We start from the raw sequence: 114305 nt of genomic DNA, 5'->3' as shown, positions 1-114305 counted from the left end.
GCCGGACGCCCCCAGGTGCTCGGCGGGCAGGAACGCGACGAACGGCACCGTGAAGGAGATCGCGGTGCTGACGGCCTCGTCCTCGATCCGGGCGCGGAGGCGCAGCACCACCGTGCCGACGACCCACCCGATCGCGACGGCGCCGACGACCGCCCACACGAACTCCACGAGGATCGCGCCGAAGCTCACGCCCGCGGCCGTGGCCGCGACCGCCGTGCGCAGCAGCACGAGCGCCGTCGCGTCGTTCAGCAGGCTCTCGCCCTCCAGCACCGTGATCACGCGCGACGGGACGCCGAGCCGCTTCGCGATCGAAGTGGCCACCGCGTCGGTGGGACTGACGATCGCGCCCAACGCCACCGCGAGCGCGAAGTCGATCCCGGGGATGAGCGCGGTGAACACCACGCCGAGGCCGAGCGCGCTCACGACGACCAGCAGCACCGACAGGCCGCTGATCGTGCGGAAGTCCCGGCGGAAGTCCATCGTCGGCATGTTGACGGCGGCCGAGTACAGCAGGGGCGGCAGCAGAACCGCCAGGATCAGCTCGGGATCGATCTCGAACTCCGGCGTGAACGGGAGCAGGCTGACGACCAGGCCGATGCCGAGCAGGACGAGCGGGGCGGCGGTGCCGATCCGGGGCGCCACCACCGAGGCCACCACGATCGCCGCCACGACGAGCACCGCGATCAGGATCGACTCCATGGGCGTCAGCGTAGGCGAGGGTCAGGCGAGCATGTCGCGCACGAGCGGTGCGACCCGCGTGCCGTAGAGCTCGATGCACCGCATCAGCTGGTGGTGCGGCATGGCGCCGTTCGCGTACTTGAGGTCGAATCGGCTGATCCCCAGCGACGTGAGGTTCGTGGCGATCTTGCGCGCCACAGTCTCGGGCGATCCGACGTGGAGGGCGCCCTCGGGGCTGGCGTCGCGCTCGAACTGGATCCGGGTGGTGGGCGGCCAGCCGCGCTCGCGCCCGATGCGGTCGCGCTGCGCCTGGAAGTGGGTGAAGAGCTCGTCGCGTGCCTGCTCGTCGGTGTCGGCGACGTAGCCGGGCGAGTGCATCCCGACGGGGAGCGGATCCACGCCGTCGGCGGCGAGCAGCTCGCGGTAGTAGTTCGCGAACGGCACGAACTGCGCCGGCGGGCCGCCGATGATCGCGAGCATGAGCGGCATCCGGTAGTGCGCGGCGCGCACGACCGACTGCGGCGTGCCGCCCACGCCGATCCACACCTTCAGGCGGCCCGACTCGGTGGGCGGGTAGATGCGCTGGTCGGTGAGCGGAGGACGGATCGAGCCCGACCACGTGACCGGCTCCTCGGTCAGGATCTGGGCGAAGAGGTCGAGCTTCTCGGAGAAGAGCCGCTCGTAGTCCTCCAGCTCGAATCCGAACAGCGGGAAGGACTCGGTGAAGGAGCCGCGGCCCAGGATGACCTCGGCACGACCGTTCGATAGCGCGTCGAGGGTGGAGAAGCGCTCGAACACGCGGATGGGGTCGTCCGAGCTGAGCACCGTGACCGCCGAGCCCAGGCGGATCCGCTCCGTGCGCGAGGCGATCGCGGCCAGCACGACATCGGGCGCCGTGATCGCGAAGTCGTCGCGGTGGTGCTCGCCCAGCCCGATGAAGCTCAGCCCCACCTGATCGGCCAGCACGGCCTGCTCGACCACGTTCCGCAGCACGACGGCGTGGTGCTCGGGCGTGCCGTCCTCGCCGAGACTGACGTCCCCGAACGTGTCCAGGCCCAGCTCGACGGTGGCGGGATCGATCGCGCTCATGGCCCCACCGTAGACGGGGCCGCCGACCTCAGCGCCAGCGCCGGATGCTGTAGACGAGCAGCACGATGGCGATCAGGTCGGAGATCCAGATCCCGATCGCACCCACGAGCCCCGCGGCGGGCAGCTCGGGGCCGAAGCCGACGCCGAGTATCTCGAACTCGGGGATCGTCGGCGAGAGGAACCAGACCAGGCCCACGCCGGCGACCCAGACGATGCCCAGGATGCTCACGATGATGCGCGGGATGGTGGCGACGCCGTACTTGGCGGCCTCGATCGCCTTCTCCTCCAGCGGCTCGACGAGCCGGTCGGCCCACGTGTAGTGGCGGGCCAGCAGCGCGATGCCGGCGAACATGCCCAGCAGCCCCGGCCCGGGCATGACCAGCATGACGATTCCCAGCGCGACGAGGGTCCAGCCGAGCGCCTCGGAGCCCGTGCGCTGGAACCAGCCACGCATGCGCGCACCGAAGGTCATGTGAACATCCTGCCAGCCCCGTGCCAACCTCTCGCCGGGGTCGGGGCGGGCGGCGGCATGGACAGCCTCAGCGCGAGACGAAGATGTGCGCGGCTGCCTCGGCGTCGATCTCGGCGGTCTCGGACTGGCGCGCGACGACGAGTCCGTCGTGGCCGCGCGAGGCGAGGACGTCGTTGCCCGGGAGCGCACCCACGCGGCGCAGGACCGACATGACCTCGGTGTCCTTCTGGAGCTCCTCGGCGATGCGGCGCACGACCACGCGCACCGGCTCGGTGCCGACCGCCGCGGTCAGGAGCGACTCGACTCCGTCGAGGAACTCGGCCGGGCGGACGACCTCGCCGAGCTCGCCGAGACCGGGGATCGGGTTGCCGTAGGGCGACTCGGTGGGGTGGCCCAGCAGCGCGACGAGACGGCGCTCGACCTGCTCGGACATGACGTGCTCCCAGCGGCAGGCCTCCTCGTGCACGTACTCGATCTCGAGGCCGATCACGTCGGTGAGCAGGCGCTCGGCCAGGCGGTGCTTGCGCATCACGCGGGTGGCCAGCGAGCGGCCGCGCTCGGACAGCTCGAGGTGACGGTCGCCCTCGACCGTCAGCAGGCCGTCGCGCTCCATGCGCGCCACCGTCTGGCTCACCGTCGGGCCACTCTGGTGGAGGCGCTCGGCGATCCGCGCACGCAGCGGGATGATCCCCTCCTCCTCCAGCTCGAAGATGGTCCTCAGGTACATCTCGGTGGTGTCGATCAGCTCGCTCACGGGGCCATTGTTCCATGTGACGCCGCGGGTCAGGCCCGGCGCGTCGATCGGCCGCCTCCCCGCGCGGGTCGATCGGCCCGCGTGCGGACCAAGCTCGCGCGGGGGACGATGCCGAGGTGACCGTCTCCGTGATGTGGTTCCGCGCCGACCTGCGCCTGCACGACCACGGCGCGCTGAGGTCGGCGCTCGAGGCGGGGGCCGACGGCGTGGTCCCGCTGTTCGTCCTCGACGAGCACTTCCCGGCGGAGAACATGCCCGTGCGGGCCGCGTACCTGGCCCGCCTGCTGGCGGACTTCGACGAGCGGATCGACGGGCTGCACGTGGTGCGGGGCCGGCCCGAGGTCGAGGTGCCGCGGGTGGTCCGCGAGACCGGCGCCGCGAGCGTCCACGTGACCCCCGGGCACACTCCCTACGCCCTCCGCCGGGACGCGCGGGTCGCCGAGGCACTCGGCGACGTGCCGCTCGTGGCCGCAGACTCGTCGTACGCCGTGGCACCGGGGACAGTGCGCAAGGGCGACGGATCGGCCTACAAGGTGTTCACCCCGTGGTTCCGTGCGTGGCAGGCGCAGGGTTCGCACCCGCCGGTGACGGCCGTGCGGGCGCACGCCGTGCCCTGGGTCCGGCCGGGCGGATCAACGCCCCTGCCCGACGTGCGCGAGATCGAGGGGGTGGACCTGCCCCCGGCGGGCGAGCAGGCCGCCCGGGCGCACTGGCGACGATGGCTCGACGACCACGTCGACGACTACGACAGCGAACGCGACCGACCCGACCTGGACACGACCTCGCGGATGTCGGTGCACCTGAAGTGGGGCACGATCCACCCGCGCACCCTGCTGGCCGACCTCGCCGAGCGGTCGTCGGCCGGCGCCCGCGCCTACGAGCGACAGCTGGCGTTCCGTGAGTTCTACGCCGACGTCCTGCACGAGTGGCCGGGCTCGGCGTTCGGCTACTACAACCGCGACTACGAGCGGATGCAGTACGACGAGCCCGCCGGCGACTTCGAGGCGTGGAGGGAGGGCCGCACCGGCTTCCCGTTCATCGACGCGGGGATGCGCCAGCTGCTCGCGCAGGGCTGGATGCACAACCGGGTGCGGATGGCGGTCGCCAGCTTCCTCGTGAAGGACCTGCACCTGGAGTGGACGCACGGCGCGCGCTGGTTCCGTGAGCGGCTCGTCGACGCCGACCTCGCGAACAACCAGCACGGGTGGCAGTGGGTGGCCGGGTGCGGGACCGACGCCGCCCCCTACTTCCGCGTCTTCAACCCCGTGGGCCAGGGCCGCCGCTTCGACCCCGACGGCGCCTACATCCGGCGCTGGGTGCCGGAGCTGCGCGGGGTGCAGGGCCGCGGCGTGCACGAGCCGTGGACCCTCCCGGACCCTCCGGCCGACTACCCACCACCGCTCGTCGACCACGCGCAGGAGCGCCTCGAGGCCCTGCGCCGCCACGACGCGCTCGGAGGATAGCGTCGGGGCATGGTCACGATCCCTCGTCAGTTCAACGGCCCGCCCGACTCCGGCAACGGTGGCTGGGTGTGCGGCCTCGTCGCGCACGAGCGGCTCGCGCAGGACCACACCGGCCCCGTCACGTCGCGACTGCGGATGCCGCCGCCGCTCGACACGCCGCTGGCCTGGGAGCACGACGCCGACGAGACCCGTCTCCTGACGCACGGCGGAGCTCTCGTCGGCACCGCCGGGCCCGGCGCCTTCACACGGGAGCCGCCGCCGTTCCTGGACACGTCCGCCGTCGAGGCCGGCCTGGCCGCGTACCCGGGCTTCACGACGCACCCCTTCGACCAGTGCTTCACCTGCGGCACGGCTCGGGGCGAGGGCGACGGGCTGCGGATCTTCAGCGGCCCCGTCGGCGACGACCTCACGGCGGCCCCGTGGACCGTGCACCCCTCGTTCGCCGAGGCGGACGGCACGGTCGGTGTGCCCGTCGCGTGGGCGGCCCTGGACTGTCCCGGCGGCTGGGCGGCCGACTTCTCGGCGCAGCCGATGGTGCTCGGCACGATGACCGCCGAGGTGCTCTCCGCCCCGGTGGCCGGCGAGACCTATCACGCGGTGGGCCAGCTGGCGGCGCGCGAGGGACGGAAGTTCTTCACCGGCACCGCGCTCTACACCCCGGCCGGCGAGCTGGTCGGCCGCGCCGAGCAGGTCTGGATCGAGATCGACCTCGCCACCTTCGGCAGCTGACCGCCCCTCCCGAGACTCAGGGGGTCGGGTGGCGGCCGTCGTAGGCCAGGAACCGGCGGCGCAGGGCGACCGAGACGAGCACGCCGGTGATGCACAGCCCGCCGCCGATGACCATGGCCCACGGCTCGCCGACGAGCGAGGCGACCGAGCCGATCACGAAGTCACCCAGGCGCGGTCCGCCCGCGACGACCACGATGAACAGGCCCTGCATGCGCCCGCGCATCTCGTCGGGCGCGGCCGACTGCAGGATCGTCGAGCGGTAGGCGGCGCTGATCATGTCCGCCGCGCCGGACAGCGCGAGGAACGTGACGGCCAGCCACAGCAGGCCCGGCAGTCCGATCGCCGAGAACCCCACGGCGGCGACGCTCACGCCGTAGGCCACGATCGCCACCACGATCGCGACGCCGTGACGGTGCACGCGGCTGACCCAGCCCGACACCACGAACGCCAGCAGTGAGCCGATCGCCGGCGACGCCTGGAGCAGGCCCAGCGACGAGGCGCCCGCGTCGCCGCCACCCGACGTCGCGTAGACGGTGGCCGCGAGCGCGGGGAACAGCGCGCGCGGCTGCGCGAAGACCATGGCGCACAGGTCGACGACGAACGACATCGCGATGTTCGGCGCGGTCCGCAGGAACCTCAGCCCGTCGACGACGGAGCGGATGCCCGGCACCGGCATCTTCGTCGCGGGCGGGAGCGCCGGGAGCCGCACCACCGAGTACAGCGCCGCCACGTAGAGCAGCACGTCGACCACGTACGCCGCCTCCACGCCGCGCCACGCGATGAGCGCACCGCCGACGAGCGGGCCCACCGTGAACGACAGGTTCGTCGAGGCCATGCCCAGGGCGTTCGCCGCCGGCAGCAGGTGCCCGGGCAGCAGCTGCGGCAGCATCGCCGCGCGGGCCGGGTTGTTCACCGCGAAGAACAGTGCCTGCACCGCGACGACCGCGTAGAGGAAGCCGACGGACTCCACGTCGGCCACACTGTGCGCGACCAGCGCCATCGCGGACACCCACAGGCCGATCGCCGACGCCAGCGCCACGGTGCGACGGTCGAACGCGTCGACCAGGGCGCCTCCGTACAGACCACCGACGATGAGCGGCAGCAGTCCCGCGAGGCCGACCAGACCGACCGAGAACGACGACTCGGTGAGGGTCCAGACCTCCCACGCGACCGCGACCACCGACATCTGCTGGCCGAAGCCCGAGACCGCCTGCCCGATCCACAGCCTGCGGTAGGCCGGTGACACCCGCAGCGGGCGGACGTCGGTGAGCAGCTTTCGCACCGGAGCAGCCTAGGCGCGACCCACTCGGCCGGTGACGGCGCGCTCGGTGCACGTCGAGCACGCACGTGCCCGGCCGCTCCGGTGGGCGCCGTCGGTCAGGGCGCGAGCCGGTCGCGCGTCCAACCGTCACCGGCCCGCGTGAACCGGAGGCGGTCGTGCAGGCGGTTCTCGCGGCCGTGCCAGAACTCCAGCACCTCGGGCGCGATGCGGTAGCCGCCCCAGTCCTCGGGACGCCGCTCGGCGGCCCCGTGGCCCTCGGCCTCGTGCCAGCGGCGCTCGAGCTCCTCACGGCCCGCGACGACCTGCGACTGCGGCGACGAGGCCGCGCTGATCCGCGCCCCCTCCGGCCGGGCCAGGAAGTAGGCGTCCGACTCCTGCGGGTCGAGGCGGGTCACCGCACCCTCGATCCGCAGCTGGCGGTGCAGCGGGTGCCACAGCAGCACGGCCGCGGCGCGTGGGTTCTGCGCCAGCTCGCGACCCTTGCGCGAGTCGTAGTTCGTGAAGAAGACGGCGCCGGTCGCGTCGAAGCCCTTCAGCAGCACGATGCGCACGGACGGCTCCCCGTCGCGGGTGGCGGTGGCGAGCGCCATCGCGTTCGGCTCCTGCACGCCCGCGGCGATCGCCTCGGCCATCCAGGTCTGGGCCAGGCGGACCGGGTCGTCCCCCGCCGCGGCCTCGTCCAGGCCCGTGCGGGCGTACTCCGTCCGCATCCGGGCCAGGTCGTCGCTCATGGGGCCACGGTAGTCACCCGCGGGTGGTCACCGGCCGGGAAATCGACCGTGGTGCGCGCCGGGAGAGGGCCACAGGGCACTATTGAGGCATGACTCAAGTGCACCACGGACTGGAAGGCGTCGTAGCGTTCGAGAGCGAGATCGCCGAACCCGACAAGGAAGGCTCCGCGCTCCGGTACCGCGGCGTCGACATCGATGACCTCGTCGGCCGCGTGCCGTTCGAGAAGATCTGGGGCCTGCTGGTCGACGGCTCCTACGACCCGGGCCTGCCTCCGGCCGAGCCGTATCCCATCCCCGTGCACTCGGGCGACATCCGCGCCGACGTCCAGAGCGCGATCGCCCAGATGGCTCCCGTGTGGGGTCTGCGTCAGCTGTACGACATCGAGACCCCCGAAGAGGTGCGCGACGACCTCGCCCGCACCGCCGTGATGGTGCTGTCGTACGTCGCCCAGGCCGCCCGCGGCCTCGGCAAGCCGATGGTCCCCCAGAGCGAGATCGACAAGTGCGACACGATCGTCGAGCGGATGCTGACCCGCTGGCGCGGTGAGGTCAACCCGGCCCACGCCAAGGCCATCGACGCGTACCTCGTCTCCGCCGCCGAGCACGGCATGAACGCCTCCACGTTCACCGCCCGCGTCATCTCCTCCACCGGCGCCGACGTGGCGGCCGCCCTCTCCGGTGCGGTCGGCGCGATGTCCGGCCCGCTGCACGGCGGCGCCCCCTCGCGCGTGCTCCACATGATCGAGCAGGTCGAGAAGACCGGCGACGCCGAGGCGTACGTCAAGAACCTCCTCGACTCCGGCGAGCGGCTCATGGGCTTCGGCCACCGCGTCTACCGCGCCGAGGACCCCCGCGCCCGCACGCTGCGTCGCACCGCCAAGGAGCTCGCCGCCCCGCGCGCCGAGGTCGCCGAGGCTCTCGAGCAGGCCGCCCTGAAGGAGCTGCGCGAGCGCCGCCCCGACCGCGTCCTGGAGACGAACGTCGAGTTCTGGGCCGCGATCGTGCTGGACTTCGCGGAGATCCCCGCGAACATGTTCACCGCGATGTTCACGTCGGCGCGCACCGCCGGCTGGAGCGCCCACATCCTCGAGCAGTACAAGACCGGTCGCCTGATCCGCCCCTCGGCGATCTACACCGGTCCGGCCTCGCGCACCCCCGACGAGGTTCCCGGCTGGAACCCGGCCTGGGGCGAGACCAAGGCCTGAGCCACCGCACGACCCGCACGGGGTGTCGCCACGACTGTGGCGGCACCCCGTCGCCGTTCCCCCATCGACTGAGGGTCAGTTCGGGGCGGCGCCGCGCTCGGACTCGCTGAAGACCGCGTCGATGACGCGGTCCGAGGCGTGCCCGTCCTCGAGCCCGCCGAAGCGCTCGCGGAACGCGGCGAGCCGGTCGGCGTACTTGGCCTCGACCTCGTCGAGCCGGGCGACGGCGTCGATGACCTCGTCGCTCGTGCGGACCACGGGACCGGGCGCGATCTCCTCGAGGTCGACGTAGAAGCCACGCAGGTCGTCGCGGTAGTGCTCCAGGTCGTACACGTAGGAGATGATCGGCCGGCCGCGCTGGGCGTAGTCGAACATGATCGACGAGTAGTCCGTGACCAGCGCGTCGGCCACGAGCAGCAGGTCCTGCGTGTCCGGGTACTTCGAGACGTTGACGATGCTCTCGTCGAGATCCTTCGGCCACGTGAACTTCACCAGCGGGTGCAGCCGCACCAGCAGGGTGACGTTCTCGCCGAGGCGCTCGGCGAAGCGGCCGAGGTCGAGGGCCATGTCGTGGGCCCACGCGCCCTTCGCGCCGGCCGCGCGGCCGTCGTCGCGGAAGGTGGGGGCGTAGAGCACCACCGTGCGGTCCTCGGGCAGTCCGAGACGCAGGCGGGTCTCGCGGGCCCGCAGCCGTCCCACCTCGGTGTGGAACACGTCGTTGCCCGGGTAGCCCGACTCGATGATCGGGCCGGTGAACCCGAAGGCGCTGCGGAAGGCCTCGGTGGCGTACGGGCTGGGTGAGACCAGGCTCGACCAGCGATCCACCAGCTCCTGCGCCTTCTGGTGGTAGTCGTCGGCGCGGCCGTACATGACCGCCACGTCGTTCTGCATCCGCTTGAGCGGGGTGCCGTGCCACGTCTGCAGGTAGTGCGTGCCGCGGGGCCGCTGGCAGAGGTCGTGGACGTTCTGGTTGAACACCCAGTACTTCGCCCGCGAAAGGGTCCAGAAGTAGCGCGGCGTCAGCCGGAACACCTTGTGCGCTCCCGACGGCACCCGCAGCGTGGAGTTGTTGACGTACCAGAGGTCCAGCGACGTGCCGCGCTCGTGCAGGCGCTCGAACAGCGCCCGGGGGCTGCCTCCGTAGGCACTGCCGCGGTCGCTCTCGAAGACGGCGATGTCGCGCCGCGGCAGCAGGCTGCCGAACCGGAACATCAGTGACATCGCGCGGTAGTAGTGCGGGCCCTCGCGGAAGCGCTTGAAGGCGTTGCGCACGGCGCGCACGTTGCGCAGCCGCAGCAGGCGGGTGGAGACGCCGTCGGCCGTGCGCACCATCTCGTAGTTGCGCTCGCCGTAGCCCGAGGTGGGCAGCTCGAGGTACTTGGCGGCGCGGCGGGCGAAGTCCTCGTCCATCGTGAACCCGGACTCGGCGGACCTCGCCACCTCCGCGGCGAGGTCGGCGGCCCGGTGGGCGATGGGGCCGGGCAGCTCGGTGGCGGCGTCCACGAAGGGGGCGCGGGCGCCGGTCAGCACGGAGTCGTCGAAGCGGAAGAAGAACACCGGACGGCGCAGGAACGCGGCGTCCCACGCGACGCTCGAGTAGTCGGTGACGAGGGCGGCACTCGTGCGGATGAGCTCCTGCACGTCGGCGTCGCGCGGCGCGATCGAGATGCCCTCGAGCGGCAGGTCGTCCACGAGCGCCCGCAGGTTGGGGTGCATCACCATCAGGATCTCCACGCCCTGCTGCTGCAGCCGGTGCAGCTGCGGGTCGTTGAGGAACTCCAGCCAGTTCTCGAGGTAGCTGCTGGTCAGCACCCGCTCGCGGCTGGACAGCCAGTCGCGCCACGTGGGCATGACGAGCAGCCGCCGCTGCACCTGCGGCTCGCCCTCGAAGAGCGAGTCGTACCGCGCGAAGCCCGTGATCGCGACCTGCGAGGGGAAGAAGTCGAGGTCCTCGATGAAGATGTGGCGCTCGGCGTCGGAGTTCACGACGACGCGGTCCGGCGGCATCTCCTGCATGTGCAGGCGGCCGTAGTTCAGGCGCACGTTCTTCATGCCGGTGACGCCGTGCTGCAGGAACACCCGCAGGCCGCGCGCGTGACGGGCCAGCCGCGGCGAGCGTGAGGCGTGCAGGTACTCGGCGTGGTGGCTGCCGACGAAGCGCGACGCCAGCGCGGTGTAGCGGATGTGCTCGCGCGAGCGGGCCGTCACGACGTTCCCGAACGGCTCGACCTTGGGGCGGTCGGGCGAGTCGGCGTCGATCACGTAGTAGGCCCGGCGCTCGGGATGGTTGCGGCGGATCCAGCGGAACAGCGCGAACCCGTTGTCCTGGGCCTTGTAGGGCACCTCGCCGACGAGCCAGATGCCCGAGAAGGGGCGCAGCGGGGTCATCAGCCACGCCCAGCGGGAGATGCGGCGCAGGTACCGGTGGTTGTCCAGGGTGAAGCGCTCCGACCAGAACGCGAGCCGCTTGGCACGGAAGGTCAGGTAGGGCACCCACTGGTCGACGTGGGCTCCGCCGGTGGTGGGCACCGCCAGGTCGCGCAGCCTGAAGTGGCGGAAGCTCTTCTGCGCGAACGGGACGCGCAGGGGCATGTCGAAGCCGCGCAGGTCCATCACCAGGTGCGGGTCGATGATGCCCTCGCGCTCCTCGTCGGAGACGGCGTCGGGCATCAGGTCGAAGCTGATCGCGTACTCGTAGAGACCGTAGTTGGCCGCGGGGTCGCGCTCCTCGATGCGCACCGGGACCTCCTGCGTGCTGCCGGAGAAGCGCCACTGGAGCGAGAGGTGGATGTCGCTGGCCGGGCGCGAGAAGGTCCGGAGCAGCAGCTCGGCCGCGATGCCCTGAGGGCCCACGTCGAGGCGGGTGCCCTCCACCTCGTGGCGGCGAATCGGCTTGGCGGCGTAGCGCACCGAGACGTTGCCCTGGTCGGTGACGTGGGTCCAGGCGTGCACCTCCTCGCCGAATGGGGAGGCGGCACCCTCGAGGTCGATGCGGTCGACGGCGCCGGTGGTGTCGGTGTGGTCGAAGCGGCCGAGGCGCAGCTCGGTGCGCTTCGTGTCGGTGCGCTCGACCTCGGCGAAGAGGTCGAAGCGGCCGGCGGCGCGTCCGCTCAGCTCCCACAGCTGCACCGGGTCCAGGGTGAACGCGAAGCGGGCCGACGCCGGCTGCTCGAGGCGCACGGTGACCTGGTCGAGGCGGCTGGCGGGTCGCACCACGAGGGCGACGACGCGCACGGGGTCGCGGAACTCGCCGTCGTAGTGGATCAGCCCGTCCTGGTGCCGCACCGAGAGGCGGGCGTGGGGGCCGGGCCCCGGACCGCGGCCGAGGGCTCGGCGCAGGCGGTCCTTCGCGCGCTCGGGGACCATCGCCACCACGCGGCGACGCACTCGACCCACGTCAGGCATGCTCTCCTCGGTTCCTGTCGACATCGCGGCGGGTCGACGCCCGCCGGGTACGCAGTTGCCGATTCTAGTGGTGGGGACCCGACCGCGGCCCGTCACCCGGCGGTGCCGGTGGGCACGGTCAGGTCCGGCCTCGTATCGTGGTGCGGTGCCCGCCAGCCCTCCCAGTGACCGATTCCGGGCCGAGATCTCGGCCCTGCGCGCCTGCGCCGTGCTGCTCGTGGTCATCTACCACCTCTGGCCGGGGCGCCTCCCGGGCGGCTACATCGGCGTCGACGTCTTCTTCGTCATCTCCGGCTTCCTGATCACCGGGCACCTGCTGCGCGAGTCCGCCGACACGGGGCGGATCGACCTCGCCCGCTTCTGGGCCCGGCGGGCCCGGCGCCTGCTGCCTGCGGCCTACCTCGTGCTGGCCGTGTCCGCGCTCGCCGTCTGGCTGTGGATGCCGCTGGTCACCTGGAGCCAGAACTTCAAGGAGATCGTCGCCTCGGCGCTGTACGTGCAGAACTGGGCCCTGGCGGCCGACTCGGTGAACTACCTCGCCGCCGAGAACGACCCGACGACCGTGCAGCACTACTGGACGCTGTCGATCGAGGAGCAGTTCTACCTCGTGTGGCCGCTGCTGGTGATCCTGGCCACCGTCCTGGCGGTGCGGACGGGTCGGTCACGCAAGCTCATGGTCGCCCTCGTGCTCGGCACCGCGACCGTCGCGAGCCTGGCGTACTCGCTGTGGATCACCCAGGCGAACCCGCCGGCCGCCTACTTCGTCACCCCGGCGCGGGCGTGGCAGTTCGGCGCCGGCGCCCTGCTGGCCCTGGCCATGGGCAGCGCCACGGTGCGCCGAGGGGGACGCACCGCCCTGCTGTCGTGGGCGGGCTTCCTGACGCTGGCGTGGTGCGGCCTGTCGTACGACGACTCCACCCCGTTCCCGGGCACCGCGGCGATCGTCCCCGTGGTGGCCACCCTCGCGGTGATCTGGGCGGGCGAGCCCCGCGGCGTCCTCTCCCCCACACCCCTCATGCGGTGGCGCCCCACCCACACCCTCGGCGAGATCTCGTACTCGATGTACCTGTGGCACTGGCCGCCGATCGTGATCCTGCCGTTCGTGCTGGGCCACGAGCTGGGGCTGGGCCCGCGCGTGGGGATCCTCGTGTTCACGATCGTCGCCGCCTGGGCCACCAAGCGCTGGGTCGAGGACCCGATCCGCTTCACGCACCGGTTCGGCCTGCGCAAGCCGGCCATCACGGGTCTGGCCACCCTGCTCGGCGCGACCGCACTCGTGGGCGTCTCGCTGGCCGGACACCAGACCGCCGCCGCGGCCCAGGAGCGCGCCGTCGCCGTCGCTGAGAAGCTGGTCGAGGAGGCCCCCGACTGCTTCGGCGCGGCCTCGCGCGATGCCGAGAACCCGTGCCACAACCCCGAGCTCGACGACCAGCTGATCCCGTCGCCGGAGGCCGTGGTCAACGACTACGAGAAGGAGTACCCGAGCTGCTTCGGGGGTGTGCACGACACCGAGCTCAACGACTGCACCTTCGGCGACCTCGAGGACGACTCGCTGCCCCACGTGACCCTCGTGGGCGACTCCCACGCGCGATCGTTCCTGCCCACGCTGGTCCGGATGGCCGACCAGAAGCTCATCACGCTCTCCGCCCAGCTGAGGAGCAGCTGCTCCTGGACCCGTGACGAACCCGACCACGACGATCCGCTGCGCGTGAGCACCTGCCAGGAGTTCAAGGCGAACCTCCAGGAGTGGCTGCTCGACCGCACCGACTCCACCGACCTGGTGCTGACCACCGGCTACGCACGGATGCTCAGCGGGTCGAACGAGGAGCGCGTCGAGAGCATGGAGGCCGTGTGGCGCCCGGTGCTGGACCGCGGCGTCGAGGTCGTCGCGATCCGCGACAACCCCCGACTGCCGCGCGCGCCGCAGAAGTGCCTCGCCCAGCTCGAGAGCATCTCGCCGGACGCGTGCGAGTTCAGCCGCGACGAGGCGCTGTCGCACTTCGACGCCTTCGCCGCCGCCGGTCGCGAGGTCGATGGCGCGCAGACGCTGGACCTGAGCGACCTCTACTGCGACGACGAGACGTGCCCGTCGATCATCGGCGGGGTGAACGTCTACCGCGACATCACCCACCTCAGCGTCACGTACGTGCGCACGATGACGCCCTACGTGTACCGCCGGCTGGTGGACATGAACGCCCTGCCGCGCCCCTCGTGAGGCCCCTGACATGACGATGCCGCGGCGCCGTATCACCCCCCCGAGGTGATGCGACGACGCGGCGGTCGCTGAGGGAAGACTAACCCATTCGCTAGTTCTTTGTAACTAGTCCGCTGGTTCTTTTCGGCGTGTCACTGCGAGTTCACCCGCGGGTCAGCCGAGCGCGACGAGCTCGGTCACGTCGTCGCGCGGCAGCTCGTCCACGACCGCCGTGACGTTGATGCTGTTGAGGTTCACCCCGGCGTGGTGCTGCGACAGGAAGGCCGTCTCGGAGGCGTCCATCCCGGTGGCGATGCGGATCATCGTCTCGCGCGGGGCGAGGGCGGTGGCGTCCACGACGTGCCACTCGCCGTCGATGTAGGCCTCCGCGACCGCGTGGAAGTCCATCGGCTGCAGCCCCGGCGCGTAGACCGAGACCAGGCGGGCGGGCACGTCGTGCGCGCGCAGCAGGGCGATCACCAGGTGCGCGTAGTCGCGGCAGACGCCCTGGCGCTTCAGCATCGTCTGCACGGCGCCGTCGGTGGGCCGGCTGCTGCCGGGCACGTAGGACAGGTGGGTGCCCACCCAAGAGGTCACGGCGTCGAGCAGGTCCTTGCCGGACAGGCCCTTGAACTCGGCCTTCGCGATCGCGAAGAGCGAGTCCGACGGCGCGTACCGGCTGGGACGCCGGTACTCGATGATGTCGAGCTCCTCGGTGGCGATCGGGCGGGCGTGACCGTCGACGACCGCCTCGTAGTCGATCGTGATCGGGCCCTCGGGCGCGTCGATCCGGTGCAGCCGGGTCTCGTGGCGGCCGGCGATCTCGCGGGCCTCGAGCGCGGCGCCGTTCTGGACCACCCGCAGCGACTCGCTCGAGGTGGCCACGTTGGCCGCGACGGCGATCGACAGGACGAGGTCGGCGCGGTCGAACGCATGCAGTTCGAGGTGGGCCGTGACGGTGCGCTTCACCGCACCATGCTGGCACGGGCACCCCGACGCCGCGATCCGGCGACGTCAGGCGTCGAAGGCGCCGAGGATCTCGTCGGCGGCGGCCGCCGGGGAGAGGGTGCCGGCGAGGACCTCGTCGCGCACCCGCTCGCGGACCTGGGCGACCGACTCGTCGGTGGCGAGGCGCTGCTCGATCTCGTCGCGCACCAGCGCCCACGTGAAGTCGAGCTGCTGCTGCGCGCGCTTCTCGGCGAGGCCGCGGTGGCCCATGAACTCGCGGTGGCGCAGCACCCGGCTCCAGACGGTGTCGATGCCGGTCCCCTCCAGCGCGGAGCAGGTCAGGACGGGCGGCACCCAGTCCTGCGTGCCGGCGTAGACCAGGCGCAGCGCGCCCGCCAGCTCGCGCGCGGTGGACTCGGCTTCGCGGGCGCGTTCGCCGTCGGCCTTGTTGACCGTGATGACGTCGGCGATCTCGAGGATGCCCTTCTTGATGCCCTGCAGCTGGTCGCCCGTGCGAGCGAGCGTGAGGAACAGGAACGTGTCGACCATGCCGGCCACGGTGATCTCGGACTGGCCGACGCCGACCGTCTCGACCAGCACCACGTCGTACCCGCCGGCCTCGAGCACCGTCATCGCCTGGCTGGTGGCCCGGGCGACGCCGCCGAGACTGCCCGCACTCGGCGAGGGGCGGATGTAGGCGTTCGGGTCGGTCGAGAGCTGCACCATGCGGGTCTTGTCGCCCAGCACCGAGCCGCGGGTGCGCACGCTGGAGGGGTCCACGGCCAGGACGCCGACCCGGTGGCCCCGCTCGGTGAGGTGGACTCCGAGAGCCTCGATGAAGGTGGACTTGCCGACGCCCGGAACGCCCGAGATGCCGACACGGACCGCTCCCCCGACCCTCGAGTCGGGGCCCGCCGTCAGCTCGGCGAGCACCTCGCGGGCGACCGCCCGGTGGTCGGCACGGCGCGACTCGACCAGCGTGATCGCACGTGAGATCTCCGCCCGCCGACCCGCGCGGACGCCCTGCACCACCTTCTCGACGTCGACCACGCGAGAGAGTCTAGGGCGTGGACTCCGCCGACCCGGCGGCCAGCACGACGACGCCGGATGGGGCCGTCACCACGGCAGCGGCGGGCCCAGCCCGAACTCGGCGATGACGTCGTGCACCATCGCGAGCAGCGCCTCGTCGGAGTTGTCCCCGCCCGGACGGAACGCCACCGCGTTGATGACGACGCGGCCGCCCGAGAAGGTGACGCCCAGGAAGCCCTGGCCACCCATGCGGGCCAGCTCGGCGGTGGGCCGGCCGGGCTCGTTGAACTGGCCCCACGCGTACTGGCACGGCCGCCCGTCGATCCGCTCGACGGGCCCCGTCACGCGCCCGAGGTTCGAGCAGCCCACGGCGTTGACGTCGGCGCCCAGGGCGAACCTCTCGAGACGGCGCAGCAGCCACACCGGCACGAAGGGAACGAGCGGCAGGGCCGCCAGCAGCGGGAGCTGGTTGGCGTCGCGCGCGCTCAGCGCGGCCTTCATCGCCGCACGCGCGGGGCGCAGGTCGTGCGTGACCTCGGCGGGGTCGAGGGTGACGACGACGGAGGACAGGGCGTTGCCGCGCAGGTCCTCGTCGCCCTCACGCACGCTGACCGGGATCGTGAGGTTGACGGTGCCGTTCTGCTGCACCCGGCCCAGGTGGTGCCCGAGGCGCGCGGCCAGCGCCGAGGCCAGCACGTTCGAGGTGCCGCCGAGCCGTTCCGCGCACGCGTCCCACGACGCCTCGGACACGAAGGTGACGACCCGGGCGGCACCGTCGCGGACCGGCGGATCGGGCGCGGAGAACTCCGCGGCGGGCGCGGCCGCCGGCAGGGCCGCCGTCGAGGCCCGGTGCGGCAGGCTCCGCTCGGCACGCATCTGACGGACGACCGCGCGGAGCGCCCGCACCTTCTCGGGCAGCGACCCGATGACCTCGCGCCAGTGGGCCAGGCGGCTCCGGCCACGCTCGCCACGCCGCGGATACGCCAGATCCAGGTCGAGCCCCTCGACGGCCTCGCGCAGTCCCAGCAGCACCCCCACCCCGTCGGTGACCGTGTGCGACACCACGATCGCGACCGCGCTCCCCCCGTCGTCGAGGCGCAGCACGCCGAAGCGCCAGGGCGGACCCGCGCCCGGGTCGATGGGCCGGCGCGAGACCTCGACCGACCACTGCTCGATCTGCGACCGGGGCCGCATGGCCGGCTCCACCTCGATCGGCACGGGCGCGTCGGGGCGGACCCAGCGCGGCCGCCCGCCCCACCCCGGTGCCGCCTCGACGACGCGCGCGAATCGCCCCTGGTGCAACCGGTCGGACAGGCGGCGCAGCGCGTCGAGGTCGACCGCCCGGTCGTAGACCCACGTGTAGTGCAGCGTCGGGTGGTGCCCCAGGGCACGGAACGCCAGGTACGAGGCGTGGTCCATGTAGTCCAGCCGTGTATCCGGACGAGTGTCGAGACGGGTGTCCACCGCCACAGACTAGTGCAACTGGGAGTTGCAGGGCAGGTTCCGGACCGCCGGGATCAGCCCTCCGCGCGCAGCTTCTCCAGCAGGTCGAGCGCCGAGTCGGCGATGACCGTGCCCGGCAGGAACACCTCGGCCGCACCCATCTCCTTGAGCGTGGGCACGTCGTCGGGCGGGATCACGCCACCGATCACGACCATGATGTCGGGACGGCCCTGCTCCTCCAGCGCGGTCTTCAGCGCGGGCAGCAGGGTGAGGTGACCCGCCGCGAGGGACGAGACCCCCACGACGTGGACGTCGGCGTCGACCGCCTGCTGGGCGACCTCCTCCGGCGTCGAGAACAGCGGGCCCACGTCGACGTCGAAGCCCATGTCGGCGAACGCCGTGACGATGACCTTCTGGCCGCGGTCGTGTCCGTCCTGGCCCATCTTGGCCACGAGGATGCGGGGGCGGCGGCCCTCGGCGCGCTCGAACTCGTCGGTGGCCTCGATGACCCGGGCGATGTTGCCCGCCTGGCCGGCCTCGCTGCGGTACACACCCGAGATCGTACGGATGACGGCTCGGTGGCGCCCGTAGACCTTCTCCAGCGCGTCGCTGATCTCGCCCACGGTGGCCTTCGCGCGAGCGGCGTTGACGGCCAGGTCGAGCAGGTTGCCCTCGAGCGAGCCGTCGCGGCGCGAGCCGCGCTCGGCCGAGTTCGTCAGCGCGTCGAGCGCGGACTGCACGTCGTCGTCGTTGCGCTCGGCGCGCAGGCGCTCGAGTTTGGCGATCTGCGACGAGAGCACGGCCTTGTTGTCGACCTTGAGCACGTCGAAGGGCTCCTCGTCGGGCACGCGGTAGGTGTTCACGCCCACCACGACCTGCTGGCCCGAGTCGATGCGGGCCTGCGTGCGGGCCGCGGCCTCCTCGATGCGCATCTTGGGGATGCCCTCGTCGATCGCCTTGGCCATGCCGCCGGCCGCCTCGACCTCCTGGATGTGCGCCCAGGCACGGTTCGCGAGGTCGTGGGTCAGCTTCTCGACGTAGTACGAGCCGGCCCACGGGTCGATCGTCTGCGTCGTGCCCGACTCCTGTTGCAGCAGCAGCTGGGTGTTGCGCGCGATGCGGGCGCTGAAGTCGGTGGGCAGCGCGATGGCCTCGTCGAGGGCGTTGGTGTGCAGGCTCTGGGTGTGCCCCTGCGTGGCCGCCATCGCCTCGATCGCCGTGCGCTGGACGTTGTTGTAGACGTCCTGCGCCGTGAGGCTCCAGCCCGAGGTCTGCGAGTGGGTGCGCAGGCTCAGCGACTTCGGGTTCTTCGGGTCGAAGTCGCTCACGAGCCGGGCCCAGAGGGCACGGGCGGCGCGCAGCTTGGCGACCTCCATGAAGAAGTTCATGCCGATCGCCCAGAAGAAACTCAGTCGCGGTGCGAAGGCGTCGATGTCCAGGCCCACGTCGAGGCCCGAGCGGATGTACTCGACGCCGTCGGCGAGCGTGTAGGCCAGCTCGAGGTCGTTCGTCGCCCCGGCCTCCTGGATGTGGTACCCGGAGATCGAGATCGAGTTGAACCGCGGCATCCGCGCCGCCGTGTACGCGAAGATGTCGGAGATGATCCGCATCGACGGCGCCGGCGGGTAGATGTACGTGTTCCGGACCATGAACTCCTTGAGGATGTCGTTCTGGATGGTCCCGGCCAGCTGCTCGGGCTTCACGCCCTGCTCCTCGGCCGCCACGATGTAGAGCGCCAGCACCGGCAGCACGGCGCCGTTCATGGTCATGGAGACGCTCATCTGGTCGAGCGGGATGCCGTCGAACAGCGTGCGCGTGTCGTAGACCGAGTCGATCGCGACGCCGGCCATGCCGACGTCGCCCACGACGCGCGGGTTGTCGGAGTCGTAGCCGCGGTGGGTCGCCAGGTCGAACGCGACCGACAGGCCCTTCTGGCCCGCCGCGAGGTTGCGGCGGTAGAACGCGTTGGACTCCTCGGCGGTGGAGAAGCCCGCGTACTGGCGAATCGTCCACGGCTGCGTGGTGTACATCGCCGGGTACGGCCCGCGCAGGAACGGCGTCATGCCCGGGTAGGTGTCGAGGGCGTCGAGGCCCTCGAGGTCGGCGGGCGTGTAGAGCCGCTTGACGGGGATCCCCTCGGGGCTCTGCCACGGCTCGGCGGCGAACGACTTCGGTGTGGTCATGCGGAAAGCACCTCACGCATCTGTCGCAGGAAGGCCAGCGCGTCGAGGCCCATGGCGGCCGACGCGTCCTGGCCGAGTTCGGTCTTGCCGGCGACCACGACGTACGAGGCGCCGTTCTCGCGCAGCGCGGCGACCAGGTCGGCACCCCAGTCGCCGTAGACGGCGTCGGTGCCGGCGAGGCAGACCACGGGAGGCGCTCCGGCCTCGAGGTACGTGTCGACGGCCTCGTCGACGCCCGCCGTGGCGCCCGCGGCACCGATGCCGATGCCACCGGCGGCCAGCAGGTTGATGGCGAACGTGGCGCGGGCGGTGTGCGCGGAGATCGGGCCCATCGTGGCCAGGAAGACCGGCTGCGCCACGGGCTCGTCGCGCATCTGCTCGAACTCGCCGGCGTACCGGAACACGCCGGGCGCGACCGGGTAGGGCCGGCGCTCGGGCAGCGTCTCGGCGGCGTTCGGGAACTCGCTGATGCCCGTGATCGGGCGCTGGCGGCGCGCAATCTGCAGGGCGCGGTCGTCGCGCACGGCCTCCACCAGCGGCACGAGGCGCTCGGCGGCGGCGTCGAGGTCGGCGACGCCCTCCAGCTCGTCGAGGCCGTCGAGCTCGGCGAAGAGCTCCCACGCGGCCATCGCGAGGTCGTCGGTGAACTTCTCCACGGCGTACGCGCCGCCCGCGGGATCGGCCACCTTGGCCACGTGCGACTCGTGGATGAGCAGGCTCGAGGTGTTGCGCGCGATGCGGCGGCTGAACGGCGTGGGCAGGCCGAGCGGCTCGTCGAACGGCAGCACCGTGACGGCGTCCGCGCCGCCCACGCCCGCGGCGAAGCCGGCGACGGTGGTGCGCAGCATGTTCGTGTAGGAGTCGTAGCGCGCCATCATCGGGCGCGAGGTGACCGCGTGCTGGCGCTGGGCGCGGGCCGCCTCGCCGATGCCGCTCAGCTCGCCGACGCGGTTCCAGAGGGTGCGTGCGGCACGGAGCTTGGCGATGGTCGGGAACTGCTCGTCGGTGGCCGCGTAGCGGAACTCCAGCTGGGCCGCGGCCTCGTCGGTGGTGAACCCGGCGGCCTCGAGGGCACGCAGGTAGGTGACCGCGACCATCATCGACCAGGCGAGCTCCTGGACCTCCGAGGCGCCCTGGTCGTGCAGGGCGCTGGCGTCGACGACGACGCCGCGGACGCCGGCCTCCTTCGCGAGCGTGGCCACGCGGACGAGGACGTCCAGGTCGTGACCAGCGCCGCCGAGGTTGGTCAGCGGGTGCGGCTCCACGCCCTTGTCGCGGCACACCGCCAGGAACGCCTCGGCCGCGGCGACCGGGTCCTCGGGGGCGTCGAGCACGACGGGGGCCAGGTCGAGGAAGACCGGCTCGAGCAGCTCGGCGAGACGATCGGCGGCGATGCCGCGCTCCCCCACCGTGAGCCACAGCGAGTTGCCGCCGTTCTCCAGCTCGGTGGTGACGTCGGCGGCGGAGGTGTCGGGGTCGGTGAACCAGCCGCGCACGTCCCAGCCCTCGAGCTCGGGATCGGCGGTGCCGGAGCCGCGCGTGTAGGGCGCCTCGCCCGGGAGACCGGTCTCGGGGACGTCGGCGACGAGCTCGCGCGTGCCCAGCGGGGCGATGCTGAGCCCGTCGAGGGTGGTGGTGGTCAGCGCCTCCCACACGTCGGTGTCGGGGGCGTCATCGGCGAGGCGACGCGTCTTGCGCAGGACGGCCGCGGTGGCCTTCTCCCACTCCGACAGGTCGTGCTCGATGCCCTCGGCCAGGGGCACCACGGGCTGGTCTGCTGCCATGCGTCGCATGGTAGCCGCCTGCTTCGGCGGACCGTTCAACGCATCGTCCCGAGGACTCCTGCGAGAATGGCGCCGTGCAGATCCCCGACGAACTCCTGCCCCGCGACGGGCGCTTCGGCTCCGGCCCCTCGAAGGTGCGACCCGAGGCGCTCGCCGCCCTGGCCGCGAGCGGGGACACGCTCCTGGGCACGTCCCACCGCGCGGCGCCGGTGAAGTCGCTCGTGGGCAGCATCCGCTCCGGCCTGGCCGACCTGTTCTCGCTGCCCGACGGGTACGAGGTCGTGCTCGGGGTGGGCGGCTCGCACGCGTTCTTCGACGCCGCGACGTTCGGGCTCGTCGAACGTCGCAGCCAGCACCTCGTACACGGTGAGTTCACGACCAAGTTCGCCCGGGCGGTCGCCGCAGCACCCTTCCTGGAGGACCCGGAGATCATCGAGTCGGACTTCTCCACCCATCCCGAGGCACACGCCACCGCCGGCATCGACGCGTACGCGTGGGCGCACAACGAGACCTCGACCGGCGTCATGACCTCGGTGCGCCGTCCCGCCGGCATCGACGAGGGGGCGCTCGTGCTGATCGACGCCACGTCGGGCGCCGCGGGGCTGCCGGTCGACGTGGCCGAGTCCGACGTCTACTACTTCGCCCCGCAGAAGGGCTTCGCGTCCGACGGCGGCCTGTGGATCGCGCTCATGTCCCCCGCCGCGATCGAGCGTGCGCGCCGCATCAAGGCGTCGGGACGCCACATCCCCGGCTTCGTCGACCTCCCCACGGCGATCGACAACTCGCTCAAGGACCAGACCTACAACACCCCCGCCGTGGCCACGCTCTTCCTCATGGACCAGCAGGTGCAGTGGCTCAACGCGAACGGCGGCCTCGACTGGGCGGTCTCGCGCACGACCGACTCGTCGCAGCGGCTCTACGCCTGGGCCGAGGCGAGCTCGTACGCGACTCCGTTCGTGCCCGACCCGGCCGACCGCTCGCTCGTCGTGGGCACGATCGACCTCGAGGGCGTGGACGCGGCCGACGTGGTGGCCGCCCTGCGCGAGAACGGCATCGTCGACGTCGCCGGCTACCGCGGCCTGGGCCGCAACCAGCTGCGCATCGCGATGTTCCCCGCCATCGACCCCGACGACGTCACCGCCCTCACGCGGTGCGTCGACCACGTGGTCGGGCGGCTCACGGCGGAGTGAAGTTTCCCCTGTTAACAGGGGAAACCGTCGCTATGCGGGGGAAGTTTCCCCCGCATAGCGACGGTTAACCCCGCTCGGAGTGCCGCAGGGACGTTCAGTCGACGACGGTGGCGCCGCGGTGCAGCTCGCGGTGCTCCTCGTAGATCGAGGCGTTGAGGTGCAGCGTGGCGACCTCGTCGTCGGTGAGCTCGCGGCGCACCTTGCCGGGGACGCCGGCCACCAGCGAGCGCGGCGGGATGACCGCGCCCTGGGGCACGAGGGCGTTCGCGGCGATCAGGCACTCGTCGCCGATCTCGGCGCCGTTGAGGATCGTGGCGCCCATGCCCACCAGCACGTGGTCGCCGACCGTGGCGCCGTGGATGATCGCGCCGTGGCCCACGGAGACGCCCTCGCCGAGGGTCAGCGGCTTGCCCTGGTCGACGTGGAAGACGCAGTTGTCCTGGACGTTGCTGCCGCGGCCGATCGTGATCGGCTCGTTGTCGGCACGCAGGACCGCGCCGTACCAGACGCTGGAGCCCTCCTCGAGGACGACCGAGCCCACCAGGGTGGCGTTCGCGGCGACGAACGCCGACTCGTGGACCTGCGGTGACCTGTCTCCCAGAGCGATCTTCATGCGCTCACCGTATCGCTCGGCGTGAGCCCTCCGACGGGCCCCGGCGCCGCGCCAGGACCACCACGAGGACGACCAGCGCGGCGACGCCGACACCGACGAGCACGACGGTCCGGGTGTCCACGGCCACGCCCGTGCGGCTCGCCGCGGCGACCTCCGCCGGCGCGGACGCCGACGGCTCGGGGACCGACGTGGCCACCGTGGCGGGTCCGTCCGCCGAGGCCGCGCCGACCGGCAGGTCCAGGCGGTACAGGGGCGAGTCGGCTCCCTCGCTGCCGACCAGCACCGCGTCGTCATCGACGAACGCGACCGTCTCGGCCTGCTCGAGCGGAGGCAGCGACCGGCTGCCTGCGATGCTCCAGTCGGCGGGATCGATCGTCCACAGCGAGCCGTAGGACAGCAGGGCCACCCGGCTCCCGTCGGGCGAGAACGCACCGTCGGTGACCAGCGCGGGGAGGCCGGAGGCGGTGGCCTCGAACTCGGCGGCGCGGTCCGGGTCGAGGTCGTCCTCGTCGAGGGTCATCACCATGCCCCCACCGAGGGACTTCGTCACGACCTGCAGGAGGTCCGAGTCCGGAGGCGCCAGCAGCGCCTCGACGTCGGCGGGTCCGCCGGCCAGGGCGACCGGGTAGCGCCTCGCCCCGACCGTGCCGCTCGCGCGACCGGGCTCGTCGATCGCGTAGAGGGCGAGGTCGTCGCGCTCGGCGCGGTTGTCGCCGACGTCGCCGATCCACAGCGTGCCGTCGCGCAGCGCCAGCGCCTCCACGTCGCGGAAGGTGGCCCGGACGGTGGTCACGCCGACGACGGCGCCGCTCGCGAGGTCGACGGCGAACACCTCGGGGGCGTTGCCGGAGTCGTTGACGGTGTAGGCCAGTCCCTCGTGCGCCGCGCTGACCGCGAGGCCGCTGGACTCGGTGATGCGGGCATCGCCCAGCACCGCGACGGGCTCGTCGGTGGCGGCGTCGGCGCGGTCGATCAGCGAGGTCACGACCACCACCACGATCAGCGCGACCAGCAGCCCCGGGATCAGCAGCCGGCGACGACGGGGGTTCACAGGGCCCCCTGGGGCTGGACGGCGCGCGTTATCGTGGAGCCATGGCCCGCCAGAAGCGATCCCGCATCCCCGACCTGGGCCGTCCCGAGGTCACCGAGCTGGAGTTCGGCAGGACGACGCACCGTGTGGCCGAGGTCGAGCCCATGGACGTCGACGGCGTCCGCACCATGACCATCGGCACGATCGCCTGGGGCGTCGTGGCGCTCGCGCTGCTGCCGTTCTGGGGCAACCTGCAGGACCAGGGCCGCACGTGGTGGCTGTGGACCGCGTTCGCGGGCCTCGGCCTTGGCCTCATGGGCATCGAGTTCTGCAAGCGCCGTCGCGACGCCCTCGCCGAGCGCGCGGCGACCGCCCCGCTGCAGGCCGTGATCCCCGTCGACGAGCTCCCCGAGGAGACCGTGACCGACACGGCGCCCGTCGAGCCGCAGGCCGCACCGGGCGCCACCACGCCCGATGCTGACCCGGAGCGCCCCACGGGACGGCGTCGCCGGAGCTGAGGCCGACCGGCCTCGCATCACACCCCGCACGACGGGCTCAGAACTCCTCGAGCTCGGCCCGGGTCGAGTCCAGCACCGGGTCGGGCAGCTTGGACGCCGACGCCGATCGCTTGGGCCGCGTGGCCGAGTGGGCACCGCAGCCGTGGGTGAGGGCGACGATCCGCCCGTCGGCGTTGGCCATCTTGTTCGCGCACACGCCGAAGCGGTCGGAGAGGTCGCCGGCCAGCGAGACCAGGAAGCCGCACGTCCCGCACACGCCGGGCGCCTGCTTCGCGATGGGGGTGTCCGGACCGGACTCGCCCTCGTACCAGCGCTCGGCGGCGTCCTCGCGACCCTCGATCGAGAGCACCCACTCGCGGCCGAGGCCGATCTCGCGGGCGAAGTGGCGGTCGACGACACCGGTCTCGTCGCCGTCGCCGGCGGACCACGCGGGCACGAGGCGGATGTCGTCCTCCTCGGGCGGCAGCACGTCGCCGGGACCGAGGTCGCCGGGACGGATGCGCTCGCGGTAGGGCGTCCACTCGGGCGCGACGATGGCCTCGTCACCGGGCAGCAGCACGATGTCGTTGATGCTGACCTGCTCGTCCAGGACCGAGGCGCTGACGGCCCAGTACCAGCCGCGGTACCCGGGCAGCAGGCAGGCGAATCGCTCGGTCACCAGACCGGGCGCCTCCTCGGTGCTGCCGAGGTGGTCGCCGACCGTGCCGTCGTCGGCACTGGCATCGAGGGCCGCGCGTGCAGGAGAGGTCGCCGTGCTCATGGTCCGATTGTCCCCCACCGGGCCACACCCGACCAACCCGGTCGTCCCGCGCTCATCCGCTGACTCCCGCGGGCACCAGCACGGCGGCCAGCAGGACCAGCACCGGCAGCGACGCGATCGTGGTGACGGCGACGCAGTCACGCGCGAGGAGCTGCGCGCGACCGAACTGGGTCGCGTAGACGAACACGTTCTGCGCCGTCGGCAGTGCGGCCATCACGGTCACCCCGGCGACGTCGAGGGCACTCAGGTCGAGGACGTGGCGCGCCACGAGGTACGCCACGAGAGGCTGCCAACCGAGCTTGAGCACCGCCACGAACGCCACCTCGCGACCGTTGCCGCTGCCGATCCGGGGACCGAAGCGCAACGAGACGCCGTAGGCGACGAGCGCGCACGGGATCGCCATCGCCCCGAGCAGCGAGATCGGCTCGTCCACGACGCGCGGGAGCTCCACGTGACCCAGCGAGAGCAGGACGCCGATCACCGCGGCGACCGTCACCGGGTTGCGGACGCCCGCACGGACGAAGGCCCAGGGCGTCGCGCGGTGGCCCGACTCCATGCTGAGGAACGTCAGCGCCAGCGGCGCGTAGATCGTCAGCTGCAGCACCATCGTGGGCAGCGCGAAGGCCGCGTCGCCGAGCACGTAGCCGGCGATCGGCAGCCCGAGGTACCCGCCGTTGGCGTAGGAGGCCGCCAGCCCGCCGACCACCGCCGCCGGGCGCGACCGGCCCCGCCAGCGCGCCCAGGGCAGGTAGACCGCCAGCGTGGCCACGACGCCGACGACGGCCACGACGAACCAGGCACCGAACACGGTGCCGAGATCGGTGGAGCCGAGGATGTCGATCAGCAGGGCCGGCGTGGCCACGAAGTAGACGAGCCGCGACAGCACCACCTGACTCGCGGCGTCGAGCACCCGCGTGGCGGCCAGGACGTAGCCGACCGCGATCAGGACTCCGATGACGGCGAAGCCCTCGAGAGCCCCGGTCACGCGGTCGGTTCAGTCACGCGTCAGGCGTCGAGGTCCGCGGCGAGGCGGCGCAGCAGCTGCGCGACCTGGCGGGCGCGCTTGCCCTCGGGATGGCGACCGTGGCGGTAGCCCTCGCCGAGCCCGTCGAGGAGGTTCACGAGGTCCTCGACGATGACGACCATCTCCTCGGGCGACTTGCGCCGCGCGTGGGCCTGCGCCTGCGAGACCGAGGGGGTGGGGTCGAGCACGCGGACCTGGAGGGCCTGGTCGCCGCGGCGTCCGGCGGCGATGCCGAACTCCACCCGCGTGCCCGCCTTCAAGGTGTTCACGCCGTCGGGCAGCGCGTCGGAGCGGACGTACACGTCCTCACCCTCTTCGCGGCTGAGGAAACCGAACCCCTTCTCGGGGTCGTACCACTTGACCTTGCCGGTGGGCATGACCGTTCCTTTGCGTTCTCGGAGTGCGACCCCTGCAGTCTAGTGGGCTCACCGCCGCGGAGGTGCTCGCGCCGCTCAGGCCTCGTCGTCGAAGTCGACCGAGATGGTCTGGAATCCCTTGTGCCGCTGCATCCGGGCGTACTGCGCGTAGGCGCGGCGGTCGCCCGCCGTGAGGACGACGTTGTCGGTGAACGGCGTCAGCAGGGCGCGGGGGTACAGGTGACGCCGTCGCACGACGTTGATCTGCAGGCCGATGACGATGACCGAGGTGAGCAGGAACAGGAAGGCGACGAGGCCGAGCACGAGGGCGAACGTCTGGTTCATCGACGACGCGCGGACGATGACGCGCTGCACGTACGTGTCGCCGACGAACTGCAGCACCTGCCAGCCGAGGGCGCAGAACAGCGAACCCGGCAGGACCGACCGCCACGAGGCCCGGCGCAGGCTGACCAGTTTGAAGACGGTGATGAAGATGGCCCACGAGACGAGGAAGCCGACCACGCGCATGACCAGGCCGAGGTCGGGCAGGTGGTCGATCCCGACCAGCTCCGGGTTGTCGACGATCGACTGGGCGATGGCGATCGCGAGGATTCCCACGCCGCCGATCGCGAGCACGACGACGCTGCGCAGTCGCATGAGGATCGGGTTGGGCCGGCTGTTGCGCGGCACGCCCCACGCGACGTTCGCCGCGTTCTGGGTCGACTGGCCCACGCCGAGCGACCCGTAGAGCGCGACGAGCGAGCCGAGGACGATCGCGGACGTGCTGCCGGTGATCTCGCCGGGGCGACCGAGCTGGTCGCCGATGATCGGGAACTGCCCGAGCGCCGTGTCGAGCAGCCGCTCCTGCAGCTCGTAGTCGCCCTGCAGCACGAAGCCCAGCACCGACGAGGCAATGAGCAGCAGCGGGAAGATCGCGATGAACGAGTAGTACGTCATGATCGCTGCCAGGTACGGGCCCTGGTCGTCGAAGAACTTGTAGATCACCGCGATCGGGAACCCGAGGACCGGGTGCTGCCGCTGGAAGCGGTCGACCCGGGCGACGATGCTCATGGCAGGTATTGTCGCGCAGCCCCCAGCACCCGCTCGTACACCCCGCGGGAAAGCACCGCGCCTTCTCGGCGGACGTCCTGCTCGCGGACCTCGATGAGCCGGTTCAGCCGCACCTCGCTGGGGCGGCGCCGGGCGTCCCACGGGCCCGATCCGATGTCCATCCAGAAGCGTCCCGCACCGGCCTCCTGCGCCGCGTCGCGGTCGTGGTCCTTCGACGTCAGCTGCAGGGCGACGAGCGTGCCGTCGTCGCGGCGCCCGATGAGCAGCACGGGGCGGTCCTTGCCCTGGCTCGGGTCGTCCTCGTACGGCACCCAGGTCCAGACGATCTCACCCGGATCGGGGCGACCGTCGTGGTTGCCGGCCCACGTCGTGTCGAGGCCGGCCGGGGCACGCGAGGTGCCCGCGGCCGGCGTCGACGCGGAGGAGACGGACCGACCGATCTCCACCAGCCGCCGCAGGACGGCGGAGAGGTTCGGACGGGTCACGTGTCAGGCGGTGGTCTCGAAGGCGGGCAGCTGCCGCTTCATGACCTTGCCCGTGGGGTTGCGCGGCAGGGTGTCGAGGAACATGACACCGCGCGGCACCGCGGAACGGGCGACGTTGTCCTTGGCGAACTCGACCAGCTCGTCGGCCGTGACGTCGCTGCCCTCCTTGCGCACCACGTACGCGGCCAGGCGCTGGCCCCACTCGGGGTCGGCGATGCCGGTGACGACCACGTCGGCCACCTCGGGGTGCTCGACGAGGCAGTCCTCGAGCTCGCGCGGGAAGACGTTCTCACCGCCGGAGATGATCATGTCGTCGTCGCGGCCGGCGACGAAGAGGCGACCCTCCTCGTCGAAGTAGCCGAGGTCGCCCGAGTCCATCAGGCCCGAGTGGAACGACTTGTTGCGGCCGTCGGTGTAGCCACCGAACGGCATGTCGTTGACCACGTGGATGACGCCGATGTCGCCCTGGGGCACCTCGTTGCCGTCGTGATCGAGGATCTTGACCGTGGTGCGCCACGGGACGCGGCCCGCGGTGCCGGGCGCGGCGCGCAGGTCCTTCGGGTCGGCGATCGTGATCCAGCTGGTCTCGGTCGCACCGTAGAAGTTGTAGATCGAGTCGGTGTACATGTCCATGAAGTGCAGCGCCAGGTCGCCGGCCAGGGCCGAGCCGCTGGAGGCGGTGATCTGCAGGCTGGACACGTCGGTCTCCTTGACCACCCGCGGGTCGGCCTTGACCATGCGCTGGAGCATGAGCGGCACGACCACCAGGACGCGGACCTTGTGCTTCTCGATGTCGCGCAGGGCCTGCTCGGGGATGAACTTGCGGCGCAGGACGAACGTGGGGCACGTCGACAGGCCGAAGCCCAGGTTGATCAGGCCCCACGAGTGGAACAGCGGCGCGGCGATCGAGACGACCGAGTTGCTCTGGTACGGGATCGCGCCGAAGTACGCCAGCAGCGGCTTGAGGTCCTCGGGCTCCTTGCGCTTCGCGCCCTTGGGCAGGCCCGTCGTGCCGGAGGTGAAGATGATCATCTCGCCGTGACGCGAGGGGACGGGCTGGTCGCCGGACGGCTGGCCGACCGTGGAGGACTCGATCGAGGGCAGGTCCGAGGGTGCGTCGGCATCGGCCCAGGCGAGCAGGAGGCGGCTGCGGCGGACGTCCTCGACGAGCGGGAGGAACTCCTGGTCGAGGATGAGCAGCTCGGCGCCCTCGCGCTCGGCGAGGTCGGTCAGCTGGGCGCGGCTGGACATCGTGTTGAGCAGCAGCACGCGGCCACCCAGCTGCACCACGGCGATGAGGGCGATGACGAGGTAGCGGTGGTTGCGCGAGAGGACCGCGACGGAGTCACCGGGCTCGATGCCGCGCTCGCGCAGCACCTCGGTGAACTGGTTGACCTGCGTGACGAGGTCCTCGTAGGTGATCTCACCGGCGTCGTCGATGATCGCGATCTGCTTGGGGTAGCGCTTGGCCGCGGCGTTGATGCCGGACGGAAGACCCGGACCCCACTTCTTGAGCACGCGCGCGGCACCGATCAGCTTGTGCGGCGGCAACGCCTTGATGACGCCGATGCGGCGCAGAACCTTCAGTTTGTAACCCAAGTCACCCATGCGGGAGAGCGTAACAGTCAGATTCCGTGCATCTGAGGGTTTCCTCAGGCTCCTGCCGTGGGGGCGGTGAGCCTCGTGGGGCCCGTGGGGAAGATGCCTCGAACGGATGGTCGTTCATGGTCCGGTCGAGTCCCCCGGGAGGGCGATGTCAGGACGGCACACCACCTCGGACCACCGGCACCATCCGGGACGTCTCGCCCTCGGTGAACACGCGCGACCTGATGATGAAGCGATGCCCCGTCGGGCCCTCGATCGAGAAGCCGGCCCCGCGCCCGGGAACGACGTCGATCGTGATGTGGGTGTGCGACCAGTACGCGAACTGAGCCGCCGAGATCCACACCGGGATCGGCTCGGGGGTGCCCGCGTCCAGCTCGCCCAGGAGCACGTCGGCACTCCCGATGAGCAGCGTGCCCTGGGTGTAGCACATCGGCGCCGACCCGTCGCAGCAGCCGCCGGACTGGTGGAACATCAGCGGCTGGTCGTGATCGGCCCGGAGACGGCGGAGCAGGTCCGCCGCCTCCGGGGTCACGGCCACCCGGGCCGTCGGGGGGGAGGAGCCGACGGACTCGGGTGGCATCTCGGTCTCCATGGGGATCAGAAGAAGCCGAGAGCGTTGGGTGAGTAGCTCACGAGCAGGTTCTTCGTCTGCTGGTAGTGGTCGAGCATCTGGCGGTGGTTCTCGCGACCGATCCCGGAGTTCTTGTAGCCGCCGAACGCCGCGTGCGCGGGGTACTGGTGGTAGCAGTTCGTCCAGACGCGGCCGGCCTCGATCGTCCGGCCCGCGCGGTAGGCGGTGCTGGTGTCGCGGCTCCACACGCCGGCGCCGAGACCGTAGAGCGTGTCGTTGGCGATGCCCATCGCGTCGTCGAAGTCGTCGAAGCCCGTCACCGAGACGACCGGGCCGAAGACCTCCTCCTGGAAGATGCGCATCTTGTTGTGGCCCTGGAAGATCGTCGGCGCCACGTAGTAGCCGCCCGACAGGTCGCCGCCGAGGTCCACGCGCTCGCCGCCGGTGATGATGCGGGCGCCCTCCTCCACCCCGATCTGGATGTAGGACAGGATCTTCTCGAGCTGGTCGTTGCTCGCCTGCGCGCCGATCATCGTCTCGGTGTCCAGCGGATTGCCCTGCTTGATCGCCTTCGTGCGCTCGGTCGCCGCGGGCAGGAACTGCTCGAGGATCGAGTTCTGGATGAGCGCGCGGCTCGGACACGTGCAGACCTCGCCCTGGTTGAGGGCGAACATCGTGAAGCCCTCGAGGGCCTTGTCGTAGAACGCGTCGTCGGCGCTCGCGACGTCCTCGAAGAAGATGTTCGGGCTCTTGCCGCCCAGCTCGAGGGTGACGGGGATGAGGTTCTGCGCCGCGTTCTGCATGATGAGCCGGCCGGTGGTCGTCTCGCCGGTGAAGGCGATCTTGCGGATGCGGCTGCTGGCCGCCAGCGGGGCGCCGGCCTCGGCACCGAACCCGTTGACCACGTTGAGGACGCCCGGGGGAAGCAGGTCGGCGATCAGCTCCATCAGCAGCATGATCGACGCCGGCGTCTGCTCGGCGGGCTTGAGGACGACCGCGTTGCCGGCCGCGAGCGCGGGAGCGAGCTTCCACACCGCCATCAGCAGCGGGAAGTTCCACGGGATGATCTGGCCGACGACGCCGAGCGGCTCGTGGAAGTGGTACGCGACCGTGTCCTCGTCGATCTGGCTGATCGAGCCCTCCTGGGCGCGGATGCAGCCGGCGAAGTAGCGGAAGTGGTCGACCGCGAGTGGCAGGTCGGCGGCCATCGTCTCGCGGACGGGCTTGCCGTTGTCCCACGTCTCGCCGACCGCCAGCATCTCGAGGTTCTCCTCGATCCGGTCGGCGATCTTGTTGAGGATGATCGCCCGCTCGGTCGTTGACGTCTTTCCCCAGGCCGGCGCGGCCGCGTGGGCGGCGTCCAGGGCGGCCTCGATGTCCTCGGCGGTTCCTCGGGCGACCTCGCAGAACACCTGGCCGTTGACCGGGGAGACGTTCTCGAAGTACTGGCCCTTGACCGGGGCGACGTACTCGCCGCCGATCCAGTGGTCATAGCGCGGCTTGTACGAGACGACGCTTCCCTCGGTGCCGGGCGCTGCGTAGACGGCCATGTGCTGACTCCTTCGTCGGGGGGCGGGTGTGAGGGGGCTCACACCCGATGGGTCGACGGTAGGCAGCGCAACGTTGCGCGAACGTACGAGCGGTCAGCCCAGCTCGGCGTCGAGCCGCTCCAGGTGGTCGGCGACCTGCGCGAAGCGGGGCGAGGTGTCGGGCAGGACCCGGGCGATGCGCTCCCAGACCTCGAAGTCGTCGCGGCCGTGGCCGGTGTCGGCGAACGGGAGCAGCGCATCGGGGTCGTCGCAGACCAGCAGGTGCGAGCGCACCAGCTGGTGCAGGTCGTCACGGGCCGCGGCGACCGCGGGCGCCTGCGAGTCGGGCAGGATCGGACCGCGGTAGCGAGCGACCGCCTGGCGCAGCCGACCGGCCGCGAGGTCGTCGCGGACCCGCTGGGCATCGGTGTCCACCGCGCCGGCGAACCGGTAGGGGCGCGACTCCAGGCGCAGCCCGCCGAGGACCTGGCGCAGCCGGGACAGCTCGGCGCGGATCGTCACCTCGGGCAGCTCGTCGTCGCTGAGCGCGACCGCCAGCTCGGCGGTGGTCAGGCCGCGGTCGGCCGCGGCCACGAGCAGCGCGATCTCGCTGTGCCGGGCACTGAGCCGGGTCGTGGTCGTGGCGTGGTGCAGCAGCGCCCCGCGCACGCCCAGCACATCGATCCGCGGACGCTTCACGCCGGGGCTGTGACTCGTGCGCGACGCCGCGGCACCGCGGACCCGCTCCAGGCGCAGCTCGGCCTCGACCGCCGCCGCCGTGGCACGCACGAGCCCCAGACTCGTCGCGCTCGCGACCTCGGCGCCCCCGGTGAGGTCGATGACCCCGAGGACGGCCCCCGTGTCGGGGTCGTGCACCGGCGCGGCCGAGCAGCTCCAGGGCGTGACCTGGCGGGCGAGGTGCTCGGGCCCCAGCAGCGAGACGGCCCGGTCGAGCGCCAGGGCCGTGCCGGGGGCGTTGGTCCCGGCGCTGGCCTCGCTCCAGTCGGCGCCCGGCACGAAGTTCATCTCCTCTGCCATCCGGCGCAGCTGTGCAGCGCCCTCGACCCACAGCAGCTGGCCCGCCGCGTCGCTCACGGCGACCAGCAGTCCGGCGTCGGCCGCGCTCTCGACGAGGAGCCGCCGCACGACGGGCATCCCGGCGGCCAGCGGGTGGTCGCGGCGGATCTCCTCGAGCCGGGAGGAGTCCAGCGTGATCGCCGCGAGGGCACGCTCGGGGTCGATGCCACCGAGGAGGCTGCGTCGCCACGACTCGCTGACCACCGACCGGACAGGGCCGTCGACGGCTCCCGTGGAGAGGAAGGAGTCGTGGGCGTCGTGCAGCGCCCGCGCCAGCGCATCGGGATCGACTCCCGGCGGCACGGCGAAGGGCGATTCGGGGGGCCCCGGCGGCATGGGTGAATCCTAGCGGGCCGTGTGAACCAGGTCACACGAAGCGGGGGCTCGTCCTCAGGACCCGGCGACGACGCCCCGCTCCCGGAGCAAACCCACCACCGCCTCGACGCACTCCCCCACGCCCATGAGGGACGTGTCGATCGTGAGGTCGGCGTCGTCGGGGCGCTCGTACGGCGAGTCGATCCCGGTGAAGTCGCGGATGAGCCCGGCACGCGCCTTGGCATAGAGGCCCTTGCGGTCGCGGGCCTCGGCGACGACCAGCGGCGTGGCCACGTGGACGACCAGGAACGGCGAGCGCGGCTCGACGCGCTCGCGCATCGCCCGGCGCACCGAGGCGAAGGGCGCGATCGGGGCACAGACGGCCAGCCCGCCGGCCTCGGCGACCCGGGCGCCGACCCACGCGATCCGGGTCAGGTTCCTGGCTCGGTCCTCGCGGTTGAACCCGAGCCCGTCGGACAGCTCGCGGCGCACGTCGTCGCCGTCGAGCAGGACCGCGTGGGCCACGCCGCGGGCGATGACCGCCTCCACCACGGCACGCCCCACGGTCGACTTCCCGGCGCCCGAAAGCCCCGTGAGCAGCAGCACGGCACCGCGGGCCTCCCGCACGCCGGGCCTGCGGAAGTCGAGCGGGTCCCGCACCCCGAGCGAGCGCAGGGCGATCGCCAGCACCTCCTGCGAGGTCGTGGTCTCGCTTACGGCGGGTGCCGGGAGGTACCAGGCCTCGGCGTGGGGCACCTGCTCGGCGCAGCGACGCAGCTCCTCCATGAGGGCCATGTCGCCGGCCCACGCGTCGTCGCCGACGCCGACCAGGGCGAGCGGACGGCCCGCCGCGAGGTCCGCGGCGCGCAGGACGTCGGCGGCCCCGACGCGCCCGCCGAACAGCGCCACGACGTGGTCGCCCAGGTTCACGGGCACGACCAGCCGGGACCCGCGGGCCGGTGGATGCTCGGCGGCCCTCACGGCGCGCAGCCGGCCCGCCACCCACGTGGTGCCGTCGTCACGGGGACGCGTGTCGGTCAGGACGAGCACGGCCAGCGGTGTGCTGTCGGGATCGGTCAGCGTGAGCGAGCCCTGGGCCACGGCCTCACGGGCCGCCTCGGCCGGGACCGCGAGGTTCGCCTCGAGCGGCCAGTCCGCCGGGACCCGTCCGGGCAGGCAGTAGCCGTCGACCGCGTCGAGGAACCCGCCCAGGATCAGCTCGAGTCCGTCGAGCTGGTGGCCGCGCAGGACCGCGTCGGCGCTCACCTCGGGCCCGCGCTGTCCACGAAGTGGTCGCGTCCGGGGAGCCACGGGTCCATGGGCGACGATTGTGGCACAGCCGATGCCTGCGGTCGGCCGCACGAGAACGCCCAGCGGCCGCGCCCCTGCAGCACCGCTCGACCCCATGGGGAGGAACACGTCGATGACCGACACGCGCGAGTCGCGTCGCTACGGCATGAGCCAGCTCGACCATCTCGAGGCCGAGGCGATCTACATCATCCGCGAGCTCGTCGCGGAGAACGAGCGGCCCGCCCTGCTGTTCTCCGGCGGCAAGGACTCGGTCGTGATGCTCAACCTCGCGGTGCGCGCCTTCGCACCGGGCCCGATCCCGTTCCCGGTCGTCCACATCGACACCGGGCACAACTTCGACGAGGTCCTCGAGTTCCGCGACCGCGTCGTGGAGCAGCTCGGCGTCCGACTGATCGTCGGCTCCGTCCAGGACGCGATCGACGAGGGATTCGTGCGTGAGGAGCCGAACGGCTCGCGCAACCGCATCCAGACCCCCGTCCTGATCCGCACCACCGAGCAGCACGGCCTCAGCGCCCTGTTCGGCGGCGCCCGGCGCGACGAGGAGAAGGCACGCGCCAAGGAGCGCGTGTTCTCCTTCCGTGACGACTTCGGCCAGTGGGACCCCAAGAACCAGCGTCCCGAGCTGTGGTCGCTCTACAACGGCCGGATCCATCCCGGCGAGAGCATCCGCTGCTTCCCGCTGTCGAACTGGACCGAGCTGGACATCTGGCAGTACATCGCCCGCGAGGACATCGAGCTGCCCGACATCTACTACGCCCAGAAGCGCGAGGTCTTCCTGCGCGGCGGCATGTACTTCACGATCAACCAGCACTGCCAGCCCCGCGACGACGAGGAGGTGTTCGTCGAGTCGGTCCGCTACCGCACCGTCGGCGACGCCACCCTGACGGCGGCGGTCCCCTCGACCGCGGCCACGCCGGAGGAGGTGGTGGCCGAGGTCGCCGCCACGCGCATCACCGAGCGCGGCGCCACCCGCGGCGACGACAAGGTCAGCGAGGCTGCGATGGAGGATCGCAAGAAGGAGGGCTACTTCTGATGGACATCCTGCGATTCGCCACGGCCGGCTCGGTCGACGACGGCAAGAGCACCCTCATCGGCCGGCTGCTGTTCGACAGCAAGTCGATCTTCACCGACCAGCTCGAGGCCGTGGAGGCCACGAGCGCCCAGCGCGGCGACGAGTACACCGACCTGGCGCTGCTCACCGACGGCCTGCGCGCCGAGCGCGAGCAGGGCATCACGATCGACGTGGCCTACCGCTACTTCTCGACGCCGAAGCGCAAGTTCATCATCGCGGACACGCCGGGACACATCCAGTACACGCGCAACATGGTGACGGGTGCCTCCACCGCCGATCTCGCGATCATCCTCGTGGACGCCCGCAAGGGCCTGCAGGAGCAGAGCCGCCGCCACGCCACGCTCGTGTCCCTGCTGCGCGTGCCGCACGTCGTGCTGGCGATCAACAAGATGGACCTGGTCGACTGGTCCGAGGACGTCTACCGGCGCATCAGCGACGAGTTCGTCGACTTCGCCGCCCGCCTGGAGTTCACCGACGTCACGACCATCCCGCTCTCCGCGCTGACGGGCGACAACGTCGTGGCGCGGTCGGCCGAGATGGACTGGTTCGACGGTCCGTCGCTGCTGCACCACCTGGAGAACGTCTACATCGCGAGCGACCGCAACCTCGTCGACGTGCGCTTCCCCGTGCAGTACGTGATCCGCCCCCAGAACGGCCAGGGCGACTACCGCGCGTTCGCGGGCCAGGTCGTCAGCGGCGTCATGCGCCCCGGTGACGAGGTGCTGGTGCTGCCCAGTGGCCTGCCCAGCCGGATCAAGGCGATCGACACCGCCCAGGGCGAGCTGGCCGAGGCGTTCGCGCCGATGTCGGTCACGGTGCGCCTCGAGGACGAGGTGGACGTGTCGCGCGGCGACATGATCGTGCGCCCGAACAACCAGCCGGTCGTCACGCAGGACCTCGACGCGATGGTCTGCTGGATGGACAGCACCGCGATGACGGTCGGTGGCAAGTACGCGATCAAGCACACCACCCGGTCGGCGCGTGCCCTGGTCAAGGAGATCAAGTACGAGCTCGACGTGAACACGCTGCACCGCAACCAGGCGCCGGGCAGCCTCGGGCTCAACGCGATCGGTCGCGTGGTGCTGCGCACGACGCAGCCGCTGATGGTCGATCCCTACCAGCGGAACCGGCAGTCGGGGTCGTTCATCCTCATCGACGAGAGCACCAACCGCACCGTCGGCGCGGGCACCATCACCGAGCACTGACCCGCGATCCTCTCCGGACGCACAGGAACGGCCGCCGCCCCGAGGGGCGGCGGCCGTTCTGCCGGGGGGACTCGTGGCCTACCAGGCGCCCTTGCGACCGAGGACGACGCCGATGGTCTTGAGCAGGATCGTCAGGTCCATCCGCAGATTCCAGTTGTTGACGTACATCAGGTCGAGGCGGATCGACTCGTCCCACGAGAGGTTCGAGCGACCGCTGACCTGCCACAGGCCGGTCATGCCGGGCTTGACGTGCAGCCGGCGCCACACCCACTGGCTGTACTGCGACGTCTCGCTCTCGATGGCCGGGCGGGGGCCCACCAGCGCCATGTCGCCCAGCAGCACGTTGAACAGCTGGGGCAGCTCGTCGAGCGACGTCTGGCGCAGCATCCGGCCGACCCGGGTGACGCGGGGGTCCTGGGCCATCTTGAACAGCGGCCCCGCACCCTCGTTGAGCTCGCGCAGGTCCTCGACCCGCTGGTCGGCATCGACGACCATCGTGCGGAACTTGAAGATCGTGAACGGCACGCCGTCCTTGCCCGTGCGCTCCTGCCGGTAGATGATCGGCCCGCGCGTGTCCAGCCGGATGCCCAGCGCGATGAGGCCCATCAGCGGAGCACCGAACAGGATCGCCAGCACCGCGAACGCCCGGTCGAAGAACGCCTTGACCGCCTGGCCCACGAGGTGGCTGTTCGGCGGGTCCAGGGCCAGCGCCAGCTGGTCGCCGACCCGGGTGGGTCGCACGAACTCGACGTAGTCGTTCATGTCGGTCAGCACGAGGCACTCGATCTCGGCGCGCTGCAGGCCCCACGCGAGGTGGCGCAGCGACGGGTCGCCCAGGGCCTGATCGGCCGTGATGACCACCCGTGCCCCGTGGACCGTGCGCAGCAGCTTCGGGACGTCGCGGACCACGGAGTTCACCGTGGCGCTCCCCAGCGGCTGGGTGGAGTCCCACGTGCAGCGCCCGACCACGACGAGGTCGTGACGGTCCTCCCAGCGGGCCGCGAGCCGGTTGACGGCGTCGGCGGGACCCACCAGCAGCGTGGGCACCCGGCGCAGGGCCGTGCGGTGCACCAGCGCGGAGGCCACGATCAGCGAGGCGGTCACGCTCAGGACGACGACGGCGGCGCGCAGCTCGGCCGAGACGACGTCGGACAGGACGAGGGTGGCCAGCGCGCCCAGCGCGAGGACCGCGATCAGCCGCTTGGCCGGTCGCAGCGATCCCGCTCGCTCGTAGGCCGGCAGCGCTGCCAGGCTGAAGCCGAGCCACAGGACGACGCCGGCGGACAGGGCCGTGAGGGCCCCGGGCGCCATGCCGACGACGAGGCCGGCGACGATCGTTCCCACGAGCACGACGAGGTGCCCGACGAGTCCCTGGCGGATCAGTGCTTCCAGTGACGAACGCCCCGTGGGCATCGCCGTGAGTTCCCGGTGGACCGAAGGTGATCCGGTACCGGAGTCGCTGGTGATGGGCTCCACCAGACGCAGCGGAAGGACGGTTTCATCGCGCCCGTCGATCGCTGAAGTCATGCCAACTCCCCAATGCGCACCTGCGGTGTCGTGCTGCGGACCCCTCCGCCTCACCGCGGCACACGTGCCGTCGTGTCTGCGTACTCAGCCAAGAGCGTCGTTGAGTGGTGCCGATACAAGCCCGTAGGCTAGCCCCCCGGCCCGGTTCCCCCGCACCCGATGTCTCCCTCCGCCGGATTCCCCCTCCGACGGCCACCGAATGACGCGATGCCCCTGTCTTTCTCCTCGAAAGTAGGCCATGGCGGGACGTGTGTCAGGGCATTCCGCAAATTCCCGCATGTAGCGCACGTCACATTCACCCAGACTGCAGTTTGTCGTGATCCATGCAGGCGAACGCATCGATTCGCGCACGAGCCTCAGGGGTAACTTGAAGTTTCGGGCATCAACCGCGATTTCCCGCGCTCACGGGGCGTCGTCGAACGACCACGTGGTTCCCTCACGCACCACACGCCCCGGAGACCCCGCCACCACCACGTTTGCGGGCACCTTCTGACCCCTCACGACGGCCCTCATTCCGACGCAGACATGGTCGCCGATCTCGACGTGACCCGAGACCACCGACTCGCGGCACAGCCACACGTGGTGACCGATGCGGATCGTGGCCCCGAAGGGGTTGAGCCGCTCCCCCGTGACCGCGTCCTCGAGCCGGTGCATGTCGTCGGTGGCGATGTAGACCCCGGCCGCCCACAGCTGGTCGCCCGCGGCCACGACACGGCCGCCGTTGCGCGCGTCGACGACGGGCGCCCTGGTGGCCACGAGGGGCCCGTGCAGGACGATCGAGGACCCCGCGCCGCAGTAGAGCTCGCCTGCCGTGAGCACGACGCGCTCGTCGAGGAAGACGGTCGCCTCGTTCCCGCCGACGAGCAGCGACGTCAGGTGGTCCATCGGGGCACCGACCACGATCAGCGCGTCCTGGAAGTAGAAGGTCGTCAGCGCCGCCACGACGTGGTCGGGCAGCCGCGCGCCGGGCGCCACGTACAGCGCGTTGTCGAGGTCGTTCCACCAGGAGGGCAGCGGTCCGTCCATCCGTCGCCAGTCGATCGCGTCGAGGCGGGCCGGGTCCACGCCCGCTGCGACGAGCCGGGCCCGGTGCTCGGGCGTCATCGCGTCGTCGGTCCGGGAGAGCTCCAGCCACGTGGTCACGCCGGACATCCTCCCACCCCCGGACGCACGGGACCCCGGCACCTGTGAGGTGCCGGGGTCCCGTGGAACAGCGGGAATCAGAAGCCCATGCCACCCATGCCACCCATGTCGCCCATGTCGGGGGCGCCGGCCGCGCCCGCGGGCTCCGGCTTGTCGGCCACGACGGCCTCGGTGGTCAGGAACAGCGCGGCGATCGACGCGGCGTTCTGCAGCGCCGAGCGCGTGACCTTGGCCGGATCGATGATGCCGGTCGCGATCATGTCGACGTACTCGCCGGTGGCCGCGTTGAGGCCGTGACCCTGCTCGAGGTTCGCGACCTTCTCCGCCACGACGCCGCCCTCGAGGCCGGCGTTGATGGCGATCTGCTTCAGCGGGGCCGAGGTCGCGACGCGGACGATGTTCGCGCCGGTGGCCTCGTCACCCTCGAGCTCGAGCTTCTCGAACGCGGCCTTGCTGGCCTGGACGAGCGCGACACCGCCGCCGGGGACGATGCCCTCCTCAACGGCCGCCTTGGCGTTGCGGACGGCGTCCTCGATGCGGTGCTTGCGCTCCTTGAGCTCGACCTCGGTGGCCGCGCCGACCTTGATGACGGCCACGCCGCCGGCCAGCTTCGCGAGGCGCTCCTGGAGCTTCTCGCGGTCGTAGTCCGAGTCGCTGTTCTCGATCTCGGCCTTGATCTGCGCCACGCGGCCCTGGATCTGGGCCTCGTCGCCGCCACCCTCGACGATGGTGGTCTCGTCCTTGGACGTGACGACCTTGCGAGCGGTGCCGAGCAGCGTCAGGTCGGCGTTCTCGAGCTTGAGGCCGACCTCCTCGCTGATGACCTCGCCACCGGTGAGGATCGCGATGTCGGTCAGCATCGCCTTGCGACGGTCACCGAAGCCGGGCGCCTTGATGGCGACGGACTTGAAGGTGCCCTTCAGCTTGTTGACGATGAGGGTGGCCAGCGCCTCGCCCTCGACGTCCTCGGCGATGATCGCCAGCGGCTTGCCGGTCTGCATGACCTTCTCCAGCACCGGGACCATGTCCTTGACGGTGCTGATCTTGCTGTTGACGATCAGGATGTACGGATCCTCGAGCACGGTCTCCATGCGCTCGGGGTCGGTGACGAAGTAGCCCGACAGGTGACCCTTGTCGAAGCGCATGCCCTCGGTCAGCTCGAGGTCGAGGCCGAACGTGTTCGACTCCTCGACCGTGATGACGCCTTCCTTGCCGACCTTGTCCATCGCCTCGGCGATGATCTCGCCGACCGTGGTGTCAGCGGCGGAGATGGAGGCGGTGGAGGCGATCTGCTCCTTGGTCTCGACGTCCTTCGCCATGGCGAGCAGCTGCTCGCTGATGGCCTCGACGGCGATCTCGATGCCCTTCTTCAGGCCCATCGGGTTGGCGCCGGCGGCGACGTTGCGCAGACCCTCGCGCACGAGCGCCTGGGCCAGGACGGTGGCGGTGGTGGTGCCGTCACCCGCGACGTCGTCGGTCTTCTTGGCGACCTCCTTGACGAGCTCGGCACCGATCTTCTCGTAGGGATCCTCGAGCTCGATCTCCTTGGCGATGGAGACGCCGTCGTTCGTGATCGTGGGGGCTCCCCACTTCTTCTCCAGGACGACGTTCCGGCCCTTGGGGCCGAGGGTGACCTTCACGGCGTCGGCGAGCTGGTTCATGCCCCGCTCGAGCCCGCGCCGGGCTTCTTCGTTGAATGCGATGGACTTGGCCATGGGTGCGTGTCTCCGACATAAGTAGAAGTGGAACTAGCACTCTCACTATACGAGTGCTAATCCCCACCGTTCAAGCGACCCCGCACCCGAGGTCGCCCGATGCACCAGTCCCCCGAAGCACTAGTGCAGGGGCTGCACGTTCTCGGCCTCACGTCCCTTGGGGCCGTCGACGATCTCCAGCTCGACGTTCTGGCCGTCCTCCAGGGTCTTGAACCCGTTGATCGCGATCTTGGACCAGTGGACGAAGACGTCGTCCTGGCCCTCGACGGCGATGAAGCCGTAACCCTTGTCGGAGTTGAACCACTTGACGGTGCCATGCACCATGAGACCACCTTGTTCTGCGCGGAAAGGTCCGCGGCCGGACCAGAGCCAGCGTATCGGCAGCAGGCCCGATCCTCCTACGCGGGATTGCTCGGGAGGGACTCAGCAGCCGCCGGCGACGGCCGGGATGACCGAGATCTGGGTGCCGTCGGGCGTGCGGGTGTCGAGGCCCTCGGCGAAGCGGACGTCCTCCTCCGCCACGTAGACGTTCACGAAGCGGCGCAGCTTGCCGTCCTCGTCGACGATCCGCGCGCGGATGCCGGGGTAGGTCGACTCGAGCGACTCCAGCACGTCGCTGAGGCGGTCGCCCTCGGCGCTGACCTGGGACTCGTCGTTCGTGTAGCTGCGCAGGATCGTGGGGATGCGGACGGACACGGCCATGGGGCTCTCCTCGGGTGGGTCGGTCGGACGGCTCAGGCGATGCCGGCCGCGGTGAAGGCGTCGTAGGTGGGGGCGATGGTGGCGCGGGCGCCGACGGACCCGGAGACGGCGTCGAGCGTCTTGAGGCCGTGACCGGTGTTGATCACCACGGTCTCCAGCTCCGGGTCGAGCTGGCCGGTCTCGACCAGCTTCTTCAGGACGGCGACGGTCGTGCCGCCCGCCGTCTCGGTGAAGATGCCCTCGGTGCGGGCCAGCAGCACGATCCCCTCGCGGATCTGCTCGTCGTCGACCTCCTCGACGCCGCCGCCGGTGGAGCGGGCGATGTCGAGCACGTAGATGCCGTCGGCCGGATTGCCGATCGCGAGCGACTTGGCGATCGTGTCGGGCCGCACGGGCCGGATCGCGTCGACGCCGTCCTTGAACGCGGTGGCGACGGGGTTGCAGCCCGTGGCCTGCGCGCCGAACACGCGGTAGGGCTTGTCCTCGACCAGGCCGAGCGCGATGAGCTCGCCGAACGCCTTGTGCACCTTGGTCAGCTGCGAGCCGGAGGCGACGGGGATGACGATCTGGTCGGGCAGGCGCCAGCCGAGCTGCTCGGCGATCTCGTACCCGAGCGTCTTGGAGCCCTCGGCGTAGAACGGGCGCACGTTCACGTTGACGAAGGCCCAGCCGTCCTCCTCGCCGGCGATCTCGCTGGCCAGCTTGTTGACGTCGTCGTAGTTGCCGTCGACCGCGATGAGGTTCTCGGTGAAGATCGCCGAGTTCACCTGCTTGGGCGTCTCGAGGTTGCTCGGGATGAACACGACCGTGCGGATCCCGGCCCGCGCGCCGGCCGCGGCGACCGCGTTGGCGAGGTTGCCGGTGGAGGGGCAGGCGAAGACCTTGCTGCCGAACTCGCGCGCCGCGCTCAGCGCGCAGGCCACGACGCGGTCCTTGAAGGAGTTGGTGGGGTTGGTGCTGTCGTCCTTGACCCACAGCTTCGCCAGGCCGAGCTCGGCGGCGAGGTTGCGGGCGTCGAGCAGGCGGGTGAAGCCGGGCTCGAGGTTCGGGCTGCTCTCGATGTCGTCGGGGACGGGCAGCAGCGCCTTGTAGCGCCAGATGTTGGCCGGCCCGGCCTCGATCTGCTCACGCGTGACCGTGCCGAAGTCGTAGGCGATCTCCAGCGGGCCGAAGCAGTCGTAACAGGCGTAGTGGGGGCCGAGCTCGCGCGTGGCGCCGCACTCGCGGCACTTCAGGCCGGTGGCGGGGCCGAAGGCACCCTCGCGGAGGGTGCTGGTCTCGGGGGTCGTGACGCTCACGAAGACTCCATTCATCTCTCCGGGTCGACGTTCGACCGCGGACGGAATTAGCACCTGGCCGGTGATCGGCTGGTTGCTGGGGCTTCGTCGGGCCGTGTCCCTCTGCCCCTCGGGATGAGTGGCTTCAGACTAGGTGGCCGTCTCACGATACGTCCACTCCGTCCGGATGACGAGACGGTGACGCGGAGGCTCAGGCGGGCGCGAACCGGTCGGCGAGATCGCCGAGCCACGCGGCCACGGCGTCGGGGCCGTCGAGCACCACGTCGGCCAGCGCGACGAGCGCGTCCTGCTCGTCGGAGGCCGAGCACACGAGCGTGACGTCCATCCCCTGCTCGCGCAGGGCGATGCCCTCCTCGAAGGCCGGCAGGTCGCCGAGGTCGTCACCGGCGTAGATCACGGCGCCAGGCTCGACGCGGCCGACCACGCGCCGTAGGGTCTGGCCCTTGTCGGTGCCGGCGGAGCGCAGCTCGATCACCTGGCGGCCCGGCTCGAGGTGCAGGCCGACCTCGGCCGCGAGGGCCTCGATCTGGGGCCGCAGCTCGTCCAGCAGGCCCGGCGCGACGCCGCGGGTGTGCAGCGCGATCGCCAGTCCCTTGTCCTCGATCCGGATCCGGGAGGCGTCGTGCTCGACGAGCCACTGCGGCAGCCGCGCGGCGAGGTCGGAGACGGCCTGCGGGCGGTGCGGCCGACGCACCTCGCCGCTGGCGGCGTCCCAGCGCTCGGCCCCGTACTGGCCGCACACGACCATGCGATCGAGCCCCGGCCCGTCCTCGAAGCGGCCCAGTCGCCGCACCTGCTCCACCGGGCGCCCGGTGATGATCGTCAGCTCACGCAGCACCGGGCCCAGCCGGCGCAGGGCGGCCAGCGAGTCGGGATGGATCCAGGCCGATGCGGGGTCGTCGACGATCGGTGCGAGCGTGCCGTCGAAGTCGAGCGCGAGCAGCGTGCCCCCCGGTTCGGTCATGGGGAAAGTATGGCGCGGAGTCACGAGGACTCAGCGGGGGCTGGCCAGCACGACCGTGAGGTTGGTGCCGGACATGCCCGCGGTGGCGGGCATGAGACGCGAGATGGCCAGGTCGCCGCCGAGCAGCGCCGCCTCGCCCTGACGGCCCGCCGGGTAGTAGATCGTGTCCTGTGGCACGTTGCCGCGCCAGTCGGCGACCGCCCCGATCGTCCACCCGGCCGCACGCGCCTGACCGGCCACACGCCCCGCCAGGCCGCCGATCCCGACCTGGTTGTAGACCGAGACGCCGATCGAGCGCGTCGCCGCCGGCTCGGAGGTGGGCTCGGTGGTGGGCTCGGTCTTCGGCGTCGCGGACTTCTTCGGCTTGGGCTTGGCCGTCTTCTTCGCCGTGGCCTTCGCGGTGGGCGTGGGACCCGTCGTGGTGCGCTTCGCGGACTGCGCGGGGGCGGCGTCGTCGCGGACGGTCTCGATGATCGCCCACCCGCCGGCGACCCCCAGGATGAGCCACACCGCGGGCAGCACGATCACGGTCCAGGCCGGGCCGCGCCGTTCGGGGTCACGCCGGTCGTCGCGCGGTTCGAGCGGGGGCTGGTCCACTTCAGCGGTCGGAGCCGGTGCGTCGCGCCTGGCGCTGACGCTGGCGCTGCGAGCGGAGGCGGCGCAGGCGCTTGACCAGCAGCGGGTCGTGCGCGAGCGCGTCCTCGGAGTCGATCAGCGCGTTGAGGATCTGGTAGTACCGCGTCGAGGTCATGTCGAACTTGTCGCGGATCGCCTGCTCCTTGGCGCCGGCGTACTTCCACCACAGGCGTTCGAGCTCGAGCATCTCGCGGTCGCGGTCGGACAATGCGCCCGCGCTGACCACCTGGTCGTGACTCTCCACCGCTGCCATGTCCCTGATCGTACCGGCGGAATCACACCGTTGTCATTCCCCTGCCAGAATCCGGCGGGCGCGGACGCCCACTCCGGGGCGAGGGCACCCGTTCTCCCCTAAGGTGGCCCCATGGCGCCGGAGCAAGCTGACTTCCTCGTGATCGCCAACCGGCTGCCGGTGGACCGGCTGATCGACGCCGACGGCGCGATCTCCTGGCGCACGTCGCCCGGCGGGCTGGTCACCGCCCTCGAGCCCGTGATGAAGCTGCGCGGCGGTGCGTGGATCGGCTGGCACGGCGCCGCCGAGGAGGACCTCGAGGAGTTCGAGCACGACGGACTGCGCCTCGTGCCCGTGCCGCTGTCGGAGTCCGAGGTCGAGGAGTACTACGAGGGCTTCTCCAACGGCACGCTCTGGCCGCTCTACCACGACGTCGTCGTCACGCCCGAGTACCACCGCGAGTGGTGGGACGCCTACGTCACCGTGAACCGCCGCTTCGCCGAGAAGGCCGCCACGCTGGCCGCGCCCGGCGCCGTGGTGTGGGTGCAGGACTACCAGCTGCAGTTGGTGCCGCAGATGCTGCGCGAGCTGCGCCCCGACCTGCTGATCGGGTTCTTCCTCCACATCCCCTTCCCGCCCACCGAGCTGTTCCAGCAGCTGCCGTGGCGGCGCCAGATCCTCGAGGGCCTGCTCGGCGCCGACCTCGTCGGCTTCCAGATGCCCGGCGGTGCGCAGAACTTCGCCCGCCTCGTGCGTCAGCGCGTGGGTCACCGCACCGTGCGCGACACGGTGTTCCTGCCCGACGGCCGCAAGGTGCTCGCCCGGGCCTACCCGATCTCGATCGACGCGCGCGGCTTCGAGCAGCTCTCGCGCACCCCCGAGGTCACGGCCCGCGCTCAGGAGATCCGCGACAGCCTGGGCAATCCGCGCCACGTGCTCATCGGCATCGACCGCCTCGACTACACCAAGGGCCTGCCGCAGCGGCTCCGCGCGTTCGGCGAGCTGGTCAGCGACGGCGTCATCGACGTGGACGACGCCGTCTTCGTCCAGGTGGCCACCCCGTCGCGCGAGCGCGTGCACCAGTACCGCGTCCTGCGCGACGACATCAACCGCCTCGTCGGGCGGATCAACGGCGACATGGGGCGCATCGGCCAGCAGCCGGTGCAGTACCTGCACGCGTCGTTCCCGCGCGAGGAGATGGCCGCGATGTACCGCGCCGCCGACGTCATGGTCGTCACTCCCCTGCGCGACGGCATGAACCTCGTAGCCAAGGAGTACATCGCCACCCGCTGGGACGACCGCGGCGCGCTCGTGCTCAGCGAGTTCGCCGGCGCCGCGGGCGAGCTCAAGCAGGCCTTCCAGGTCAACCCGCACGACATCAACGGCATGAAGGACGCGCTGCTGGGGGCGATGCGGGCCAATCCCGTCGACCTGCGCAAGCGGATGCGCGCCCTGCGCAAGCAGGTGATGGAGAACGACATCGAGCGCTGGGCCAACACCTTCCTGGCCGAGCTCGCGGCCGTGCGCGACATCGGGCCGTCCGACGGTGACGGCTGAGCTTCCCGCCCGGGTCCGCCGCGGGTACGCGCTCGGCAGTGTCGCGACCGGGACCTTCGGCACCGTTCCCGGGCTGCTGCTGCTGCCCTACCTGACCGACGAGATCGGCATCGGCGCGGCACTGGCCGGTGTCCTGGTCTTCGCCCCGAAGGCCTGGGACGTGGTCCTCAACCCGATCGCGGGGCGCATCAGCGACCGCTCGACCCATCCCGCGGGTCGCCGCCGGCCGTTCCTCGTCCGCGCCGGCCTCACGCTCGCGGTGCTCTTCGCCGTGATGTTCGCCGGGCCCTCCGAGCCGAGCGCGCTCGCCGCCGCGTGGGTGGCCGTGGCCTTCCTGGGCTGCGCGAGCGCCTACGCGTTCTTCCAGGTGCCGTACGTCGCGATGCCGGCCGAGCTGACCCTGGACTACGCCGAGCGCACGCGGCTCATGACGTGGCGCGTGGTGGTGCTGGCGCTGACGATCCTGCTGTCGGGCGCCACCGCGCCGATCGTGGCCGACCAGCTCGGTCACGCCGCGATGGGCGTCTACGTCGCGGTGCTCATCGCGCTCGGCGTGCTCGGGTCGTGGTGGGGCACCCGCGGCGCACCCGAGCACCCCACCGAGACCGCCGCCGGCACCTTCGCCGACCAGCTGCGGCTCGTGGCTGCGAACCCCGACTTCCGCGCGGTCCTGCTGACCTTCGTCGTGCAGGCCGCGGCCATCGGCACGGTGCTCGCCGGCGTGGCCTACGTCGCCGACGACCTGCTCGACAGCGCCGCCGCCAACACATTCCTCTTCGTGGCCTTCGTCGGACCGGCGCTGCTGGTGACGCCGCTGTGGGAGCGGTATGCGGCCACGCGGGGCAAGCGGTCGGGGTACGGACTGGCCACCGGGTTCCTCGTGGTCGGCATGGCCGCCCTGCTGACGGCCCATGCCGGGTGGACGGGCCTGACCTACGTCGCGGCCGCCCTCGTGGGCATCGGCTACGCCGGCGCCCAGGTGTTCCCCATGGCGATGCTGCCCGACGTCGCGGCCGACGACGCGCAGCGCAGCGGCTCGAACCGCATCGGCGTCTTCACGGGCGTGTGGACCGCGGGCGAGACGCTGGGGCTGGCCCTCGGGCCGGGGATCTTCGCGCTCGTGCTCACCGCGGGCGGCTACGTGTCCTCCACCGGCGACGTCACCGTGACCCAGCCCGACAGCGCCCGCCTCGCGATCGCCCTCGGGTTCTCGGTGCTGCCCGCCGCCCTGGCCGCCCTCAGCCTCGTGCTGCTGCGCGGCTACCGCCTCGACGACCGCCTCAGGAGCCTCGATGTCACCTGACCAGATCCTGGCCGAGCTCGCCGCTCGCCGGCAGGGGGACCTCCCCACGCACGGCGGCCGGACCCTGGCCTACGTGTACGACTCGGGCCTCGAGGAGGCCGACGAGGTGGCCCGGCAGGCGATCGCGATGTACGCCGCCACGAACGGCCTCGACCCCACCGCGTTCCCGAGCCTGCTGTCGATGGAGTCCGACCTCGTCGGATTCGCCCGATCGGCGCTGCACGGCGGCGACGAGGTGGTCGGCACCGTCACGTCGGGTGGCACCGAGTCGATCCTGCTGGCCGTGCAGACCGCCCGTGACGCGGCCGGCGTCGAGCGGCCGGCCATGGTGGTGCCCACCACGATCCACGCCGCGTTCGCGAAGGCGGCGCACTACTTCGGCGTCGAGCTCGTGACCGTGCCCGTGGGCCCGGGCCATCGCGCCGACGTCGCCGCCATGACCGAGACGATCGACCGGCTCGGCGACCGCGTGGTGCTGGTGGCCGCCTCCACGCCGTCGTACGCCCATGGCGTGATCGACCCCGTCGAGGACCTCGCGGCCGTCACCCGCGAGCGCGGCCTGCGGTTCCACGTGGACGCGTGCATCGGCGGCTGGATCCTCCCGTGGACCCCGGACGCTCCCGCGTGGGACTTCGCCGTGCCGGGGGTCACCAGCATCTCGGTTGACCTGCACAAGTACGCCTACACGCCCAAGGGGGTGTCGCTGCTGCTGCACGCCGACGCCGCCCTGCGCCGCCCCCAGTTCTTCGCGCACGCCGACTGGCCGGGCTACACGATGCTCAACTCCACCACCCAGTCCACCAAGTCGGGCGGACCACTGGCGGCCGCGTGGGCCGTGGTGCAGCTGATCGGCGACGAGGGCTACCGCGACCTCGTCCGGCGCACCCTCGACGGCACCCGACGGCTCGCCGAGGGCATCGAGGCCATCGACCACCTCCACCTCGTGGAGCGCCCCGACACCTCCCTCGTCGTGGTGGGCACCGACGACGCCGTGGACCCGTTCACGATCAGCGACCTGATGCTCGACCGCGGCTGGTTCGTCCAGCCGCAGATGCGGTTCGGCGACGAGCCCGCCAACCTGCACCTGACGATCTCGGCGGCCACCGCCGCGTCCGTGCCCGAGTTCCTGGAGGCGCTGCGCGAGTCCGTCGCGGCGGCCGCCGCCGCCGGCCCGATCCGGATCGACCCGCTGCTGGCCGAGGCCGCGGCCGGCCTGGATCCGGACACGCTCGACGACGAGGCCTTCGACGGCCTGCTCGCCCTGGCCGGCCTTGCCGGCGAGGGTGGCCAGGTCGCGGTGCCCGAGCGGCTCGGCCCCGTCAACGCCCTCGTCGACGTCGCTCCCCCGCGCGTCCGCGAGGCGCTGATGATCGCCTTCCTCGACCGGCTGACCCGCTGACCATGAGCGACCCCTGGACCACGCCGGCGACGCTGAGCGGCACCCTGGTGCGGCTCGAGGCGCTCCGGCCCGATCACGCCGCCAGCCTCGCCGCGGCCGGTGACGATCCCGTCGTCTTCGAGCACCTGCGCGGGTGGGACGTGATGACGCCCGAGGTGGCCGCCGCACGGATCGAGCGCACGCTGGCCAACCCGGCGCTCGTGCCGTGGGCGCAGGTCGACCTGCGCACCGGCGAGGTGGCCGGCATGACGTGCTTCTACGACGTCGACGCGGAGCTGCGCACGGTGGCGATCGGCCACACCTGGATCGGTCGTCGCTTCTGGCGCAACGGCCTGAACACCGAGGCCAAGCTGCTGCTCCTCACCCGCGCGTTCGACGAACTCGGCTGCGTCCGCGTCGTGTGGCACACCGACATCCGCAACGAACGGTCACAAGCGGCGATCGCCCGCCTCGGGGCGCAGCGTGAGGGCGTGCTGCGCAAGCACAAGCCGCGCGACGACGGGTCCTGGCGCGACACCGTGACGTTCTCGATGCTCGACGACGAGTGGCCGCAGGCCCGCGACCGGCTGGCCGCCGCGCTGCGGCGCTGACTCAGGAGACGATGCGGGCGTTGCGCAGGATCCGCTGCGTGGCCACCGAGACCACGAACGCCACCACCATCGCCCCGATCGTGACGGCGAAGGCGGGGGTGGGCCCCGACGGGCCGAACGCGCCGTCGGCGGCGCGGCCGGCGAGCGACGCGCCCGTGGCGTAGCCGAGGCCGGTGGCGCCGGCCATGAACGTCATGGCCGTGCCGATCCGCGCGGGCGGCACGATGAGGCCGGCCAGCGCGAACGCGCTGATCAGGTAGGGCGCCACCGCGAAGCCCAGCACCGCGATCACGGCGACGACCTGCGGGATCGTCTGCACGAGCAGCAGCGGCAGGGACAGCGCGACCATCGCCCCGGACGCCCACAGCATGCGCGTGGCGTAGAGCACGCTGACCGGGACGGCCGCGAGCGACAGTGCCGCGATCATGCTGCCGATGCCGAGGACGGCGTGGATGAGGCCGGCCACGTCAGGGTGGCCCTGCTGGGTGGCCAGGACCGTGGAGCCGGCCTGGATGCTGCCGAAGAACGTGCCCATGAGGTAGACGGCGAACGCCAGCACGATGAACGCGGCGGTCCACAGCTTCACGCCGTGCGTGGGCGCGTGCTCGCTGCCGCGGGGCACGAGCGCCGCGGTGCGGTGCACGGCGAACCAGGAGCCGAAGACGAGCAGCAGCACGGCGGCGGCCAGCAGCGCTCCGTCGGCCCCGACCAGCACGCCGAGGATGCCGACGAGCGCCGGGCCGAGCACGAAGGACGCCTCGTCCCCCGCACCCTCGTAGGAGAACGCCAGGTCGACGAAGCGGTTGACCTCGGACTCGCGGATGCGGCCCTCGTCGACCCGCAGGGCCAGGACCGGTCGCCACCGCACGCGGGCCAGCGGGCCGACCTGCGGCATCACGAGGCCGGTGAGCGCCGCGACCGCGATGAGGGCCCCGGAGGAGACGCCCCGGTCGGAGCAGACGACGATCGCGACGAGACCGATCGACCCGAGGATCGACTGCGTGAGCACGACGGGCCGCTGCCCGACCCGGTCGGCCGCCGCGCCGAAGAACGGGGAGCCGATCGCACTGGCGACCGCGAGCGCGCCCGCCGTGGCGCCGGCGATGCCGTACTTGCCGGTGGACTGGGCCACGAGCAGCAGCACGCCCATCTGGCTCATCGCGAGCGGGATGCGCCCCAGGAACGCCACCGCGACGAACGAGAATCCAGCTGCGCCCCAGAGGCGGCGGTAGTCGGTGATGGCAGAAGACACAACCCGCCCATGCTACCGGCCGGGCCCATCGACGCCCTCCTACACTCGTGCCGTGGTGGAAGCGACGATCGGGCGAGCACGGGTGGCGACCTCCACCCTCCTGTTCTCCAACGGCTTCCTGCTCGGGGCCTGGATCGTGCACATCCCCGTGGTCATGGATCGCACCGGGATCTCCGCGGCCACCCTCGGCACGCTGCTGCTGTGGATGGGCGCGTGCGCGTGGCTGGGCATGCAGGCCGCCGGCTTCTTCGTCGACCGCACCGGCAGCGCGCGCGCCGTCACGGTCGCCCTCGTGCTGATGTGCCTGTCCCTCCCGCTGCCGGGCCTGGCGACCGACGTGTGGACGCTGGCCGCCGCGCTCGGTCTCCTCGGCGCCACCAACGGCGTCGTCGACGTGGCCCAGAACGCCCAGGCGGTCACCGTCGAGCGGGCGTACGGCCGGCCGGTGATGTCCTCGTTCCACGCGTGGTTCTCCGCCGGCGGCTTCATCGCCTCGGCCCTCGGCGGCACCATGCTGGCGCTGGGCTGGCCCGTGCCCCTGGACTTCCTGGTATTCGCGCTGCTGGGCCTCGTGCTCGTCGCGCTCGTGCGGCCGCACCTGCTCGACCACGACGTGCAGGATCGCGAGGAGGGCCTCGAGCGGCCGCCGTGGACCGCCCGGATCGTGCTGCTCGGCGCGCTGGCGTTCGCGCTGATGCTCGCCGAGGGCGTGGCCTACGACTGGAGCACCGTGCACCTGCGCGACGAGCTCGGCACGACCGAGGCCGTGGCCGCGGTCGCCTACGGCGCCTTCAGCGCGACGATGTTCGTCACGCGGCTCGTGGTGGACCGCATCGTCGTCGTCACCGGACCGGGCCCCTTCGTGCGCTGGGCCTCGATCCTGGGAGCGATCGGCCTGGCGATCGCGATCGTCGCGCCCACGCCGGCGATCGCCATCCTCGGCTGGGCGGTGGTCGGGATCGGGCTCGCGGGGTGCGTGCCCCAGTTCTTCAGCGCGGCGGGCAACGTGGACCCCCGCCACGGCGCGGCGATCATCGCGCGGGTCACGGGCATGGGCTACGTGGCCCTGCTCAGCGGTCCCTCGATCATCGGGCTGCTGACCCACTGGGTGCCGCTCACCACGGCCTTCCTCGTCCCGCTCGCGCTGTGCCTCGTCGCCAGCGCGCTCGCACCCACCGCGCTGAGGAAGCCCGAGTGAGCCTCGAGCACCTGATGGCCCCGGACTGGGCCGAGGCGATGGAGCCCGTCGCACCCCAGATCGCGGCGATGGGCGACTTCCTGCGCGCCGAGGTCGCCGCCGGCCGCACCTACCTGCCCGAGCCGGACGCGATCTTCCGCGCCTTCCGCACCCCCCTGGCGCAGGTGCGGGTGCTCGTCACGGGCCAGGACCCCTACCCGACTCCCGGCCACCCGATGGGCCTGTCGTTCTCGGTCCGGCCCGACGTGCGGCCGCTGCCGCGCAGCCTGGCCAACATCTACCGCGAGCTCGAGGCCGACCTCGGCATCGCGCCGGCGCCGCACGGCGACCTGTCGGCGTGGGCCGACCGGGGCGTCATGCTGCTCAACCGCTGCCTGACCGTGCGACCCGGCGAGGCCGCCAGCCACCGCGGCCGCGGGTGGGAGGCGGTCACCGACCGCGCGATCGCCGCCCTCGTCGAGCGCGGTGGCCCGCTCGTCGCGATCCTGTGGGGCCGCGACGCCCAGTCGCTGGCGTCGCGCCTGGGCGACGTGCCCCGGATCGAGTCGGCCCATCCCAGTCCGCTGTCGGCATCGCGCGGGTTCTTCGGCTCGCGTCCCTTCAGCCGAGCCGACGCCGCCCTGGCCGCCCAGGGCGCGGAGCCGGTGGATTGGGAACTGCCCGGATAGGGTTGCGGAGTGACAGAGACACGCATCCGCGACCGGGCCGTGATGATCGACCAGGGCTTCGTCGTGCTCCAGCGCTGGGGCCTGCGCCTCATCGTCGTCGCCGCCGCCCTGTACGTGCTCGGCTGGGGCGTCGGACGCACCTGGATGATCTGGTTCCCCGTGTCGCTGGCGATCCTGTTCGCCACCGTGCTCGGCCCGCCGACCAAGCGCCTGCGTGACCTCGGGGTCCCCGCGGCCGCAGCGGCCGGCGTCGTGATGCTCGCGTTCCTCGCGGCGCTCGGCTTCCTGTTCTCGATCCTCATCCCCCAGCTCGTGGAGGAGGCGCCCGAGATCGCCGATCGTGCCGCGAAGGGCGTCGGCGAGGTTCAGGACTGGCTCGTGAACGGGCCACTGCCGATCGAGGCGGGTCAGATCTCGAACGCCCTCGACTCGGTCGAGGACTGGCTGCGCAACAGCGCCGGGGACATCAGCAGCGGCGTGCTCTCCACGATCGGCGTGGCCACGAACGTGGTCCTCAACACCGTGCTGGTGCTGATCCTGACCTTCCTGTTCATCAAGGACGGCCACCGCTTCCTGCCGTGGGTCGAGCGCCTCGGCGGCCACCGCGTCGGCGGCCACCTGCGCGAGATGCTCTACCGGGCCTGGAACACCCTCGGCGGCTTCATCCGCACCCAAGCGCTCGTGTCGTTCATCGACGCCGTGCTGATCGGCGCCGCGCTGGCGATCGTGGGCCAGCCGCTGTGGGTGCCGCTCGCCGTCATCACCTTCATCGGCGGGTTCATCCCGATCGTTGGTGCGTTCGCCAGTGGCGCGATCGCCGTGCTGGTGACCCTGGTGACCAACTCCCCGCGGGACGCCCTCATCATCCTGGCCGTGATCGTCGCCGTGCAGCAGCTCGAGGGCAACGTGCTCTCGCCGATGCTGCAGGGCAAGAGCATGAACCTGCACCCGGCCGTCGTGCTGATGGCCGTCACCGCCGGCGGCTCGATCTTCGGCATCACGGGCGCGTTCCTCGCGGTGCCCGTGACGGCCACGATCGCCGAGATCCTGCGCTACGCCAACGAGCGGATCGACGCCGCCCTGACCGCCGGGGGTGATCCGGTGGCGGCGCTCACGGCACCCACCGTGGCCGACCTCGACGCCGACGCCGACGCGTCGAGTGCAGAGGAACGCGACACCTGAGCGAGCGGCCCGCCTCCCGCGGCGGGTCTCAGTCGAAGACGACCGTCTTCATGCCGTTCAGCAGCACCCGGTGCTCGGCGTGGGCGCGCACCGCGCTCACCAGGGCCCGGGCCTCGAGGTCCTGGCCCATGGCCGCCAGCTCGGCCGCCGACGAGCGGTGGTCGACGCGACGGAAGTCCTGCTCGATGATCGGCCCCTCGTCGAGGTCGGCCGTCACGTAGTGCGCCGTGGCGCCGATGACCTTCACGCCGTGACGGTGGGCCTGCTCGTACGGGCGGGCGCCCTTGAAGCTGGGCAGCAGCGAGTGGTGGATGTTGATGGCCCGGCCGTGCACGTCGCGGCACATCTGGTCGGTGAGGATCTGCATGTAGCGCGCCAGGATGAGCGCCTCGGCGCCGCGGCTGTCCATCAGGTCGATCACGAACTGCTCGGTGTCGCGCTTGGTCTCGGGGGTGACCTGAATCTGGTGGAACTCGATGCCGTGCCACTCCACGGTGTCGCGCCAGTCGGGGTGGTTCGACACGACCGCAACGATCTCGACGGGCAGCTGGCCCTGGCGCGCGTGGAAGAGCAGGTTGTTCAGGACGTGGCCCTGCTTGGACACCATCACGACGACACGCAGGGGCGCGGTGGCGTCGTGCAGGTCCCAGTCCATGTCGAACGGCTCGAGCACCGGCGCGAGCGTCGCGCGCATGACCTCGAGCTCGACGTCGCGATCGGCCGCGAAGCGCACGCGCATGAAGAAGTGCAGGGTGTCGGGATCGGCGTACTGCTGGCTCTCGGTGATCGTCCAGCCGTCCTGCGCCAGCGTCGATGCGATCGCCGCGACGATGCCGACCCGGTCGGGGCAGGCGAAGGTCAGGATGAAGTCGCTGTGCGGCCGGGGGCTCTCCATGGACGCATCGTCTCAGGTGCGCGTCGTGAGGATGACGCCCAGGTAGAGGACGTAGGCCGCCACCGCGGCCACGCCCTCCGCCCGCGACACCCGCCGGCCGGTCGCCATCACCGGCAGCAGCAGCACGGCGACGAGCGCCATCAGCGGCAGGTCGACGCGGATGAGGTCGCTCGTCACCTCCAGCGGGGCGACGAGCGACGTGACGCCGAGGATCAGCGCGAGGTTGTACACGCTCGAGCCGATGAGGTTTCCCACCGCGATGTCGCGATCGCCGCGCAGGGTGGAGACGACCGTCGTGACCAGCTCGGGCGCCGACGATCCGATCGCGACGACCGTCAGGCCGATCACGACCTCGCTCACGCCCATCGCGGCGGCGAGATCGACCGCTCCCCGCACGAGCCAGTCGGCACCCAGGACGACGATCCCGAGTCCCGCCGCGAGCATGACCAGGTGCCGGACGAGGCCGCCTCCGCTCCCGTCCGAGGCCGCCGGGACGCGCGACGGGTCGCGCACCGCCAGCGCGACGACCGCCACGGTGTAGAGCACGGCGATCGTCACGAGCACCGTGCCGTCCACGCGCGAGATGCTCCCGTCGAGGGCGAGGAGCACCACCAGGATCGACACCGCGGCCACGACCGGGAGCTCGAAGGCGATCGTCCGCGACTGGATGGCCAGGGGCGCGATCGCCGCGCTGAGGCCGAGGATCAGCAGCAGGTTCACGATGTTCGTGCCGGCGATGTTGCCCACCGCCAGAGGACCCGCCCCGCGCAGCGCGGCGTCGATGCCGATCGCCAGCTCGGGCAGGCTCGTGCCGATCGAGACGACGGTCAGGCCGATCACCATCGGCGGGATGCCGAGCCGCGTGGCGACGCCGGAGCCTCCGCGGACCAGCAGCTCGGCACCGACGATGAGCGTCGCCAGGCCCGCCACGACGAGCAGGACGGCCACGCCGCCCCTACCGCCCGCTCGCGGACTGCCCGAGCCGGTCGCGCAGCAGGAGGGCGTGGTTGTGCTCCTCGTCCTTGGCGGCGAACAGCAGGGTGACGACCTCGTGCTCCTCCACGAGGTCGTGCAGCCGCTCGAGCGCCGGGTTCGCGTCCAGCTCCGTGGCGTACCGGTCACCGAAGGTCGCGAAGTCGAGGTCCCCGCCGTGGAAGGCGCGGCGCAGCTCGGTGCTGGGAGCGACCTCCTTGAGCCACACGTCGACCGCGGCACGCTCCTTCGTCATGCCCCGCGGCCAGAGCCGGTCCACCAGCACCCGCAGGCCGTCGTCGGGCGACGGGTCGTCGTGGACCCGGCGGACCCGGATCATCGGCTCCCTTCGACGACGGTCGTCAGCATGACCGCGGCGTCGTCGATCGCGAGGAGGTCGTGGCGGTGGTCCGGGATGACCAGCAGCTCGCCGGGCCCGCCCTCCCACGCGTCGTCCCCGGCCGTGAGGCGCACGCGCCCGGAGAGCACGAACAGCGTCGCCTCCGAGGGCGCGTCGTGCTCGTCGAGGCGGTGGTCTGCCGCCAGGGCGATGAGCGTCTGCCGCAGCCGGTGGTGGCGCCCGGGATGCAGGGCCACCGCGCTGCGCCCGCTCGGCGCCGACCTCGCCGTCTCGATGTGGTCGTGCGCGAGGGTCGCCAGGTCGGTGGATTCCATGCCCCGACCGTAGCCCGAACCGGGTGCGCGACGGCGGCACGCGTGGGAGAGTCTCGGTCCATGCGCATGAAGCTCGGCCGCCCGGACCTGTCGGTCCACGACGCCCTCTTCGACCTTCCCGCCGCCGCCCCGGACGCCCCGTCGGTCACCTTCGCCGGCGTGTCGACGCTGTCGTTCGAGGACGGGGGATCAGCCCTGCTCATCGACGGCTTCTTCTCCCGCCCGTCGCTCGCCCGGGTCGGTCTCGGCCGGATCTCGCCGGCTCCGGAGCGGATCGGCGACGGCCTCCGGCGGCTGGGCCTCCTCGGCGTCGGGGCATCGCGCCTCGAGGTCGTGCTGCCCGTGCACAGCCACTTCGACCACGCGATGGACTCGGCCGAGGTCGCGCGGCGGACCGGAGCGCTGCTGGCCGGCGGGACGTCCACGCTCAACATCGGCCGCGGTGCCGGGCTCCCCGACGACCGCTGCCGCCCCCTGGAGCCGGGCGTCCCGACCGCGTTCGGCCCCTGGACCGTCACCGCGGTGCCGTCCGAGCACTGTCCCCCCGACCGGTATCCGGGGACGATCGACGAGCCGCTGCGGACGCCGGCGCGAGCGAGCGCCTACCGCTGTGGCGAGGCCTGGTCGCTGCTGGTCGAGCACCCGGCCACCGGGGCCACGCTCGTCCAGGGCAGCGCCGGATTCCGGCCGGAGGCCCTGGCGAGCCTGCGGGCCGATGCGGTGTACCTCGGCATCGGGCAGCTCGGGCTCCTCGGTGCGGAGTACATCGAGCAGTACTGGACCCACACCGTCACGGCCGTCGGTGCGCGGACGGTGGTGCTGACGCACTGGGACGACTTCTTCCGGCCGCTCACCCGTCCGCTGCGCGCCCTGCCGTACGCCGGCGACGACCTCGACGTGACGATGCGCGAGCTGCGCTACCTGGCGGGCCGGGACGGTGTGTCGCTGCACCTGCCCACCCTGTGGCGGCGTGAGGACCCGTGGACTGACTGACGCCTCGTGGAGCCCCCGACAGGATTCGAACCCGCGACATCTTCTTTACAAGAGAAGCGCTCTACCGACTGAGCTACAGGGGCGCGGCGGTGTGGCCGCCCGCCCCATCCTAACGACGGTCAGACCCGCCCGGCCTCGCACGCTTGCGCGAAGTCCTCGTCGACCTGCTCGTCCTCGGGCAGGGCCGGCGTGATCGCCTCGTCCCCGTTGCCGATCTCGGCGAACCGGGTCAGGTCCGTGACCTGGTCGTCGGCGTCGCCGCCCGGCGTGAGGAACCCGTCGAGCACGATGGCGCAGTCGGCGGCGCCGAACTCCTGCCAGCCCGTGACCGTGCCCCACTCGTCGGTCCCCTGGCCGGCGACCACGCCCTGGGTGCGCAGCACGCCGATGACCCGCACCAGACCGTCCTCGGTGGTGACCTCGTGGGCGGTCCGGGTCTGCAGCGACAGGTTGACCGCCCCGTCGGCATCCGACACCTGCCAGACCGCCGTCATCCGGGTGTCGCGCGGGGCGAGCGCCGGGTCCAGCACCGTCGCCCGGGCCAGGCCCGGCTCGGTCTGGGCCTCGGCGGCGTCCTCGATCGCGGACGCCAAGGACTTCGGCAGGTCGTTCCCGACGGCCCCGGGATCGGTGGCGGCCTGCAGGGCCCACGTGCGCACCGCGGCCACCATCTCGTCGTACTCCCGCGCCGGGACGCCGTCGGGGCGCGGGGGCGGCTCGGGCACGGCTCCGGCCGGCGTGGGCCAGCCGGCGATGCCGAGGTCATCGAGGGAGATCTGCTGCGTGGGCGCCGGCTGGGGGTCGGGGGTGGGCGACGGCTCGGGATCCTCGGACCCGCCGGTGCAGCCGCTCAGCAGGAACGTCATCAACACGAGCAGCAGGACCGGACGACGCATCCGTCCAGTATGCATACTGGCCCCGTGGCCCCTCCCAACCCGACGCCCCCGTACCCCCGCCTGCTGCGTGCCACGAGCCTGCTCGACACGCCCTTCGCACTGATCGACGAGGAGGCGCTGTGGGCCAATGCCGGCGACCTCGTCCGGCGAGCCGGCGGGGTGCCGATCCGCCTGGCCACCAAGTCGATCCGGGTGCGGTCGATCATCAAGAACGCGCTCACCCTCGACGGCTTCCGCGGCGTCATGACCTACTCGCTGTCCGAGTCGGTCTGGCTCGCCGACCAGGGCGTCGACGACATCCTCCTGGCGTACCCCAGCGTCGAGCGCGAGGCCTACGCCGAGCTCGTCGCCGACGAGCGCCGGCTCGCGTCGATCACCGTGATGGTCGACTCGCTGGAGGCCCTCGACTTCATCGAATCCGTCGTCGGAAAGGACCATCCGCCGATCCGGGTGTGCCTCGACGTCGACTCGTCCCTGCGGGTGCTCGGTGCCCACCTGGGCGCCCACCGCTCCCCCGTCCACACCGGACGCGAGGCCAAGCGGGTCGCGGCCGCGATTACCGCCCGCCCGGGCTTCGACCTCGTCGGGCTGATGTTCTACGACGCGCAGATCGCCGGACTGCCCGACGGCGGCCCGGCCATCGCGCTGGTCAAGCGGCGCTCCGCCGCCGAGCTGCGCCGGCGGCGGCGCAAGATCGTCAAGGCCGTCCGCAGCATGACCGACCTGCAGATCGTGAACGCCGGCGGCACCGGCAGCCTCGACCTCTGGCGCGACGACCCCTCGGTGACCGAGATGGCCGCCGGCTCGGGACTCTTCGTCCCCACGCTCTTCGACGACTACCGCGCGTTCACGCCCCGGCCCGCGGCGTTCTTCGCGCTCTCGGTGGTGCGCAAGCCCTCCCGCGACGCCGCCACGTGCTTCGGCGGCGGGTACATCGCGTCGGGTCCGGCCGGGAAGTCGCGCGTGCCCACGCCCGTGTGGCCCGAAGGTCTCGAGCACTACCCGGCCGAGGGTGCCGGCGAGGTCCAGTCGCCCCTGCGCGGGAAGGTGGCGCGCACGCTGTCGATCGGCGACCGCGTGCTCTTCCGGCACGCCAAGGCCGGTGAGATGTGCGAGCGGTTCGACCGGGTGGCCCTCGTCGACGCCGCGGGTCACGCCTCGCTCACCCCCACCTACCGGGGCGAAGGGAAGAACTTCGGATGACCACGTGGAGCAACTGGGCCGGGAACGTGACGGCCAGCCCCGAGGCGATCGAGCACCCCTCCTCCACCGACGAGGTGGTCGCGCTCGTCCTCGCCCACCCGCGGGTCAAGGCGGTCGGGGCCGGGCACTCGTTCACCCCCATCGCGGCCCCCGAAGGCGTGCAGCTGCGGCTCGACCGGATGAACCGCGTCCTGCACGCCGACACCGTGAGCGGCCTCGTGCGCGTGCAGGCGGGCATCTCGCTGCACGACCTGAACCGCCGCCTCGACGCGTTGGGCCTCGCGCTGCCGAACCTCGGCGACGTCGACCCGCAGTCGGTCGCCGGCGCCACCTCGACGGGCACCCACGGCACCGGCGCGCGGCTCTTCGGCATCGCCCGCGCGGTGGCCGCCCTGCAGCTGGTCACCGCCGAAGGGCAGGTGCTCGAGATCGATGCCGGCCACGACCTGTTCGACGCCGCCCGCGTGGGCCTGGGCGCCCTCGGGATCGTCACCGAGGTGACGTTGCAGTGCGTCCCGGCGTTCCTGCTGCACGCCCGCGAGGAGCCGATGCCGCTGTCGGCCGTGGTCGCCGACCTCGACGCGCTCGTCGACGGCAACGACCACTTCGAGTTCTACTTCTTCCCCCACACCGACAAGGCGCTGACGAAGCGAAACAACCGGGTCGCCGAGGGCACCGAGGCACGCCCGCTGCCGCGCTGGCGGCACGCGCTCGACGACGAGTTCCTCTCGAACACGGTCTACGAGCGGGTGCAGCGCCTCTCCACGCGCCGACCGGCGTTGATCCCCAGGATCAACACGCTCTCGGGATCGCTGCTCGGTGCGCGCGAGTACACCGACGCCTCGCACGAGGTCTTCATCTCGCCCCGCCGCGTGCGCTTCCGCGAGTCCGAGTTCGCCCTGCCCCGCGCCGCCGCGGCCGAGGCGATCGCCGAGATGCAGCGCTGGTACGCCCGCACCGACCAGTACGTGTCGTTCCCCGTGGAGGTCCGCTTCACGGCCGCCGACGACATCTGGATGTCGACGGGCCACGACCGCGACAACGTCTACATCGCGGTGCACCAGTACCACCGCACCGACCCCACGGCGTACTTCGCCGCGATGCAGGACATCTTCGTCGCCCACGAGGGCCGGCCCCACTGGGGCAAGATGCACACCCTCGGCGCCGAGCACTTCCGCAAGGTCTACCCGCGGTTCGACGACTTCGTGGCCGTCCGCGACCGCCTCGATCCCGAGCGGAAGTTCACCAACGCCTACCTGCGGCAGGTGCTGGGCTGAGGCAGCGCTGGCAGTGACGTTCGCGGGGGCGACACGCCGTGAGGCACCCCGCAAACGTCACTGCCAGCGCTTCAGGCGTCCTCAGGCGCGGGTCTGGCTGACCGCGTAGAGCGTGATGCCGGCGGCGACGCCCGCGTTGAGCGACTCGAGCGCCGACGACATCGGGATCGACACCAGCTGGTCGCAGGTCTCGCCGACGAGCCGGGACAGGCCCTTGCCCTCGCTGCCGATGACGATCACGAGCGGGTCGCCGCCGAGGTCCATGTCGGGCAGCGACACGTCGCCGTCGGCGGCCAGGCCGATGACCATGAGGCCGGCCTCCTGGTACGCCTTGATCTGGCGGGTGAGGTTGGTGGCCCGGGCGACCGGCACCCGCGCGGCCGCACCGGCCGAGGTCTTCCACGCCGCCGCGGTCATCTGCGCCGCACGACGCTCGGGGATCACGACGCCGTGCACGCCGAACCCGGCCGCCGAGCGCACGATCGCGCCGAGGTTGCGCGGGTCGGTGATGCTGTCGAGCATGACGATCAGCGGCTTCTCACCGCGCTCGGCCGCCAGCTCGAGCAGCTCGTCGGGGTCGGCGTACTCGTAGGCCTCGAGCTTGGCCGCGATGCCCTGGTGGACCGCACCGGACGTGATGCGGTCGAGCTCGACGCGCGCCACCTCCAGCAGCGGCACGTGGTGGTCGGCGGCGAGCTGGAAGATCTCGCGCACGCGATCGTCGCGGTCGATGCCCTCGGCGACCTGCAGCGACAGCACGGGCACGTTCGCGCGCAGCAGCTCGACGACCGAGTTGCGACCGACGACGAGCTCGGGGCCGTCGTCGTTGCGGCGCTTCGGCCGGCCGGACTGACGCTTGTCGGCCGCCTTGGCCATCTTGTACTTCTTGTGGTTCGGACGGTCCTCGGCGCGGGGCGTGGGGCCCTTGCCCTCGAGTCCCTGCCGGCGGCGACCGCCGGATCCGGCCGTGGGATTTCCCTTGCCCGTCTTCTTGATCGCGCCCTTGCGCTTGCTGTTGCCGGCCATCAGTGGCCACCCTTCAGGTTCCAGCGGGTCCCCGAGGGCGTGTCCTCGAGTTCGATCCCCGCAGCAGTCAATTGGTCGCGGAGCTCGTCGGCGCGAGCCCAGTCCTTCGTCGCCTTCGCCTCGGCACGCGCCGCGACGAGCGCGTCGACGAGCTGGCCGAGCGCCTCGGTGGCCGCCCCCGACTCGCGCTGGGAGCCCCACGTGAGCGGGTCGAGCCCGAGCACGTCGAGCATGGCGCGCACGGACGCCAGCGTGTCGGCGAGACGGGCGGTGTCTCCGTCGGCGAGCTGACGGTTGCCCTCGCCGATCGTGGCCTGCAGCACCGCGAGGGCGGCGGGCACGGAGAGGTCGTCGTCCATGGCCTCGGCGAAGGCCGCCGGCACCGAGCCGGGCTCGCCGGCTCCGACGAGCTCGGCCGCGCGGACGCAGAAGCCCTCGATGCGCTCGAACGCCGTGGCCGCCTCGGCGAGCGACTGCTCGCTGAACTCGATGATCGAGCGGTAGTGCGCGGCGACGAGGTAGTACCGCAGCGCGATCGCCGGGACGCGCTTGACGACCTCGCTGACCGAGAGGGTGTTGCCGACGCTCTTGCTCATCTTGGAGTTGCCCAGGTTGAGCATCGCGTTGTGCATCCACACCCGCGCAAACGCCTGGCCGGCCGCGCGCGACTGGGCCAGCTCGTTCTCGTGGTGAGGGAAGCGCAGGTCGAGGCCGCCGCCGTGGATGTCGAACTCGTGGCCGAGGTACTTCGCGGCCATCGCCGAGCACTCGAGGTGCCAGCCCGGGCGGCCGCGGCCCCACGGGGTGGGCCACGAGGCGGACTCGGGCTCGTCGGCCTTGCGGCCCTTCCACAGCGCGAAGTCGCGCGGGTCGCGCTTGCCCTCGGGCGGCGCGTCGGGGGCTTCCTGCATGTCGTCGATCCGCTGGTTCGAGAGCTGGCCGTAGTCGGGCCACGAGCGCACGTCGAAGTAGACGTCGCCGGAGCCGTCGGTGGCCGGGTAGGCGTGGCCGCGCTCGATCAGCGTCTGGATCATCTCGACCATCTCCGGCACGTGGCCGGTGGCGCGGGGCTCGTACGTGGGCGGGCGGCAGCCGAGGACCTCGTAGGCCGCGTGCAGCGCGCGCTCGTTCTCGTAGGCGACGTCGAACCACGGACGGCCCTGCTCGAGCCCCTTCGCGAGGATCTTGTCGTCGATGTCGGTGACGTTGGCGATGATCGTGACCTCGTAGTCCGAGCGCTCGAGCCACCGGCGCAGCACGTCGAAGACCAGCTCCTTGCGGATGTGGCCGATGTGCGGCGGGCCCTGCACGGTCAGTCCGCAGTGGTAGATGCCGACCTGGCCAGGCACGACGGGGTCGAGCGGCCGCAGTTCGCGGCTGGCGGAGTCGTAGAGGCGCATCGTCACCTGCCCAGCCTATCGGCCTCAACCCTCTCACCAGACCGCGACGAACCCGGGGTTGCACGTCACTTCGCTACCACCGGTCACAGATTTCACCTACCCTGAGGCGGTGATCCGCCGACACTTCCCCGTCGCGGCAGCGCTCACCGCCCTGCTGGCGTCCGTCATGATCGCCCCCGGCCTGGCCACCGCGCCCGCCGAGGCCGCATCCCACCCGCGTCCCGAGCTCACCCGCTGGACGCCCAAGCTGGTCATCCCGGCCGGCTCGAAGGCGAAGAGCTGGCGCTCCCCGTGGGTCTCGACCCCGCAGGCGAGCACGGCGCTCATCCCCTCGTGGAACGTCACGCGGATGCCGAACGGCACGTGGATCAAGGTGAAGGTGCGGGTCGCGAGCGGCTCGAAGGCCTCGTCGTGGAAGACCGTCGCGCAGTGGCGCCACGGTCTCGCCGGCGGTGCGCGCCGCACCTACGGAGCCCAGGCCGACGCCCTGGCCCGGGTCGACACCGACGTCGTCCGCGCGGCCACCGGCCGCACGTTCACGAAGTGGCAGGTCCAGGTCTCCGCCGGGCGCAAGACCGCGTCGACCAAGTCGCCGATCGTCCGCACCGTCTCGGGCGTCTCGTCCACGTACGTCACGAAGTCGGCCGCCACCTCCCGCACGACCATGACGAGGACGGTCGACCTCAAGGTGCCGATGTCCTCGCAGATGATCCACACGGGTCACTACCCGCAGTACGGCGGTGGCGGCGAGGCCTGGTGCTCGCCGACCTCGACCTCGATGGTGCTGCGCTACTTCGGCCTCGGCCCGAAGGCCGCCGACTACGCGTGGGCCTCCGGCGCCGACCGCTGGGTCGACCACGCCGCCCGCTACACCTACGACTCGTCCTACAAGGGAACGGGAACGTGGCCCTTCAACACCGCGTATGCGTCGATGTACAGCACGGACGCGGTGGTCCACCGCCTCGTGAACCTGCGCGAGATCGAGGCGTACGTCAAGCAGGGCGTCCCCGTGGTCGCCTCGGTCGCCTTCGGCCGCGGCCAGCTCAGCGGCTCGCCGATCAGCGCGACGCCCGGCCACCTCATGGTGGTCCGCGGCTTCGAGAAGGACGGCGACGTGATCGTGAACGACCCCGCCGGCCGCACGAACGCGCAGGTCCGCCGGGTCTACGACCGCGCGCAGTTCGAGCGCGCGTGGCTCAAGGGCAGCGGCGGCGTCACGTACGTCATCGCACCGCGCAACAAGCGGCTCGCGTTCTGATCCCGACTAGGGTTCAGGCGTGAGCGCTCCCCGGGTCGGCATCGGAACCGACGTCCACCAGCTCGTCGACGGCCGGCCGCTGTGGGTGGCGGGCCTGCACTGGCCCGACGCGCCGCGCGGCCTCGAGGGCCACTCCGACGGCGACTGTGTCGCGCACGCCATGGTCGACGCCGTGCTGGCGGCGGCCGGCCTCGGTGACATCGGCAGCCGCTTCGGCACCGCCGACCCGCGCTACGCGGGCGCGTCGGGCACCGAGTTCCTGCGCGCCACGGCCGAGCTCGTCCAGGAGGCCGGGCTCACGGTCGGCAACGTCAGCGTGCAGCTGATCGGCAACGAGCCGCGCCTCTCGGGCCGCCGCGACGAGGCCACGCAGGTGCTCTCCGACGCCATCGGCGCTCCCGTGTCGCTCTCGGGCACCACCACCGACGGCCTGGGCCTCACCGGCCGCGGCGAGGGCATCGCCGCGATCGCGGTGGCCCTGGTCCACTAGTCCCGCCCGCTCCGCGCCGCCCGCCCTCTCTCCACTTTTGGAAACGGTTTCACGTCAGAACGGCCCTTCGACGTCAATCCGTTTCCAAAAGTGGAACGGGGGTGAGGAGCGGGCGGCGGAGCGGTCGGGGGCTCAGGTGGGCAGGTCGGCCACGGCGCGGTCGTCGGAGGCGTAGTACTCCGCGAGGATCTTCTGCGCGACGCGGGCGCCACTCTCCTCGAGGCGCCGTTTCCCGCCGGGCAGGCGCCCCAGCACCCGGTGGCGTGCCGAGTTCGCCACCCACAGCATCAGGTGCGCCCACGGCGGGCGCCACGGCAGGCCGAGCTCGCGCATGCTGTCGCGGCCGAGGAACAGGCTCAGCATGCTGAGGGTGCGCTCGGTCTTCCAGCGCCCGTGCGGCAACCGGCCGAGCACGGCGATGATGTCCTGCGAGAGCTGCGGTCCGGCCTCGGTGATCCCATCCTGGGCCAGCACGACGTGGTAGTTGATCCGCTGGCGCTCGCGTTCGGAGTCCACCAGCCACTGCTCGTCCACGCCCATCAGCCAGCCCACGTACTTCCACAGGTGCATCACGGCACGGGAGTCACGCTGACTCACCGGCACCCCGAGCGCCTTCACCCCGATCAACACCGTGCCGTCGAAAAGGCCGAGCGTGCCCGCCTGGTCGGCCTGGTTGATGGGCAGTCCCCACCGCTCGACGTCCCACCGGGGCTCGAACGTGTGGTTCACGAGCGCGTGCATCGCCCGGACGTGCGCCGTGGTGCGCCAGCCCTCGGAATGCACGTCCAGGCCGCCGGCCGTCGTCACCGCCACCGCCCACGACTGGGTCTCGGCCAGCCGCCGCTGCGTGCTCGCCCCGGCCAGCGCGCCGGTCGCCACGAGCAGGTCCGGAGGCCCGCCGAACCGGTAGCCCCCGATCAGTGAGAGCTGCAGCAGCACATCGGCCGCGTTGCGCCCGAACCGCCGGAAGACTCGCGCACCCTCCTCGACGAGGTCGCGGTCGAGCCACGCCGGGTCCTGCCGCAACGTCCCGACGAACTCGGCGAGCGCCGGGGGTGCCTCGGCACCGACGCCGTGCTCGAGCGCGGTGCGGAACTGCGCCATGGACACCCGCTCCGGATCACCGGCCGGACGGCGCATGGCCGCGGCCAGCCGCGCCCCCAGCTCGTCGCGCTGGGTGAACCCGCGCCCGATCCGCGCCATCAGGAGCTCGTCGACCTCCCGCACCCCGCCGAGTGTCTTCAGCACCCGTCCCAGCCTCACGTTGCGCTCTCCCCCGGCACGGAAACGGGCGGGCGGACTCTGGACCGTCGTCATGACGACACCGTGACACGAGCATTTGCTCGCATACAATTCGCGTCATGGCTCTTCGGAAGCTCCCCCGTCAGCAGCGCTCGCGCGACATGGTCGACCGGATCGTCGCCGCGGCCCGGGACGTGCTGGTGGCCGACGGCTACGACCGGCTCACCACGAACCGCGTGGCCGACCGCGCGCGGGTGAGCCCCGGCTCGCTCTACCAGTACTTCCCCGACAAGGCGTCGATCGTCGAGGAGGTCACCGCGCGGTACGTCGACCGGCTGGCCGAGGACGTGGTGGCCTCGCTCGTCGACCACGTGCACGAGGATCCCGAGGCGATGGCCCGGGCGACGGCCGAGGCTCTCCTGTCGGCCCTCGAGCGCGATCCCACGCTGCTGCGCGTGGTGTGGCAGGAGCTCCCGGCGTCGCGCCACCTCGACGACCGGCTGGGCCTGGAGCGCCGGGTGCGCGACGTGCTGCGCGCGTACCTCGGCGGACGACAGGCGCCCGGCTCACGGCGCCGCGACCCGGCCCGGTCCTCGTGGCTGATCGTCCTGGCGGTGGAGTCGCTGGCCGTCCGCTTCGTGCTGGACGACGACCCTCCGCTGACTCGCGAGGAGCTCGTGGAGGACCTCGTCGCCCTCGGCCTGGCCTGGTGGTGACCACGCCACAACAGACGAGCGCCCGGCCGAAGCCGGGCGCTCGTCAGTGAGTGGATTGCTGCGTCAGGAGGCGAGGACCTCGTCGAGACGGATCTCGGCCTTGTCCTCGTTCGTGTTCTCAGCGAGCGCGAGCTCGGAGACGAGGATCTGGCGCGCCTTGGCCAGCATCCGCTTCTCGCCGGCCGAGAGGCCACGCTCGTGATCGCGGCGCCACAGGTCGCGGACGACCTCGGCCACCTTGAGGACGTCGCCGGAGTGCAGCTTCTCCAGGTTTGCCTTGTAACGCCGGGACCAGTTCGTGGGCTCCTCGACGTGCTCGGCACGGAGCACGCTGAAGACCCGCTCGAGTCCTGCTTCATCGACCACGTCGCGGACGCCCACGAGATCGACGTTGTCGGCCGGGACACGGACGACCAGATCGTTCTGAGCGATGATCCGGAGAACGAGGTACGTGCGGTCCACGCCCTTGATGTTCCGGACCTCGATGTCTTCGATCACCGCCGCGCCATGATTGGGGTACACGACGGTTTCGCCGACAGAGAAAGCCATGGAGAAAGCACCTTTCCTAGGTGACCAGAATAACATGGCGGAACGAGTACCCTGCCTGCCTTCGTTCCCGGGGGCCCCGGATACCATGCCAGCGTGAGCACTCGTCGCACTCTTGCCGCCATCACCCTGGCCGTCGCCGCCCCGTTCGCGCTCTCCGCCTGCGGCACCAGCTTCGGCGCCCAGACGAACCAGCAGTACCAAGCCGCTGTCGGCTCGAACCTGCGCACGGGCCCGATCGGCGTCTACAACGGCCTGTTCGTCGACAACGCCGACGGCACCGCCACCTTCTCCGGTGGCCTGCTGTCCACCGAGGACCAGACCATCGAGTCGGTCACCGTCGACGGCGCCGCCAAGAAGCTGGCCCGCCCGATCACCCTGAAGCCGAACACGCTGCTCACGCTGGGCGCCGCGGGCGAGATCGTCGTCAAGAGCGACATCGCGGCCGGCGACTACGTGACCATCAGCTTCGCGGCCACCCCCGGTGGAGATGTCAGCATCGAGGTCCCGGTCGTGGCCCGCACCGAGATGTACGCCGACGTCGCGAAGCGGCCCACGAGCGAGCCCAAGCCCGTCCAGGAGCAGGAGTCCGATCCGGCCGCCCCGGAGTCCGAGGACGGCGACGAGGACACGTCCCCGCCCTCCTCGTGACCCTCACCCCGAGCACGACGAACGGCCCCGGCGATCGCCGGGGCCGTTCGCGTTCGAGGGTCAGGCGACGGGAAGCTCGCCCGTGACGAGGTACACGACGCGGCGCGCCATGCTGACGGCGTGGTCGCCGATGCGCTCGTAGTAGCGACCCAGCAGCGCGAGGTCGATCGCCGTGTCGACACCGTGCTCCCACGTGCCCTCGAGGAGGACGCGGAAGAGCTCCTGGCGCAGGCGGTCCATCTCGTCGTCCTCGATCTCGAGCTCGGCGGCCGCGCCGAGGTCGCGCTCGGACACGATCCGCGCGGCCGACCCGATCATCGAGTGGGCGACCCGCGCCATGTCGCGGATGAGCGGCTGCACCGGCAGCGGCACCGCCGCCTCGGGTGCGCGGCGGCGGGCGATCTTGGAGACATGGACCGCGAGCGCGCTCATGCGCTGCAGGTCGGCCACCATCCGCAGGGTCGAGACGAGCTGCCGCAGGTCGGTGGCGACGGGCTGCTGGGTCGCCAGCAGCACGAGGGCCCGCTCCTCGACCTCGTCGATCGCCTCCTCGATGCCATGGTCGGAGTCGATGACCGCCTCGGCGGTGGCGATGTCGGTGTCGAGCAGTGCGGTCGTGGCATCGGCCACCGCGGTTCGCACCCGGTCGGTGATGAGGACGAGCTCGTCGACGATGACGTCGAGCTGCTCGTAGTACTGGTCGCGCATGGCTCGACGGTAGGCGCGCCGCATGAATGCGAGACGACCTGCGGTGAACGGGGGGTGAACGCCAGCGGAAACCGTGGCCCATGGGCCCGCCGCGGTGGTGGCCGGCGGGTGTCGTCGGCCTACGATCGGTCCCGTGGAGGTCTCCCAGATCCTGGCCGGTGCAGCCGGCATCGTGCTCGGCGCCGTCATCACGTATGTGTGGCGGTTCTCGGAGCGATCCCAGGAGCTCGTCCCGCCCGCCCCGGCCCCCGCCGTGCCGCCGGACATCGCGACCGTGCTGTCGGTGCTGCGGTCCTCGGCCCTGGTGCTCGACCAGGAGGAGCGCGTGCTGCGCGCCTCCGCCCCGGCGATCGCGCTGGGCCTGGTCACCGACGACGACCGGCTGCGCAGCGGCGACCTGCTCGACCTGGTCCGGCAGGTCCGCCGCGACGGCGAGGTGCGCGAGGACGAGTTCGAGATCCGCATCCGCCGCCGTCCCCTCGTCTACGTGCGCGCTCGGGTCGCCCCGCTGTCGCACGGGCTCATGCTGGCCCTCGTGGAGGACCGCACGAGCGAGCAGCGCGTCGAGGCCCTGCGCCGCGACTTCGTCGCCAACGTCAGCCACGAGCTGAAGACCCCCATCGGGGCGATCAGCCTGCTCGCCGAGGCGGTCAGCGAGGCCCGCGACGATCCCGAGGCGGTCGAGCGGTTCGCCGGGCGCATGCAGACCGAGGGCGAGCGCCTGACGCGCCTGGTGCAGCAGATCATCGACCTCTCGCGGCTCCAGGCCGACCTCGCCAGCGACGACGCCGCCCTCGTGAAGGTGGGCGAGCTCGTCGCGGAGGCGATCGAGCACTCGCTCACCGACGCGGAGGCCAAGTCCATCACCATCTCGCAGGACGTCCAGCCCGACCTGTACGTCCAGGGCGACCGGGCGCAGCTGCACGCGGCGGTCAGCAACCTCGTCGAGAACGCCGTGACCTACAGCCCCAACGACTCGGTCGTCGCGGTCGCGGCCACCGGCGACGACGAGGACATCCGCATCACCGTCTCCGACCACGGCGTGGGCATCCCGCCGGAGGAGCAGGGCCGGATCTTCGAGCGGTTCTACCGGGTCGACCCCGCGCGCGCTCGCGCCACCGGGGGCACGGGCCTGGGCCTGTCGATCGTCAAGCATGTCGCCGCCGGCAACGGCGGCTCCGTCGAGGTCTGGAGTGAACCAGGCCTCGGTTCGTCCTTCACGCTGGTGCTGCCGGCGCGGGACGTCGATGAAGGAGAGTTCGAGTGACCAAGGTCCTGATCGTCGAGGACGAGGCCAGCTACAGCGAGGCCCTGTCGTACGTCCTGCGCAAGGAGGGCTACGACGTCGCGGTCGCCGAGACCGGCCCCGACGCGCTGACCGCGTTCGAGCGCGGCGGCGCCGACATCGTCCTGCTCGACCTCATGCTGCCCGGCCTGTCGGGCACGGAGGTGTGCCGCACGATCCGCCAGACGTCCTCGGTGCCGATCATCATGGTCAGTGCGAAGGACACCGAGGTCGACAAGGTCGTCGGGCTCGAGCTGGGGGCCGACGACTACGTCACCAAGCCGTACTCGCCGCGCGAGCTGGTGGCGCGGATCCGGGCGGTGCTGCGTCGCGGCGCGCCCGAGGAGGTCGACGACGACGCCGTGATCGAGGTGGGCGGCGTCCGGATGGACGTCGACCGCCACCTCGTCACGGTCGACGGCGGCGAGGTGAAGCTGCCGCTCAAGGAGTTCGAGCTGCTCGAGTTCTTCCTGCGCAACAGCGGTCGCGTCCTGACCCGCGGCCAGCTGATCGACCGGGTGTGGGGCGCCGACTACGTGGGCGACACCAAGACGCTCGACGTCCACGTCAAGCGGCTTCGGGCCAAGATCGAGGACGACCCGGCGCACCCCACGATCCTCACCACCGTGCGGGGCCTGGGCTACAAGTACGCCTGACGCTGGGAGTGACGTTCGCGGGGTCGCACACGGCGTGTCGACCCCGCGAACGTCACCGCCAGCGCTGCGGTCAGCGGCCCTGGTTGGCCACGGCGGCGATCGCGGCCGCGGCGGCGTCGGGGTCGAGGTACTGGCCCCCGCGCTGCGTGGGCACGAGGTCGTCGTCGAGGTCGTAGACCAGCGGGATGCCGGTGGGGATGTTCAGTCCCACGACCTCGTCCTCGCCGAGCCCGTCGAGGTGCTTGACCAGCGCGCGCAGCGAGTTGCCGTGGGCCGTGACGAGCACCGTCCGGTCGGCGCGCAGGTCGGGCACGATCTGGTCGTACCAGTAGGGCAGCATGCGCACGAGCACGTCGGCCAGGCACTCGGTGCGGGGCATCAGCTCGCTGGGCAGGTCGGCGTAGCGGGCGTCGCCCACCTGGCTGAACTCCGAGTCGTCGGCCAGCGCCGGCGGGGGCGTGGAGTACGAGCGGCGCCACGTCATGAACTGCTCCTCGCCGAACTCCTCGAGGGTGGCCTTCTTGTCCTTGCCCTGCAGGGCACCGTAGTGGCGCTCGTTGAGGCGCCAGCTGCGCTTCACGGGGATCCAGTGGCGATCGATGCCGTTCAGCGTGATCTCGGCGGTGCGGATCGCTCGCCGCAGCAGCGACGTGTGTGAGACGTCGGGCAGCAGGCCCGCCTCGCGCAGCAGCTCCGGGGCGCGCAGCGCCTCCTGGAGCCCCTGCTCGTTGAGGTCGACGTCGACCCATCCGGTAAACAGGTTGAGGGCGTTCCACTCGCTGTGACCATGACGCAGCAGGATCAAAGTGCTCATGGCGACAGCCTAGTGCCGCGCCCGGGACCCCGGATCAGGACTGGGCGGTGATGGACTGCAGGGCGCGCAGGTAGTCGTCCTGGGAGTGCACGCCCGCCAGCGTGTAGCGCGCCTCGACCACCACGAACGGCGCGGCGTCGGCGCCGATGGCCGCGGCGGTGCTCCGCTGCTCCCCCACCTCGGCCAGCAGCTCGTCGCTAGCCAGGAGCGCCTCGGAGGTCTCCAGGTCGAGGCCGACGAGGGCTGCGCGGCTGGCCAGCACGAAGCCGTCGGCGATGTCGGTGCCCTCGAGGAGGTGGGCCCGCCACAGCTGGTGCAGGAGCTCGCGCTGGACCTCGGGGCCGGACTCCTCCGCCCACGTCAGCAGCCGCCACGCGTCGGTGGAGTCGGCGGGCACGACCTCGTCGACGTTGAGGTCGATGCCGGTGATGCGCGCCGCGGCGATGACGTCGTCGGCCGGGGCGGGGGCGTCGAAGGTCGCGGCCCGGTACGAGACCTCGATCGGCTCGCCGGTCAGGATCGTGAACAGCGCCGCGGCGCGCTCGAAGCGCACGGCTCCCACGTAGGACCAGGGGTCGACGACGTCGGCGAAGACGATGGCTTTCACGGGTCAGTCCTGGGGACGCAGGTGGCGGAACGCGTCGAGGTTGCGCGTGGGCTCACCGCGCGACTCGCGCCAGCGCCACTCCTTGCGGATGCTCGAGGCGAAGCCGAGCTCGAGGATCGTGTTGAACGACTCGTCGGCGTACGACAGCACCGATCCCAGCAGGCGGTCGAGCTCCTCGGCCGTGACCGCCTCCAGCGGCAGCCGGCCGTCGAGGTAGATGTCGCCGGCGGAGTCGATCGCGAAGGCCACCCCGAAGAGCTTGAGGTTGCGCTCCAGCATCCACCGGTAGACGGCCTCGTGGTTCTCGTCGGGGTTGCGTGCCACGAAGGCGTGCACGCCGAGGGCGTGCCGGCCCACCTCCAGGCGGCACGTGGTCTTGAGCTTGCGCTCCCCCGGCAGCTCGACCTCGAACACGTCCTGCCCGTGGCGTGCGTACTCCAGGCCGGCCTCGTCGAGCGAGCTGACGATCACGTCGCGAACGTCGGTCATCCTGCCTCCTCCCGCGCCGCCTCACGATCGTGCAGGGCGGCGGCATAGACGTCGAGGGTGCGCTCGGCGGTGACGTCCCAGCCGAACGACTCGGCATGGCGGACGGCCTTGGCGCCGGCGTCGGAACGGAACTCCCGGTCGGTGAGGTACGGCCGGAGCGCCGCCGCGTAGGCGGCCGGGTCGTGTCCGTCGACGAGCGTGCCGGTGACGCCGTCGGCGACGGCCGTGGTGAGGCCGCCGACCGCGGCGGCGACCACGGGGGTGCCGCAGGCCTGGGCCTCGATCGCGACGAGCCCGAACGACTCGCTGTACGACGGGACGCAGACCACCGCGGCCCGGGAGTACCAGGTGGCCAGCTCGGCCTGGGTGACCGTCGGGACGAACTCCACCCGGTCGGCGATGCCCAGCTCGCGGGCGAGGTCGGTCAGCTCGGTGGGGCGGTCCAGCCCGCTGCCGGACGGCCCGCCGATGATCGCGACCCGGTGCGGCACGTCGAGCAGCGCCGAGGCGTGCAGCACCACGTCGGGTGCCTTGAGCGGCTGGATGCGGCCCGCGAAGACCACCAGCGGCGGCTCGTCGTCGGGCTCGGTGGCGCTGAAGACGTCGAGGTCGACGCCGGGGTGGACGACCTCGACCGCGCGCGGATCGGCCTCGTACAGGTCGATCAGCTCACGCCGCTCCTCGGCGGTGTTGGCGATCAGGCGGTCGGCGAACCGGACGATCTCCTCCTCGCCCGCGACGCGGCCGACAGGCTCGGGTCGGTCGCCTGCTGCGAGCGACGCGTTCTTGACCTTGGCCATCGTGTGCATCGAGTGCACGAGCGGGACGCCCCAGCGCTCGCGCAGGACCGTGCCGACCTGGCCCGAGAGCCAGTAGTGCGAGTGGACGAGGTCGAAGTAGCCGGGCTCGTGCCAGGCCTCGACGCGCAGCACGTCGCGGACGAACGAGCAGAGCTGGCTCGGCAGGTCGCCCTTCGTCAGTCCCTCGAACGGACCGGCGGCGACGTGGTGGACGCGGATGCCCTCGTCGGCCTCGACGACGGGAGGCAGGTGGCGGGACGTGGCCCGGGTGAAGACCTCGACCTCGATCCCGCGGGCGGCCAGCCGGCGCGAGAGCTCGAGGACGTAGACGTTCATCCCGCCCGCGTCGCCGGTTCCCGGTTGGTCGAGGGGGGAGGTGTGCGCCGACAGCATCGCGACACGACGGATCCCTCGGGCAGCCATGCGCCCCATTCTGGCACGCTGTCCCCATGCCCACAGCCGTCGTCACCGGAGCCAGCAGCGGGATCGGCGAGGCCACGGCCCGCGCCCTGTCGGCCGCCGGCTACACCGTCCTGGCCGCCGCCCGCCGGCGCGACCGCATCGAGCGGCTCGCCGAGGAGATCGACGCCATCGCGTTGCCGTGCGACATCACGAACCCCGACGACGTGGCCCGCCTGGCCGAGGCCGTCGGCGACCGGCTCGACCTGCTCGTCAACAACGCCGGTGGCGCCAAGGGCCTCGAGGACGTCACCGAGGCCGACCTCGACGACTGGCGCTGGATGTACGAGACGAACGTCCTCGGCACCGTCGCGGTGACGAAGGCGCTGACCCCGGCGCTGATCAACTCCGGAGCCGGCACGATCATCAACGTGGGCTCCACCGCGGGCCGCGTGACGTACGAGGGCGGCGGCGGGTACACCGCGGCGAAGCACGCCCTGGCCGCCGTCACCGAGACCTTGCGGCTCGAGCTCAACGGCCAGCCCGTGCGCATCACCGAGATCGCGCCGGGCATGGTCAGGACCGAGGAGTTCAGCCTGACCCGCTTCGACGGCGACAGCACGCGCGCCGATGCCGTGTACGCGGGCGTGGACGAGCCGCTGCTCGCCGAGGACATCGCCGACGCGATCACGTGGGTCGCCACGCGGCCGCGGCACGTGGACGTCGACCTGATGGTCATCAAGCCCGTCGCCCAGGCCGCGCAGTGGAAGGTGCACCGCCGGCCCCAGTGAGGCGAGGGGCCGGCGGGCCCTCTCAGTCCGACGCGGGAACGTCCGCGCTCGCGGGATTCTGCGGCGTGGCCGGAGGCGTCGCGGGGGACGTCGTCCCGGAGGTCGGCGTCGTGGCCTTGCGCGCCGCGGTCTTGCGGCCCGGCGCTGCCGTGCGCTTCGCGGTGGACGTCGCGCCCGCCTTCTTGGCCGGCGCCTTCTTGGCAGTGGCCTTCTTCGCGGCAGTGGCCTTCTTCGCCGTGGTGGCCTTCTTCGCAGCGGTGGTCGTCGTGGCGGTGGCCTTCTTCGCCGGGGACTTCCTGGCGGGCGCCTTCTTGGCGGCGGGGTTCGGGCGCTTCGCCGCGGCCTTCGTGACCGGGTCGGGCGTCACCTCCGCCGTCGGCGCGGTGCCGGGCACCTCCGGGTCGACGGGCCCGCTCGCGTCGGACGCGGCCAGCGCCTCGCCGGCGAAGGAGAGCCTGTCGTCGGCCTCGGTGGCGGAGTCGGGCAGCGTCGCCTTCTTCGCAGCCTTCTTCGCGGTCGTCTTCTTGGCTGCGGTCTTCTTCGCCGGGACGCTCTGCGCCGCGGCCTCGCCCAGGGGATCGCCGTGCGGCCTGGCCGAGCCCGTCTCCGCCGGGGGTCGGGTGGCCTTGGCCGGCGGGGGCGTGGCCGAGCCGCCGGGCTTGACCAGGTCAGGGGCGAGGCGGGCGACCACGGCGGTCAGGTCGGCGATCTGCTTCGCCGTCGTGTCACGGACCTGAGCCACCTCGTCGCGGACCTTCTTGAGCTCGGCGGAGGAGGACTTGGTGGCCTTGTCGATCTGCTGGGCCGCCGCCTTCTCGGCCGCCTTGCGGACCTTCTTGAGCTCACCCCGCAGGTCGTTGATCGTGGCGATCGTGTCGCGGAGCTTCTTCTCGACCTTGCTCTTGGCCATCGGGTGATCCTCTCGGTGGTGCGGAGTCGGTGCTGCCAGCCTAGGAGGATCGGGGGTCGCGCGCCCGCTGCGACTCAGTGCGTGCCGGCCTCGGTGCGGCCGCGGTCGATCGTCCCGTCGGGCTTCCACCCGGGCGGACCGAGCACGTAGCCGACCTTCTCGCGCCACGTGGACGCCGACCTCACGTCGGCGGCCATCTTGCGGTAGTCGCCGTACTGCAGCGTGAGGACGTTGTAGGTGTCCACCGGGTGCGTGAGCCCGTACTTCGGACGGTGCAGCTCGCGCTGGAAGGTGCCGAACAGCCGGTCCCAGACGATGAGGATGCCGCCGTAGTTCTTGTCGAGGTACTCCGGATCCGAGCCGTGGTGCACGCGGTGGTGCGAGGGGGTGTTGAACACCCACTCGATCGGCCGCGGCAGCCTGCCGACGACCTCGGTGTGCACGAAGAACTGGTAGATCAGGTTGATCGCGAACGCGGCGAACAGGGTCCACGGCGCGAACCCCAGCAGCGGGAGCGGCAGCCAGAAGAAGAACTCGAACCACGGGTTCCACTTCTGCCGCAGCGCGGTCCCGAAGTTCATGAACTCGCTGGAGTGGTGCGACTGGTGGCCGGCCCAGCCGATGCGCACGCGGTGGCTGAAGCGGTGGTGCCAGTAGTAGCAGAAGTCCAGCCCGACGATCAGCGCCGGCCAGTACCACCAGGCCGACGTGTCGAGCTCGAACAGCGCGAAGTGGGCGAACACGAACACGAACGCGAAGAAGGTGATGATCTTGAAGACCGTCAGGAACAGGATCGAGCCGATGCCCATGGAGATCGACGTGCGCGCGTCCTTGAGGGCGTAGCCCGTGACGTTGTCGTCGTGGTCGAGCCACTTCAGCGCGGCCAGCTCGATCGCGATGCTCAACACGAAGAACGGCACCGCGTACGTCAGCGGGTTCTTCATCGGGTCCAGGAGTTCGGCCAGCACCCCACCACGATACGCGAGCGCTGTGACTACCATCACAACGCATGGGCATCGATCCGGCCGGGCAGGTCGTCGTCATCACGGGCTCCTCGAGTGGCATCGGCGCCGCGGCTGCGCGCCGGCTCGCCGCGCGCGGTGCGACCGTGTGCCTGCTGGCCCGGCGCGAGGCCGAGCTCGAGGCCGTCGCCGCGGCCATCCGGGCCGAAGGCGGTGACGCCCACCCCTACCCGGTCGACCTGACGGACGAGGCCTCCACCCGCGCCGCGGTCGAGCGCGTCCTGGCCGACCACGGCCGCGTCGACGTCCTGGTGAGCAACGCCGCGCGCTCGATCAGGCGCCCCATCGTGGACTCGCTCGACCGCCTGCACGACCACGAGCGGGTCATGGCGATCAACTACTTCGCCGCCGTGCGCCTCATCCACCTCGTGCTGCCGTCGATGCTCGCCACGGGGCGCGGCCACGTCGTGATCAGCTCGACCCTGTCGACCCAGGTGCCGATCCCCCTGTTCTCGGCCTACCTCGCCAGCAAGAGCGCGTTGGAGTCCTATGTGCGCTCGCTGTCGGCCGAGCTGGGCCATCGCGGCATCACCACCAGCACCGTCCACTTCCCGATGGTGCGCACCGAGATGTCCGGCGGCACCGAGATCTACCGGGCGATGTCGATGATGAGCCCGGACGAGGCCGGCCGGTGGATCGAGCGCGCCGTCGTGTCGCGCCCCTCGCGGATCACCAGCGCTTTCGGCGTCGCCGGCGAGACGTCGATGGCCCTGCTGCCCGGCATCGTCACGCGCGCCACCGCCCCGTTCTTCCGGCGCATGGACCGCAACCTCGCACGTCGCGCCGCCGCCGGCGACGTTCACGAGTAGCGTGGGTCACAGCGGCCACCACCCCCGGCCGCGCGACACCACCGCAACCGACAGGCCGGCACCACCCCCGCCAGCCCAGGAAGAGGAAGCATGAGCACGCCCAGCAGCTTCGGCACCCACCACGAGCAAGTCGTCTTCTGCCACGACGAGGCCTCCGGACTGCGGGCGATCATCGCCCTGTACTCCACGGCACTCGGCCCCGGGCTGGGCGGCACGCGGTTCTTCCCCTACGCCAGCGAGTCCGACGCCTTGGCCGACGTGCTCAACCTCAGCCAGGGCATGGCCTACAAGAACGCCCTCGCCGGGCTCGACCTCGGCGGCGGCAAGGCCGTGATCATCGGCGATCCCCGCACCGACAAGTCCGAGGCCCTCCTGCGGGCCTACGGCCGCTTCGTCCAGACGCTCGCCGGGCGCTACTTCACGGCCTGCGACGTGGGCACCTTCTCCACCGACATGGACGTCATCGCCCGCGAGTGCGACTACGTCACCGGCCGCACGGTCGAGCACGGCGGCGCCGGCGACTCCAGCGTCCTGACCGCCTTCGGCGTCTACCAGGGCATGCGAGCCTCGGCGCAGTTCACGTGGGGCGACACCTCACTGGCCGGCAAGCGCGTCGGCATCGCCGGCGTGGGCAAGGTCGGACGCCACCTGACCGCACACCTCGTTCAGGAGGACGCCCGGGTGGTCGTCACCGACATCGACCCGGCCGCCGTGGCGCGCCTGGTCGAGCAGTACCCGGGCCTCGAGGTCGCCGGGTCCACCGAGGAGCTGATCGCCGCCGACCTTGACGTCTACGCGCCGTGCGCCCTGGGCGGAGCCCTCAACGAGACGTCGGTCGAGTCCCTCACCGCGCGTGTGGTGGCCGGCGCAGCCAACAACCAGCTGGCGCACGACGGCGTCGGCAAGCTCGTGGCCGACCGCGGCATCGTCTACGCGCCGGACTACTGCGTGAACTCGGGCGGCGTCATCCAGGTCGCCGACGAGCTCGACCCGAGCGGCTTCTCCTTCGACCGTGCGAAGGCGCGGGCCACCGGCATCTTCGACACCACGCTGGCCGTCCTCGAGCGCGCGGCGAGCGAGGGGATCACCACGGCCGAGGCCGCCGACCGCCAGGCCGAGCAGCGGATCCGCGAGATCGGACGGCTCGCGCAGATCCGGCTCCCCTGACGACGGCGAGGGCTGAGCGGCCATCCCGGCGTGCGCGGGATGTAGTTAGATCGCCTAGCCTTCTACCGTGCCTCCACTCGACCATCGGTCCTTTCCGCTCGCGCGCCTCGTGGGGCCGCGCCGATCCATCGTCGTGGTGCTGCTGGGGCTGATCGTCTCCGGACTGATCATGGCGTTCGCCCCGGAGCCGACCGCCGGCAACGAGGCCGGATCCAACCTGCCCGAGTCGGCGGAGTCGGCGCGCGCCGAGGCACTGCTCGACGAGCTGCCCCAGGCTGACGAGGCGCCCGCGATCGTCGTTTTCTCCCGCGAGGGCGGGCTCTCCCCCGAGGACCTCGCAGCGCTGGGCGAGCGCTCGCAGGCGATCGGCGCCGAGCTCGACCTCGAGGCGAGCCCGCCGGTGCCGTCGGAGACCGGTGCGGCCGCGATCGTCGCGATCCCGGTGAAGACCGGCCTGAGCAACGACGACAACGCCGAGCTCGTCGAGCAGATCCGTGAGGTCGCCCGGGCCGACCTGCCCGACGGCGTGAAGGCCGAGGTCACCGGCGCGCCGGCTGTCCAGGCCGACCTCGGCGCGGTGTTCGACGGCGCCGACGTGCGCCTGCTCGCCGTCACGGCGGCCGTCGTGGCGGTGCTGCTGATCATCACCTATCGCAGCCCGTGGCTGTGGCTCGTCCCGCTGACCGTCATCGGCATCGGCGACCGCGTCGCCGCCCGCACGCTCGAGGGCATCTCCGGCACCTTCGGCTTCGAGATCGACGGCTCGATCACCGGCATCACCTCGGTCCTGGTCTTCGGCGCGGGCACGAACTACGCCCTGCTGCTGATCGCCCGCTACCGCGAGGAGCTGCGGCGCCACGACTCGCGCCACGAGGCGATGCGGACCGCCGTCGGCGGTGCCGCGCCCGCGATCCTGTCCAGCTCCGGCACCGTGGTCCTGGCCCTGCTGTCGCTGCTGATCGCCGACTCGCCGTTCGTCAGCGGCATCGGCCTGGCCGGCGCGATCGGCATCGTCATCGCGGTGGCGTTCGCCCTGCTCGTGCTGCCGTCGGCGATGGTCCTGCCCGGCCGCTGGCTGTTCTGGCCGTTCGTGCCCCGCAACGGCGACGAGGACCCGTCCGAGCGTGGCTGGTGGTTCCGCGTCGGCAGCACCGTCACGTCGCGCCCGTGGCCCGTCGCGATCGCCTCCCTGGGCGTCCTGACGGCCATGGCCGCGGGCGCGCTCACGCTCTCCACCGGCCTGGGCCAGAGCGAGCAGTTCCTCGACACCCCCGAGTCGATCCAGGCCCAGGAGACGCTGCAGGACGGCTTCCCCGCGGGCATCTCCGCGCCCACGGTCGTGGCGACCTCTCCCGACCAGGTGGAGGCCGTCACGGCCGCTGCCAACGGGGTCTCGGGCGTCGAGAGCGCCCGCCCCGCCGGGGCCTCCGACGACGTGGCCGAGGTCCAGGTCGTGCTGTCGGTCGCGCCCGAGAGCGAGCAGGCCCTCACCGCGATCGAGGACCTGCGCACCGCCGTCAAGGACGCCGATCCCGACGCCCTCGTCGGCGGGCCGGACGCGCAGGCGCTGGACGAGGCGCAGACCGCCGCCGACGACCGGGCCACGGTGATCCCGATCGTGCTGGCCATCGTGCTGGTCATGCTGCTGGTCCTGCTGCGCTCCGTCGTGGCGGCCGTCATCCTGTGCGCCACCACGGTGCTGTCGTACCTGTCGGCCCTCGGCGTGGGGTGGCTGCTGTTCGACCACGTCCTGGGCTGGTCCGCGATGGACGTCAGCACGCCGCTGCTGGCCTTCATCTTCCTGGTCGCGCTGGGCGTGGACTACAACATCTTCCTCACCGCGCGAGCGCGCGAGGAGATGGCCCTCACCGGCGACGCGACCGCCTCGATCGTGAAGGCGCTGGCCGTGACCGGAGGCGTGATCACCAGCGCCGGCGTGCTGCTGGCGGCCGTCTTCACCGTGCTCGGCGTGCTGCCGCTCGTGCTGCTGGCCCAGCTGGGCGTCGTGGTCGGGTTCGGCGTGCTGCTCGACACCGTGCTGGTGCGCGGCGTGGCGACGCCGGCCCTGGTGGCGCTGTGCGGCCGCCGCTTCTGGTGGCCCAGCAAGCTCTCGCGCTGAGGGCGGGAACGCCAAGCACCCGTGGGGCACAGAGGTGCCCCACGGGTCGTGAGCTCGGTTTCCGATGCAGGCGCTGGAGAGGAGCCTGGCAGCGGGGAGAAGTTCGCCCTACCGCTCAGCTGGCGGCAGGGTCTCCCAGTTTCTTGGCGAGATCAACGTACTGGTCGGGAATCGGGTCGCCCGACTCTCCATGAAGCTCTCGCTCCAGATCATTGAAGTCCGTGTCCAATGTCCGGTACTTGAGATCGCGAGCGACCTTCGTCTGCTTCGCTTTGGCACGGCCGCGGCCCATGGGCTCGACCCCCTCGCACTCAGTGGTTCAGTATGTCGTGTTCCCAAGAGTACCCAAAGGACCTCGGAACGCATGAACGACCCCCGGTCAGGCGAGCCGCCGGACCGTCGTTGCAACGAATATTCTCAGCCGAGAGTGACCGAACCGCCCGCGCCGTGAGTTCCGGCCGCCGCGACCTCTCCCGCGATCCACGCGTCGACGCCGTGCTCGCCCAGCAGGGCGACCGCCGCGTCGGCCGCGTCGGCCGGGACGATCGCGACCATCCCGACGCCCATGTTCAGCGCCAGGTCGAGGTCGGCCTGTGCCACCTTCCCGAGCTCGCCCACGAGGCCGAAGACCGGGGCCGGGGTCCACGAGGACCGGTCGAGCCGGACGGAGACCGAGTCGGGCAGGACACGCTCGAGGTTCGCCGCGAGCCCGCCGCCGGTGATGTGCGACATGGCGTGCACCTCGACCGCGTCGGCCAGCGCGAGGCACGGCTTCGTGTAGAGGCGCGTGGGGGTGAGCAGCTCCTCGCCCAGCGTGCGGCCGAACTCCGGCACCTCGCGGTCGAGCTTCCAGCCGGCGATGTCGAAGAAGACGTGGCGCACGAGCGAGTAGCCGTTGGAGTGCAGCCCCGAGGAGGCCATCGCCACCACGACGTCACCCTCGCGAACGAGCTCGGCGCCGAGCAGGCGGTCGGCCTCGACGACGCCCGTGGTGGATCCGGCGACGTCGTACTCGTCGGGGGCCAGCAGTCCGGGGTGCTCGGCGGTCTCGCCGCCCAGCAGCGCGGTGCCGGTCTCGGCACACGCCGCGGCGATGCCCTTGACGATGTCGGCGATGCGCTCGGGCACGACCTTGCCGGTGGCGATGTAGTCGGTGAGGAACAGCGGCTCGGCACCGCAGACGACGAGGTCGTCCACGAGCATGCCGACCAGGTCGAACCCGATCGTGTCGTGCCGGTCCATCGCCTGCGCGATGGCGACCTTCGTGCCGACGCCGTCGGCGCTCGTGGCCAGCAGCGGACGCGTGTAGCCCTTGAGAGCCGAGGCGTCGAACAGGCCGGCGAAGCCGCCGATGCCGCCCACGACCTCGGGGCGGGTGGCCTTCGCGACCCACTGCTTCATGAGCTCGACCGCGCGGTCGCCCTCCTCGATGGAGACTCCGGCGGAGGCGTACGAGGTCACTGGATCACCTTCAAGGGCTCGGTCCCGTTGGCCGGCAGCTCCAGCAGGTGCTTGCCGATGAGGTCGTCGTCGGGCAGATCGATCGGGTAGACCCCGTCGAAGCAGGCCCGGCACAGGTTGTCGGCCGGGACATTCGTGGCGGCGATGAGGTCGTCGAGCGACACGTACGACAGGCTGTCGGCGCCGATGGAGCGACAGATCTCGTCGACGGTGAGGCCGTTGGCGACCAGTTCGGCACGCGAGGCGAAGTCGATGCCGTAGAAGCACGGCCACTTCACCGGCGGGCTGGAGATCCGCACGTGCACCTCGGCGGCGCCGAACTCGCGCAGCATCCGCACGAGGGCGCGCTGGGTGTTGCCGCGCACGATCGAGTCGTCGACGACCACGAGGCGCTTCCCGGCGATGACGTCGCGCAGCGGGTTCAGCTTGAGCCGGATGCCGAGCTGACGAATCGTCTGCGAGGGCTGGATGAACGTGCGGCCCACGTAGGAGTTCTTGACCAGGCCGTGGCCGAAGGGGATGCCGCTCTCCTCGGCATAGCCGATCGCGGCGGGCGTGCCGGACTCCGGCACCGGGATGACGAGGTCGGCCTCGACGGGCGCGGTGTTGGCCAGGCGGCGGCCGATCCGCTCGCGCACACTGAAGACGCGCTGGTCGTTGATCGTGGTGTCGGGACGCGCGAGGTAGACGTACTCGAAGATGCAGCCCTTCGGCGCGGCGTCGGCGAACCGGCTGCTGCGCAGGCCGTTCTCGTCGATCGCGACGAACTCGCCGGGCTCGATCTCGCGGATGTAGGAGGCGCCGACGATGTCGAGGGCGGCGGTCTCGCTCGCGATGACCCAGCCACGCTCGAGGCGGCCGAGCACGAGCGGGCGGATGCCTTGCGGGTCGCGCGCGCCGTAGAGGGTGGTCTCGTCCATGAACACCAGGGAGAACGCGCCACGCAGCTGGGGCAGGACCTCGAGCGCCGCGTCCTCGACCGAGCGGTCGCGGTAGGACGCCAGCAGGGAGGCCATCACCGACGTGTCGGTGGTGGCGGTCTCGGCCGAGACCGACTTCGCGTCGCCCTTGGTCCGCTCACGCAGCAGCTGCACGAGTTCGTGCGTGTTGGTCAGGTTGCCGTTGTGCCCCAGCGCGACCGATCCCTGGGCCGTGGGCCGGAAGGTGGGCTGGGCGTTCTGCCACACGCTGGCGCCGGTGGTGGAGTAGCGGGCGTGGCCGATGGCGATCTGGCCCTGGAGCGACTCGAGGGTGGCCTCGTCGAAGACCTGGGACACCAGGCCCATGTCCTTGTAGACGAGGATCTGCCGGCCGTTGCTCACGGCGATGCCGGCCGACTCCTGCCCGCGGTGCTGCAGGGCGTAGAGGCCGAAGTAGGTGAGCTTGGCGACTTCCTCGCCGGGGGCCCAGACCCCGAACACGCCACAGGCGTCCTGGGGTCCGGCATCAGAGGGATCGAGCTCGTGGGTCAGGAGACCATCTCCGCGGGGCACGCCGTCAGTCTACCGGCCGTTCCCGGCTTCCCTGACCAGGACCGTCCGGCGCGGACCCGCATTAACAGTCAAGGTTGACTGGAAGTCTTCCGTCGCGCGGCTTGGAGCATTACCGTGTGAGGCACATCACAACCGAGGCCTCAGAGGGAGACCCCATGTCCGATGCCACGTTCATCGCCGATCACGCCCGAGCCGCCGCGCAGTCCGCGCCCGACGAGACCGGCTGGATCTACGAGGGCCGCGAGTGGACCTGGGCGCAGGCCTGGGACTCGATCCGGCGCACCGCCGGCGCGCTCTCGGGCGAGGGCATCGGCCACGGCGACCACATCGCCGTCGTGGACAAGAACAACCCCGCCATCTTGCAGCTCGTGCTCGGTGCGAGCCTCGTCGGCGCCGCGACGGCCATCGTGAACTGGCGCCTGGCCGGCGACGAGCTGGACTACACGATCAACGACGCCGGCGCGAAGGTGCTGTTCGTCGGTCACGAGCTGCTGGACCAGGTCGACGTCATCCGCGACCGGCTCACGACCGTGGAGAGGATCATCGTCATGGGCGGCGACGCCGACGAGTTCGAGGCGTGGCAGGCCGCCGGCGAGCCCCTCGAGCAGGCGGACGGCTCGGCCGTCGACGACACCGTCGTCCTGATGTACAGCTCGGGCACCACGGGCCGCCCCAAGGGCGTGATGCTGACCCAGCGCAACCTGGTGGCGCACACCGAGAGCGCCGACACCGGGATCGCCTACGGCGAGGGCGCCAAGATGCTGATCGCGATGCCGATGTTCCACGTCGGCGGCACGTCCTACGCGATGTTCGGCCTCAAGAACCGGGTGCCGGGCCACATCATCCGCGACGTCGAGCCCGGCGCACTGGCCGGCGCGATGATGTCGGGCGTCACCCACGCCTTCCTCGTGCCCGCGGTGGTCGCGATGCTGCTGCAGGCCGGTCCGGACGCGATGAAGCTGTTCAGCGGGCTGCGCGGCTTCTCCTACGGCGCCGCGCCGATGCCGCTGACGATCCTGCGCGGTGCGCAGGAGCACTGGCCCGACACGGCGTTCTACCAGGTCTACGGCCTCACCGAGTTCTGCGGCGTCGTCACGATGCTGCACGACGACGAGCACCGCGACCTGGAGCATCCCGAGCGGCTGCTCTCGGCCGGCAAGCCGATCCCGGGGGTCGAGGCCCGCGTGGTCGATCCCGCCACGCTGCAGGACGCGGCCCCCGGCGAGGCCGGCGAGCTGTGGTTCCGCACCGAGCAGGCCACCGCCGGCTACCACGGGCGTCCCGAGGCGACCGCCGAGCTGTACGCCGAGGACGGCTGGGTCCGCACCGGCGACATCGGCCGGATCGACGCGGACGGCTACGTATACGTCGAGGACCGCATCAAGGACATGATCATCACAGGCGGCGAGAACGTGTACTCCCCCGAGGTCGAGCGGGTTCTCTCCGAGCACCCCGACCTGCTCGAGGTCGCGATCATCGGCGTGCCCGACCCGACGTGGGGCGAGTCCGTGAAGGCCGTCGTGGCGCTGCGTCCCGGGGCCGAGGCGACCGAGGCCGAGATCATCGCGTGGGCCCGCGAGCACCTGGCCCACTACAAGGTGCCGAGGAGCATCGACATCGTCGAGCTGCTGCCCCGCAACCCCTCGGGCAAGATCCTCAAGCGCGACCTGCGCAAGCCCTACTGGACCGAGGCGGCGCGCCAGGTCTGAGTCAGGAGACCGACTCGATCACGACGTCGCTCTTGGGAGCGACGCCGTCCGGGCCGTTGCCCTCCGCGGCGATGGCCCGGGCGGCCTCGAGCCCGGCTTCGTCGACGGTGCCGAACACCGTGTAGGCCGCCGGGAGCTCGGCGTCGTCGAGCACGATGAAGAACTGCGAGCCGTTGGTGTCGGGGCCGCTGTTGGCCATCGCGAGGGTGCCGGCGGGGTACGTCTCGTCGCCGCTGAGCTCGTCCTCGAAGGTGTATCCGGGGCCGCCCGTGCCGCTGGCCGACGGGTCGCCGCACTGCAGCACGAACCCGGGGACCAGGCGGTGGCACTTCGTGCCGTCGAAGTAGCCCTGTTCGGCCAGCGACGCGAACGAGTTCACGGTGCAGGGCGCGGCCTCGGCGTCGAGGGTGAGCGCGAAGGTGCCCCGGTTCGTCTTCATCGTGAGCGTCTCGGGCGCGAGCAGCTCGGCGGGCGGCAGGTCGGCGTCCTTCGCGGCCGACCCCTCCTCGGCGTACGTGCACTCGCCCGACGAGGAGGCGGAGTCGTCGTCCCCTCCGCCGCAGGCAGCGAGGATCGGGAGGACCAGGGCCGACAGGAGCAGGAGTCGCACGCGCATGGGGAAGACCCTAGCGAGCGTCGTCGTCGACCAGAGGCAGCAGTGGCGTGAGGTCGGAGCGCTCGCCGCTCGCGCGGACCCGCGCGTCGGCCCAGGCGAGGCGTCCGCGGCCGAGGGCGATCCAGGTCTCGGGGTCGGTCTCGACCACGGCCGGCGGCGTGCCGCGCGTGTGGCTGGCCCCCTGGATGCACTGGATCGCGGCGAACGGAGGGATGCGCACCTCGACGCTGTGGCCCGGCGCCCGGCGCTGCAGCACCGCCAGCAGGTGCTTCGTGGCGGCCTTCATGTCGGCCCGATCGGCCGTGCCCGAGTCGATCCGGGCACAGATCGCGGTGAACTCGGCCGGGTCGAGCGGGGTCAGGGTGCGCGCCACGCGGCCACCTTAACCGCGGACCGTGCGGGGCTTCCCACCGCTATGCGGGGGAAGTTTCCCCCGCATAGCGGTGGTTTCCCCTGTTAACAGGGGAAACTTCAGCTCAGCCGAAGCGCCGAGTGGCGCGGGCGCGGGGCGGCGGGGCGACCGGCGAGGTACTCCTCGGTGGAGACGCCGGTGACGTCGGCGGGGTCGCGGCCCTCCTCGGCGAAGACGCGGCGGGCGATGTCGGCCCACGACTCCACGGGACCGCGGCCGGTGACGTGGTGGACCCCGTACGGCGCCTCGGAGCGGAGCAGGTCGAGGATCCCCTCGGCCAGCACCGACGCCGGCGTGAGCCGTCCGAACTGGTCGTCGACGACCGACGGCGAGACTCCGTCACGGGCGAGGCGGCGCATCGTGTCGACGAAGTTCGCGCCCTCCCCGACGACCCAGCTGGTGCGGACGAGGTAGCTCTTCGGCACGACCGACGTGACGGCCTCGGTGGCCGCCTTCGTCTGTCCGTAGACGCCCAGCGGCGAGACGGGCTCGTCGACCTCGTGCTCTTCCTTCGTGCCGTCGAACACGTAGTCGCTCGAGACGTTGACGAAGGTCAGACCGTGGTCGATCGCGATCCGGGCCAGCGCGGCGACGCCGGTGACGTTGATCGCCCAGCACCGCGTGCGGCCCTCGGGCGTCTCGGCGCCGTCGACGTTCGTGTACGCGGCGGCGTTGATGAGTGTGCCGACGTCGTTCCAGTCGATCGAGTCGAGGGTCTCGGGCCTGGCGAGGTCGACCTCGGGGAAGTCGTGGTACTCGGCGTCCGGGAGGAGCTGCTGCAGCGCCTTGCCCAGCTGCCCGCCGGCACCGATGACGACGGTGCGGCGCGGCGCGAGCGGCGTGACCTCGGCCAGCAGCGGGTGGCTGCGGTCCTTCTCGGACATCTCGGCCACGGGCAGCGGCCACGGGACGGCCACCTGCGGGTCGAGCAGGTTGACGTTGGCGTAGACCGCGTCGGGGCGCCAGTGGTCATTGACCAGGTAGCTGTAGGCGGTGCCGTCCTCGAGGACCTGGAAGGAGTTGGCGACCCCGCGGGGCACGAACACCGCGGTCTGCGGGTTCAACTCGATCCAGAACGTGGACCCGAAGGACTCGCCCTCGCGCAGGTCGACCCAGGCGCCGAAGGCTCGCCCGGACGCGACCGAGACGTACTTGTCCCACGGCTCGGCGTGGATGCCTCGGATGGTGCCGGCGACGCCGTTGAACGAGATGTTGTGCTGGACGGGCCCGAAGTCGGGCAACCCCGCGGCGACCATCTTCTCGCGCTGCCAGTTCTCCTTGAACCAGCCGCGGTTGTCGCCGTGGACGTCCAGGTGGACGACGAGCAGGCCCGGGACGGGGGTGGTCTCGATCCTCATCGGCTTCCTCACTGACCCATCGATGCGTACTTGGCCTCCGTGGCCGCCTTCGCGGGGCGCCACCACGACTCGTTCTCGCGGTACCAGCGCACCGTGTCCTCGAGGCCCGACGCGAAGTCGGAGAACTGCGGCGTCCAGCCCAGCTCGGTGCGCAGCTTGGTGGAGTCGATCGCGTAGCGCAGGTCGTGGCCCGCGCGGTCGGCCACGTGCTCGAAGTCGTCGGGCTCGCGACCGAAGAGCTGCAGCAGCGCCTCGACGACCTCGCGGTTGGACTTCTCGCCGTCGGCCCCGATGAGGTAGGTCTCGCCCATCCGGCCCGACTCGAGGATCGTGAGCACGGCCGAGTTGTGGTCGTCGACGTGGATCCAGTCGCGCACGTTCAGTCCCTCGCCGTAGAGGCGCGGCCGGACGCCGTCGATCAGGCCGGTGATCTGACGCGGGATGAACTTCTCGATGTGCTGCCACGGACCGTAGTTGTTCGAGCAGTTGGAAATCGTCGCGCGAACCCCGAACGAGCGCACCCAGGCCCGCACGAGCAGGTCGGAGCCGGCCTTCGTCGAGGAGTAGGGGCTCGACGGGTTGTACGGGGTGGACTCGGTGAACCGCTCGGGATCGTCGAGCTCCAGGTCGCCGTAGACCTCGTCGGTGGAGATGTGGTGGTACCGCACGTCGTGCTTGCGGGCCGCCTCCAGCAGGGCGAACGTGCCGACGATGTTGGTGTCCAGGAAGGGCCGCGGTCCGACCAGCGAGTTGTCGTTGTGCGACTCGGCGGCGAAGTGCACGACCGCGTCGTGCTGCCCCACCAGCGAGTCGACCAGCTCGGTGTCGGCGACGTCGCCCACGACGAGTTCGACCCGGTCGTCCGGCAGCCCCGCCAATGACTCGCGGCTGCCCGCGTAGGTGAGCTTGTCCAGGACGGTCACGTGATCGTCCGTCCGGTCGATGACCTGACGGACGAAGTTGGACCCGATGAACCCGGCACCGCCGGTGACCAGCAATCGACGCATGCGCACGAGCGTACCGGCCGACGGATGCCGCCCTTCCCAGCGATCACCTAGGGTACGAACCATGCGCGGCATCATCCTGGCCGGGGGAACCGGCTCGCGACTGCACCCGATCACCCTCGGCGTCAGCAAGCAGCTCGTCCCCGTCTACGACAAGCCGATGATCTACTACCCGCTGTCGACGCTGATGGCGACGGGCATCCGCGACATCCTCATCATCACGACGCCGCACGACGCCGAGGCGTTCGAGCGGCTCCTCGGCGACGGCTCGCGCTTCGGCGTGAACCTGACCTACGCGCAGCAGCCCTCCCCCGACGGGCTCGCGCAGGCGTTCATCATCGGCGCCGACCACGTGGGCGCCGAGGGCGCCGCGCTCGTCCTGGGCGACAACATCTTCTACGGCGCCGGGCTGGGCACGAGCCTGCACCGCTTCGACCACACCGAGGGCGCCGCGGTCTTCGGCTACCAGGTCGCGAACCCGCGGGCCTACGGCGTCGTCGAGTTCGACGAGAGCGGCCGGGCGATCTCGATGGAGGAGAAGCCGGAGCACCCGCGGAGCAACTTCGCGGTCCCCGGCCTGTACTTCTACGACAACTCGGTGGTCGAGCGGGCCCGCGACCTGAAGCCGTCGCACCGCGGCGAGCTGGAGATCACCGACCTGAACCGCACCTACCTCGAGGAGGGCACCCTCCAGGTCGAGGTCCTTCCGCGCGGCACCGCCTGGCTCGACACCGGCACCTTCGACGACCTGGCCGACGCGGGAGCGTTCGTGCGCACGATCGAGAAGCGGCAGGGCCTCAAGGTCTCGTGCCCCGAGGAGATCGCCTGGCGCCAGGGCTGGCTGACCGACGACGAGCTGGCCGAGCTGGCCCGACCGCTGGTGAAGAGCGGCTACGGCAGCTACCTGCTGGGGCTGCTCGGCGCCTGAGGGCCGAGCCACGCGTCCACCACGCGCGCCGTGACGGCGCCGTCGTCCAGCGGGGCGAAGCGCTCGCGGAACGCGCGCGCCTGCTCCGACGTCTCGCCGGCCCCGGCGAGCGCCTCGACGACCTCCTCCGTGGAGGTCACGATGGGTCCCGGCGGCGCCTCCTGCAGGTCGAAGTAGAAGCCGCGGTCGTCGCGGTACTGGTCGACGTCGGGCACCAGCAGCACCTGCGGGCGCTCGGTGACCGCGAAGTCGAACATCACCGACGAGTAGTCGGTGACGAGCACGTCGGCGGCCGCCAGGAGCGCGGTGATGTCGGAGTGCGCCGTGACGTCGAGGACGCCCTGGCTGCTGATCCGGCCGCGGTTCGCGGCGGCGTTGCTGTGGCTGCGCAGCAGGACGGTGGCGCCGGTCTGCTCGTGGACGGCGGCCGCGTCGAGGTGGGAGACGAACGCCCGGCGACCCTGCTCGGTGCGGGCGGCATCGCGCCACGTGGGCGCGTAGAGGACCACGCGCTCGTCGCCGAGCCCGAGCGCCTCACGGGTGGCGCGCCTCAGTGCCTCGCCGGGGTCGCCGGCGAGTGCGTCGTTGCGCGGGTAGCCCTCGAGGAGGACCGGGCCCGCGAAGCCCAGCGCGCGCGGCAGCGTCTCGGCGGCGAACGCGTTCTGCGCCAGCAGCGCCTCCCATGCGGCGGCCTCGCGGGCCATCGCGGCGGTGTACCCGGCCGAGAGCCGGGGTGAGGCGATGTCGCGACCGATGCGCTTCAGCGGGGTGCCGTGCCAGGTCTGCAGGTACCGCTGGCCCTCGCGGAAGCGCACGTAGTGCGGGAACTCGGCGTTGTTGACCAGGTACCGCGCATGCGTGAACGCCTCGTGCCATTCACGCGAGTGCAGCAGCACGGGCCGGGTGCCCTCGGGAGGGGTCACGGAGTGGTCGGTGACGACCCAGTCGACGGGGATCCCCCGGCGGACGAGCTCACGCGCCACGGGGCCGACGCTGTCGCCGGCGCCGGTGCCGCCGAAGCACATCGCGACGGTGCGCTCGCGCAGCGGACCGGCCTGCTCGCGCACCTCGTCGAGCAGCAGTCGCTGGCGGCGGCGTCCGCGGTCGTGCACGGGGATCGGGTTCCGGACCACGAGCGAGACGGCGGCTTCGCCCGGCGACCACCCCCGCGGCGTGACGAGCAGGTCGACCAGGTCGATCGCCCGCTCGGCCATCGGCAGGGTGAGCACCGACGGGTCGGCGAGGTCGAGGGGTTGGTCGGCGGTGACGGCGAAGCGCCCCGCCGGGATCGTGGCGGCGACGCCGAACCGGTCGACGCGGGCGTCGAGCGCGAGCGGTGACGGCCCGGCGCCCCAGGCCTCGGACAGGGCGGTCACGTGCACGTCGAGGCCATCGGCGTCGAGCTCGACGCCGGCGGGCGTGGCCCGGGCGTGGAGGGGCGCGGCCGCGGCGAGCGCGGGCACGACTGCCTCGACGGTGCGCACCACGCCACCCGACTCGATCGTCACCGTCAGCGTGATCGGCTCGCTGCGGTCGGCGTCGATCGTGGCCCACCAGGACGCGCCGGTCTGGTCGGCCCAGCGCTCCCCCGACTCAGCATCGGCGACGGGATCGGGACGCATCGTCACGGTGGTCTCGATCGCCCCGCGGTTCGTGGCGGCCTCGACGCGGACCGTGTCGGTCTCGGGGTCGAAGGCCAGCCCGGAGACGAACGAGGTTCCGGCCACGTACACGGGCTCGGAGCCGGCGACCTCGATGCTCAGGCGCGCGACGAGGTCGTGCTCCTGCGCCGCGAGGAGCCAGTCGGGCACCGCGACCGGGTCCCCGAGGTCGATCCGCAGGGTGCCGCGATCGACGAGGAACGAGGGGCCGTGGACGGTGCGTGACTCGGCCAGGCGCTCGACGGTGGCGCGGTCGCCCCCTGACGCGGCGTACAGGGCCACCCGGTCGCGGACGGGCAGGTCGAGCCATTCGGCGTGGGTCCAGGCCCTGGCTCCTGCGGCCACCTCGCCCACGAGGGACCGCCACTGCTGGTCGTCGAGCCGGAAGGCGGTGCGCACGCGCTTGGCCAGGGCGGGCGGCGACGGCGCGTCGCCGTGGCCGCGCAGCCGCTGCACGATCCTGCGCACGAGGTCCATCCGCTCAACCTACCGATCCGGGCGGGTCGCGCTCGTCACCCGGTGAGCGTCAGGGGACGGTAGTGGTGGTTGCGTCGCCAGGGCTCGGCGGGACGTCGCCGGAACTCGACGATGCGGTCGATCGGGTGGAGCCGGAGCTCCCATCCACGGTCGTGGACCTCGTGGTGGTGGCGCGAGCAGAGCAGCACTCCGTCGTCGACGGTGGTGGGCCCGCCGCGCGACCACGGAACGAGGTGGTGGCTCTCGCACCAGCCGGGCGGCCGGTCGCAGCCGGGGAACGCGCAGCCGAGGTCGCGGAGCGCGAGGGCTCGTCGCTGCGGCACCGAGTGGTAGCGCTCCTCGCGACCCAGGTCGAGCGCCTTCGACCCGCTGCCCATGACCGCCGGCAGGATTCCGGCATCGCAGGCGAGCCGGCGCAGCTGCCCGGCCGAGACGGTGGTGCCGTGCTCGGTGACCCCGGCGCGGTCGGTGCTGCCACGCAGCGTGGCCTCGTCGACCGTGACCACGAGCGTGGCCGGAATGCCGCCGTGGTTGCCGAAGCCGTCCTTCGGCAGGTGGCGCACGAGCTGGACGAACGCCTCGCCCTGAGCGTGGGGACGATCCGGGGCGCCGTCCTGCTTGCGGGGCGACGTGGCCGAGTCCATGAGGGAGCGCAGGACGTCGCCGGTGACGGCGTCGACCTCGAAGCCACCCTTGACCATGCCGGTCTCGGCATCGGGGCGGGACATCCAGAACGACACCTGCGTGGCCTGGCGACGCTCGGCCTGCTCGACCTGACGGTTCTCGATCGTGTCGGCGCGGTGGACGTCGACCACCTCGACCGCCCGGCGGGCCTTGCGCCGCAGCTGCTCCAGCGGGAGGTCGGGTGCGGCCGCGGTGAGGTCGCACTCGACGGCGCGACGCTCCTCGGCGGTGAGATCGGCGGGCAGGTCCTGCAGGGCGTCGGAGACGATGCGCGCCTTGTCGGTGGACATGCCGGCGCGACCGAGCGACTCGCGCAGGACGGGCGCGGCGTCGAGTTGCTGCGCGAGGCGGACCTGCTGCGCGGCTTCCCGCCGCGAGACGCCCGCCTCCTTCGCCACCAGCGCGGTCATCGACAGCTCGCCGGCGTTCTTGTGGGCCTCGGCGCGCGAGGCCTCGGCCATCGCGGCCAGCCCCAGCGCGGTCGCTTTGCGGACGAGATCCTGCGCCAAGCGGTTCAGCCGGACCAGCTCGTCGGCGGTGAGCTCGCTCAGGTCGCACGCCAGCGCCGCGTCGAGGGCCAGCGGCCCCGACTCGATCTGACTGAACACCCGATGCATGCGTCCCCCGACGACTCGAACTGATGTTCTGAGTCTACTGCATTGGGCCCAACACAACAAGCATCATTCGGGAGATTCCTGCTCGCCCGCGTGATCACGCTGCCACCAGAACGTGAGTTGCTCGCGCGGCACCTTCGGCTGCACGACCACCTTCAGCCGGCGCGACCCCGCGAGCGCGAGATAGCCCTGCCGGTCCTCCAGCTCGAAGTCCCACGGCAGCTGGAGCGCCAGCGCCTGGTCGACCAGCCGACCGGGCACCTCGTGCTCCCCGATCTCGGTCGGGATCTCCACGTCGGCCGGATCGACGAGGTCGCCCTTCCACAGCACAACGTCTCGGCCGCGGTCGAGTCCCCACGGCTCGACGCCCGTCAGCGCGAGGCCACCCACGCTCTGGCGCGCTGCCGCCGAGCCCGTCGGGTCGATGCTTCTGACGATGTCGCTCCGCGTCCGTCCGTGATGGCTGACCTCGACGACCAGGTGCGAGGTGTCCACGTCGTCGAGGTCCGGCAGTGGGAGGTCAAGCTCCCAGACGCTGTCCTCGTTGCTGCGCCGCGTCGTCCGGGTGCGGTGACCGATGAACTCGTCCGACGGAGTCACGGTGAACTCTCGCTCCCAGCCCGTGACGTCGCGCAGCCAAGCGCGGCACGTCGGGGCGCCACCGTCGAGGTGCCGCAGCCACGCGGCGACGGTCAGGCGCAGACCGCTCTCGTCCAGTCGTGCCCGCAGGATCGTGGCGTCCAGCGGCGTCTGCCGCTGGGACAGGACGCGCGCCTCGTCGGGCACGTCAGGGTCACCGGTGAACGGGAAGACCAGCGCCGGCGCGCCGCCGGTCTGGTCAGACCGCAACGAGGGCAGATCGAAGCCGCCCTGCTCCACGAACACCGCCACGTCCGACGTGCGTCCGGCCCGGAGCAGCGCGTAGACCACGCGCGCCTCGGCCGGAGCGTGCGCAAGGTCGATGGCGGGCTCGGCCAAGAGGTCGAGAGCGCCCCGGAACAGCCGGTCGCGATAGCCCTCGTCCGTCACCTTCGCGAGCGTGCGCAGGTACCGTGGCACGTCGTTCGACAGCACCTGCGACGCGCGTGCGGCGCGAGCGCCGGGCACGCCGTCAAGCGCTTCGAGACTCAGCGTGATTGCGTCGAAGAAGGCGCCGATCGACCGTTCCGTCGCCTCGCGGGTGATCGAACCCGGGCGCACGCGCCACAGGTAAGTCGGTACCGCCACCAGGTCGACGTGCTCGGCCGCCGCGTAGGCCTGGGCCGTGACCTCCTGGTCCTCGTAGAGGACACCCTCCCGAAACGCGAGCCCCGCCCGGTCCCAGAAGGCTCGCCGATAGACCTTCGACCAGGCCGTCGCTTGCGCCAGGATCTCCGGCTGCTCGTGCGCCACGACGGTTCGTGACCCGTCGGCGTAGAACTCGACTACCCAGGGCGGCGTGGGGCTCGGGGCGTCCACATCGCGGAACTGCCGGTAAGGCAGGAGCGCATAGTCGGAACCGGAGCCTTCGAGCGATGTCAATGCTGCGTCGAAACCTCCGTCCCTCGTCACCATGTCGTCAGAGTCGACGAACGTCAGGTACGGCGCGGTGGCGTGTTCGACGCCCGTCATCCGCGCCGCGCTCAGTCCGCCGTTCGGACGCGTCACGACCTTGACCCGAGGGTCGCGCCGCGCGTACTTCCGAGCGATCTTGGCACTGCCGTCGGGAGACCCGTCGTCGACCACGATCACCTCGAGCGGTGCGGCCGCCCAGTCCAGGATCGAGTCGAGGCACTCCGCCAAGTACTCCTCGACGTTGTACACGGGCACGATGACACTCAGCAGCGGCTCGGGAGCCGCGCGCCGGAACAGCCTCACGCGTCCCACCCGAGGAGCCCGTCGACGACCCGCTCGGCAGCGTGCCCGTCGTGGAACCGGTTGAACCGCTCGTTGAACGCCGCGTACGCGTCGGCGTGCTCGGGCACCCACGAGGTGTCGCGCACGAGCGCCGCCAGCTCGCCCGAGTCGCGCACCACCGGCCCCGGCGCGGAGTCCTCGAAGGGGAACAGGAATCCGCGCAGCTCCTGCTCGTACTTCTCCAGGTCGGGCACGAAGAAGACCATCGGCTTGCCGGTGATCGCGTAGTCGAACCGCAGCGACGAATAGTCCAGGATCGCGAGATCGGACGCCAGCACGAGGTCGTTGATCTCGGGGTGGTCGGTGACGTCGACGACCCCTCCCCCACTGCCGTGCCGCTGGTCGGACCGCGCGACGGAGTGGTGGCTGCGCTGCAGCACGACCACGTCGTCGCCGAGCTCCTCGGAGAGCGCCTTCACGTCGAGGAGGTTCGGGTCGGCCGACGTGTTGTCGCCGCGTGAGAGGTCCTCGCGCCACGTGGTGGCGTGCAGGACGGCCACCTGGTCGTCGCGGATGCCCAGCAGGCGACGCGTCGCTCGACGCACCTCCGCGGCGTCCTCGTCCAGCAGCGAGTCCGTGCGCGGCAGGCCGTGGTCGAACGCCGGACCTTCCCAGTCGTAGGCCTCGCGGTAGAACTCGGCCGCCTCGGGATACGGCAGGCAGATCACGTGCCAGTACGCCGACCGCCGGTCGGTCGCCTCGAACTGCGCCCGCCAGGGCGCCATGCGGCGCACGAAGTCGGGCCGGCCCATCCGCTTGAACGGCTGGCCGTGGAACGTCTGCAGGTACACCTGCCCGGGCCGCAGGCGCGTGTAGGCGCCGACTTCGGTGTTCTTCACGAGGTACTTCGACGCGGCCAGCGCGGAGTACCACTCACGGGTGCCCGCGACGACGCGCTTGGCGCCCTCGGGCAGCGGCACGGAGTGGTCGACGGTGCCCCAGTAGAGCCGCATCCGCGGGTTGCGGCGGTGCAGCTCGCGGTGGATCGCGGCCTGGCTGTCGGTGGCCACCTCGGCCCAGTAGCACTGGAGCATCGCGGCACGCGGGTCCACGTCGACCTCGAGCGCGTCGTACGCCTCGCGCAGGTCGCGCTGGCCGTACATGGTGTTCTCGTCGGGCTGTCGCGGCTTGATCAGGCGCAGGCCGACGTCGGTGGTGTGGCCGACGAGGGGACCGTCGACGAGGTCGGTGGGCCAGCCCACGAGGTCGGCCGCGAGTGGCAGCGTCGTCTCACCGGCCACGACGGCGTAGTCGCCCACGGGCAGGGGCAGGGCGCCACGACCCCATCGGTCGGCGGTGGCGGGGAAGACGGCCCGGAAGCTCGAGCCCAGCCGGGTGAACTCGACGGTGGTGAGGGTGAGCCCGGCGGACTCGAGCGTGGGCGCGGCGTCGAGGCCACGACCGCTGACCACGATCGTGCCGCGCTCCAGCGAGATCGTGTCGACGACCGGACCGATCGGCTCGGGCTCCGCGACCAGGCCGATGCGACCGGAGGCGGTGCGGCCGGCGAGGCGGACCTCCACCTCCAGCTCGAGCGCCTGCTCCGGGCCGAGCCGCGACAGGGGCACGGCGATGGCCCACGTGCTGCGGTCGTAGGTCTCGCGCCACATCGCCGGACCTCCGCGGTGCCCGGAGGTCTCGCCGGTCCACTCGACCCGCACACCCGGTGTCAGGACGGTCAGCTCCGGAACCTCACCCGGCGCGTCGATGTGGGCGAAGCCGGCGCGGAACACGGCCTCGAAGCGATCGCCCACCACGCGGGACCGGACCACCTCGCCGGCGAAACGGGTCTCGGAGTCGGCCAGCACGAACGCCTCACGAGGGATGGCGGGGTCGTCCCAGCCGGGCAGGTGGACCGTCGGCTCGCCCTCGTGCACCCCGGCGGCGTGCTGGCGCACGTCGAGCAGGCCCCGGTTGAGTGCGGCGTGGAGGGCATCGGCGTCGCCGTGCTCGAGGTGGTGCAGCGCGACCTTCGCCCAGGAGGGGACGCGGCGCACGAGCGCGCCGCGGTCGACACCCTGAAGCAGGTCGGACAGCCCGGCGCGGAGATCGGCCTCGACGCTGCCGTCGAGGTCCTTCGGGAGTCGCCGGACGAGCGGAGGGAACTCCTTGACGAACACGTCGAGGGGCTTCGCCGGACCCGTCGCGAGGTCCAGCACCCGCCGCGAGAGCGACCGCAGCCTGCCCATGTCACCTACGCCTTCGCCGAACATCCCGGACGGCGTCGATGCTATACGCTCGCCGCGTGTCGCCTTCCGCTGCTGCACCGGGCGAGCCGGCCACGAGCTTTCCCGACGGGGCCTGGTTCTCGGTCGTGGGCAACGTCCGCCTCGGCGCCGGCGGCCAGACCCGCATGGTCCTGCTGCGCCACCGCCTCTTCGTCGCGGCCGGGCTCGACTTCCCGATCCTGACGTACAACCCGGTGCCCTCGTACGAGCCGATCCGCGCGGGCCTGCTGGCCGACGGCCTGCTGCTGCCCGAGAGCCGGATGCTCAACCTGCACGAGGACCTCCGCGAGCGGGACCTGGGCGCGCTTCCCGCCGTCGAGACCTGCCCGATCGCGCCCGGCTCCAGCACCGAGGACGACGTCGAGGACGGCTACACGTGGCGGCGGCGCCATCTCGACGCCTCGGGCACCGAGACCACGTGGGAGTACCTGCGGCCCGACGGCACGACCTACGCGTTCACGCCCCCCGACGTGATGGACGGCGACACGCGCGTGCTCGACCGCAGCGGTCGCGTCGTGCTGGCCGGCGAAGGCCTCGGCGACCTGTGGCGCTGGTGGACCCGGCAGCTGGCTCCCGAGGACGGCGCGGTGCTCCTCGTGAGCGACAGCCGGTTCGTCGCTGAGGAGCTCGGCCTGCTGGACGACCCGCGCTTCGTGCTGATGCACCAGATGCACAACCCCCACCTGCGCGGCGATCGCCGCTGGGACTCGCCGATCGAACCCTCCTACGCGTCGTCGCTGGAGCACGTGGACCGGTTCGACGCGCTCAACACCCTCACCGAGCGCCAGCGGCACGACCTGCGGCTGCGGTTCGGCGACCTGCCGCAGTTCCACGTGGTGGCCAACCCGGTCGAGGCCGTCGAGCCGCCCTCCCCCGCACCGGCACGCGTGCCCGGACGCATCGTCGTGATCGCGCGCCTGCACCCGCAGAAGCAGCTGGACCGGGCGATCGACGCCTTCGCTCTGGTCGCCCCACGGCACCCCACCGCGACGCTGGAGATCTACGGCGACGGCGACGAGGAGGAGAGGCTGCGGGCCCGTGCCGCGCAGCGCGACGTGGCCGACCGGGTGGTCTTCCACGGGCACGTGCCCGATGCCGCCGACCGGCTCTGGGAGGCCGACCTCGCGTGGCTGACCAGCCGCTTCGAGGGCTACGGGCTGTTCATCCTCGAGGCGCGGATGCGCGAGTGCCCGGTACTGGCGTTCGACGTGCCCTACGGCCCGGCCGAGCAGATCGAGTCGGGCGTGGACGGGGTGCTCGTGCCCGCGGGTGACGCGGCCCGCCTGGCCCACGCGACGCTCGACCTGCTCGCCGACCGCGAGCGGCTCGAGGCGATGCGCCCGCGCGCCCGCGCCGGGGCCATCGCCCACGGCCACGAGTCGTTCCTCGCCGACTGGGCGCAGGTGGCGCGCGACGCACTGGCTCGCAAGGCCGAGCGTGTGGACGTGGGGGACGTCGCCGTGGACTTCGAGGGGCGCTCGGCCGTCGTCTGGGTGGACGGCGAGGGAGACCTCGGCGAGGTGCAGCTGCGCTGGCAGGCGTGGCAGCCGGGCGACGACGCCCCCACGGACCTCACCACATCCGTCGAGCACGAGGGCATGGCCTTCGAGATCCGGGCGGGCCGCGCACCGAAGGGCGCGCACGAGCGACTGCTGCTGACCTGGCAGAACTTCTCCTGGCAGCAGGCCGTGCCGCAGCGACGCTGGTGGCAGCGCGGCCGCTAGGTCACTCGGGCCGGTCGAAGACCTGACGCGCCAGCGCCTGGACATCGCGATCGAGGTGATCGAGCCTGTCGTCCACGCGGCGGAACTGCTCGTCCACGCGCTCGAACCCCGCGCTCATCTCGCCACGCAACCCGTCGATTCGCGCGTTCACCCCGCCGATCTCGGCGCGCAGGACCCGGGTGAACGAGCCCGTCACCAAGCCCACCATCGCGAACATGACGACTGGAGGACGACGATGCCAGACCTCGCAGACGCCCACCAGAGTGTGCGTCGGATCAGTGGAGGGCCGTCAGGCTGGAGCGGGGCCGGCCTCGGACGCGGTCTCCTCGTCGTCGTCGGACGGGAGACGGCAGGTCCACTCGAGGACGAGCGCGGCGATCAGCAGGAGCAGGGCCGCCGCCGCGGCGGCGCCGGCGCGCCAGAACCTCAGCTCGCCGAGCTCGGTGGACGAGCCGAGGTAGGCCAGCGCATAGCCCGCGTAGCCGCCGGTGAACACGCCTCCGACGAGCACGGCGGCCTTGGCCAGCGCCAGCAGGCGGATCGCATGGTCGGCGGTGAAACGGCGCTGGCGCCGGTGGAGGTTCTGCCACGTGCCCCACGCGAGGGCTCCGACGGCGATGGCGCCGCACAGCAGGACGACCGCGGCGGCCCAGCCGGGAACCGGAGGAGACGTGCCGTCGAGCCGCACCGTGAGGGGCGGCAGCAGACGGCCGGCGACGAGACCCGACGCGATGAGCACCGCGACGTAGAGGGGCGAGCTGCGCCGGGCCTTCCTCATCGGACGATCACAGAATGATCTCGACGTCCTCGCGCTTGGTGATGCCCGAGGCGTCGACGCCCGACACGAGGTCGGCCACGAAGCCGTGACCGGGGATCTCGCCCTCGGGATCGATCTCGAGCCACGGCACGAGCACGAAGCCCCGCTCGTGGGCGCGCGGGTGCGGCAGGGTGAGCGAGTCGTCGTTGGCGACGCGGTCGCCGACCACGATGATGTCGACGTCGAGCGTGCGGGGGGCACCGGGCTCGCTGCGCTCACGCTCGAACGCGTCCTCGATCGCCAGGGCGCGGTCGAGCAGCGTGTGCACCGTCAGCGTGGTGTCGATGAGGACGACCGCGTTGAGGAAGGAGCCCGAGCCTTCGGGCGTACCGACGGGCTCGGTCTCGTAGACCGAGGAGATCGCGACGACCGTGACCTCGGGAGTGTCCTCCAGGGCGGACACGGCGCCCTGCAGGCGGCCGGCACGATCGCCGAGGTTCGAGCCGATTGACAGGACGGCCTGACGGATGGGTCGCATTCCCCCGGTCATCGTGTCGGCGTCGAGCTCGTAGGGCGTGGGTGCTTCGGTCACAGCTTGCTCCGCTCCATCGTCACGGTGACATCGGTGAACGCCACCTCGATCGGCGCCTCGGGCTTGTGCACCGTCACACTGACCCAGCGGACGGGCTCATGGCCCAGACACACGCTCACTATACGGAGGGCCAACGTCTCGATGAGATCCACGGGGTCCCCCGTGATGATCGCGTGCACCTCCTCGGCGAGTTCGCCGTAGTGCACGGTGCGGGTCAGGTCGCCCGAGACCGCCGCGGGCTCGAGGTCGACCGACAGCACGAGGTCGACGACGAACGTCTGGCCGTCCCTGCGCTCATGGTCGAAAACGCCGTGGTGGCCCACGGCCGAGAGCCCTCGGAGCTCGATCCGGTCCCCCGGGTGCTGGTCGGTCACGTGTCTGCGTCCTCCGGTTCGATCAGGGGCGAGGCGTGCCTCGCGAAGAATCGCCATCGTCCCGCATCGCGGACGAGGATGCTCGTGGCGACCGCGCGACCGCCGTTGAACGACTCGACCGACCCCGCGTCGGAGAGGATGTTCTCGGTGCACACGACGATCGCCGTGGTCGGGTCGGTGGCCGGCAACAGGGTGACCTCGACGTCGGTCAGGAAGAACTGGATGTAGCCGACGCCGGCCATCAGCACGGTCCAGGAGCGCAGGATCGGGCCGGTGCCGTTCAGCGGTGGAGCTCCCGGATGCACGCAGGTGGTGGCGACGTCGTCGACCCACAGCGACGCCATGAGGTCGACGTCGCCGGTCTCGATCGCGTCGTAGAAGGCGCGGTGGGCGGCCAGGACGTCAGCCACGTGCCGCCTCCGAGCGCAGTCGGGCCGCCACGCGCACGGCGTCGGCGCTGGGCCGCGGGTCGTGCACGCGCACGCCCCACGCCCCAGCGAGGGCGGCGAGCGTGCTGAGGGCGGCGGTCGCGTCCTCGCGCCCGTCGACCGGTCGCGGGCCCACGGAGTCGGCCAGCAGCGCGCCCAGGAAGCCCTTGCGACTGGCGGCGACGAGCAGCGGCCGGCCGAGGTCGGTGAAGCGCTCGAGGTGCGCGAGCAGGGTCCAGTTCTGGTCACCGGTCTTGCTGAAGCCCAGGCCGGGGTCGAGGATGACGCGTTCGGGATCGACGCCGGCCTCGCACACCGCCGCGTACTGGCTGCGCAGCTCGGAGACCACGTCCTCGACGACGTCGTCGTAGTCGGTGTGCTGCTGCATCTGGTCCGAGTGCGCGCGCCAGTGCATCACGACGAACGGGACGTCGGCGCGGGCGACGAGTGGCACCATCCGCGGGTCGGCCCGGCCGCCCGACACGTCGTTGACGATCGCCGCGCCCGCCTCGATCGACTGCTCGGCGGTCTCGGACCACATCGTGTCGACGGAGACGACGACGCCCGCGTCGGCCAGCCGGCGCACCACGGGGACCACGCGACGCAGCTCCTCCTCGCGGTCGACCGGGAGCGCGCCGGGCCGGGTGGACTCACCGCCCACGTCGACGAGGTCGGCTCCGCGCCGCACCAGGTCGAGGCCGTGCTCGGCAGCGGCACCGGGGTCGAACCAGCGACCTCCGTCGGAGAACGAGTCGGGCGTGACGTTGACGACCCCCATCACGACGCACCGGTCCTGCGGGAGCCCGGTGATCGGTGAGGTCGTCATGCGCGCTCCTGCCTCACCTGCTGATGAGGTTCATCGCCTCGGCACGGGTGGCCGGGTCGAGCAGCTGGCCGCGCACGGCGCTGGTGATGGTGCGGGCGCCGGCCTTGGCGACTCCGCGCATCGTCATGCACAGGTGCTCGGCCTCGATGACGACGATGACGCCCCGGGGCTCCAGGACCTCCACGATCGACTCGGCGATCTGCGTGGTGAGGCGCTCCTGCACCTGCAGCCGGCGGGCGTAGACGTCGACGAGGCGGGCGAGCTTGGACAGCCCGGTGACATGGCCGTGCTCACCCGGGATGTAGCCGACATGGGCGACGCCGAAGAACGGCACCATGTGGTGCTCGCACATGCTCCACAGCTCGATGTCGCGCACGAGGACCAGCTCGCGGTGCCCCACCTCGAAGACGGCGGAGAGCACCTCCTTGGCGTCCTGGTCGTAGCCGCCCAGCAGCTCGGTGTACGAACGGGCGACACGGGCCGGGGTGTCCTCGAGTCCGTCGCGCTCGGGATCCTCTCCGAGGGCTGCGAGCAGTTCGCGGACGGCCGCCTCGGCGCGGGGTTGGTCGACGGGCACGGCGCTCCTCAGATCGTGGGTGACTCGCCCGGCTGGGGCTCGTCGACGGGAGGTGCGTCGGGGCCGGTGTCCGGTCCGATGACGATACCGTCCTCGCGATCGTCGCGGCCGGAGCCGTTGCGGTGCGGCACCACGATGGGCGGCTGCGACGACGGGAGCCGGGTCTCCGAGCCGGTCCAGGCCGGGCGGATCTCGCGCCGGTTCAGGGCCTCGAAGATGCGGGCGACCTCGGCCTTGTCGAGGGTCTCCTTCTCCATCAGCTCGCGCACGAGGCTGTCGAGCACCTCGCGGTTGTCCACGAGGATGTCGAACGCCTCCTGGTGGGCCTGCGCGATGAGCGAGGAGATCTCGTCGTCGATCGTGGCGGCGATGTCCTCGGAGTAGTTCCTCGAGTGGCCGATGTCGCGGCCCAGGAACGGCTGGCCGTTGTCCTCGCCGAACCGCACGGCGCCGATGCGCTCGCTCATGCCGTACTGCGTGACCATCGCGCGGGCCAGGCTGGTGGCCTTCTCGATGTCGTTGCCGGCGCCCGTGGTGGGGTCGTGGAAGACCAGCTCCTCGGCGGCGCGGCCACCGAGCATGTACGCCAGCTTGTCGAGCAGCTCGGCGCGCGTCTGGCTGTACTTGTCCTCGTCGGGCAGCACCATCGTGTAGCCGAGGGCGCGACCGCGCGGCAGGATCGTGATCTTGTGCACGGGGTCGCTCTGCGGCAGCGCCGCGGCCACCAGGGCGTGGCCGCCCTCGTGGTAGGCGGTGACGAGGCGCTCGTGCTCGTTCATGAGGCGCGAGCGCTTCTGCGGGCCGGAGATCACGCGGTCGATGGCCTCGTCCAGCGCCTCGTTGTCGATCGTCGTGGCGGCACCGCGCGCGGTGAGCAGCGCGGCCTCGTTCAGGACGTTGGCCAGGTCGGCGCCGCTGAAGCCGGGGGTGCGACGCGCGACGGCCTCGAGGTCGACGCCGGGTGCGATGGGCTTGCCCCGGGCGTGGACCTTGAGGATCTGGGTGCGGCCGGCCAGGTCGGGGGCCTCCACGGCGATCTGGCGGTCGAAGCGACCCGGGCGCAGCAGCGCGGGGTCGAGCACGTCGGGACGGTTCGTCGCGGCGATGAGGATGACCCCGCCGCGCACGTCGAAGCCGTCCATCTCGACGAGCAGCTGGTTGAGGGTCTGCTCGCGCTCGTCGTGACCGCCGCCCATGCCGGTGCCGCGGTGACGGCCGACGGCGTCGATCTCGTCGATGAAGACGATCGCGGGGGCGTTGTCCTTGGCCTGCTCGAACAGGTCGCGCACACGGCTGGCGCCGACGCCGACGAACATCTCGACGAAGTCCGAGCCGGAGATCGAGTAGAACGGGACGCCCGCCTCGCCGGCGACGGCGCGCGCGAGGAGGGTCTTGCCGGTGCCGGGCGGCCCGTAGAGCAGCACGCCCTTGGGGATCTTCGCGCCGACGGCCTGGAACTTGGCGGGCTCCTGCAGGAACTCCTTGATCTCGCCGAGCTCCTCGATCGCCTCGTCACACCCGGCGACGTCGGCGAAGGTGGTCTGCGGGGTGTCCTTGGTCATCAGCTTCGCCTTGGACTTGGCGAACTGCATGACCCGGCCGCCGCCGCCCTGCATCGAGTTCATCAGCCACAGGAAGATCAGGATGAAGATGACGAACGGCAGGAAGCTGAGCAGCACCGAGAGGAACGTGTTCTTCGGCGGGATCTTGACGTTGTAGGCGTTCATCTGGTCGTCGTCGACCATCTTCTGAGCCTGGGTGACGAGCTGGGACCCCTGGTCCTGGCCGAGCCACGTGGCCTTGACCTTCTTCTCGTCGTCGCCCTTGAGGGTCGCGCGGACCTCCTGGTCGCCGTCGACGAAGGTGACGTCCTTGATCTTGGCGTCGTTGAAGTAGCCCACCATCGTGGCGGTCTTGACCTCGCGGTACCCGTCGGCGGACCCGGAGAACGACAGCACGCCGATGACCACGCCCGCGATCAGGATGATCCACAGCCACGGTCCCTTGAACACGCTCTTGATGCTCATGCCGCCTCGTCGTTCATGCAGGTGGTGTTCCGTTCGATGCTCACAGCCGCGTACTCAGGAGTACATGTGCTTGGCCAGTGTGCCGATGCTGCGCAAATTGCGGTACTTCTCGTCGTAGTCGAGTCCGTACCCGATCACGAAGGCGTTGGGGATGTCGAAGCCGACGTACCGGACGTCGACGGGCATCTCGAGGGCCTCGGGCTTGCGCAGCAGGGTGGCGATCTCGACCGAGGCCGGGCCGCGCGACTTCAGGTTGGCGACGAGCCACGACAGGGTCAGGCCCGTGTCGATGATGTCCTCGACGATCAGGACGTGACGGCCGTCGAGGTCGGTGTCGAGGTCCTTGAGGATGCGAACGACGCCGGAGGACTTGGTGCCCGCGTACGACGACACCGCCATCCAGTCGATCTCGACGTGACGGTTCAGCTCGCGGGAGAGGTCGGCCATCACCATGACCGCGCCCTTCAGCACGCCGACGAGCAGCACGTCGCGGCCCTCGTAGTCGGCCTCGATCTGGCGGGCCATCTCGGCCAGCCGGGCCTTGATCTGCTCCTCGGTGAAGAGCGTCTGGGTCAGGTCGAGGTCGGCTTCGACGTGCGAGGTGTCCACGACGCCCAGCGTGCCACAAGGGACGGCATCGGTGTCAGCCGGTCGCGCGCACGCACGATGAGGCATTCGGGTGCCTCAGCGGGGCGGAATGCCTCATCGTTCGTCGCGGAACCGGACCCCGGCTCCCTCGCGGACGGCGGCGACATGGCCGGGCAGCTCGATCCTGGTGCCGCCGCGGGCGTGCAGCAGGCCGTCGAGAGCGAGGGTGTGGGCGTGCGACAGCTCGCCCGGCGCCGCTCCGGCGGCCACGGCGAGGCGGCGCCACACGCGCAGCCGCACGGCGCGATCGAGGTCCGCGAACGACTCGACGTCGGCGATCTCGCCCGAGGTCGGCGTCTCGGCGGAGGCCATGGCGTCGAGGAGGTCGGCGTCCGCGCGCACCAGGTCGGCCGTGCGCCCCAGCGCCTCGGCCACTCCCCCACCGAGCACCTCCTCCAGCAGCGGCAGCAGCTCGCGCCGCACGCGGACCCGGCGGTAGGAGGGGTCGTCGTTGTGGGGGTCCTGCCACCACTCGAGGTCGTGCAGCGCGCAGATCCGCTCGGTCTCGGAGCGCCGCAGCGTGAGGAACGGCCGGTGCAGGCGGCCGCTCACGGGGCGCATGCCGTCGATCGCGCGAGGGCCCGATCCGCGGGCCAGGCCCAGCAGGACCGTCTCGGCCTGGTCGTCGAGGGTGTGCGCGAGCAGCAGGCCGGCGCGGCCGGCCTCGCGGTGCAGCGCGCGGTAGCGAGCGACGCGCGCGGCGTCCTCCGGCCCGGTGCCGAGGCCGCCGACCTCCACCGTGCTGACCGTGGCGGGCAGGCCGAGCGACGCGCACTGCTCGGCCGCCTGGGCGGCCACGTCGGCCGAGCCCACCTGGAGGCCGTGGTCGACGACCACCGCGCGCGCCTCGACACCGCGACGCCGGACGAAGAAGGCGACGACCGCGGCCAGGGCCAGGGAGTCGGCGCCACCCGAGACCGCGACGACGGCTCCGGGGGCCAGGTGGGGCTCGACGAGACTCCGCGCCCGCGCGACGAGCGGGTCGAGGCGGGTCACGGCTGTCCGCGCCTCAGCCGTGCACGCGGGCGACCCAGGACTTCGGGTCGACGATCTCGGCGCGCGTGGGCAGGTGCTCGGGCGCGGCCCAGACGGCGTCGAAGCCGTCCTTGCCGACCTGGTCGGTGACGGCGCGGACGAACGTGGCGCCCTCGCTGTACTGGCGCATCTTGGCCTCGTAGCCGAGCAGCCGGCGGAACACCTTCGACAGCGTCGAGCCGGAGGCCCGGCGCTTGGTGAACTTGCGGCGGATCTCGGCGACGCTCGGCACGATCTCGGGGCCGATGTCGTCCATCACGACGTCCGCGTGGCCCTCCAGCAGCGACATCAGCCCGGTCAGCCGGTCGACCACCTCGCGCTGCTGCTCGTTCTGGAACAGGTCCGAGAGGGACTTGTCCGAGTCGCCGCGGACGATGCGCACCAGCTCGGGCAGCGCGTCGGAGAGCATCTCCGTCACCGCTCCCCCGCCGACGTCGGTGACGTCCATCAGCTGGTCGACCTGGCTCAGCATGTGGCCGCGCATCCACGGCACCGCGGTGAACTGCGCGCGGTGCGTCTCCTCGTGCAGGCACACCCAGCGCCGGAAGTCGGCGGGATCGACGTTCAGCTCGCGCTCGACGTGCACGATGTTCGGTGCCACCAGCAGCAGGCGCCCGGGGCCGTGTCCACCCTCGGCGAACGGGTCGAACTGGCCCAGCACCTTGCCACCGAGGAACGCCACGATCGCGCCCAGCTCGGCGCCGGTGACGCGCCCGCCGACGGCCTTCGGGATGCCGGTGGGCAGCTTGCCCTCGGCGGCGAGCTTCTCGTTGAACGGGGTCATCAGGACCTGGAACGCGGCGAGGTTGGCGTCGGCCCAGCGCGGGCGGTCGACCACGAGCACGGGCGTCGGGTAGGCGGGGACCAGTCCGGTGAACTCGCGCACGGGCCCCTCGGCGATCGCCGAGGCCTCGCGCAGCTCGGCGACGACGTCCTCGACCTCCGCCGCGCTCAGGTCGGGCCCGGGCTTCATGAGGCGCCGGGCCGTGGAGCTGGCGACGTTCCAGTCGATCATGGCGTCCAACCTACGGCCTCCCACCTCGGCCCCACGCCCGACTTTTGTGACGCGGTTCGGTCCGCCGCGACCATCCGCGCCGAATGCCGTCACAAAAGTCGGGGGGGGTGGGCGCGGAGGACGCGAGGCGGGGGTCAGCGCGGGCCGACGTCGAGGACGCGGACGACCGGCTCGCCCTCGGCGTCGGAGGCGTCGAGGTCGACCTCGGCGCTGATGCCCCAGTCGCGGTCGCCCTCAGGGTCGTCGAACACCTGACGGACCTGCCACACCCGCCGGGTCTCGTCCTCGACCATGAACAGCTGCGGGCCTCGGGCCTGGGCGTCGCTGCCGAGCTCGCTGTACTCCTCGCGGTAGCCCGCGATCGCCTCGCGCCACGCGAGCGCGTCCCACCCGGAGCCGGAGTCGAGCTCGCCGAGCGCGTCCCACCGGCCGAACGCGGCCAGCTCGACCCGGCGGAACATCGCGTTGCGCACCAGCACGCGGAAGGCGCGGGCGTTGGCGGTGAGCGGGCGCGGCGTCTCGGCGCCGGTGGCCTGCGGGCGCACGTCGGCCGGGTCGCCACCGGGCGCGATGAGCTGCTCCCACTCATCGAGGAGGCTGGAGTCGGTCTGGCGCACCAGCTCGCCCAGCCACTCGGTGAGATCGGTCAGCTCGTCGTTGCGCACCGCCGTGGGCACGGTGCGCACGAGCGTCTTGTAGACGTCGGAGAGGTAGCGCAGGACGAGCCCCTCGGACCGGGCCAGGCGGTACTCGGCGATCACCTCCGAGAAGGTCATCGCCCGCTCCCACATCTCGCGCACGACCGACTTCGGCCGCAGCTCGTGGTCGGCCACCCACGGGTGCCCGTTGCGGTACATCTCGTAGGCGGCGTTCAGCAGGTCCTCGAGCGGCTTGGGGTGCTCGACGTCCTCGAGCAGCTCCATCCGCTCGTCGTACTCGATGCCGTCCATCTTCATCTCCGCGACCGCCTCGCCGCGGGCCCGGAAGCGCTGGGCGCTGATGATCGGGCGCGGGTCGTCGAGGGTGGACTCCACGACCGACACGACGTCGAGGGCGTAGGTGGGCGACTCGCGGTCGAGCAGGTCGAAGGCCGCGACCGCGAACGGCGACAGCGGCTGGTTGAGCGCGAAGTTCGCCTGCAGGTCGACGGTGAGGCGCAGCGTGCGGCCCTGGGCGTCGGGCGGGTCGATCCGCTCGACGACCTCGCCCGCCAGCAGCGCCTCGACGATGTGGTCGACCTCGGCCAGCAGTCGATCCTGCGACTCCTCGGTCTCGCCGCTCTCGCGGACGAGGTGCTCCAGCGCCGCGCGTGCGTCGCCGGGCCGGGTGATGACGTCGAGCACCATCGCGTGGCTGACCTTCATCCGCGAGACGAGCGGCTCGGGCGTGCCGTTCACGAGCCGCTCGAAGGTCCCGTGGCCCCACGAGACGAAGCCCTCCGGCGGCTTCTTGCGCTGGATCCGCTTGAGCTTCTTCGGGTCGTCGCCGGCCTTGCGCACGAGCCGGGCGTTCTCGATCTCGTGCTCGGGCGCCTCGACGACGACGTGCCCCACGGTGTCGAACCCGGCGCGACCCGCGCGCCCGGCGATCTGCTGGAACTCGCGCACCTGGAGGTGACGCTGGCGGGTGCCGTCGTACTTCGACAGGCCGCTGAAGAGCACGGTGCGGATCGGGACGTTGATGCCGACGCCGAGGGTGTCGGTGCCGCACACCACCTTGAGCAGGCCCTGCTGCGTGAGGGTCTCGACGAGGCGTCGGTACCGCGGCAGCATGCCGGCGTGGTGGACGCCGATCCCCATGCGGATCAGGCGCGAGAGCGTCTTGCCGAACGCCGAGGTGAAGCGGAAGTCGCCCAGCGCGTCGGCGATCGCGTCGCGCTCGGCGCGCGTGGCCACCTTGGCGCTGGTCAGGGCCTGCGCGCGCTCCAGTGCCGCCGCCTGCGAGAAGTGCACGACGTAGACCGGCGTCTGGTGCGTCTCGACGAGCTGCTCGAGCGTCTCGTGAACGGGCGTGGTGACGTACTCGCTGACCAGCGGCACGGGACGCTCGACCGACGTGACCGCGACCGTCTCGCGGCCGGTCCGGCGGGCGAGGTCGGCCTCGAGGCGGGTCGTGTCGCCCAGCGTGGCCGACATGAGCAGGAACTGGGCGCGCGGCAGCTCGATCAGCGGCACCTGCCAGGCCCAGCCGCGGTCGGGGTCGGCATAGAAGTGGAACTCGTCCATCACGACCAGGCCGATGTCCGCCGCGGCCCCCTCGCGCAGCGCCATGTTCGCGAGGATCTCGGCCGTCGCCGCGATGATCGGCGCGTCGGCGTTCACCGCCGCGTCACCGGTGACCATGCCGACGTTGTCGGCCCCGAAGACCTCGCACAGGTCGAAGAACTTCTCGCTCACGAGCGCCTTGATCGGCGCGGTGTAGACGCTGCACTCGCCGCGGGCGAGCGCCGCACCCATGGCCGCCGTGGCGACGAGGCTCTTGCCCGAGCCGGTGGGGGTGGCCAGCACGACGTTGGACCCGGCGACCATCTCCAGGATCGCCTCGTCCTGCGCCGGATAGGGCGTCAGGCCGCGGTCCTCGATCCACCCGAGGATCGCCTCGTGCACTGCGTCGACGTCGTCGGTGGTGCCGCCGGGGAGCCGGTCGACCAGTCGGGACGGGCTCATGTCACTCACCCCCACAGGCGCAGGCGGCCATCGACGCGGCGACGCGGTCGAGCGCGGCCTGGGTGACGAACGGGTTGACCTGCTCGGTGTCGTCGGCCATCACCGCGAAGGCGACGGGCCGCCCGCCGTCGAGGGTGACGATGCCGGCCAGGGAGTGCACGCCGGTGAGGGTGCCGGTCTTGGCCCGGACGAGACCGCGCGCGTCGCTGCGGTCGTAGCGGTTCTCGAGGGTGCCGCTGAAGCCACCCACCGGAAGGCCACTCAGCACCGAGGCCAGGCGCGGCGTGGAGGACGCCTCGACCATCGTCTCGGCGAGCGTGGTGGCGGAGATCCGGTTCTTGCGCGAGAGCCCGCTGCCGTCGTTGAGCACGAGTCCCCCGGTGCTGACGCCCGCCGAGGCCAGGACCTCGGTGGCGACCTTCGAGCCGCCGGCGAACGAGCCGGGCTGCCCTCCTCCGATCGCGGCCTGGCGCAGCAGCACCTCGGCGACCTCGTTGTCGGAGTCGGCCAGGAACCGCTCGACGATCCGCGACAGCCGGGCGCTGCGGGCCTGCGCGACCTTCGTGGCGCCCGCGGGCGCCTCGACCCGGGCCGGCTCGCCCGTGACGTCGACGCCCTCCGCCCGCAACAGCTCGGCGAAGCGACGGGCGGCGTCCGCGGCCGGCTCGGTGGAGCGCGCGCCGCCCACGCGCCCCCGGTCGATCCACAGCGGGCTGACGGGCGCGACCACGCCGCCGACGTAGCCCTCCTCCCAGGCCGGGCTGACCGACGGCCCGGAGAACAGGGAGACGTCGTAGCCGAGCGTGACCTTCGCCGAGCCGACCTTCGTCGCCGTGGCGGCCGCCAGCGTGGCGAGGTCGGCCCGCTCCACCGGCGACCCCTTCGTCCGGGTGTCGGTGAGGTAGGGATCGCCGCCGCCGACCAGCACGAGGCGGTCGCCGTCGCGCACGACCGTGGTGGTGAAGGTGGCGTCGGGACCGAGCGTGTCGAGCGCCGCCACGGCGGTCAGGACCTTCGTCGTCGAGGCGGGGACGTGCGTGCCATCGCCCGACGTGGCCAGCACGGTGCCGTCGCGGGCGTCGAGCGCGACGAGGCTCGTGCGTCCGCCGAGGGCGTCGGACGCCAGCGGCTCCTTCACCGCGGCCGCGAGCGCGGCGGCGTCGACGGGCCCGGCGCCGACGCCGGTGGCCCGGTCGGACGCGGGCGAGGCGGAGACCAGGCCGGTGGGGGCGGTGACGTACTCGGGTCCGCACGGGCCGTCGCACAGGATGGGGTTGAGGTCGCCCCGGACGTAGAGCACCGCGATCGCCGCGAGCGTCACGACCACGAGCAACGGCAGCATCCAGGCCGCATGCACTCTCTCCCCCCTGCGGGAGCCACGGGCCGTCACGTGCGTCAGACTATGTGACAGCCATCAACACCAAGCCGGAGGAACCGTGTTTTTCGACGTCACCGTGGAAATCCCCAAGGGCGAGCGCAACAAGTACGAGCTCGACCACAAGACCCACCGCATCCGGCTGGACCGCACCCTCTTCACGTCGATGCAGTACCCGGCGGACTACGGGTTCATCGACCACACCCTCGGCAACGACGGTGACCCGCTCGACGCGCTCGTCATCCTGCCGTTCCCGACGTTCCCCGGCTGCGTCATCGAGTGCCGCGCGATCGGCATGTTCAAGATGACCGACGAGGCCGGCGGCGACGACAAGATCCTCTGCGTGCCCGCGAGCGACCCGCGCCACGACCACACGCAGGACGTCGGCGACGTGTCCGACTTCGACCTGCGCGAGATCGAGCACTTCTTCACCAGCTACAAGGACCTCGAGCCCGGGAAGTCGGTCGAGGAAGGCTCCGAGTGGGTCGGCCGCGCCGAGGCCGAGGCCGAGATCCAGGCCAGCTTCGAGCGCTTCAAGGCCAACGGCGGCTACTGAGCCGCGGGGTCCCTCCGGGGCCTGACGAGGCCGGCGAGCACGTCGCCGAACACGTCCATGTCGATCTTCGGGTCGAGCGCGCGCAGGCCGCCGAGTCCGGCGCCCACCGCGAGCAGGGCCGTGGCCACGTGCTCGACCGGCACGGTCGTCTCGAGCCCGGCGTCCTCGACCGTGGCCGAGATCAGCTGCGCGATGAGGCGGCGCACCTCGCGGTGACGCTTCACCAGCTCCGACGCCACCCAGGGGTTGTGCCGCGCGACGGCGGCGAACTCCACCTCGAGCGCCGTCCAGCGCGGCTCGCCCAGGCCCGACCGCGACCACTCGACGAAGCTCTTCAGGCGCGTCTCGATCGACGTGTCCTCGGTGAACATCTCGTGCACGAGGCGGATCTTCTCGGCGTGGATCGTGTCGAGCGCCGCCATGCAGAGCTCTTCCTTGCCCGCGAAGTTCGAGTACACCGCACCCTTGGAGAAGCCGGCCTCGACGGCCACCTTGTCCAGTGACGTGCCGGAGTACCCGACGTCCAGGAACATCTGGGTGGCCACCTCCACGAGGCGGTCACGCGTCTGCTGCTGACGCTCGGCACGGCTCACTCTGGTCTGCGTCACGGCGGGCTCCTTCCTGGTTCGCATACCGATGGTATCTGAGTCCGGGGCCCTGTCGTCCCCCATTGCGCCATTTGGACGCCGCTAGGGTCGGCCCATGACCTCACGAGCCCTCTGGTCGGCGATCTCGCAACTGCACTCAGGCGTCTACTTCGCCCCCGATTCCAAGGCCAGGTACGAGTCGGTCGGCCTGAAGGGCTACTGGATGGGCTACTTCGCCAGCCGGTCCGCAGCGCTCGGCACGCCCAGACCCCGGCTCGTCGTCGCCACGTTCCACGGGTTCGCGCCGCGGCTCGTGGAACGGGCCCTGCCCGACGCCTGGCGACTGGCCGACCGCGACCGCGTGCTCGAGCAGCGGTACGCGCTGGCGCGCGACCTCCTCGAGGGCGTCGCCGAGGGTGCGACCGCTCTCGCGCCGCGGGTCCGCTCGGTGCTGGCGGGCGTCGACTGGGCCGGCAAGCCCCTGGCCGCCGCCCACGCCGAGCTGCCCGCCTCCGACGATCCCGTCATCGACTTCTGGCAGTCCGTCACGGCCCTGCGCGAGTACCGGGGCGACTGCCACGTCGCCGTGCTCACCGCCGCGGGCCTCAGCGGGGCCGCGGCCAACGCGCTCGCCGAGAGCACAGGGTGGTTGCGGCACGCCGACCAGCGCACCATGCGGGGCTGGACCGAGGAGGAGTGGGCCGAGGCGATCGCCGGACTCGTGACGCGCGGCTGGCTCGAACCCGACGGCACCGCCACCGAGACCGGCCGGGCCGCGCGCGCCCAGCTGGAAGACGCCACCGACCGCGTGGTGGCCGCGGGCCTCGACCGCGAGGCCGCCTCCCGCCTGGTGACCCTCGAGGCCGAGCTCGTCGATCTCGCGGGACAATGGGCAGATGATCACCCCGCCCTCGCAGGACGCCCTCTCCGCAGCTCGTGACCGCCTCGCCGCGCTGGCGATTCCCACCGGGGCCCTCGGGCGCCTCGGCGAGCTGGCGCTGTGGTGGTCATCGGTCCGCGGCGAGGCCACGCCGGCCGCGCCCTCCAACGTGCGAGCCGTCGTCTTCGCGGGCGACCACGGTGTCGCGGCGCACGGCGTCTCGGCCTACCCCCCGGCCGTCACCGGCGCGATGGTGCGCGCGTTCGTCTCCGGCGTCGCGGGCGTGGCCGTCCTCGCCCGGCAGCACGACGTGCACCTGCGGGTCCAGGACCTCGGCGTCGACGGCGAGTTCCCCGACCTCGACCCGGCGATCAGCGCGTACAAGATCCGCCGG

The 114305-nt window shown here is 71.7% G+C and carries 108 protein-coding genes, 1 tRNA gene, 1 pseudogene and 1 riboswitch (2 of these 111 cut by a window edge); of the genes and pseudogenes, 34 read left to right on the top strand and 76 right to left on the bottom strand.

Annotated features, from left to right (window positions below; translation table 11 throughout):
- The 4 genes from B5D60_RS10030 to B5D60_RS10015 form a co-directional block, all read right to left on the bottom strand.
- Nucleotides 1–699 carry the 5' portion of a cation:proton antiporter gene (locus tag B5D60_RS10030; RefSeq protein WP_078700027.1) on the bottom strand. Its footprint begins 951 nt before the window's first position, so 699 of the gene's 1650 nt are visible here — the first part of the coding sequence; its start codon is at nucleotides 697–699; its stop codon lies off the left edge, out of view.
- A 21-nt stretch (nucleotides 700–720) separates the two neighbouring features.
- Entirely contained in the window at nucleotides 721–1767 is a 1047-nt protein-coding gene (locus B5D60_RS10025) for an LLM class flavin-dependent oxidoreductase (RefSeq protein ID WP_078700026.1), read from the bottom strand.
- A gap of 28 nt (nucleotides 1768–1795) precedes the next feature.
- Entirely contained in the window at nucleotides 1796–2239 is a 444-nt protein-coding gene (locus B5D60_RS10020) for a PGPGW domain-containing protein (protein ID WP_078700025.1), read from the bottom strand.
- 67 nt (nucleotides 2240–2306) lie between these two features.
- On the bottom strand, nucleotides 2307–2993 hold the full coding sequence (locus B5D60_RS10015) for a metal-dependent transcriptional regulator (RefSeq protein WP_078700024.1): 687 nt from the start codon (nucleotides 2991–2993) through the stop codon (nucleotides 2307–2309).
- A 116-nt stretch (nucleotides 2994–3109) separates the two neighbouring features.
- Here B5D60_RS10015 and B5D60_RS10010 point away from each other — a divergent pair, with 116 nt between their 5' ends.
- A complete protein-coding gene (locus B5D60_RS10010) occupies nucleotides 3110–4456 on the top strand; it encodes a cryptochrome/photolyase family protein (RefSeq protein WP_231948707.1) in 1347 nt (448 codons plus the stop codon).
- Nucleotides 4457–4465: 9 nt separating this feature from the next.
- On the top strand, nucleotides 4466–5185 hold the full coding sequence (locus tag B5D60_RS10005) for a hypothetical protein (RefSeq protein ID WP_078700023.1): 720 nt from the start codon (nucleotides 4466–4468) through the stop codon (nucleotides 5183–5185).
- 16 nt (nucleotides 5186–5201) lie between these two features.
- Here B5D60_RS10005 and B5D60_RS10000 read toward each other — a convergent pair whose 3' ends face one another.
- Complete coding sequence (locus B5D60_RS10000; RefSeq protein WP_078700022.1) at nucleotides 5202–6467, bottom strand: MFS transporter; 1266 nt, start codon at nucleotides 6465–6467, stop codon at nucleotides 5202–5204.
- Nucleotides 6468–6562: 95 nt separating this feature from the next.
- A complete protein-coding gene (gene pdxH, locus B5D60_RS09995) occupies nucleotides 6563–7198 on the bottom strand; it encodes a pyridoxamine 5'-phosphate oxidase (protein WP_078700021.1) in 636 nt (211 codons plus the stop codon).
- A gap of 89 nt (nucleotides 7199–7287) precedes the next feature.
- On the opposite strand from pdxH, the gene B5D60_RS09990 reads away from it, so the two are divergent.
- On the top strand, nucleotides 7288–8403 hold the full coding sequence (locus tag B5D60_RS09990; protein WP_078700020.1) for a citrate synthase 2: 1116 nt from the start codon (nucleotides 7288–7290) through the stop codon (nucleotides 8401–8403).
- Between the two features lie 75 nt (nucleotides 8404–8478).
- Here the strand turns inward: B5D60_RS09990 and B5D60_RS09985 are convergent, their stop codons facing one another.
- Entirely contained in the window at nucleotides 8479–11799 is a 3321-nt protein-coding gene (locus tag B5D60_RS09985; protein WP_153302967.1) for a CDP-glycerol glycerophosphotransferase family protein, read from the bottom strand.
- A 154-nt stretch (nucleotides 11800–11953) separates the two neighbouring features.
- On the opposite strand from B5D60_RS09985, the gene B5D60_RS09980 reads away from it, so the two are divergent.
- The gene (locus tag B5D60_RS09980) at nucleotides 11954–14023 is read left to right on the top strand and encodes an acyltransferase family protein (protein ID WP_172806318.1); all 2070 of its coding nucleotides are present in this window, start codon (nucleotides 11954–11956) and stop codon (nucleotides 14021–14023) included.
- A gap of 153 nt (nucleotides 14024–14176) precedes the next feature.
- Here B5D60_RS09980 and B5D60_RS09975 read toward each other — a convergent pair whose 3' ends face one another.
- The 5 genes and pseudogenes from B5D60_RS09975 to B5D60_RS09955 form a co-directional block, all read right to left on the bottom strand.
- The gene (locus B5D60_RS09975) at nucleotides 14177–14971 is read right to left on the bottom strand and encodes a transglutaminase-like domain-containing protein (protein ID WP_078700018.1); all 795 of its coding nucleotides are present in this window, start codon (nucleotides 14969–14971) and stop codon (nucleotides 14177–14179) included.
- A gap of 45 nt (nucleotides 14972–15016) precedes the next feature.
- Nucleotides 15017–16000: a methylmalonyl Co-A mutase-associated GTPase MeaB gene (gene meaB, locus B5D60_RS09970; protein WP_078700017.1), complete on the bottom strand. Its 984-nt coding sequence runs from the start codon at nucleotides 15998–16000 to the stop codon at nucleotides 15017–15019.
- A 66-nt stretch (nucleotides 16001–16066) separates the two neighbouring features.
- Nucleotides 16067–17443 carry a hypothetical protein gene (locus B5D60_RS09965; RefSeq protein WP_153302966.1) on the bottom strand — a complete coding sequence of 459 codons (1377 nt, stop codon included), beginning with the start codon at nucleotides 17441–17443 and terminating at the stop codon, nucleotides 16067–16069.
- A 53-nt stretch (nucleotides 17444–17496) separates the two neighbouring features.
- Nucleotides 17497–19578, bottom strand: a pseudogene (gene scpA, locus B5D60_RS09960) (methylmalonyl-CoA mutase); the annotation flags it as partial.
- A 23-nt stretch (nucleotides 19579–19601) separates the two neighbouring features.
- A complete protein-coding gene (locus B5D60_RS09955) occupies nucleotides 19602–21389 on the bottom strand; it encodes a methylmalonyl-CoA mutase family protein (protein WP_172806317.1) in 1788 nt (595 codons plus the stop codon).
- Between the two features lie 74 nt (nucleotides 21390–21463).
- On the opposite strand from B5D60_RS09955, the gene serC reads away from it, so the two are divergent.
- Nucleotides 21464–22579 carry a phosphoserine transaminase gene (gene serC / locus B5D60_RS09950; RefSeq protein ID WP_078700013.1) on the top strand — a complete coding sequence of 372 codons (1116 nt, stop codon included), beginning with the start codon at nucleotides 21464–21466 and terminating at the stop codon, nucleotides 22577–22579.
- A 94-nt stretch (nucleotides 22580–22673) separates the two neighbouring features.
- Here the strand turns inward: serC and B5D60_RS09945 are convergent, their stop codons facing one another.
- Nucleotides 22674–23192 (bottom strand): gamma carbonic anhydrase family protein, encoded by a 519-nt coding sequence (locus tag B5D60_RS09945; protein ID WP_078700012.1) that lies wholly within the window; start codon nucleotides 23190–23192, stop codon nucleotides 22674–22676.
- Between the two features lie 4 nt (nucleotides 23193–23196).
- Nucleotides 23197–24243, bottom strand: coding sequence for a hypothetical protein (locus tag B5D60_RS09940; RefSeq protein ID WP_078700011.1), 1047 nt, complete (start codon nucleotides 24241–24243; stop codon nucleotides 23197–23199).
- 41 nt (nucleotides 24244–24284) lie between these two features.
- Between B5D60_RS09940 and B5D60_RS17065 the strand changes: the two genes are divergently transcribed.
- Nucleotides 24285–24740, top strand: coding sequence for a hypothetical protein (locus B5D60_RS17065; protein WP_197684298.1), 456 nt, complete (start codon nucleotides 24285–24287; stop codon nucleotides 24738–24740).
- Nucleotides 24741–24777: 37 nt separating this feature from the next.
- Here B5D60_RS17065 and B5D60_RS09930 read toward each other — a convergent pair whose 3' ends face one another.
- The 10 genes from B5D60_RS09930 to cysC all read right to left on the bottom strand — a co-directional run bounded on the left by B5D60_RS09930 (nucleotide 24778) and on the right by cysC (nucleotide 34799).
- Nucleotides 24778–25500 carry a DUF3027 domain-containing protein gene (locus tag B5D60_RS09930; RefSeq protein ID WP_078700010.1) on the bottom strand — a complete coding sequence of 241 codons (723 nt, stop codon included), beginning with the start codon at nucleotides 25498–25500 and terminating at the stop codon, nucleotides 24778–24780.
- Nucleotides 25501–25552: 52 nt separating this feature from the next.
- Nucleotides 25553–26485: an AEC family transporter gene (locus B5D60_RS09925; RefSeq protein ID WP_078700009.1), complete on the bottom strand. Its 933-nt coding sequence runs from the start codon at nucleotides 26483–26485 to the stop codon at nucleotides 25553–25555.
- Nucleotides 26486–26505: 20 nt separating this feature from the next.
- Nucleotides 26506–26901, bottom strand: coding sequence for a cold-shock protein (locus B5D60_RS09920; RefSeq protein WP_078700008.1), 396 nt, complete (start codon nucleotides 26899–26901; stop codon nucleotides 26506–26508).
- Between the two features lie 75 nt (nucleotides 26902–26976).
- On the bottom strand, nucleotides 26977–27951 hold the full coding sequence (locus B5D60_RS09915) for a YihY/virulence factor BrkB family protein (RefSeq protein WP_078700007.1): 975 nt from the start codon (nucleotides 27949–27951) through the stop codon (nucleotides 26977–26979).
- Nucleotides 27948–28436, bottom strand: a complete 489-nt coding sequence (locus tag B5D60_RS09910) for a type II toxin-antitoxin system PemK/MazF family toxin (RefSeq protein WP_078700006.1) — start codon at nucleotides 28434–28436, stop codon at nucleotides 27948–27950. The genes B5D60_RS09915 and B5D60_RS09910 overlap by 4 nt, the downstream gene beginning before the upstream one ends.
- Nucleotides 28437–28439: 3 nt before the next feature.
- Nucleotides 28440–30035 carry an AMP-binding protein gene (locus B5D60_RS09905; protein ID WP_172806316.1) on the bottom strand — a complete coding sequence of 532 codons (1596 nt, stop codon included), beginning with the start codon at nucleotides 30033–30035 and terminating at the stop codon, nucleotides 28440–28442.
- Nucleotides 30036–30192: 157 nt separating this feature from the next.
- On the bottom strand, nucleotides 30193–30633 hold the full coding sequence (locus B5D60_RS09900) for a DUF779 domain-containing protein (protein ID WP_231948706.1): 441 nt from the start codon (nucleotides 30631–30633) through the stop codon (nucleotides 30193–30195).
- A 5-nt stretch (nucleotides 30634–30638) separates the two neighbouring features.
- Nucleotides 30639–32162, bottom strand: coding sequence for an acetaldehyde dehydrogenase ExaC (gene exaC / locus B5D60_RS09895; protein WP_078700004.1), 1524 nt, complete (start codon nucleotides 32160–32162; stop codon nucleotides 30639–30641).
- 93 nt (nucleotides 32163–32255) lie between these two features.
- Nucleotides 32256–33554, bottom strand: a complete 1299-nt coding sequence (locus B5D60_RS09890) for a GAF domain-containing protein (protein ID WP_078700003.1) — start codon at nucleotides 33552–33554, stop codon at nucleotides 32256–32258.
- A gap of 54 nt (nucleotides 33555–33608) precedes the next feature.
- On the bottom strand, nucleotides 33609–34799 hold the full coding sequence (gene cysC, locus B5D60_RS17060; RefSeq protein WP_078700002.1) for an adenylyl-sulfate kinase: 1191 nt from the start codon (nucleotides 34797–34799) through the stop codon (nucleotides 33609–33611).
- 157 nt (nucleotides 34800–34956) lie between these two features.
- Between cysC and cysD the strand changes: the two genes are divergently transcribed.
- Complete coding sequence (gene cysD, locus B5D60_RS09880; RefSeq protein ID WP_078700001.1) at nucleotides 34957–35877, top strand: sulfate adenylyltransferase subunit CysD; 921 nt, start codon at nucleotides 34957–34959, stop codon at nucleotides 35875–35877.
- A complete protein-coding gene (locus B5D60_RS09875) occupies nucleotides 35877–37121 on the top strand; it encodes a sulfate adenylyltransferase subunit 1 (protein ID WP_078700000.1) in 1245 nt (414 codons plus the stop codon). The genes cysD and B5D60_RS09875 overlap by 1 nt, the downstream gene beginning before the upstream one ends.
- A gap of 78 nt (nucleotides 37122–37199) precedes the next feature.
- Here B5D60_RS09875 and B5D60_RS09870 read toward each other — a convergent pair whose 3' ends face one another.
- From B5D60_RS09870 to B5D60_RS09830, 9 genes are all read right to left on the bottom strand, one after another.
- A complete protein-coding gene (locus B5D60_RS09870; protein WP_172806315.1) occupies nucleotides 37200–38597 on the bottom strand; it encodes a sugar transferase in 1398 nt (465 codons plus the stop codon).
- 453 nt (nucleotides 38598–39050) lie between these two features.
- The gene (locus B5D60_RS09865; protein ID WP_078699998.1) at nucleotides 39051–39800 is read right to left on the bottom strand and encodes an acyltransferase; all 750 of its coding nucleotides are present in this window, start codon (nucleotides 39798–39800) and stop codon (nucleotides 39051–39053) included.
- A gap of 68 nt (nucleotides 39801–39868) precedes the next feature.
- On the bottom strand, nucleotides 39869–41506 hold the full coding sequence (gene groL, locus B5D60_RS09860; RefSeq protein ID WP_078699997.1) for a chaperonin GroEL: 1638 nt from the start codon (nucleotides 41504–41506) through the stop codon (nucleotides 39869–39871).
- Nucleotides 41507–41626: 120 nt separating this feature from the next.
- A complete protein-coding gene (locus B5D60_RS09855) occupies nucleotides 41627–41830 on the bottom strand; it encodes a cold-shock protein (RefSeq protein WP_078699996.1) in 204 nt (67 codons plus the stop codon).
- 99 nt (nucleotides 41831–41929) lie between these two features.
- Nucleotides 41930–42208 (bottom strand): ubiquitin-like small modifier protein 1, encoded by a 279-nt coding sequence (locus B5D60_RS09850; protein ID WP_078699995.1) that lies wholly within the window; start codon nucleotides 42206–42208, stop codon nucleotides 41930–41932.
- 32 nt (nucleotides 42209–42240) lie between these two features.
- Entirely contained in the window at nucleotides 42241–43521 is a 1281-nt protein-coding gene (gene thrC / locus B5D60_RS09845; protein WP_078699994.1) for a threonine synthase, read from the bottom strand.
- Nucleotides 43515–43627, bottom strand: a riboswitch (SAM riboswitch). Its footprint overlaps the gene before it by 7 nt.
- Before the next feature lie 69 nt (nucleotides 43628–43696).
- Nucleotides 43697–44470 carry a trehalose-phosphatase gene (gene otsB / locus B5D60_RS09840; protein ID WP_078699993.1) on the bottom strand — a complete coding sequence of 258 codons (774 nt, stop codon included), beginning with the start codon at nucleotides 44468–44470 and terminating at the stop codon, nucleotides 43697–43699.
- A 30-nt stretch (nucleotides 44471–44500) separates the two neighbouring features.
- Nucleotides 44501–45067: a LytR C-terminal domain-containing protein gene (locus B5D60_RS09835; protein ID WP_078699992.1), complete on the bottom strand. Its 567-nt coding sequence runs from the start codon at nucleotides 45065–45067 to the stop codon at nucleotides 44501–44503.
- Nucleotide 45068: 1 nt separating this feature from the next.
- On the bottom strand, nucleotides 45069–45359 hold the full coding sequence (locus tag B5D60_RS09830) for a DUF3263 domain-containing protein (protein WP_078699991.1): 291 nt from the start codon (nucleotides 45357–45359) through the stop codon (nucleotides 45069–45071).
- A gap of 111 nt (nucleotides 45360–45470) precedes the next feature.
- On the opposite strand from B5D60_RS09830, the gene B5D60_RS09825 reads away from it, so the two are divergent.
- Genes B5D60_RS09825 through B5D60_RS09810 form a run of 4 tightly spaced genes read left to right on the top strand, consistent with a single transcriptional unit; the run spans nucleotide 45471 to nucleotide 50187 of the window.
- Nucleotides 45471–46895: an alpha,alpha-trehalose-phosphate synthase (UDP-forming) gene (locus B5D60_RS09825; protein WP_078699990.1), complete on the top strand. Its 1425-nt coding sequence runs from the start codon at nucleotides 45471–45473 to the stop codon at nucleotides 46893–46895.
- Nucleotides 46885–48198 (top strand): MFS transporter, encoded by a 1314-nt coding sequence (locus B5D60_RS09820; protein WP_078699989.1) that lies wholly within the window; start codon nucleotides 46885–46887, stop codon nucleotides 48196–48198. Before B5D60_RS09825 ends, B5D60_RS09820 begins: the two co-directional genes overlap by 11 nt.
- Nucleotides 48188–49597 carry a pyridoxal phosphate-dependent decarboxylase family protein gene (locus B5D60_RS09815; RefSeq protein WP_078699988.1) on the top strand — a complete coding sequence of 470 codons (1410 nt, stop codon included), beginning with the start codon at nucleotides 48188–48190 and terminating at the stop codon, nucleotides 49595–49597. The genes B5D60_RS09820 and B5D60_RS09815 overlap by 11 nt, the downstream gene beginning before the upstream one ends.
- 2 nt (nucleotides 49598–49599) lie before the next feature.
- The gene (locus B5D60_RS09810) at nucleotides 49600–50187 is read left to right on the top strand and encodes a GNAT family N-acetyltransferase (protein ID WP_078699987.1); all 588 of its coding nucleotides are present in this window, start codon (nucleotides 49600–49602) and stop codon (nucleotides 50185–50187) included.
- A 1-nt stretch (nucleotide 50188) separates the two neighbouring features.
- Here the strand turns inward: B5D60_RS09810 and B5D60_RS09805 are convergent, their stop codons facing one another.
- Nucleotides 50189–51439, bottom strand: a complete 1251-nt coding sequence (locus B5D60_RS09805; RefSeq protein ID WP_078699986.1) for an MFS transporter — start codon at nucleotides 51437–51439, stop codon at nucleotides 50189–50191.
- Between the two features lie 52 nt (nucleotides 51440–51491).
- Here B5D60_RS09805 and B5D60_RS09800 point away from each other — a divergent pair, with 52 nt between their 5' ends.
- The 3 genes from B5D60_RS09800 to B5D60_RS09790 are packed head-to-tail and all read left to right on the top strand — an operon-like array spanning nucleotide 51492 to nucleotide 54487.
- Entirely contained in the window at nucleotides 51492–52637 is a 1146-nt protein-coding gene (locus B5D60_RS09800) for an MFS transporter (protein WP_231948704.1), read from the top strand.
- Nucleotides 52634–53305 (top strand): uracil-DNA glycosylase, encoded by a 672-nt coding sequence (locus B5D60_RS09795; RefSeq protein ID WP_269456857.1) that lies wholly within the window; start codon nucleotides 52634–52636, stop codon nucleotides 53303–53305. The genes B5D60_RS09800 and B5D60_RS09795 overlap by 4 nt, the downstream gene beginning before the upstream one ends.
- A gap of 9 nt (nucleotides 53306–53314) precedes the next feature.
- Entirely contained in the window at nucleotides 53315–54487 is a 1173-nt protein-coding gene (locus B5D60_RS09790; RefSeq protein ID WP_231948703.1) for an AI-2E family transporter, read from the top strand.
- A 28-nt stretch (nucleotides 54488–54515) separates the two neighbouring features.
- Here the strand turns inward: B5D60_RS09790 and purU are convergent, their stop codons facing one another.
- From purU to B5D60_RS09770, 4 genes are read right to left on the bottom strand one after another with little or no spacing between them, the layout of a single operon-like run.
- The gene (gene purU, locus B5D60_RS09785; protein ID WP_078699983.1) at nucleotides 54516–55382 is read right to left on the bottom strand and encodes a formyltetrahydrofolate deformylase; all 867 of its coding nucleotides are present in this window, start codon (nucleotides 55380–55382) and stop codon (nucleotides 54516–54518) included.
- A 12-nt stretch (nucleotides 55383–55394) separates the two neighbouring features.
- The gene (locus B5D60_RS09780) at nucleotides 55395–56330 is read right to left on the bottom strand and encodes a sodium:calcium antiporter (protein ID WP_078699982.1); all 936 of its coding nucleotides are present in this window, start codon (nucleotides 56328–56330) and stop codon (nucleotides 55395–55397) included.
- Nucleotides 56331–56337: 7 nt separating this feature from the next.
- Nucleotides 56338–56694, bottom strand: coding sequence for a DUF488 domain-containing protein (locus B5D60_RS09775; RefSeq protein WP_078699981.1), 357 nt, complete (start codon nucleotides 56692–56694; stop codon nucleotides 56338–56340).
- Entirely contained in the window at nucleotides 56691–57029 is a 339-nt protein-coding gene (locus B5D60_RS09770; RefSeq protein WP_078699980.1) for a cupin domain-containing protein, read from the bottom strand. Before B5D60_RS09770 ends, B5D60_RS09775 begins: the two co-directional genes overlap by 4 nt.
- A 60-nt stretch (nucleotides 57030–57089) precedes the next feature.
- Between B5D60_RS09770 and B5D60_RS09765 the strand changes: the two genes are divergently transcribed.
- Complete coding sequence (locus B5D60_RS09765) at nucleotides 57090–58022, top strand: MBL fold metallo-hydrolase (RefSeq protein ID WP_078699979.1); 933 nt, start codon at nucleotides 57090–57092, stop codon at nucleotides 58020–58022.
- A 7-nt stretch (nucleotides 58023–58029) separates the two neighbouring features.
- Here the strand turns inward: B5D60_RS09765 and B5D60_RS09760 are convergent.
- Together B5D60_RS09760 and B5D60_RS09755 are read right to left on the bottom strand one after the other, a co-directional pair.
- Nucleotides 58030–58105: transfer RNA gene (locus B5D60_RS09760), tRNA-Thr, on the bottom strand.
- A 36-nt stretch (nucleotides 58106–58141) separates the two neighbouring features.
- Complete coding sequence (locus tag B5D60_RS09755) at nucleotides 58142–58918, bottom strand: hypothetical protein (protein WP_078699978.1); 777 nt, start codon at nucleotides 58916–58918, stop codon at nucleotides 58142–58144.
- A 24-nt stretch (nucleotides 58919–58942) separates the two neighbouring features.
- Between B5D60_RS09755 and B5D60_RS09750 the strand changes: the two genes are divergently transcribed.
- Both B5D60_RS09750 and B5D60_RS09745 read left to right on the top strand, forming a co-directional pair.
- Entirely contained in the window at nucleotides 58943–60121 is a 1179-nt protein-coding gene (locus B5D60_RS09750; protein ID WP_231948702.1) for an amino acid deaminase/aldolase, read from the top strand.
- Nucleotides 60118–61398, top strand: a complete 1281-nt coding sequence (locus B5D60_RS09745) for a D-arabinono-1,4-lactone oxidase (protein ID WP_078699976.1) — start codon at nucleotides 60118–60120, stop codon at nucleotides 61396–61398. Before B5D60_RS09750 ends, B5D60_RS09745 begins: the two co-directional genes overlap by 4 nt.
- Before the next feature lie 81 nt (nucleotides 61399–61479).
- Here the strand turns inward: B5D60_RS09745 and rlmB are convergent, their stop codons facing one another.
- Together rlmB and cysS are read right to left on the bottom strand one after the other, a co-directional pair.
- Entirely contained in the window at nucleotides 61480–62424 is a 945-nt protein-coding gene (gene rlmB, locus B5D60_RS09740) for a 23S rRNA (guanosine(2251)-2'-O)-methyltransferase RlmB (RefSeq protein WP_078699975.1), read from the bottom strand.
- The gene (gene cysS, locus B5D60_RS09735; protein WP_078699974.1) at nucleotides 62424–63830 is read right to left on the bottom strand and encodes a cysteine--tRNA ligase; all 1407 of its coding nucleotides are present in this window, start codon (nucleotides 63828–63830) and stop codon (nucleotides 62424–62426) included. Before cysS ends, rlmB begins: the two co-directional genes overlap by 1 nt.
- Before the next feature lie 103 nt (nucleotides 63831–63933).
- Between cysS and B5D60_RS09730 the strand changes: the two genes are divergently transcribed.
- Together B5D60_RS09730 and ispF are read left to right on the top strand one after the other, a co-directional pair.
- Nucleotides 63934–65082 (top strand): peptidase C39 family protein, encoded by a 1149-nt coding sequence (locus B5D60_RS09730; RefSeq protein ID WP_078699973.1) that lies wholly within the window; start codon nucleotides 63934–63936, stop codon nucleotides 65080–65082.
- A gap of 19 nt (nucleotides 65083–65101) precedes the next feature.
- On the top strand, nucleotides 65102–65572 hold the full coding sequence (ispF, locus tag B5D60_RS09725) for a 2-C-methyl-D-erythritol 2,4-cyclodiphosphate synthase (RefSeq protein ID WP_078699972.1): 471 nt from the start codon (nucleotides 65102–65104) through the stop codon (nucleotides 65570–65572).
- Between the two features lie 132 nt (nucleotides 65573–65704).
- Here ispF and B5D60_RS09720 read toward each other — a convergent pair whose 3' ends face one another.
- The gene (locus B5D60_RS09720) at nucleotides 65705–66820 is read right to left on the bottom strand and encodes an oxygenase MpaB family protein (protein WP_231948701.1); all 1116 of its coding nucleotides are present in this window, start codon (nucleotides 66818–66820) and stop codon (nucleotides 65705–65707) included.
- Between the two features lie 113 nt (nucleotides 66821–66933).
- Between B5D60_RS09720 and B5D60_RS09715 the strand changes: the two genes are divergently transcribed.
- Nucleotides 66934–67530, top strand: coding sequence for a TetR/AcrR family transcriptional regulator (locus B5D60_RS09715; RefSeq protein WP_197684297.1), 597 nt, complete (start codon nucleotides 66934–66936; stop codon nucleotides 67528–67530).
- A 63-nt stretch (nucleotides 67531–67593) separates the two neighbouring features.
- Here the strand turns inward: B5D60_RS09715 and B5D60_RS09710 are convergent, their stop codons facing one another.
- Nucleotides 67594–68079, bottom strand: a complete 486-nt coding sequence (locus B5D60_RS09710) for a CarD family transcriptional regulator (protein ID WP_078699970.1) — start codon at nucleotides 68077–68079, stop codon at nucleotides 67594–67596.
- Nucleotides 68080–68172: 93 nt separating this feature from the next.
- Here B5D60_RS09710 and B5D60_RS09705 point away from each other — a divergent pair, with 93 nt between their 5' ends.
- A complete protein-coding gene (locus B5D60_RS09705) occupies nucleotides 68173–68727 on the top strand; it encodes a hypothetical protein (RefSeq protein ID WP_078699969.1) in 555 nt (184 codons plus the stop codon).
- 60 nt (nucleotides 68728–68787) lie between these two features.
- Here B5D60_RS09705 and phoU read toward each other — a convergent pair whose 3' ends face one another.
- On the bottom strand, nucleotides 68788–69435 hold the full coding sequence (phoU, locus tag B5D60_RS09700; protein WP_078699968.1) for a phosphate signaling complex protein PhoU: 648 nt from the start codon (nucleotides 69433–69435) through the stop codon (nucleotides 68788–68790).
- 133 nt (nucleotides 69436–69568) lie between these two features.
- On the opposite strand from phoU, the gene B5D60_RS09695 reads away from it, so the two are divergent.
- Complete coding sequence (locus B5D60_RS09695; RefSeq protein ID WP_078699967.1) at nucleotides 69569–70702, top strand: sensor histidine kinase; 1134 nt, start codon at nucleotides 69569–69571, stop codon at nucleotides 70700–70702.
- Nucleotides 70699–71376 (top strand): response regulator transcription factor, encoded by a 678-nt coding sequence (locus B5D60_RS09690; protein WP_078699966.1) that lies wholly within the window; start codon nucleotides 70699–70701, stop codon nucleotides 71374–71376. Before B5D60_RS09695 ends, B5D60_RS09690 begins: the two co-directional genes overlap by 4 nt.
- 70 nt (nucleotides 71377–71446) lie before the next feature.
- Here B5D60_RS09690 and B5D60_RS09685 read toward each other — a convergent pair whose 3' ends face one another.
- Genes B5D60_RS09685 through mshA form a run of 4 tightly spaced genes read right to left on the bottom strand, consistent with a single transcriptional unit; the run spans nucleotide 71447 to nucleotide 74509 of the window.
- A complete protein-coding gene (locus tag B5D60_RS09685) occupies nucleotides 71447–72190 on the bottom strand; it encodes a phosphoglyceromutase (RefSeq protein WP_078699965.1) in 744 nt (247 codons plus the stop codon).
- Between the two features lie 34 nt (nucleotides 72191–72224).
- Nucleotides 72225–72797, bottom strand: coding sequence for a DsbA family oxidoreductase (locus B5D60_RS09680; RefSeq protein WP_078699964.1), 573 nt, complete (start codon nucleotides 72795–72797; stop codon nucleotides 72225–72227).
- A 3-nt stretch (nucleotides 72798–72800) separates the two neighbouring features.
- Nucleotides 72801–73286, bottom strand: a complete 486-nt coding sequence (locus B5D60_RS09675; protein WP_078699963.1) for a type III secretion system chaperone family protein — start codon at nucleotides 73284–73286, stop codon at nucleotides 72801–72803.
- Nucleotides 73283–74509 (bottom strand): D-inositol-3-phosphate glycosyltransferase, encoded by a 1227-nt coding sequence (gene mshA / locus B5D60_RS09670; RefSeq protein ID WP_078701375.1) that lies wholly within the window; start codon nucleotides 74507–74509, stop codon nucleotides 73283–73285. The genes B5D60_RS09675 and mshA overlap by 4 nt, the downstream gene beginning before the upstream one ends.
- 26 nt (nucleotides 74510–74535) lie before the next feature.
- On the opposite strand from mshA, the gene B5D60_RS09665 reads away from it, so the two are divergent.
- Nucleotides 74536–75276 carry an SDR family NAD(P)-dependent oxidoreductase gene (locus tag B5D60_RS09665; protein ID WP_078699962.1) on the top strand — a complete coding sequence of 247 codons (741 nt, stop codon included), beginning with the start codon at nucleotides 74536–74538 and terminating at the stop codon, nucleotides 75274–75276.
- A 22-nt stretch (nucleotides 75277–75298) separates the two neighbouring features.
- On the opposite strand, the gene B5D60_RS09660 is transcribed toward B5D60_RS09665, so the two are convergent.
- On the bottom strand, nucleotides 75299–76186 hold the full coding sequence (locus B5D60_RS09660) for a hypothetical protein (RefSeq protein WP_078699961.1): 888 nt from the start codon (nucleotides 76184–76186) through the stop codon (nucleotides 75299–75301).
- Between the two features lie 74 nt (nucleotides 76187–76260).
- On the bottom strand, nucleotides 76261–77154 hold the full coding sequence (locus B5D60_RS09655; RefSeq protein WP_078699960.1) for a sterol desaturase family protein: 894 nt from the start codon (nucleotides 77152–77154) through the stop codon (nucleotides 76261–76263).
- A 41-nt stretch (nucleotides 77155–77195) separates the two neighbouring features.
- Here B5D60_RS09655 and B5D60_RS09650 point away from each other — a divergent pair, with 41 nt between their 5' ends.
- The 3 genes from B5D60_RS09650 (at nucleotide 77196) to B5D60_RS09640 (ending at nucleotide 81303) form a co-directional block, all read left to right on the top strand.
- Nucleotides 77196–78017, top strand: coding sequence for an SDR family NAD(P)-dependent oxidoreductase (locus B5D60_RS09650; RefSeq protein WP_197684295.1), 822 nt, complete (start codon nucleotides 77196–77198; stop codon nucleotides 78015–78017).
- A gap of 90 nt (nucleotides 78018–78107) precedes the next feature.
- The gene (locus B5D60_RS17295; protein WP_078699959.1) at nucleotides 78108–79184 is read left to right on the top strand and encodes a Glu/Leu/Phe/Val dehydrogenase dimerization domain-containing protein; all 1077 of its coding nucleotides are present in this window, start codon (nucleotides 78108–78110) and stop codon (nucleotides 79182–79184) included.
- Nucleotides 79185–79293: 109 nt separating this feature from the next.
- Nucleotides 79294–81303 (top strand): MMPL family transporter, encoded by a 2010-nt coding sequence (locus B5D60_RS09640; protein WP_153302965.1) that lies wholly within the window; start codon nucleotides 79294–79296, stop codon nucleotides 81301–81303.
- Nucleotides 81304–81418: 115 nt separating this feature from the next.
- Here B5D60_RS09640 and B5D60_RS09635 read toward each other — a convergent pair whose 3' ends face one another.
- From B5D60_RS09635 to purF, 3 genes are all read right to left on the bottom strand, one after another.
- On the bottom strand, nucleotides 81419–81595 hold the full coding sequence (locus B5D60_RS09635) for a DUF3073 domain-containing protein (protein WP_078699958.1): 177 nt from the start codon (nucleotides 81593–81595) through the stop codon (nucleotides 81419–81421).
- A 125-nt stretch (nucleotides 81596–81720) separates the two neighbouring features.
- The gene (gene purM, locus B5D60_RS09630; RefSeq protein ID WP_078699957.1) at nucleotides 81721–82764 is read right to left on the bottom strand and encodes a phosphoribosylformylglycinamidine cyclo-ligase; all 1044 of its coding nucleotides are present in this window, start codon (nucleotides 82762–82764) and stop codon (nucleotides 81721–81723) included.
- Entirely contained in the window at nucleotides 82761–84257 is a 1497-nt protein-coding gene (purF, locus tag B5D60_RS09625) for an amidophosphoribosyltransferase (RefSeq protein WP_078699956.1), read from the bottom strand. The genes purM and purF overlap by 4 nt, the downstream gene beginning before the upstream one ends.
- A 155-nt stretch (nucleotides 84258–84412) precedes the next feature.
- On the opposite strand from purF, the gene B5D60_RS09620 reads away from it, so the two are divergent.
- Nucleotides 84413–85966 (top strand): long-chain-fatty-acid--CoA ligase, encoded by a 1554-nt coding sequence (locus B5D60_RS09620; RefSeq protein ID WP_078699955.1) that lies wholly within the window; start codon nucleotides 84413–84415, stop codon nucleotides 85964–85966.
- Nucleotide 85967: 1 nt separating this feature from the next.
- On the opposite strand, the gene B5D60_RS09615 is transcribed toward B5D60_RS09620, so the two are convergent.
- From B5D60_RS09615 to rfbB, 4 genes are all read right to left on the bottom strand, one after another.
- Complete coding sequence (locus B5D60_RS09615) at nucleotides 85968–86582, bottom strand: peptidylprolyl isomerase (RefSeq protein ID WP_078699954.1); 615 nt, start codon at nucleotides 86580–86582, stop codon at nucleotides 85968–85970.
- Nucleotides 86583–86592: 10 nt separating this feature from the next.
- Nucleotides 86593–86955, bottom strand: coding sequence for a sterol carrier family protein (locus tag B5D60_RS09610; RefSeq protein ID WP_078699953.1), 363 nt, complete (start codon nucleotides 86953–86955; stop codon nucleotides 86593–86595).
- 98 nt (nucleotides 86956–87053) lie between these two features.
- Nucleotides 87054–88352, bottom strand: coding sequence for a sugar nucleotide-binding protein (locus B5D60_RS09605; RefSeq protein ID WP_078699952.1), 1299 nt, complete (start codon nucleotides 88350–88352; stop codon nucleotides 87054–87056).
- A gap of 8 nt (nucleotides 88353–88360) precedes the next feature.
- On the bottom strand, nucleotides 88361–89359 hold the full coding sequence (gene rfbB / locus B5D60_RS09600; RefSeq protein WP_078699951.1) for a dTDP-glucose 4,6-dehydratase: 999 nt from the start codon (nucleotides 89357–89359) through the stop codon (nucleotides 88361–88363).
- A 61-nt stretch (nucleotides 89360–89420) separates the two neighbouring features.
- On the opposite strand from rfbB, the gene rfbA reads away from it, so the two are divergent.
- The gene (gene rfbA, locus B5D60_RS09595; protein ID WP_078699950.1) at nucleotides 89421–90284 is read left to right on the top strand and encodes a glucose-1-phosphate thymidylyltransferase RfbA; all 864 of its coding nucleotides are present in this window, start codon (nucleotides 89421–89423) and stop codon (nucleotides 90282–90284) included.
- Here rfbA and B5D60_RS09590 read toward each other — a convergent pair.
- From B5D60_RS09590 to B5D60_RS09575, 4 genes are all read right to left on the bottom strand, one after another.
- A complete protein-coding gene (locus B5D60_RS09590) occupies nucleotides 90257–92422 on the bottom strand; it encodes a CDP-glycerol glycerophosphotransferase family protein (protein WP_078699949.1) in 2166 nt (721 codons plus the stop codon). The genes rfbA and B5D60_RS09590 overlap by 28 nt on opposite strands.
- Nucleotides 92423–92457: 35 nt before the next feature.
- Nucleotides 92458–93714, bottom strand: coding sequence for an HNH endonuclease signature motif containing protein (locus tag B5D60_RS09585; RefSeq protein ID WP_231948700.1), 1257 nt, complete (start codon nucleotides 93712–93714; stop codon nucleotides 92458–92460).
- A gap of 72 nt (nucleotides 93715–93786) precedes the next feature.
- Nucleotides 93787–95577 (bottom strand): glycosyltransferase family 2 protein, encoded by a 1791-nt coding sequence (locus B5D60_RS09580; RefSeq protein ID WP_197684294.1) that lies wholly within the window; start codon nucleotides 95575–95577, stop codon nucleotides 93787–93789.
- Nucleotides 95574–97805 (bottom strand): CDP-glycerol glycerophosphotransferase family protein, encoded by a 2232-nt coding sequence (locus tag B5D60_RS09575; RefSeq protein ID WP_078699946.1) that lies wholly within the window; start codon nucleotides 97803–97805, stop codon nucleotides 95574–95576. The genes B5D60_RS09580 and B5D60_RS09575 overlap by 4 nt, the downstream gene beginning before the upstream one ends.
- Before the next feature lie 56 nt (nucleotides 97806–97861).
- Here B5D60_RS09575 and B5D60_RS09570 point away from each other — a divergent pair, with 56 nt between their 5' ends.
- Nucleotides 97862–99568 (top strand): glycosyltransferase, encoded by a 1707-nt coding sequence (locus B5D60_RS09570; RefSeq protein ID WP_153302964.1) that lies wholly within the window; start codon nucleotides 97862–97864, stop codon nucleotides 99566–99568.
- A 1-nt stretch (nucleotide 99569) separates the two neighbouring features.
- Here B5D60_RS09570 and B5D60_RS09565 read toward each other — a convergent pair whose 3' ends face one another.
- The 13 genes from B5D60_RS09565 to dacB form a co-directional block, all read right to left on the bottom strand.
- Nucleotides 99570–99827, bottom strand: coding sequence for a hypothetical protein (locus B5D60_RS09565; protein ID WP_231948699.1), 258 nt, complete (start codon nucleotides 99825–99827; stop codon nucleotides 99570–99572).
- 30 nt (nucleotides 99828–99857) lie between these two features.
- Nucleotides 99858–100346 carry a DUF3180 family protein gene (locus B5D60_RS09560; RefSeq protein WP_078699943.1) on the bottom strand — a complete coding sequence of 163 codons (489 nt, stop codon included), beginning with the start codon at nucleotides 100344–100346 and terminating at the stop codon, nucleotides 99858–99860.
- A gap of 7 nt (nucleotides 100347–100353) precedes the next feature.
- Nucleotides 100354–100917: a 2-amino-4-hydroxy-6-hydroxymethyldihydropteridine diphosphokinase gene (gene folK, locus B5D60_RS09555; RefSeq protein ID WP_078699942.1), complete on the bottom strand. Its 564-nt coding sequence runs from the start codon at nucleotides 100915–100917 to the stop codon at nucleotides 100354–100356.
- Nucleotides 100914–101291 (bottom strand): dihydroneopterin aldolase, encoded by a 378-nt coding sequence (gene folB / locus B5D60_RS09550; protein ID WP_231948698.1) that lies wholly within the window; start codon nucleotides 101289–101291, stop codon nucleotides 100914–100916. The genes folK and folB overlap by 4 nt, the downstream gene beginning before the upstream one ends.
- Nucleotides 101288–101701, bottom strand: coding sequence for a nuclear transport factor 2 family protein (locus tag B5D60_RS16950; protein WP_078699940.1), 414 nt, complete (start codon nucleotides 101699–101701; stop codon nucleotides 101288–101290). The genes folB and B5D60_RS16950 overlap by 4 nt, the downstream gene beginning before the upstream one ends.
- On the bottom strand, nucleotides 101694–102545 hold the full coding sequence (gene folP / locus B5D60_RS16945; RefSeq protein WP_078699939.1) for a dihydropteroate synthase: 852 nt from the start codon (nucleotides 102543–102545) through the stop codon (nucleotides 101694–101696). The genes B5D60_RS16950 and folP overlap by 8 nt, the downstream gene beginning before the upstream one ends.
- A gap of 13 nt (nucleotides 102546–102558) precedes the next feature.
- Nucleotides 102559–103122 carry a GTP cyclohydrolase I FolE gene (folE, locus tag B5D60_RS09535; RefSeq protein WP_078699938.1) on the bottom strand — a complete coding sequence of 188 codons (564 nt, stop codon included), beginning with the start codon at nucleotides 103120–103122 and terminating at the stop codon, nucleotides 102559–102561.
- Between the two features lie 8 nt (nucleotides 103123–103130).
- Nucleotides 103131–105149: an ATP-dependent zinc metalloprotease FtsH gene (ftsH, locus tag B5D60_RS09530; protein WP_078699937.1), complete on the bottom strand. Its 2019-nt coding sequence runs from the start codon at nucleotides 105147–105149 to the stop codon at nucleotides 103131–103133.
- Between the two features lie 54 nt (nucleotides 105150–105203).
- A complete protein-coding gene (gene hpt / locus B5D60_RS09525; protein WP_078699936.1) occupies nucleotides 105204–105758 on the bottom strand; it encodes a hypoxanthine phosphoribosyltransferase in 555 nt (184 codons plus the stop codon).
- 93 nt (nucleotides 105759–105851) lie between these two features.
- A complete protein-coding gene (gene tilS / locus B5D60_RS09520; protein ID WP_078699935.1) occupies nucleotides 105852–106793 on the bottom strand; it encodes a tRNA lysidine(34) synthetase TilS in 942 nt (313 codons plus the stop codon).
- A 13-nt stretch (nucleotides 106794–106806) separates the two neighbouring features.
- Nucleotides 106807–107847 (bottom strand): zinc-dependent metalloprotease, encoded by a 1041-nt coding sequence (locus B5D60_RS09515; protein WP_078699934.1) that lies wholly within the window; start codon nucleotides 107845–107847, stop codon nucleotides 106807–106809.
- A gap of 134 nt (nucleotides 107848–107981) precedes the next feature.
- Complete coding sequence (locus B5D60_RS09510; RefSeq protein WP_456236406.1) at nucleotides 107982–110375, bottom strand: DUF3516 domain-containing protein; 2394 nt, start codon at nucleotides 110373–110375, stop codon at nucleotides 107982–107984.
- A 139-nt stretch (nucleotides 110376–110514) separates the two neighbouring features.
- Nucleotides 110515–111855, bottom strand: coding sequence for a D-alanyl-D-alanine carboxypeptidase/D-alanyl-D-alanine endopeptidase (dacB, locus tag B5D60_RS09505; protein ID WP_153302961.1), 1341 nt, complete (start codon nucleotides 111853–111855; stop codon nucleotides 110515–110517).
- A gap of 94 nt (nucleotides 111856–111949) precedes the next feature.
- On the opposite strand from dacB, the gene B5D60_RS09500 reads away from it, so the two are divergent.
- A complete protein-coding gene (locus B5D60_RS09500) occupies nucleotides 111950–112444 on the top strand; it encodes an inorganic diphosphatase (RefSeq protein WP_078699931.1) in 495 nt (164 codons plus the stop codon).
- Here the strand turns inward: B5D60_RS09500 and B5D60_RS09495 are convergent.
- The gene (locus tag B5D60_RS09495; protein ID WP_231948696.1) at nucleotides 112438–113052 is read right to left on the bottom strand and encodes a TetR/AcrR family transcriptional regulator; all 615 of its coding nucleotides are present in this window, start codon (nucleotides 113050–113052) and stop codon (nucleotides 112438–112440) included. The two genes, B5D60_RS09500 and B5D60_RS09495, sit on opposite strands and share 7 nt — an antisense overlap.
- A 94-nt stretch (nucleotides 113053–113146) precedes the next feature.
- Between B5D60_RS09495 and B5D60_RS09490 the strand changes: the two genes are divergently transcribed.
- Both B5D60_RS09490 and cobT read left to right on the top strand, forming a co-directional pair.
- Entirely contained in the window at nucleotides 113147–113971 is an 825-nt protein-coding gene (locus B5D60_RS09490) for an SCO6745 family protein (RefSeq protein WP_078699929.1), read from the top strand.
- Nucleotides 113928–114305 carry the 5' end (the start) of a nicotinate-nucleotide--dimethylbenzimidazole phosphoribosyltransferase gene (gene cobT, locus B5D60_RS09485; RefSeq protein WP_078699928.1) on the top strand. Its footprint extends 642 nt past the window's final position, so the window shows 378 of its 1020 coding nt (coding positions 1–378); the start codon lies at nucleotides 113928–113930; its stop codon lies beyond the right edge, outside the window. Before B5D60_RS09490 ends, cobT begins: the two co-directional genes overlap by 44 nt.

The sequence above is a fragment of the Aeromicrobium choanae genome (genome assembly GCF_900167475.1).
Classification (GTDB): Bacteria; Actinomycetota; Actinomycetes; order Propionibacteriales; family Nocardioidaceae; genus Aeromicrobium; species Aeromicrobium choanae.
This window is presented reverse-complemented; position numbering and strand designations above follow the sequence as displayed.

Bases quoted from the DNA above. Each gene is read 5' to 3' on its own strand.
- B5D60_RS09990 (WP_078700020.1), top strand. From the start codon at position 7,288: ATGACTCAAGTGCACCACGGACTGGAAGGCGTCGTAGCGTTCGAGAGC.
- B5D60_RS09635 (WP_078699958.1), bottom strand. From the start codon at position 81,595: ATGGGCCGCGGCCGTGCCAAAGCGAAGCAGACGAAGGTCGCTCGCGAT.
- B5D60_RS10005 (WP_078700023.1), top strand. From the start codon at position 4,466: ATGGTCACGATCCCTCGTCAGTTCAACGGCCCGCCCGACTCCGGCAAC.
- phoU (WP_078699968.1), bottom strand. From the start codon at position 69,435: ATGCGCGACCAGTACTACGAGCAGCTCGACGTCATCGTCGACGAGCTC.
- cysD (WP_078700001.1), top strand. From the start codon at position 34,957: ATGACCGACACGCGCGAGTCGCGTCGCTACGGCATGAGCCAGCTCGAC.
- B5D60_RS09605 (WP_078699952.1), bottom strand. From the start codon at position 88,352: ATGAGGATCGAGACCACCCCCGTCCCGGGCCTGCTCGTCGTCCACCTG.
- B5D60_RS09590 (WP_078699949.1), bottom strand. From the start codon at position 92,422: ATGGACCTCGTGCGCAGGATCGTGCAGCGGCTGCGCGGCCACGGCGAC.
- B5D60_RS09825 (WP_078699990.1), top strand. From the start codon at position 45,471: ATGGCGCCGGAGCAAGCTGACTTCCTCGTGATCGCCAACCGGCTGCCG.
- B5D60_RS09710 (WP_078699970.1), bottom strand. From the start codon at position 68,079: ATGGCTTTCTCTGTCGGCGAAACCGTCGTGTACCCCAATCATGGCGCG.
- B5D60_RS09875 (WP_078700000.1), top strand. From the start codon at position 35,877: ATGGACATCCTGCGATTCGCCACGGCCGGCTCGGTCGACGACGGCAAG.
- B5D60_RS09615 (WP_078699954.1), bottom strand. From the start codon at position 86,582: ATGCGCGTGCGACTCCTGCTCCTGTCGGCCCTGGTCCTCCCGATCCTC.
- B5D60_RS09660 (WP_078699961.1), bottom strand. From the start codon at position 76,186: ATGGCCAAGAGCAAGGTCGAGAAGAAGCTCCGCGACACGATCGCCACG.
- B5D60_RS09830 (WP_078699991.1), bottom strand. From the start codon at position 45,359: ATGGCAGCGGTGGAGAGTCACGACCAGGTGGTCAGCGCGGGCGCATTG.
- dacB (WP_153302961.1), bottom strand. From the start codon at position 111,855: ATGCTGCCGTTGCTCGTGGTCGTGACGCTCGCGGCGATCGCGGTGCTC.
- B5D60_RS09815 (WP_078699988.1), top strand. From the start codon at position 48,188: ATGTCACCTGACCAGATCCTGGCCGAGCTCGCCGCTCGCCGGCAGGGG.
- B5D60_RS09650 (WP_197684295.1), top strand. From the start codon at position 77,196: ATGGGCATCGATCCGGCCGGGCAGGTCGTCGTCATCACGGGCTCCTCG.
- B5D60_RS09755 (WP_078699978.1), bottom strand. From the start codon at position 58,918: ATGCGTCGTCCGGTCCTGCTGCTCGTGTTGATGACGTTCCTGCTGAGC.
- groL (WP_078699997.1), bottom strand. From the start codon at position 41,506: ATGGCCAAGTCCATCGCATTCAACGAAGAAGCCCGGCGCGGGCTCGAG.
- B5D60_RS09930 (WP_078700010.1), bottom strand. From the start codon at position 25,500: ATGAGCACGGCGACCTCTCCTGCACGCGCGGCCCTCGATGCCAGTGCC.
- B5D60_RS09745 (WP_078699976.1), top strand. From the start codon at position 60,118: ATGACCACGTGGAGCAACTGGGCCGGGAACGTGACGGCCAGCCCCGAG.
- B5D60_RS09770 (WP_078699980.1), bottom strand. From the start codon at position 57,029: ATGGAATCCACCGACCTGGCGACCCTCGCGCACGACCACATCGAGACG.
- B5D60_RS09765 (WP_078699979.1), top strand. From the start codon at position 57,090: ATGCGCATGAAGCTCGGCCGCCCGGACCTGTCGGTCCACGACGCCCTC.
- B5D60_RS09665 (WP_078699962.1), top strand. From the start codon at position 74,536: ATGCCCACAGCCGTCGTCACCGGAGCCAGCAGCGGGATCGGCGAGGCC.
- mshA (WP_078701375.1), bottom strand. From the start codon at position 74,509: ATGGCTGCCCGAGGGATCCGTCGTGTCGCGATGCTGTCGGCGCACACC.
- B5D60_RS09575 (WP_078699946.1), bottom strand. From the start codon at position 97,805: ATGGGCAGGCTGCGGTCGCTCTCGCGGCGGGTGCTGGACCTCGCGACG.
- B5D60_RS09900 (WP_231948706.1), bottom strand. From the start codon at position 30,633: ATGGAGACCGAGATGCCACCCGAGTCCGTCGGCTCCTCCCCCCCGACG.
- pdxH (WP_078700021.1), bottom strand. From the start codon at position 7,198: ATGAGCGACGACCTGGCCCGGATGCGGACGGAGTACGCCCGCACGGGC.
- B5D60_RS09620 (WP_078699955.1), top strand. From the start codon at position 84,413: ATGTCCGATGCCACGTTCATCGCCGATCACGCCCGAGCCGCCGCGCAG.
- rfbB (WP_078699951.1), bottom strand. From the start codon at position 89,359: ATGCGTCGATTGCTGGTCACCGGCGGTGCCGGGTTCATCGGGTCCAAC.
- purU (WP_078699983.1), bottom strand. From the start codon at position 55,382: ATGGAGAGCCCCCGGCCGCACAGCGACTTCATCCTGACCTTCGCCTGC.
- B5D60_RS09855 (WP_078699996.1), bottom strand. From the start codon at position 41,830: ATGGTGCATGGCACCGTCAAGTGGTTCAACTCCGACAAGGGTTACGGC.
- B5D60_RS09945 (WP_078700012.1), bottom strand. From the start codon at position 23,192: ATGAAGATCGCTCTGGGAGACAGGTCACCGCAGGTCCACGAGTCGGCG.
- B5D60_RS09920 (WP_078700008.1), bottom strand. From the start codon at position 26,901: ATGCCCACCGGCAAGGTCAAGTGGTACGACCCCGAGAAGGGGTTCGGT.
- B5D60_RS09865 (WP_078699998.1), bottom strand. From the start codon at position 39,800: ATGTCCGGCGTGACCACGTGGCTGGAGCTCTCCCGGACCGACGACGCG.
- B5D60_RS09810 (WP_078699987.1), top strand. From the start codon at position 49,600: ATGAGCGACCCCTGGACCACGCCGGCGACGCTGAGCGGCACCCTGGTG.
- B5D60_RS17065 (WP_197684298.1), top strand. From the start codon at position 24,285: ATGGCCCGCCAGAAGCGATCCCGCATCCCCGACCTGGGCCGTCCCGAG.
- B5D60_RS09685 (WP_078699965.1), bottom strand. From the start codon at position 72,190: ATGAGCACTTTGATCCTGCTGCGTCATGGTCACAGCGAGTGGAACGCC.
- B5D60_RS09675 (WP_078699963.1), bottom strand. From the start codon at position 73,286: ATGACCGACGTTCGCGACGTGATCGTCAGCTCGCTCGACGAGGCCGGC.
- B5D60_RS17295 (WP_078699959.1), top strand. From the start codon at position 78,108: ATGAGCACGCCCAGCAGCTTCGGCACCCACCACGAGCAAGTCGTCTTC.
- B5D60_RS09890 (WP_078700003.1), bottom strand. From the start codon at position 33,554: ATGCCGCCGGGGCCCCCCGAATCGCCCTTCGCCGTGCCGCCGGGAGTC.
- B5D60_RS10020 (WP_078700025.1), bottom strand. From the start codon at position 2,239: ATGACCTTCGGTGCGCGCATGCGTGGCTGGTTCCAGCGCACGGGCTCC.
- B5D60_RS10025 (WP_078700026.1), bottom strand. From the start codon at position 1,767: ATGAGCGCGATCGATCCCGCCACCGTCGAGCTGGGCCTGGACACGTTC.
- folP (WP_078699939.1), bottom strand. From the start codon at position 102,545: ATGACGACCTCACCGATCACCGGGCTCCCGCAGGACCGGTGCGTCGTG.
- thrC (WP_078699994.1), bottom strand. From the start codon at position 43,521: ATGAATGGAGTCTTCGTGAGCGTCACGACCCCCGAGACCAGCACCCTC.
- B5D60_RS09775 (WP_078699981.1), bottom strand. From the start codon at position 56,694: ATGATCCGGGTCCGCCGGGTCCACGACGACCCGTCGCCCGACGACGGC.
- B5D60_RS09915 (WP_078700007.1), bottom strand. From the start codon at position 27,951: ATGAGCATCGTCGCCCGGGTCGACCGCTTCCAGCGGCAGCACCCGGTC.
- B5D60_RS09490 (WP_078699929.1), top strand. From the start codon at position 113,147: ATGACCTCACGAGCCCTCTGGTCGGCGATCTCGCAACTGCACTCAGGC.
- exaC (WP_078700004.1), bottom strand. From the start codon at position 32,162: ATGGCCGTCTACGCAGCGCCCGGCACCGAGGGAAGCGTCGTCTCGTAC.
- rlmB (WP_078699975.1), bottom strand. From the start codon at position 62,424: ATGGCCGGCAACAGCAAGCGCAAGGGCGCGATCAAGAAGACGGGCAAG.
- B5D60_RS09850 (WP_078699995.1), bottom strand. From the start codon at position 42,208: ATGGCCGTGTCCGTCCGCATCCCCACGATCCTGCGCAGCTACACGAAC.
- B5D60_RS09510 (WP_456236406.1), bottom strand. From the start codon at position 110,375: ATGGTCGCCGGGTCCAACGTCGTGCTGGCCACCCCCACCGGCTCGGGC.
- otsB (WP_078699993.1), bottom strand. From the start codon at position 44,470: ATGACCGAACCGGGGGGCACGCTGCTCGCGCTCGACTTCGACGGCACG.
- B5D60_RS09515 (WP_078699934.1), bottom strand. From the start codon at position 107,847: ATGATCGACTGGAACGTCGCCAGCTCCACGGCCCGGCGCCTCATGAAG.
- rfbA (WP_078699950.1), top strand. From the start codon at position 89,421: ATGCGCGGCATCATCCTGGCCGGGGGAACCGGCTCGCGACTGCACCCG.
- B5D60_RS09715 (WP_197684297.1), top strand. From the start codon at position 66,934: ATGGCTCTTCGGAAGCTCCCCCGTCAGCAGCGCTCGCGCGACATGGTC.
- ftsH (WP_078699937.1), bottom strand. From the start codon at position 105,149: ATGAGCATCAAGAGCGTGTTCAAGGGACCGTGGCTGTGGATCATCCTG.
- B5D60_RS09955 (WP_172806317.1), bottom strand. From the start codon at position 21,389: ATGGCAGCAGACCAGCCCGTGGTGCCCCTGGCCGAGGGCATCGAGCAC.
- B5D60_RS09560 (WP_078699943.1), bottom strand. From the start codon at position 100,346: ATGAGGAAGGCCCGGCGCAGCTCGCCCCTCTACGTCGCGGTGCTCATC.